At 39.2% G+C, this 115343-nt stretch carries 107 protein-coding genes and 1 other RNA gene (2 of these 108 running past the window's edge); 87 read left to right on the top strand and 21 right to left on the bottom strand.

What is annotated here, in order from left to right; translation table 11 throughout:
- Window positions 1-524, bottom strand: partial view of an AraC family transcriptional regulator gene (locus tag JJN12_RS07570; protein ID WP_208429106.1) — the 5' portion only. It extends 376 nt beyond the left edge of the window; the window shows 524 of its 900 coding nt (coding positions 1-524); the start codon lies at window positions 522-524; the stop codon falls past the left edge of the window.
- 108 nt (window positions 525-632) lie between these two features.
- Between JJN12_RS07570 and JJN12_RS07565 the strand changes: the two genes are divergently transcribed.
- The 10 genes from JJN12_RS07565 (at window position 633) to JJN12_RS14570 (ending at window position 15696) form a co-directional block, all read left to right on the top strand.
- Window positions 633-3134 carry a beta-mannosidase gene (locus JJN12_RS07565; RefSeq protein ID WP_208429105.1) on the top strand — a complete coding sequence of 834 codons (2502 nt, stop codon included), beginning with the start codon at window positions 633-635 and terminating at the stop codon, window positions 3132-3134.
- Between the two features lie 267 nt (window positions 3135-3401).
- Window positions 3402-5135, top strand: coding sequence for an ABC transporter ATP-binding protein (locus JJN12_RS07560; protein ID WP_208429104.1), 1734 nt, complete (start codon window positions 3402-3404; stop codon window positions 5133-5135).
- Between the two features lie 8 nt (window positions 5136-5143).
- Window positions 5144-6922: an ABC transporter ATP-binding protein gene (locus tag JJN12_RS07555; protein WP_208429103.1), complete on the top strand. Its 1779-nt coding sequence runs from the start codon at window positions 5144-5146 to the stop codon at window positions 6920-6922.
- Window positions 6923-7077: 155 nt separating this feature from the next.
- Window positions 7078-8247, top strand: a complete 1170-nt coding sequence (gene alr / locus JJN12_RS07550; protein ID WP_208429102.1) for an alanine racemase — start codon at window positions 7078-7080, stop codon at window positions 8245-8247.
- Window positions 8248-8452: 205 nt separating this feature from the next.
- Window positions 8453-9961, top strand: coding sequence for a sulfatase-like hydrolase/transferase (locus JJN12_RS07545; RefSeq protein WP_208429101.1), 1509 nt, complete (start codon window positions 8453-8455; stop codon window positions 9959-9961).
- 14 nt (window positions 9962-9975) lie between these two features.
- A complete protein-coding gene (locus tag JJN12_RS07540) occupies window positions 9976-11064 on the top strand; it encodes a LacI family DNA-binding transcriptional regulator (protein WP_208429100.1) in 1089 nt (362 codons plus the stop codon).
- Window positions 11065-11102: 38 nt separating this feature from the next.
- Window positions 11103-12437 (top strand): ABC transporter substrate-binding protein, encoded by a 1335-nt coding sequence (locus tag JJN12_RS07535; RefSeq protein WP_208429099.1) that lies wholly within the window; start codon window positions 11103-11105, stop codon window positions 12435-12437.
- 222 nt (window positions 12438-12659) lie between these two features.
- Window positions 12660-13589 (top strand): carbohydrate ABC transporter permease, encoded by a 930-nt coding sequence (locus JJN12_RS07530; RefSeq protein ID WP_328706795.1) that lies wholly within the window; start codon window positions 12660-12662, stop codon window positions 13587-13589.
- Window positions 13590-14429: a carbohydrate ABC transporter permease gene (locus tag JJN12_RS07525; protein WP_208429098.1), complete on the top strand. Its 840-nt coding sequence runs from the start codon at window positions 13590-13592 to the stop codon at window positions 14427-14429. It abuts the gene before it with no gap.
- Between the two features lie 340 nt (window positions 14430-14769).
- Complete coding sequence (locus JJN12_RS14570) at window positions 14770-15696, top strand: GNAT family N-acetyltransferase (RefSeq protein WP_208429097.1); 927 nt, start codon at window positions 14770-14772, stop codon at window positions 15694-15696.
- A gap of 141 nt (window positions 15697-15837) precedes the next feature.
- On the opposite strand, the gene JJN12_RS07515 is transcribed toward JJN12_RS14570, so the two are convergent.
- The 5 genes from JJN12_RS07515 to rpsT form a co-directional block, all read right to left on the bottom strand.
- Complete coding sequence (locus tag JJN12_RS07515) at window positions 15838-16224, bottom strand: desulfoferrodoxin family protein (RefSeq protein ID WP_208429096.1); 387 nt, start codon at window positions 16222-16224, stop codon at window positions 15838-15840.
- A gap of 163 nt (window positions 16225-16387) precedes the next feature.
- Window positions 16388-17566, bottom strand: a complete 1179-nt coding sequence (locus JJN12_RS07510) for an adenylosuccinate synthetase (protein WP_208429095.1) — start codon at window positions 17564-17566, stop codon at window positions 16388-16390.
- Window positions 17563-18441 carry a hypothetical protein gene (locus JJN12_RS07505; RefSeq protein WP_208429094.1) on the bottom strand — a complete coding sequence of 293 codons (879 nt, stop codon included), beginning with the start codon at window positions 18439-18441 and terminating at the stop codon, window positions 17563-17565. The genes JJN12_RS07510 and JJN12_RS07505 overlap by 4 nt, the downstream gene beginning before the upstream one ends.
- A gap of 15 nt (window positions 18442-18456) precedes the next feature.
- Window positions 18457-19323 (bottom strand): hypothetical protein, encoded by an 867-nt coding sequence (locus JJN12_RS07500; RefSeq protein WP_208429093.1) that lies wholly within the window; start codon window positions 19321-19323, stop codon window positions 18457-18459.
- Between the two features lie 133 nt (window positions 19324-19456).
- Complete coding sequence (gene rpsT, locus JJN12_RS07495; protein ID WP_208429092.1) at window positions 19457-19720, bottom strand: 30S ribosomal protein S20; 264 nt, start codon at window positions 19718-19720, stop codon at window positions 19457-19459.
- A 197-nt stretch (window positions 19721-19917) separates the two neighbouring features.
- Between rpsT and lepA the strand changes: the two genes are divergently transcribed.
- Window positions 19918-21735 carry a translation elongation factor 4 gene (lepA, locus tag JJN12_RS07490; RefSeq protein WP_208429091.1) on the top strand — a complete coding sequence of 606 codons (1818 nt, stop codon included), beginning with the start codon at window positions 19918-19920 and terminating at the stop codon, window positions 21733-21735.
- Here lepA and JJN12_RS07485 read toward each other — a convergent pair.
- The gene (locus tag JJN12_RS07485; protein WP_208429090.1) at window positions 21713-22204 is read right to left on the bottom strand and encodes a DNA-deoxyinosine glycosylase; all 492 of its coding nucleotides are present in this window, start codon (window positions 22202-22204) and stop codon (window positions 21713-21715) included. The genes lepA and JJN12_RS07485 overlap by 23 nt on opposite strands.
- 48 nt (window positions 22205-22252) lie before the next feature.
- On the opposite strand from JJN12_RS07485, the gene JJN12_RS07480 reads away from it, so the two are divergent.
- The 3 genes from JJN12_RS07480 (at window position 22253) to JJN12_RS07470 (ending at window position 25211) form a co-directional block, all read left to right on the top strand.
- The gene (locus JJN12_RS07480) at window positions 22253-22444 is read left to right on the top strand and encodes a hypothetical protein (RefSeq protein ID WP_208429089.1); all 192 of its coding nucleotides are present in this window, start codon (window positions 22253-22255) and stop codon (window positions 22442-22444) included.
- Window positions 22445-22679: 235 nt separating this feature from the next.
- A complete protein-coding gene (locus JJN12_RS07475) occupies window positions 22680-23945 on the top strand; it encodes an ATP-binding protein (protein ID WP_208429088.1) in 1266 nt (421 codons plus the stop codon).
- Between the two features lie 63 nt (window positions 23946-24008).
- Window positions 24009-25211: a cation diffusion facilitator family transporter gene (locus JJN12_RS07470; protein WP_208429087.1), complete on the top strand. Its 1203-nt coding sequence runs from the start codon at window positions 24009-24011 to the stop codon at window positions 25209-25211.
- Between the two features lie 62 nt (window positions 25212-25273).
- On the opposite strand, the gene hcp is transcribed toward JJN12_RS07470, so the two are convergent.
- On the bottom strand, window positions 25274-27121 hold the full coding sequence (gene hcp / locus JJN12_RS07465; protein WP_208429086.1) for a hydroxylamine reductase: 1848 nt from the start codon (window positions 27119-27121) through the stop codon (window positions 25274-25276).
- Between the two features lie 237 nt (window positions 27122-27358).
- Here hcp and JJN12_RS07460 point away from each other — a divergent pair, with 237 nt between their 5' ends.
- Complete coding sequence (locus JJN12_RS07460) at window positions 27359-28297, top strand: GTP-binding protein (protein WP_208429085.1); 939 nt, start codon at window positions 27359-27361, stop codon at window positions 28295-28297.
- A gap of 96 nt (window positions 28298-28393) precedes the next feature.
- Here the strand turns inward: JJN12_RS07460 and JJN12_RS07455 are convergent, their stop codons facing one another.
- From JJN12_RS07455 to JJN12_RS07445, 3 genes are all read right to left on the bottom strand, one after another.
- Entirely contained in the window at window positions 28394-29809 is a 1416-nt protein-coding gene (locus JJN12_RS07455) for an amidophosphoribosyltransferase (RefSeq protein ID WP_208429084.1), read from the bottom strand.
- 123 nt (window positions 29810-29932) lie between these two features.
- Window positions 29933-31747, bottom strand: coding sequence for an EAL domain-containing protein (locus JJN12_RS07450; protein WP_208429083.1), 1815 nt, complete (start codon window positions 31745-31747; stop codon window positions 29933-29935).
- A gap of 104 nt (window positions 31748-31851) precedes the next feature.
- Window positions 31852-33807, bottom strand: a complete 1956-nt coding sequence (locus tag JJN12_RS07445; protein WP_208429082.1) for an EAL domain-containing protein — start codon at window positions 33805-33807, stop codon at window positions 31852-31854.
- Window positions 33808-34005: 198 nt separating this feature from the next.
- Here JJN12_RS07445 and JJN12_RS07440 point away from each other — a divergent pair, with 198 nt between their 5' ends.
- Genes JJN12_RS07440 through JJN12_RS07420 form a run of 5 tightly spaced genes read left to right on the top strand, consistent with a single transcriptional unit; the run spans window position 34006 to window position 40367 of the window.
- A complete protein-coding gene (locus tag JJN12_RS07440) occupies window positions 34006-35028 on the top strand; it encodes a deoxyguanosinetriphosphate triphosphohydrolase (protein WP_208429081.1) in 1023 nt (340 codons plus the stop codon).
- A gap of 8 nt (window positions 35029-35036) precedes the next feature.
- Complete coding sequence (dnaG, locus tag JJN12_RS07435; protein WP_208429080.1) at window positions 35037-36806, top strand: DNA primase; 1770 nt, start codon at window positions 35037-35039, stop codon at window positions 36804-36806.
- 45 nt (window positions 36807-36851) lie between these two features.
- The gene (gene rpoD / locus JJN12_RS07430) at window positions 36852-37970 is read left to right on the top strand and encodes an RNA polymerase sigma factor RpoD (protein WP_208429079.1); all 1119 of its coding nucleotides are present in this window, start codon (window positions 36852-36854) and stop codon (window positions 37968-37970) included.
- Window positions 37970-38725, top strand: coding sequence for a tRNA (adenine(22)-N(1))-methyltransferase (locus tag JJN12_RS07425; protein ID WP_236013730.1), 756 nt, complete (start codon window positions 37970-37972; stop codon window positions 38723-38725). Before rpoD ends, JJN12_RS07425 begins: the two co-directional genes overlap by 1 nt.
- Window positions 38715-40367 (top strand): nucleoside kinase, encoded by a 1653-nt coding sequence (locus JJN12_RS07420; RefSeq protein WP_236013728.1) that lies wholly within the window; start codon window positions 38715-38717, stop codon window positions 40365-40367. Before JJN12_RS07425 ends, JJN12_RS07420 begins: the two co-directional genes overlap by 11 nt.
- 116 nt (window positions 40368-40483) lie before the next feature.
- On the opposite strand, the gene rnpB is transcribed toward JJN12_RS07420, so the two are convergent.
- Window positions 40484-40825, bottom strand: an RNA gene (gene rnpB / locus JJN12_RS07415) — RNase P RNA component class A.
- A gap of 154 nt (window positions 40826-40979) precedes the next feature.
- Between rnpB and tgt the strand changes: the two genes are divergently transcribed.
- Together tgt and yajC are read left to right on the top strand one after the other, a co-directional pair.
- Window positions 40980-42113 carry a tRNA guanosine(34) transglycosylase Tgt gene (gene tgt, locus JJN12_RS07410; RefSeq protein ID WP_208429078.1) on the top strand — a complete coding sequence of 378 codons (1134 nt, stop codon included), beginning with the start codon at window positions 40980-40982 and terminating at the stop codon, window positions 42111-42113.
- A 141-nt stretch (window positions 42114-42254) separates the two neighbouring features.
- On the top strand, window positions 42255-42542 hold the full coding sequence (yajC, locus tag JJN12_RS07405) for a preprotein translocase subunit YajC (protein WP_236013879.1): 288 nt from the start codon (window positions 42255-42257) through the stop codon (window positions 42540-42542).
- A gap of 84 nt (window positions 42543-42626) precedes the next feature.
- Here the strand turns inward: yajC and JJN12_RS07400 are convergent, their stop codons facing one another.
- Window positions 42627-43220 (bottom strand): ECF transporter S component, encoded by a 594-nt coding sequence (locus JJN12_RS07400; protein ID WP_208429076.1) that lies wholly within the window; start codon window positions 43218-43220, stop codon window positions 42627-42629.
- Between the two features lie 267 nt (window positions 43221-43487).
- Between JJN12_RS07400 and JJN12_RS07395 the strand changes: the two genes are divergently transcribed.
- The 4 genes from JJN12_RS07395 to JJN12_RS07380 all read left to right on the top strand — a co-directional run bounded on the left by JJN12_RS07395 (window position 43488) and on the right by JJN12_RS07380 (window position 48624).
- Window positions 43488-44828, top strand: a complete 1341-nt coding sequence (locus tag JJN12_RS07395) for a 5-bromo-4-chloroindolyl phosphate hydrolysis family protein (RefSeq protein ID WP_208429075.1) — start codon at window positions 43488-43490, stop codon at window positions 44826-44828.
- 63 nt (window positions 44829-44891) lie between these two features.
- Complete coding sequence (locus JJN12_RS07390; RefSeq protein WP_208429074.1) at window positions 44892-46094, top strand: toxic anion resistance protein; 1203 nt, start codon at window positions 44892-44894, stop codon at window positions 46092-46094.
- A gap of 151 nt (window positions 46095-46245) precedes the next feature.
- The gene (gene guaB / locus JJN12_RS07385; RefSeq protein ID WP_208429073.1) at window positions 46246-47700 is read left to right on the top strand and encodes an IMP dehydrogenase; all 1455 of its coding nucleotides are present in this window, start codon (window positions 46246-46248) and stop codon (window positions 47698-47700) included.
- A gap of 69 nt (window positions 47701-47769) precedes the next feature.
- On the top strand, window positions 47770-48624 hold the full coding sequence (locus tag JJN12_RS07380; protein ID WP_208429072.1) for a bifunctional 5,10-methylenetetrahydrofolate dehydrogenase/5,10-methenyltetrahydrofolate cyclohydrolase: 855 nt from the start codon (window positions 47770-47772) through the stop codon (window positions 48622-48624).
- A 225-nt stretch (window positions 48625-48849) separates the two neighbouring features.
- Here the strand turns inward: JJN12_RS07380 and JJN12_RS07375 are convergent, their stop codons facing one another.
- A complete protein-coding gene (locus JJN12_RS07375) occupies window positions 48850-49734 on the bottom strand; it encodes a PHP domain-containing protein (protein ID WP_208429071.1) in 885 nt (294 codons plus the stop codon).
- Window positions 49735-49900: 166 nt separating this feature from the next.
- Between JJN12_RS07375 and JJN12_RS07370 the strand changes: the two genes are divergently transcribed.
- From JJN12_RS07370 to JJN12_RS07305, 14 genes are all read left to right on the top strand, one after another.
- Window positions 49901-50242 (top strand): arsenate reductase family protein, encoded by a 342-nt coding sequence (locus tag JJN12_RS07370; protein ID WP_208429070.1) that lies wholly within the window; start codon window positions 49901-49903, stop codon window positions 50240-50242.
- Between the two features lie 78 nt (window positions 50243-50320).
- Window positions 50321-50506: a PspC domain-containing protein gene (locus JJN12_RS07365; RefSeq protein WP_236013727.1), complete on the top strand. Its 186-nt coding sequence runs from the start codon at window positions 50321-50323 to the stop codon at window positions 50504-50506.
- A gap of 24 nt (window positions 50507-50530) precedes the next feature.
- Window positions 50531-51628, top strand: coding sequence for a redox-regulated ATPase YchF (gene ychF, locus JJN12_RS07360; RefSeq protein WP_208429069.1), 1098 nt, complete (start codon window positions 50531-50533; stop codon window positions 51626-51628).
- An 11-nt stretch (window positions 51629-51639) separates the two neighbouring features.
- Window positions 51640-52506: a prolipoprotein diacylglyceryl transferase gene (gene lgt / locus JJN12_RS07355; RefSeq protein ID WP_208429068.1), complete on the top strand. Its 867-nt coding sequence runs from the start codon at window positions 51640-51642 to the stop codon at window positions 52504-52506.
- A 204-nt stretch (window positions 52507-52710) separates the two neighbouring features.
- Complete coding sequence (mraZ, locus tag JJN12_RS07350; protein WP_208429067.1) at window positions 52711-53145, top strand: division/cell wall cluster transcriptional repressor MraZ; 435 nt, start codon at window positions 52711-52713, stop codon at window positions 53143-53145.
- Window positions 53146-53286: 141 nt separating this feature from the next.
- Window positions 53287-54249: a 16S rRNA (cytosine(1402)-N(4))-methyltransferase RsmH gene (rsmH, locus tag JJN12_RS07345; protein WP_208429066.1), complete on the top strand. Its 963-nt coding sequence runs from the start codon at window positions 53287-53289 to the stop codon at window positions 54247-54249.
- On the top strand, window positions 54242-54784 hold the full coding sequence (locus JJN12_RS07340) for a hypothetical protein (protein WP_208429065.1): 543 nt from the start codon (window positions 54242-54244) through the stop codon (window positions 54782-54784). Before rsmH ends, JJN12_RS07340 begins: the two co-directional genes overlap by 8 nt.
- Window positions 54785-54792: 8 nt before the next feature.
- Window positions 54793-56688 carry a peptidoglycan D,D-transpeptidase FtsI family protein gene (locus JJN12_RS07335; protein WP_208429064.1) on the top strand — a complete coding sequence of 632 codons (1896 nt, stop codon included), beginning with the start codon at window positions 54793-54795 and terminating at the stop codon, window positions 56686-56688.
- Window positions 56689-56693: 5 nt separating this feature from the next.
- A complete protein-coding gene (gene mraY, locus JJN12_RS07330) occupies window positions 56694-57656 on the top strand; it encodes a phospho-N-acetylmuramoyl-pentapeptide-transferase (RefSeq protein WP_208429063.1) in 963 nt (320 codons plus the stop codon).
- Window positions 57657-57683: 27 nt separating this feature from the next.
- Window positions 57684-58976 carry an FtsW/RodA/SpoVE family cell cycle protein gene (locus tag JJN12_RS07325; protein WP_208429062.1) on the top strand — a complete coding sequence of 431 codons (1293 nt, stop codon included), beginning with the start codon at window positions 57684-57686 and terminating at the stop codon, window positions 58974-58976.
- 17 nt (window positions 58977-58993) lie between these two features.
- Window positions 58994-59704 carry a cell division protein FtsQ/DivIB gene (locus tag JJN12_RS07320; RefSeq protein ID WP_208429061.1) on the top strand — a complete coding sequence of 237 codons (711 nt, stop codon included), beginning with the start codon at window positions 58994-58996 and terminating at the stop codon, window positions 59702-59704.
- A gap of 143 nt (window positions 59705-59847) precedes the next feature.
- Complete coding sequence (ftsZ, locus tag JJN12_RS07315; protein WP_208429060.1) at window positions 59848-61005, top strand: cell division protein FtsZ; 1158 nt, start codon at window positions 59848-59850, stop codon at window positions 61003-61005.
- 26 nt (window positions 61006-61031) lie between these two features.
- The gene (gene nrdR, locus JJN12_RS07310; protein WP_208429059.1) at window positions 61032-61478 is read left to right on the top strand and encodes a transcriptional regulator NrdR; all 447 of its coding nucleotides are present in this window, start codon (window positions 61032-61034) and stop codon (window positions 61476-61478) included.
- A gap of 21 nt (window positions 61479-61499) precedes the next feature.
- A complete protein-coding gene (locus tag JJN12_RS07305) occupies window positions 61500-62093 on the top strand; it encodes a putative ABC transporter permease (protein ID WP_208429058.1) in 594 nt (197 codons plus the stop codon).
- A 63-nt stretch (window positions 62094-62156) separates the two neighbouring features.
- On the opposite strand, the gene JJN12_RS07300 is transcribed toward JJN12_RS07305, so the two are convergent.
- Window positions 62157-63182 (bottom strand): LacI family DNA-binding transcriptional regulator, encoded by a 1026-nt coding sequence (locus JJN12_RS07300; protein ID WP_208429057.1) that lies wholly within the window; start codon window positions 63180-63182, stop codon window positions 62157-62159.
- Between the two features lie 284 nt (window positions 63183-63466).
- Between JJN12_RS07300 and JJN12_RS07295 the strand changes: the two genes are divergently transcribed.
- The 8 genes from JJN12_RS07295 (at window position 63467) to JJN12_RS07260 (ending at window position 76888) form a co-directional block, all read left to right on the top strand.
- Window positions 63467-65374, top strand: a complete 1908-nt coding sequence (locus JJN12_RS07295; protein ID WP_208429056.1) for a beta-N-acetylhexosaminidase — start codon at window positions 63467-63469, stop codon at window positions 65372-65374.
- 203 nt (window positions 65375-65577) lie between these two features.
- Window positions 65578-66540, top strand: a complete 963-nt coding sequence (locus JJN12_RS07290) for an ABC transporter permease (RefSeq protein ID WP_208429055.1) — start codon at window positions 65578-65580, stop codon at window positions 66538-66540.
- Between the two features lie 15 nt (window positions 66541-66555).
- Window positions 66556-67476 carry a carbohydrate ABC transporter permease gene (locus tag JJN12_RS07285; RefSeq protein WP_328706794.1) on the top strand — a complete coding sequence of 307 codons (921 nt, stop codon included), beginning with the start codon at window positions 66556-66558 and terminating at the stop codon, window positions 67474-67476.
- Between the two features lie 58 nt (window positions 67477-67534).
- Window positions 67535-69046 carry an ABC transporter substrate-binding protein gene (locus tag JJN12_RS14465; protein WP_208429054.1) on the top strand — a complete coding sequence of 504 codons (1512 nt, stop codon included), beginning with the start codon at window positions 67535-67537 and terminating at the stop codon, window positions 69044-69046.
- A 135-nt stretch (window positions 69047-69181) separates the two neighbouring features.
- Entirely contained in the window at window positions 69182-70165 is a 984-nt protein-coding gene (locus JJN12_RS07275) for a glycoside hydrolase family 130 protein (RefSeq protein ID WP_236013726.1), read from the top strand.
- A gap of 22 nt (window positions 70166-70187) precedes the next feature.
- Complete coding sequence (locus tag JJN12_RS07270; protein ID WP_208429052.1) at window positions 70188-73304, top strand: alpha-mannosidase; 3117 nt, start codon at window positions 70188-70190, stop codon at window positions 73302-73304.
- A 138-nt stretch (window positions 73305-73442) separates the two neighbouring features.
- On the top strand, window positions 73443-75086 hold the full coding sequence (locus JJN12_RS07265; protein WP_208429051.1) for a CAP domain-containing protein: 1644 nt from the start codon (window positions 73443-73445) through the stop codon (window positions 75084-75086).
- Window positions 75087-75262: 176 nt separating this feature from the next.
- Window positions 75263-76888: a CAP domain-containing protein gene (locus JJN12_RS07260; RefSeq protein ID WP_208429050.1), complete on the top strand. Its 1626-nt coding sequence runs from the start codon at window positions 75263-75265 to the stop codon at window positions 76886-76888.
- 54 nt (window positions 76889-76942) lie between these two features.
- Here JJN12_RS07260 and JJN12_RS07255 read toward each other — a convergent pair whose 3' ends face one another.
- The 4 genes from JJN12_RS07255 to pyrB all read right to left on the bottom strand — a co-directional run bounded on the left by JJN12_RS07255 (window position 76943) and on the right by pyrB (window position 78873).
- Complete coding sequence (locus JJN12_RS07255; RefSeq protein ID WP_208429049.1) at window positions 76943-77101, bottom strand: rubredoxin; 159 nt, start codon at window positions 77099-77101, stop codon at window positions 76943-76945.
- A 186-nt stretch (window positions 77102-77287) separates the two neighbouring features.
- A complete protein-coding gene (locus tag JJN12_RS07250; RefSeq protein WP_208429048.1) occupies window positions 77288-77506 on the bottom strand; it encodes a hypothetical protein in 219 nt (72 codons plus the stop codon).
- Between the two features lie 7 nt (window positions 77507-77513).
- The gene (locus JJN12_RS07245; protein WP_208429047.1) at window positions 77514-77948 is read right to left on the bottom strand and encodes an aspartate carbamoyltransferase regulatory subunit; all 435 of its coding nucleotides are present in this window, start codon (window positions 77946-77948) and stop codon (window positions 77514-77516) included.
- Between the two features lie 10 nt (window positions 77949-77958).
- Complete coding sequence (pyrB, locus tag JJN12_RS07240) at window positions 77959-78873, bottom strand: aspartate carbamoyltransferase (RefSeq protein WP_208429046.1); 915 nt, start codon at window positions 78871-78873, stop codon at window positions 77959-77961.
- Window positions 78874-79018: 145 nt separating this feature from the next.
- Between pyrB and JJN12_RS07235 the strand changes: the two genes are divergently transcribed.
- From JJN12_RS07235 to JJN12_RS07205, 7 genes are all read left to right on the top strand, one after another.
- A complete protein-coding gene (locus JJN12_RS07235) occupies window positions 79019-81298 on the top strand; it encodes a hydratase (protein WP_208429045.1) in 2280 nt (759 codons plus the stop codon).
- Between the two features lie 188 nt (window positions 81299-81486).
- Complete coding sequence (locus JJN12_RS07230) at window positions 81487-82080, top strand: type IV toxin-antitoxin system AbiEi family antitoxin domain-containing protein (protein ID WP_208429044.1); 594 nt, start codon at window positions 81487-81489, stop codon at window positions 82078-82080.
- A 284-nt stretch (window positions 82081-82364) separates the two neighbouring features.
- Window positions 82365-82781 carry a hypothetical protein gene (locus JJN12_RS07225; RefSeq protein WP_208429043.1) on the top strand — a complete coding sequence of 139 codons (417 nt, stop codon included), beginning with the start codon at window positions 82365-82367 and terminating at the stop codon, window positions 82779-82781.
- A gap of 125 nt (window positions 82782-82906) precedes the next feature.
- The gene (locus JJN12_RS07220; protein ID WP_208429042.1) at window positions 82907-83164 is read left to right on the top strand and encodes a type II toxin-antitoxin system RelB/DinJ family antitoxin; all 258 of its coding nucleotides are present in this window, start codon (window positions 82907-82909) and stop codon (window positions 83162-83164) included.
- Entirely contained in the window at window positions 83164-83427 is a 264-nt protein-coding gene (locus tag JJN12_RS07215) for a Txe/YoeB family addiction module toxin (RefSeq protein WP_208429041.1), read from the top strand. The genes JJN12_RS07220 and JJN12_RS07215 overlap by 1 nt, the downstream gene beginning before the upstream one ends.
- Before the next feature lie 198 nt (window positions 83428-83625).
- Window positions 83626-85917, top strand: a complete 2292-nt coding sequence (locus JJN12_RS07210; RefSeq protein WP_208429040.1) for a ribonucleoside-diphosphate reductase subunit alpha — start codon at window positions 83626-83628, stop codon at window positions 85915-85917.
- 62 nt (window positions 85918-85979) lie between these two features.
- Window positions 85980-87008, top strand: a complete 1029-nt coding sequence (locus tag JJN12_RS07205; RefSeq protein WP_208429039.1) for a ribonucleotide-diphosphate reductase subunit beta — start codon at window positions 85980-85982, stop codon at window positions 87006-87008.
- Between the two features lie 163 nt (window positions 87009-87171).
- On the opposite strand, the gene JJN12_RS07200 is transcribed toward JJN12_RS07205, so the two are convergent.
- Window positions 87172-87324: a hypothetical protein gene (locus JJN12_RS07200; RefSeq protein WP_208429038.1), complete on the bottom strand. Its 153-nt coding sequence runs from the start codon at window positions 87322-87324 to the stop codon at window positions 87172-87174.
- Window positions 87325-87626: 302 nt separating this feature from the next.
- On the opposite strand from JJN12_RS07200, the gene JJN12_RS07195 reads away from it, so the two are divergent.
- From JJN12_RS07195 to JJN12_RS07095, 21 genes are all read left to right on the top strand, one after another.
- Window positions 87627-88526, top strand: a complete 900-nt coding sequence (locus JJN12_RS07195; protein ID WP_208429037.1) for a hypothetical protein — start codon at window positions 87627-87629, stop codon at window positions 88524-88526.
- Between the two features lie 65 nt (window positions 88527-88591).
- The gene (locus tag JJN12_RS07190) at window positions 88592-88861 is read left to right on the top strand and encodes a nucleotidyltransferase family protein (RefSeq protein WP_208429036.1); all 270 of its coding nucleotides are present in this window, start codon (window positions 88592-88594) and stop codon (window positions 88859-88861) included.
- A complete protein-coding gene (locus JJN12_RS07185) occupies window positions 88845-89252 on the top strand; it encodes an HI0074 family nucleotidyltransferase substrate-binding subunit (RefSeq protein ID WP_208429035.1) in 408 nt (135 codons plus the stop codon). Before JJN12_RS07190 ends, JJN12_RS07185 begins: the two co-directional genes overlap by 17 nt.
- Before the next feature lie 24 nt (window positions 89253-89276).
- A complete protein-coding gene (locus JJN12_RS07180; protein ID WP_208429034.1) occupies window positions 89277-89783 on the top strand; it encodes a YfbM family protein in 507 nt (168 codons plus the stop codon).
- Window positions 89784-89818: 35 nt separating this feature from the next.
- The gene (locus JJN12_RS07175) at window positions 89819-90085 is read left to right on the top strand and encodes a hypothetical protein (protein ID WP_208429033.1); all 267 of its coding nucleotides are present in this window, start codon (window positions 89819-89821) and stop codon (window positions 90083-90085) included.
- Entirely contained in the window at window positions 90085-90537 is a 453-nt protein-coding gene (locus JJN12_RS07170; RefSeq protein ID WP_208429032.1) for a hypothetical protein, read from the top strand. Before JJN12_RS07175 ends, JJN12_RS07170 begins: the two co-directional genes overlap by 1 nt.
- A gap of 94 nt (window positions 90538-90631) precedes the next feature.
- Window positions 90632-91177, top strand: coding sequence for a hypothetical protein (locus JJN12_RS07165; RefSeq protein WP_208429031.1), 546 nt, complete (start codon window positions 90632-90634; stop codon window positions 91175-91177).
- 171 nt (window positions 91178-91348) lie between these two features.
- On the top strand, window positions 91349-91621 hold the full coding sequence (locus JJN12_RS07160; protein ID WP_208429030.1) for a type II toxin-antitoxin system RelB/DinJ family antitoxin: 273 nt from the start codon (window positions 91349-91351) through the stop codon (window positions 91619-91621).
- The gene (locus JJN12_RS07155; protein WP_208429029.1) at window positions 91618-91896 is read left to right on the top strand and encodes a type II toxin-antitoxin system YafQ family toxin; all 279 of its coding nucleotides are present in this window, start codon (window positions 91618-91620) and stop codon (window positions 91894-91896) included. The genes JJN12_RS07160 and JJN12_RS07155 overlap by 4 nt, the downstream gene beginning before the upstream one ends.
- A 269-nt stretch (window positions 91897-92165) precedes the next feature.
- The gene (gene acpP, locus JJN12_RS07150) at window positions 92166-92393 is read left to right on the top strand and encodes an acyl carrier protein (protein ID WP_208429028.1); all 228 of its coding nucleotides are present in this window, start codon (window positions 92166-92168) and stop codon (window positions 92391-92393) included.
- A 9-nt stretch (window positions 92394-92402) separates the two neighbouring features.
- Entirely contained in the window at window positions 92403-92861 is a 459-nt protein-coding gene (accB, locus tag JJN12_RS07145; protein ID WP_208429027.1) for an acetyl-CoA carboxylase biotin carboxyl carrier protein, read from the top strand.
- Window positions 92854-94182, top strand: a complete 1329-nt coding sequence (locus JJN12_RS07140) for an acetyl-CoA carboxylase biotin carboxylase subunit (RefSeq protein WP_208429026.1) — start codon at window positions 92854-92856, stop codon at window positions 94180-94182. The genes accB and JJN12_RS07140 overlap by 8 nt, the downstream gene beginning before the upstream one ends.
- Before the next feature lie 39 nt (window positions 94183-94221).
- Window positions 94222-95097: an acetyl-CoA carboxylase, carboxyltransferase subunit beta gene (gene accD / locus JJN12_RS07135; protein WP_208429025.1), complete on the top strand. Its 876-nt coding sequence runs from the start codon at window positions 94222-94224 to the stop codon at window positions 95095-95097.
- Between the two features lie 44 nt (window positions 95098-95141).
- Window positions 95142-95939, top strand: coding sequence for an acetyl-CoA carboxylase carboxyl transferase subunit alpha (gene accA / locus JJN12_RS07130; RefSeq protein ID WP_208429024.1), 798 nt, complete (start codon window positions 95142-95144; stop codon window positions 95937-95939).
- Window positions 95940-95951: 12 nt separating this feature from the next.
- Entirely contained in the window at window positions 95952-96908 is a 957-nt protein-coding gene (locus JJN12_RS07125; protein WP_208429023.1) for a beta-ketoacyl-ACP synthase III, read from the top strand.
- Between the two features lie 75 nt (window positions 96909-96983).
- A complete protein-coding gene (locus JJN12_RS07120) occupies window positions 96984-97913 on the top strand; it encodes a DUF561 domain-containing protein (protein WP_208429022.1) in 930 nt (309 codons plus the stop codon).
- Between the two features lie 171 nt (window positions 97914-98084).
- Window positions 98085-99026 carry an ACP S-malonyltransferase gene (gene fabD / locus JJN12_RS07115; RefSeq protein ID WP_208429021.1) on the top strand — a complete coding sequence of 314 codons (942 nt, stop codon included), beginning with the start codon at window positions 98085-98087 and terminating at the stop codon, window positions 99024-99026.
- A 155-nt stretch (window positions 99027-99181) separates the two neighbouring features.
- Window positions 99182-99916 carry a 3-oxoacyl-[acyl-carrier-protein] reductase gene (gene fabG / locus JJN12_RS07110; protein ID WP_208429020.1) on the top strand — a complete coding sequence of 245 codons (735 nt, stop codon included), beginning with the start codon at window positions 99182-99184 and terminating at the stop codon, window positions 99914-99916.
- On the top strand, window positions 99913-101154 hold the full coding sequence (fabF, locus tag JJN12_RS07105) for a beta-ketoacyl-ACP synthase II (protein ID WP_208429019.1): 1242 nt from the start codon (window positions 99913-99915) through the stop codon (window positions 101152-101154). The genes fabG and fabF overlap by 4 nt, the downstream gene beginning before the upstream one ends.
- Window positions 101155-101583, top strand: a complete 429-nt coding sequence (gene fabZ, locus JJN12_RS07100; protein WP_208429018.1) for a 3-hydroxyacyl-ACP dehydratase FabZ — start codon at window positions 101155-101157, stop codon at window positions 101581-101583.
- Between the two features lie 40 nt (window positions 101584-101623).
- The gene (locus JJN12_RS07095; protein ID WP_208429017.1) at window positions 101624-102049 is read left to right on the top strand and encodes a MarR family transcriptional regulator; all 426 of its coding nucleotides are present in this window, start codon (window positions 101624-101626) and stop codon (window positions 102047-102049) included.
- 22 nt (window positions 102050-102071) lie between these two features.
- Here the strand turns inward: JJN12_RS07095 and JJN12_RS07090 are convergent, their stop codons facing one another.
- Entirely contained in the window at window positions 102072-103043 is a 972-nt protein-coding gene (locus JJN12_RS07090) for an AraC family transcriptional regulator (protein WP_208429016.1), read from the bottom strand.
- Between the two features lie 286 nt (window positions 103044-103329).
- On the opposite strand from JJN12_RS07090, the gene rhaB reads away from it, so the two are divergent.
- From rhaB to JJN12_RS07040, 11 genes are all read left to right on the top strand, one after another.
- A complete protein-coding gene (gene rhaB / locus JJN12_RS07085) occupies window positions 103330-104730 on the top strand; it encodes a rhamnulokinase (RefSeq protein WP_208429015.1) in 1401 nt (466 codons plus the stop codon).
- A gap of 206 nt (window positions 104731-104936) precedes the next feature.
- Entirely contained in the window at window positions 104937-106253 is a 1317-nt protein-coding gene (locus JJN12_RS07080; protein WP_208429014.1) for an IS1380 family transposase, read from the top strand.
- 273 nt (window positions 106254-106526) lie between these two features.
- Window positions 106527-107948 (top strand): arabinose isomerase, encoded by a 1422-nt coding sequence (locus JJN12_RS07075; RefSeq protein WP_208429013.1) that lies wholly within the window; start codon window positions 106527-106529, stop codon window positions 107946-107948.
- 98 nt (window positions 107949-108046) lie between these two features.
- A complete protein-coding gene (gene rhaD, locus JJN12_RS07070; protein WP_208430351.1) occupies window positions 108047-108868 on the top strand; it encodes a rhamnulose-1-phosphate aldolase in 822 nt (273 codons plus the stop codon).
- A gap of 603 nt (window positions 108869-109471) precedes the next feature.
- Window positions 109472-109684: a hypothetical protein gene (locus tag JJN12_RS14160; protein WP_236013725.1), complete on the top strand. Its 213-nt coding sequence runs from the start codon at window positions 109472-109474 to the stop codon at window positions 109682-109684.
- Entirely contained in the window at window positions 109681-110124 is a 444-nt protein-coding gene (locus tag JJN12_RS14155) for an IS110 family transposase (RefSeq protein WP_328706815.1), read from the top strand. Before JJN12_RS14160 ends, JJN12_RS14155 begins: the two co-directional genes overlap by 4 nt.
- Before the next feature lie 110 nt (window positions 110125-110234).
- Window positions 110235-110468 carry a hypothetical protein gene (locus JJN12_RS07060; RefSeq protein WP_208429012.1) on the top strand — a complete coding sequence of 78 codons (234 nt, stop codon included), beginning with the start codon at window positions 110235-110237 and terminating at the stop codon, window positions 110466-110468.
- A gap of 53 nt (window positions 110469-110521) precedes the next feature.
- A complete protein-coding gene (locus tag JJN12_RS07055) occupies window positions 110522-111523 on the top strand; it encodes a CFI-box-CTERM domain-containing protein (protein WP_208429011.1) in 1002 nt (333 codons plus the stop codon).
- Window positions 111524-111875: 352 nt separating this feature from the next.
- Window positions 111876-112031: a hypothetical protein gene (locus tag JJN12_RS07050; RefSeq protein ID WP_208429010.1), complete on the top strand. Its 156-nt coding sequence runs from the start codon at window positions 111876-111878 to the stop codon at window positions 112029-112031.
- Window positions 112032-112240: 209 nt separating this feature from the next.
- Window positions 112241-114037: an arginine--tRNA ligase gene (gene argS, locus JJN12_RS07045; RefSeq protein ID WP_208429009.1), complete on the top strand. Its 1797-nt coding sequence runs from the start codon at window positions 112241-112243 to the stop codon at window positions 114035-114037.
- Window positions 114038-114127: 90 nt separating this feature from the next.
- Window positions 114128-115343 carry the 5' portion of an ATP-binding protein gene (locus JJN12_RS07040; protein ID WP_208429008.1) on the top strand. The gene runs 122 nt beyond the window's last position, so 1216 of the gene's 1338 nt are visible here — the first part of the coding sequence; the start codon lies at window positions 114128-114130; its stop codon lies beyond the right edge, outside the window.

Below are 115343 nucleotides of genomic sequence, written 5' to 3'. Positions count from 1 at the left end.
TTAAGGTTTATGTCCTTTTCCTCCCAAAACCGCAGTATTGTAACCAACAATGTAGCTATTTGGGAATTGATAAAGTCAAAATAAAATATATTTTTCTTCTTTGCTTCAGAAATAATATTATCAATTGTATTCTTCATAAAGAGTTGATTAATATCTGAAGCAGAAAGATATATCGGTAAAGAATCCATAGGGATAGCTCTACTAAATAAAGCATGTATCAATGTAGCAGCTTTGGTAGAAAATTTAACTTTAGTATGATTAAATTTGATAACACCATAGCGGATATGACCTGTAAATTTGGAATAGAAACTATGTATAACTCTTGGCATAATTACCAAAGAATCACCAGGGTTAAGTGAATAGGGAACGTTATCACATTCAACAGTTATGTGTCCTTCATAAATATACAAGAATTCCACATAATTGTGCCAATGTGCTCTGTAAGTGACGCTATCAATATTACTATCAAACATAAATATATCAAACGGTGTTTCAAGTATATCGGTATCTTCAAAAAATGCCAAATTTAAGACCTCCTTAACTAATGAATGCACATATTATATCATAAAAGGAGTTATTAGAAAAGAATATACAAATGACAATATATATGAAGAATACTTCAGGAGGAAAAAATGAACATACAATATTTGAATGAAAATTGGAAATTAAGAGAAAGAAACTCTGAAGATTACTTAGAAACGAAAGTTCCTGGTTCAGTGTATCAGACGTATTTGGAGCATGGATTGATGAAAGACCCTTACTATAGGGCACAGGAAAACGATGCTCTAAAAATGATGGAACAAGACTATGAGTTTAGTACTGTATTTTCGCCTGAAGAAGAACTGTTTAGATATCCTTACATATCGATTGTTTTTGAAGGGCTTGATACTTTGGCAGATATTTGGCTAAATGGCAAACATTTGGGATATGCGAATAATATGCACAGAAGCTGGGAATATGAGGTGAAGTCTGTATTAAAAAAAGAAAACAATGAGCTTAAAATACTATTTTATTCTCCCACAAAATACATAAAAGAAATGGATAGTAGAGATGGATTTTGGCCTATACCTACAGAGGCAATGAGGGGTACACCGCATATTCGCAAATCACAGTGTATGTTTGGCTGGGACTGGGGTCCAAGGTTACCTGATATAGGAATTTTTAGGGAAATTAAGCTTATTGGATGTGATACAGAGCGATTAGACAGTGTATATATAAGACAGAAACACCAACAAGGGGAGGTTAAACTTAGTATAGATATTCAAGTAAAATGTATGGATAGCAGATTTCCTTTATATTTTGGTAAAGACGAAGAGCAAATATGTACTAGACAAATAGTCGCTAAAATTAAGATAGTGGATCCTAGCGGTGCACTTATTAATGTCATAGAGGTTAAAGATGGTAATAAAGTACCTGAAATAGATATTAACCACCCAGAACTATGGTGGCCAAATGGATTAGGGGAGCAACTATTATATACTGTGATAGTCGAACTCTTAAAGAATGGAGTAGTAGTAGATACATTTAAGAAGAGGATTGGACTTCGTACGCTTACTGTACGTAGAGAGAAAGATAAGTATGGAGAAAGTTTTGCACAAGAGGTTAATGGAGTAAGATATTTTGCGATGGGAGCTGACTATATACCTGAAGATTGTATATTGAGCAGGATTAATAGAGAGCGAACTAGAGAACTGCTACAACACGCAGTAAGCGCTAATCATAATAGTATAAGAGTATGGGGTGGAGGATATTATCCTAATGATTTTTTCTGGGATATTTGCGATGAACTTGGGCTTGTAGTATGGATAGATTTTATGTTTGCCTGTGGAGTTTATAGATTATGTGATGATGAATTTGAGCAAAACCTGATAGAGGAATTTATTCAAAATATAAAAAGAATTCGCAATCACCCTTGTTTAGGACTTTGGTGCGGAAATAATGAAATGGAGAGTTTTTATTGTGCGAATATCTTGGGGTTTGATGAAGATAAGGAATTTGCAGCTGATTATATAAAGCTTCATGAATATATTATACCAAAGCTAGTAAAACAATATGATCCGGAAACTTTTTACTGGCCTTCAAGTCCTTCCTCGGGAGGAGGATTTAAGGATACTAATAGTCCGGATAGAGGAGATGTACATTACTGGGATGTATGGCACGGAAATAAGCCATTTACTGAATATAGAAAGTTTAAATTTCGTTACCTTTCGGAGTTTGGATTCCAGTCATTTCCGAGTTTTCGAACTATTGAGTCTTTTACAGAACCTGAGGATAGGAATGTATTCTCATTGGTTATGGAAAAACACCAGAGAAATGCAGCTGCAAATGGTAAGATAATGAACTATATGGAACAAACATACCTATATCCAACAAATTTTGAAATTCTTCTTTATGCCTCTCAACTTTTGCAGGCTGAAGCAATTAAATATGGAGTTGAACATTTTAGAAGAAACCGTGGTATATGTATGGGTACTATAATCTGGCAGCTGAATGACTGCTGGCCTGTTGCGTCATGGTCTTCTATTGATTATTATGGCAGATGGAAAGCACTTCACTATTATGAAAAGCGGTTTTTTGCCCCATTATTACTATCTTGTGAGGAAGAAGGTGCACTTTCTCAAGATCCGAATCCTAATGCAGAACCATATGCACTTAAGAAATCAATTAAACTATGCGTTACTAATGATACAATAAATAAAGAAAAAGTAACTGTGAAATGGGAATTAAGAGATAATACCTCTGGAATATTAAGGGAGGGTGAGAAAGAAGTTATAGTTGATGCAATGAGTTGTACATGGTTAGAACAGGAGAATTTTGATGATGTGGATGAGTATAATAGCTATATAAGCTATAGGCTTGTCAAAAATGGTGAGGAAGTAAGCGGTGGAAGTGTGATATTTACAGTACCGAAGTTCTTTAAGTTTTTAGATCCAAACCTACAAGTATTTGTTGAACAAGATGAAATAGTTGTTGTTGCAGAAAACTATGCAAAGTCTGTTGAAATACGTAATGAAGATGACAACCTAATTTTATCTGATAATTTCTTTGACATGAATGCAGGAGAAAAGCGTGTAAAAATACTAAGGGGCAAGCCGGATAAACTAAAGGTAAGAAGTGTTTTTGATATACGTTAGTCTAAAGACTTATATGAAGTCGTGGGGGAAGCCTCACGGCTTTGACGAGAACTGGAACACATAGTGATCTTTTTGGATAAGGGCACATATTTCCCATTGCAATTTCAATTAAGAAGTTGCAATGGGATTTTTTTATATTTATACTTGTGCTATACTATCTGAGGAGAATGATGCTATCGTATAAATTAAAGTAGCTTATCTTTATTTATGCATGAGAAATAGTGATTAAATTGATATTATAAAATCTGCAAAATTGGGAGAAAACCATTGAGAAAACTACTAATATACATCCGTGATTATAAACTCGAAAGCATACTAGGCCCTCTTTTTAAGCTCTTAGAGGCCTGCATGGATCTTATAGTGCCACTTGTAATGGCATATATCATAGATAAGGGAATAGGCGGAAATGATAAGGGGCTTATAGTGAGGCTCTGCCTTTTGCTTGTAGGTCTCGGCTTTGTGGGGCTTACCTTTTCAATAACTGCCCAGTTTTTTGCGGCAAAAGCAAGCGTGGGCTTTATCAAACAGGTAAAACACGCAGTATTTGCGCATATTCAAAGGCTTTCATTCTTAGACATAGATAGGGTTGGTTCCAATACACTTATAACAAGGCTTACAAGTGATATGAACCAGATTCAAACAGGTGTTAACCTTACACTGAGACTCTTTCTTCGCTCACCCTTTATCGTAGCCGGTGCAGTGGTTATGGCATTTACCATAGATGTAGAAATTGGTATTCTATTTGTAATCACCATAATTATACTGTCAGCTGTGATTTTTGGTGTAATGTACTGGTGTATTCCTAAGTACAGAGATGTGCAGAGTGCGCTTGACAAGGTGCTTGGCAAGACTAGAGAGAACCTTACCGGAGTGAGAGTTATAAGAGCATTTTGTAAGGAAGACGAGGAAATAAGAGATTTTGAGAAGTCAAATAAATTTTTGACTGATTTAAGTAAAAGGGTTGGAACAGTATCTTCTCTCATGAATCCTCTGACATATGTAATTGTCAATATAGGTATTGCAACTCTTATTTATAAGGGGGCTATAAGAGTCGAAGCAGGTGCTCTCACTCAGGGGCAGATTGTGGCTTTATATAACTATATGTCACAGATTCTTGTGGAGCTTGTAAAGTTTGCAACTATGTTCCTCAATATTACACGCTCAGTAGCCTGTGGCAATAGAGTTCAGAGCATACTAGACATAGAGCCTGGTATGAAAGAGGGAGATATAACTACCACAGACTCAGATAAAATGGACGGAAACATCGTCGAGTTTAGCAATGTAAGTCTTAATTACAATGGAAAGTTATCACCAGATAGTGAGGAAAATGCCTTAAATAATATCAATTTTACAGTTAAAAAAGGAGAAACCGTTGGTATAATCGGAGGTACCGGCTCTGGTAAGACTTCCCTCATCAGCCTTATACCAAGGTTCTATGATGTAAGCGAGGGTGAAGTAAGGGTAAAAGGAAGAAATGTAACAGCCTATAGTTTTAAGGAGCTAAGAAAAACCGTAGCTGTCGTCTTGCAGAAGGCGTCACTTTTTAAGGGCAGTATAAGAGACAATATCAAATGGGGCAATGAAAATGCTACAGATGAAGAGATTATGGAGGCTGTGCGCTTAGCTTGTGCTGAAGATGTGGTCAATTCTAAAGAAGGCAAGCTTGATTTTGTCATAGAACAGGAGGGCAGGAATCTCTCAGGAGGACAGAAACAGAGGCTCTCTATAGCAAGAGCCCTTGTAGGCAAGCCTGAAATCCTTATACTTGATGATAGCTCATCTGCTCTTGACTATGCCACAGACCTTGCGCTTAGGAAGGGTATAAATGCTCTGGAGTACAAGCCTACGGTATTTATTGTATCTCAGAGGACTTCTTCTATTATGCAGGCTGACAAGATTGTAGTCTTAGATGATGGAGTGCTTGTAGGGCTTGGAAAACACGAAAATCTGCTTAAATCTTGTGAGGTATACATAGAAATTTACAATTCACAGTACAAATAGGAGTGAATATGAAGAATAATAAAAAGATAATTGGGGCAGTTTTAGCCTACATAGGCAATTATAAGATATTGCTGTTTGCTTCTCTTGTAATGGCAATGGCTACAGTGGTTTTGACCCTTTATCTCCCTATATTATTTGGGGATGCTATCGACCTCATTGTGGGAGGTGGACTTACAAAGGTTGATAGGATATTTAGCATTATTGTAGAGGCAGGGATAGTAGCGGGCATAACCGCCTTACTTCAGTGGGTTATGACGACCATCAACTACAGAATAGCCTACAATGTAGTTAGGGATATCAGAAATGATGCTCTTAGGAGGATTGAGAGGCTTCCTCTAAGCTTTTTAGATGCACATCCTACAGGTGATATAGTAAGCAGAGTAATAGCAGATGCAGACCAGTTTTCTGACGGGCTTTTACTTGGATTTACACAGATTTTTACAGGGATTGCAACTATACTTGGTACTCTGGTATTTATGCTTAGGATAAATGTGTTTACAGCACTTATAGTTGTGGTGCTTACCCCTCTCTCATTACTTGTGGCGAGATTCATTTCAAAACATACTTACAATATGTTCAAGCTTCAGTCTGAAACCAGAGCGGAGCAAACCTCTCTAATCAATGAAATGATAGGTGGAATGGAAGTGGTAAAGGCCTACGGAAGAGAGGAAAAGGTGGTTGATGATTTTGATGAAATTAATGAAAGGATAGAAAAAGCATCACTAAAAGCCATATTTTTCTCGTCTATTACCAACCCTGCAACAAGATTTGTCAACAATATAGTCTATGCATTAGTTGGGCTTGTAGGAGCTTTTCAGGTAATAAATGCAGGCATAAGCGTAGGTGGCCTTACAGCATTTTTAGCTTATGCCAATCAGTATACCAAGCCTTTTAACGACATTTCAGGAATCATTACCGAGCTTCAAAATGCCATAGCCTGTGCAGGCAGGCTTCTTGAACTTATAAATGAGGAGGTTGAGGTAAAGGATGGTGAGATTGAACTAGGCGAATCAAAGCACATTGGGCAAAATAGCGCAGTAAAGGGCGAAATTGGTGATATAGAACTGGATAATGTTTCATTTTCTTATGTAAAGGATAGAAAACTCGTTGAGGGGCTTAACCTTAGTGTGAAAAAAGGCCAGAGAATAGCTATAGTGGGGCCTACGGGCTGTGGCAAGACAACTATTATCAACCTTCTTATGAGGTTCTATGATGTGGACAGTGGAAGCATCAGGGTAGAAAATGCTGATATAAGGGATATAAAAAGACATAGCTTAAGAAAATCATACGGAATGGTGCTTCAGGAGACTTGGCTTAGACAGGGCACTATAAGGGACAATATAGTGATGGGTAAGCCCGATGCAACTGATGAGGAAGTAATTGCTGCTGCAAAGGCTGCGCACTCACATAGCTTTATAAGCAAGCTAAAGGACGGCTACAATACTGTGATAGATGAAGAGGGAAGTGGTCTCTCAAAGGGACAGATGCAGCTTTTATGCATCACCAGGGTAATGCTCTTACTTCCTCCTATGCTGATTCTTGATGAGGCGACCTCCTCGATTGATACAAGAACCGAAATCAAGATTCAGAAGGCATTTAACCGCCTGATGGAGGGGAGAACCAGCTTCATAGTTGCTCACAGGCTATCAACCATTAAGGAGGCGGACATTATACTTGTAATGAAGGCAGGAACCATTATAGAGCAGGGTAATCACGAGGAACTTCTTGAAAAGAAGGGCTTTTACGCAGAGCTTTATAATAGCCAGTTTGTCGGAGTGGGAAGCTGATGTGATATACAGGATATCTGAAAATATAGCAATTGTGGCTTTGCTTTGATAATAGGATGTTTTCCAATAATTGTGATACATACTTGTATTTTTAGAGCTTTGGACTATAATTGTTGACGAACAGTTGGAAACAAGCTTTATGAAAAGAGGACTAAATGAAATCAACACTTAAAAGAACCTGGGCAGAAATAAACTTAGATGCCATAGAGTATAATTATAAGAAAATCAAAGAGCATATCGGAGAAAATGTCAAGTTTGCAGGTATTGTAAAGGCAGATGCCTACGGCCATGGCTCTGTAAAGGTGGGAGAAAAGTTACAGGAACTGGGTGCAGATTATCTTGCAGTCAGTAGCATTGATGAGGCTATGGAGCTTAGATTTAATGGAATTACCATGCCCATCCTAATCCTCGGACATACTCCCAGAGAACAGGTAGATAGGCTCATCTGTTTTAATATAACTCAGGCAGTAACCTGTGAAGCCAAGGCTCTGGAATACAGTGCAGAGGCAGTAAAATGCAAGGGAATTCTTAAGATTCATATAAAAGTGGATACAGGTATGTCAAGGCTGGGCTACCTCTGTGAGGGCGAACATTTTGAAACGGGAGTCCAGGGAATTGTCAATGTATGCAATCTTCCAAACCTCGATGCAGAGGGTATATTTACCCATTTTGCTGTATCTGATGAAGAGGGAGAAGAGTGCAGGGAGTATACAGAACACCAGTTAAAGCTTTTTAAGGATGTAATTGCAGAGGTGGAGAAAATCTCCGGGAAGAAGTTCCTGCTTCACCACTGTGCCAATACCGGTGCTACAGTAAATTACCCTGAAAGCTATATGGATATGGTGCGTCCGGGACTTTTGCTCTATGGATACGGCGAATATGCTAAAAAGCTTGGGCTAAAGCCTGTAATGTCAATGAAAACCGCTGTAAGTACAATCAAGGTATATCCAAAGGGTACCAAGATTAGCTATGGAGGAATATATACTACTACAGAGAAAACCCGCATGGGGGTTGTGCCTTATGGATATGCAGATGGATTTATGCGCTGCCTCTCTAACAAATATTCATTTATGACGGAAGCAGGACCTGTTAAGCAAAGAGGTAGAATCTGTATGGATATGTGTATGATTGACATAACAGACAAGTACAGCATAGATGTGGGCAGTGAGATAGAGATATTCGGGGAGAACAATCCAATAGAAACCATGGCGGAAATGGCAGGAACAATTCCTTACGAACTTGTATGTGCCGTAAGCAAGAGGGTACACAGGATATATATTGAACATGGTGAAGTAGTGGACAGGGAGCTTATGCTTAGGATGTAAAAATGATGAAATAAAAGAAGAGCACCTGTTAGATTGATATCAAAATATCAAATTTTATCATATATTTTAATTAAATATTGTATTATTTGACGAAACATGATAAACTGTTCTCATCAGCTGGGAGCAGTTTTTATTTTATAAAAAATATACACTCGTGTGTATATAGTGATTTTATGAATCAGAAATATGATATAAGGAGATAAAAATGGCTAAAAAACAATTCATTTTAATTATGACAGACAGCCAAAGACGTGATATGATAAGCCGCTGCAATGAAAGAGGCGAAAATATGCATACACCTTGCCTTGACCGCCTTTGTGACGAGGGACTTGCATTCAATTCTGCCTACACTACACAGCCCGTTTGCGGTCCTGCGAGGGCCGGGTTGTTTACAGGAACCTATCCTCATACCAATGGAATGTTGGGTAACTGTATGGCATTGTCACAGCAGAGTTTAACTATAGGACAGAGACTAAGCCGCGAAGGAATACATGCTGCCTATATAGGGAAATGGCATCTGGATGGTGGTGACTACTTTGGAGACGGCATCTGCCCGGACGGATGGGATGAAGAGTACTGGTATGACATGAGAAACTATCTGGATGAGCTTGAAAGTGATAAGGACCGGGAACGCTCCCGCAAGCTTGAAACTGCTCTAGAGGGAGATGGTATAGGGGAGGAGTTTACCTATGGATACCTCTGTACCAAGAGAGCGTTAGACTTTATGGAAAAGCACAAGGATGAGGACTATTTTTTAGTTGTATCCTATGATGAACCTCACCATCCTTTCTTAGCGCCAAAGTCATATTATGAGCCTTTTTATAAACCATATTTACAGAAGGCTAACCAGCATATGGATTTTTCAAAGCTGCCTGACCACATCAAGGTATGGCACGAAAAATATATGGAGATTCAAGGCGGTAACGGAGATGGATGTGCGGTAGGTCTGCTTGGTTCTAATTCATTCATTGATTCTCAGATTGGCCGTGTGCTTGAGGGAGCTGAGAAAAATGCTGAAGAAGCACTCGTACTTTACACCTCCGACCATGGAGATGCACAGGGTTCACACGGAATTCACGCTAAGGGACCTGCTATGTATGAGGAAATAACCAATATTCCATTTATTGTGCGCTGGAAAGATAAGATTGATAGGGGTATTTCCAGTGAAATGCCTGTTTCCCACATAGATGTTGTTCCAACTATACTCGACTTTTACGGACTTCCACAGCCTGAGAGCTTAGAAGGAGAGAGCCTGCTTGCGGACTTAACAGATAGAGATATCACGAAGAAGAAGGAAGGAAGACCTGTCTTTGTAGAATTTAACAGATATGAGGTAGACCACGATGGCTGGGGTGGCTTCCAGCCGGTACGCTGTATAGTAAAGGGAAAGTGGAAGCTTACCATTAACCTAATGACTCAGGATGAGCTATACAATCTTGAGGAAGATGCTGATGAGATGCACAACTTGATTGATGATCCGTCTTGCGAGGCAATTAGAAATGAAATGCATGATTTGCTCCTTAACTGGCAAAATGATACCAGAGATCCGCTAAGAGGCTATTATTGGGAGAAGCGTCCTTGGAGAAAGGATAGGCAGAAGGTATCCTGGGATTGTGGCGGATACTCCAGAAGCCGTCACAGAGAAGAAGGAGAAGTTATGGAATACGGCTATGGAACAGGACTTCCAATAAAGGAGTATAACCGTAAATATTAAGTGGAAGGTATGAAATGGAGCGTAAGTCTAAGATAGAAGATGCAAGGCCCGAAGAAGTAAAGCCTGATGAGACTAGAGAAAGTCATAGGGCGACACGAGCTGATGTTGCAAAACGCGCAGGTGTGAGTGAAACAATAGTTTCTTATGTGGTAAATGACAATAGGTACGTGGCAAAGGACAAGAGGGAAAGAGTTAAAAAGGCCATAGAAGAGCTAAATTATCATCCTAACGTGATTGCAAGGGCTTTGAAAAAGAAGACCAGTAAGCAGATTCTCTTGATTACTGATATAGTACTTGATGAATATTTTGGAGAAATCCTATATCAGTTAGATAAATATGCTTACGATAAAGGCTACCTGGTTTCGCTTTGTAAGTACCACAACGTGGATTCCTATATTGGAAGGGTTATGAATAGCCAATTCGATGGAATAATAATCAATTCTGCGGGATTTAAGACAGAATACATAAGGCAGATTGCGGGCGGCGGAATCCCTGTGGTGTTATTTCTAAGCAAAAAATATGGTGAAATACCTAAGGGAGTAGCTACTATTGACTCAGGACTATATGATGGAGTATTAAAGGGTCTTGACTTGCTTTGGGAAAAGGGAGCAAGGAATATAGTTTATCTGGCTCAAACATTAAAAAAGAGCGAACTAAATAAGGATATAAGGTATTTAGCCTTTGAAGAGGCTGGGAAGCGTCATGGTCTTAGCAGTAAGGAAACCCTCGAGCGGACTTTTGTAGGCTTTGATGAAGACCTATGGCAGGAGAGTTTTGCTAAGTTTTTATTAGATAATCCCGAAACAGATGCAATTTTTGCAAGAAATGACAGGCTGGCTGCAACAGCCTCTAAGATTGTCACGAATATTGGCAGGAGGATTCCTGAAGATATTATGATACTAGGAGTGGATAACTCGAGTATTTCACGCCTTATGACCCCAAGCATAACTACAATTGAACAGCAAAAGGAGGAGATGAGCAAAACTGCTATTGAACTAATCGAAAACATGAACCAAGGCACAAAAAATCTTGTACCGGAAGAGCTAAGTAAAGTATTTGAAACTAGAATGATTGAAAGAGAGAGTACGAAGCACAAGGGATAGAAGGCTTGTATAATCTCACACTTAAAAGGAGGAATGGGATGAAAAAAATACTTAGTATGTTGTTGGTGGCGGTATTATTGTTTGGTATGGTGGGATGTGGCGGTCAGACTTCTAAAGATGATACAAAACAGACGTCAGAAAAAAAGACTGAAAGTCAGTCTACATCAGCCAAGAGCACAACTGGCTCTACAGGAAAAATTACACTTAAAATAGCGAACTATGCAATTTTGGAAAAAGGTTACACAGAATTTTGGGAAAATGCTAAAACAAAGTTTGAAGAAAAGTATCCAAATGTCACAATTGAGTGGGTAACTGCTCCTTACGCTGAAATATTAAATACAGTCATTAACATGGCTGGTGGCGGAGATAAGGTTGACCTTATGTTTGGTGAAATGATATGGATGCCTGCTCTTATAGATGCAGGACTTGCAGCCCCCCTTGAAGAAGTAATAGATAAGGACTTTTTGGATGATTACTATCCTGAGATATTAGAGGCGTTTACTGTTGACGGACATTTGTATGGACTGCCTCTTTACTCTTCTCCATCAGTTTTATTCTATAACAAGAATATATTTGAAAAAGCCGGACTTGATTCTTCTAAGGCACCAACAACTTATCAGGAAATGCTTGAAATGGCAGAGAAGATTAGTAAGTTAAAAACTGATGATGGAAACAAGATTTATGCATTTGGACAGACAACTGCATCGGTACCGGTTTCAGGCATAAGTTTATTAGCTTATACCGCTAATTTTGGAGGAGAATATCTCGATAAGGATGGCAAGTTAAGCCTTGAAAATGCAGGGTTAAAAGAATCTTTAGCTATGTTAAAAGACTTAAATGACAAGGGATATAACCCGCAGAATGCAAAGGCTAAGGATTTAAGAAACCTCTTTGCATTAGGTCAGTTAGCGATGTATTATGACAATTCTTGGGGATTTAACGGTATCAAATCCATCAATCCGGATGCGGTTAATTTTACTGCTGTAGCTGTTCCTCTTAAAGGTGGAAACGGAAGTGGACAGTCTATCTTACAGGCACACACATTTTTTGCCTTTGACAATGGAACAGAGCGCTTAGAAGCTGCCAAGAATTTCATGCAGTTTATAATTTCACCTGAAATACTGAGTGACTATTTAAAAAATGTAACTCCTGCATTTGCAGTACGTAAGTCAATGGAAGCAGAGATTAATCCTTTGCTTGAGCAGGCTAAATCAGCTAATACAAATTTAGCTCCTTTACCAATGATAACAAACTTAAATGACTTTGCACTTGAAGTTAGTGGACTTGCACAGGCAATTACTGTTGGTGGGGAAGAAGTTGAAGCAGCACTAGAGAATTTTAAGAAATCTGCGGAGACAATATTAAATCAGTAGTATTGTTATATTATAGACGTTACAGATTTAAGACAGGCAATAATTGATTAGGACTAGTATAGCATAAGTGACATCATTTTGGGGTAAAATGGCGTAAAATCATTAAGCCGTACCTTTTGACGGCGGTCGTCTTACTTCCGCACTGAAAAGGGTACGGCTTTTATACGAAATGAATGCCATTATTAACTTGGTGAGAAGTTTTAGTGTCAGAGAGGAGAGAGTGTGGTAAAGGTAGAAAAAAGAAAAGGAATGGCCTTAAAAAGGGAAACCGGAGATAAATTATTTTCACTTGCATTGCTTATGCCTGCAGTGATTACTACGGTTTTATTCATTGTGATTCCAATTTTAGACTCTTTTTACAGAAGTTTATTGGATTTTAAAATCAAAAATATTATATCAGGTACAGCTGGGACTTGGAACTCATTTCAAAACTACATTAAGATTTTTCAAAGTGGAAAACTTCTTCAAGCTGTGTGGGTAAATCTTGTTTTTGTTACTGCTGTTGTAACATTACAGTTTGTAATTAGTATGACTTTGGCATTAATATTAAATCAAAAGATAAGGGGAAGCCGCTTTTTCCGCAGTGTAATGATGATTCCCTGGGTAGTACCTACAGTTATTTCAGGCCTTGTATGGATGTGGATATATCAACCGCAGTATGGTTTGTTAAAATATCTTGTAAGTCTGTTTTCCGGTGGAAGAATTACGGATTTTGCGATTCTTAATGATCAAAACACTGCACTAATTGGAGTTATAATTGCTGCTCTATGGAAACAGATACCTCTTGGGGCTTTACTTTTACTGGCAGGTCTTAGTAATGTGCCAAGTGATATGCAAGAGGCAGCATCAATAGATGGAGCAAATTACTGGCAGAAACTGACTAAAATCATTATTCCATCAATGATGTCAGTGATAAAAATTACATTAACAATGTCAATAATTGAGAATTTTAAGCAATTCCCTCTTGTATGGACAATGACAGGGGGAGGGCCAAATGGTTCAACAACTACTTTGGGAGTTTTAAGTTATCGTGAAGCATTCGTATCCAATAACTTAGGCTCAGGTGCGGCTGTTACTACCATGTGGATGGCTCTTATGATAATAGTTGTATTTCTGTTTAATAAAGCAGTGCGTACAGAAAGGCAGGTCTAGATGAAAGCAAAGAAGTACACTTGGCTGATTTTACGTATAATTGTTTTGATATTAATTCTAGGGTTTTTGCTTTTTCCAATATTATGGGTACTTATGACTTCATTTAAGAACAATATGGAGGCCTATCAGTTTCCGCCTTCATTTTGGCCTAAAGAATTTACTATCCAAAGCTATATAGACCTTTATAAAAAGAATAACGAATTTTTTATTTACTATCGAAACAATTTTATAGTGGCAGGAGCGACAGCGGCCTTATCCTGCGTGATTGCGATATTTGGAGGATATGCACTTTCCAGATTCCATTTTCGCTGGAACATGTTTATACTGGCTATTTTCACTTCTGCACAGATGTTTCCGGTTATAAGCCGTTTAATATCTCTTTATAAAATAATGAAGGATGTAAGTCTTCTTAATACGAGGACAGGGCTAATTTGGGCGTTAACGGCTTCTATCTTACCATTTTCAATTATGCTGATGTCAAGCTTTTTTGATGCTGTTCCTAAGGCTATTGAAGAATCTGCACAGATTGATGGAGCAGGTAGATTTGGAACCTTGTTCAAGGTTGTAATGCCTTTAGTTAAACCCGGAATTTTAGCTGTGGGAATTTATTCATTCCTAATAACTTGGGATGACTATCTTCACTCAACAACTTTGATTCAAACAGATGGGCTTAGAACCTTGTCAGCAGGTGTAGCACTCCGATACTTGGGTGAACTTTCTTATGACTGGTCACTCATTAATACGATATCTATTGTAGGAACCGTGCCAATGATTTTCTTGTTCTTCTTTTTCCAAAGATACATGATTAGTGGTTTAGTAGCAGGAGCTGTAAAAGGTTGATATTAAGGAGAATTCATCTTCCAGGTCATTAAAGCTCTGGAAGAGAAGAATGACGGGAAGTTTGACTACGATAGTTAAGAAAAAGATGCGAATAAAAAAATATTGACAAGCTGTATGAAATATTGCATACTTTATAAGATACAAGGACTACGAAAGATGAAACCTGAGTAATCCTGTATCAATAGTAGTAAAAACCTGACTTGGGATAAACTGCTGACATACCCGCAGATTTCGACTCAGGTAATAAAGAAGAATGAAAGGAGTGATTTTTATGAAAAAGATAAATCGTGTATGGAGGGTTCACGAAATTTAACCCTCCAATAAAAATCGGAGGATTAAAATGACCAGACTAGTTGAACTAAATGAGAAAAACTGGATAGATTTTGCAGAACTATCCGTAAAAGAAAGTCAAAAACATTTTTTGGCAGACAACATAGGAATAATTGCCAGAGGATATGTTTATCGTTCATCCGGAGCAAGAGTAATTGGAATAGCTGATGATGAATTGGCTGTGGGACTTGCTATGATAAGAGATATGGATGAAGAGCCTGCCTGCTATGAGCTTCAGCAATTTATGATTGACCGGAGGTATCAGAGAAAAGGCTACGGTACACAGGCATTAAAAATGATTCTGTCGGAGCTTGAAAAAGAGCGTAAATATGATTGTGTTGAAGTTTGCGTAAAAATGGATGATGTTGCTGCCCTGCATGTTTATAAAAAGCTGGGCTTTGAAGACACAGGGTATATTGATGAAGATGTTCCTGATAGCTTCAATCTTATGTATAATTTTAAGAAAAATGAAGATAAGGTTAGAATTTCAGAAGTAGAAGCTCCTGTGGAAAAGCAGAAGATTACGCGACTGATACTTGAGGCTCTACCAGAGTGGTTCGGGCTTCCCGATTCAAGGGAGGATTATATAACCGAAAGCTCAAAACGGCCTTTTTTTGCAGCATACTCTGAGGGTCAACCGATAGGTTTCGTTTATTTGGATGAAACCGGTAAGGATACGGTTGAACTTTATGTTATGGGAATACTTAAAGAATATCACAGACAAGGTATTGGCAGAAGGCTTGTGGAAAAGGCTAAAGAATTGGCAAAGCGGAAGGGATATTCCTTTATGCAGGTAAAAACAGTTCAGATGGGAAAATATAAAGAGTATGATAAAACTAACTGTTTTTATCTTTCTTTAGGGTTTAAAGAATTTGAGGTATTTCCTACGCTTTGGGATGAATGGAATCCTTGCCAGGTATATGTGATGGGACTTTAAGTAATGTAAATTTTAAAACACCAAAATGGTATATAAAATCAGTTTGGAAGTTTAATGAAAAGTTAAAAGCCTGTAATAAGCTACATATTGATATGATATCAATTAGTTTCTTATTACAGGCTTAATGTTACTAATATCTAATTACAACTCTTTAACCCAAAGTCCGTGAAGGTTGCAGTATGCATATACTCTAAGAGCCTTATCGTCAGCCACCTTAAATACAGCCTTAGGCTCATCAGTTACCTTAAAGTGCTTTAACTGTCCGCCCTTTTCGGTCTCAAGATATACCCACTCGATATGATGTTCCTCTGTCATTGGGTGAAGAACGCTGCCTACTGCTACATTGATGGTATCGCCATCTACTGTAACATCAGGTACGTGCTTCTCAAGAGCAGCTTCCTTTGAGTTTGGCTTTAAGTACTTAAGCTCCTCTGAGAAAAGCTTGTGCTCATGCTCGTGGTCACCCTTCTTAATTACCTGTACCTCAAAGTCGCAATCCTTACAGACATAAAATCCTAAATTCTCCATTTCATAACCCTCCTTGTATTTGTTTGATATGAGCAAAACTGTGCTCAATTTAATATTATACTTAAACCGTAAAAAGTCAACTGAATTATTAAAACTTCAGTTCACATTTTCGTTTGGTTTTGTAAAATTATATCACATACAATATAAATTGTCTAGATGTAAATTAAAAATATTTTTCAATCCCGCTACGACTTCTGGATATATATACATTTTGCAACTTATCACCATATATTTCCCTAAAGTTCTTGAGGTCAAGACTCTCATTTTCAAACAGTATTTTCCCATTCGTTTCATTCAAGTGAGTAATAGCTAGAGAAGGCTTGATGTTTATATCTTTAATATCGTTGGTAACAGGAAGAAGAAAGTCATAAGTGCTTCCATGACTTGCATACCTGATATCTCCCTGCCATTCATTAGGAAGATTTGTCATATCCATCTCCAAATCAGCCCAATCACTTGTATTAATTTCGTATGGAAGCGGTCCTGCACCGTGTTTTGTAACATAGGTTCTTGTAACATATATTGCTTCCTGTAAGCTAAGACTTCTCTTATTTAAGAATCTAAGGGGTTCGGTAATGCCGGTTTTAGAGGATGTGAGATGGGGTGCATTCGCAGTATAATCCTTATCTAGGAGCAAGCCCTGTCCCGATTCGAATATCAATCCATCATAACGCTTTAGCCAAGTACTATCCGCACTGACAAGCTCGATAAATCTACTGTTGTCTTTTATTTCTACAGCAAAGTTATCCACAATATTGTCATCAAAAATCATAGAATAATATGGGTTTTGTTCGGATATTTTCAATTCTTTTATTCTTTTTAGGGTATATTCTTTTCTTATATTTACAAGCAAATTGCGCAGCCCGTCATAGGATGAATCTGCTATCTGCTTAAGAGTTATCTTATATCCTGCTCTAATCCTCTCGCTGCATTCATTGATTCCCATACCACAGCTGCCATGTCTGTGCTTGCCCCTTTTAGTTTCAATAGCCATATTTATAAGGATATCGTCTATTGTCGTTATACAGCAACCTTCTTCGGCATAAATCCTTGGAACTACGCTGAATATGGATTTGAACTCCTCGATTTCCTTTCTTATCTGATACAAATCAGGATAATAAGTCTCAGCAAAGAGGGTATCAGCGCCGTATTCAGCACCAGCACCTATCTGATGATGGACAAAGCGTGTGCCTCTTCCCTCGTCCTCTACAGTATGTCCTGCCTGTGCACCACCGTTATGTTTTATAATTAACGGATTTTTAAACGAAGAACAAAGGCTTGCTGTGACAAGCCCTTTGCCTTCATCACCGTAATTCTTGCCTACTACAGCTATTGTTCTCATAGGGTAATCGACTGCCCACTGTCAGCTATACTCAACTGTTTGATTGCAGCACTTATCACAGGAACACTGAGAGGATCCCACTGCGCCAGTACGTCCTTTAACGACTTGCCTAGCTGTAGCTGAATAGCACTTATAATAATTTCAGGTATATTTTCAATCTCATTTACCGAGATTACCATCTTTTTACCAATCAATATATCCTTATTTCCATCGCCGCCTATCATAATGTGGAAAACATGAAATTTCTTCTGTACTTCCTCCAAAAGACTCTCACGGGTAGCCCCTGGAACATCATCACCTATTACCCTTTTGATGGTTTCTTCAATCTGATCTTTTCTGATATTTGCATTGTCACCTATAGTAAACAAAAATCCTTTTTTTGATCTCTTATTGATAGCATCTATGTTGGTATGTCTTGACAAAAATTCCCACAAACAGGTAGGTACAACCTCGCCACATCCGTGATTCTCAAAATAAAGCTCTAGCAGCTGTTCAGCTATTCTTATATCTGATTCAAACTGAGTTACCTGAAGAGGTGAAAAATCACCGAAATCACCATACGCAGCGCACATAAGTGCAGGATCCTCAACAGCAGCAGTAGAGTATAGCTTCATGATGAGCTGATTAAGTGCCTTTGTTGCGACCTCAACGGCAAGATAGCCCATAGAGGCGGTAACATCAAGACCTACAACAATAGGAGTAGTATTTGGATGGTCCTCAGAATCAAAACACTCCCTGGTTCCTATAAACTTTGGATCGAACTTAGGATTGCAGGCTCTCCTTTGAAATATTTCATTTACGCTTTGTGTATCTGAAAGATTTCTGCTTGATTTTAATCTGCTCCAATCTGAAGCTGAATAACTTCCATATCCCATATAGTGACTTCTCCTTTACATTTTTATGAATTTATGGCCGCCAAAGCCTTTTTCTATAACATCATCCCAAGCCTTAAAATCAGCATAAGCATCTTTTTCTGGCTTAGAATTAAGGAACTTATATAACTCGATAGGTTCTCTCGAATTTTTAACTATTTTTATAGCCGTCTTTCTGACATCTACAAGGTCTTTATTACCATCAATCGGTCTAACCTTTCTCCAATCGCCAAACAGCGCCCCTTCATGAGTGATGGGATTAATCCAGACTGCACTCTGAACTATGCAGCCGTATTCAATACCGGAATACTCTAGCTCACAGCAGATATTCTCCATTCTGGATATTACCCAAGCCAAATGCTTTGATTCAAACGGTGCAAAATACTCGACAGGGAAGAAGTTAGGACGTCTTAGGAATATCAAAGCCTCCCTGCCGTCTTTAAGGGAGATTTCCATCTTTAACTGCGGAAAGCAGCGGTGCAGCTTGCTGTCTGCCTCCGGAAACACAAGAGAATTGACTCCAAATAAAAATCTTTCTTTCTCACGCACATTATCTAAAACATATACCACATTTTCTTTTGAAAGGTAGCAAAGACAGGAGTCATAATCGTACTTAAACATATACTGTATGGTAAGCTCTTTGTCGTTTGCCATAACAAAAGAGTCTTCACTGGTTTGTTTCCATAAGGAATCGCCGGCATAGTCAAAATCTTTGTTACAAGCCTCTGCCTTTAAGTACTCGAGAAGCTTCTTTCTAAATTCTTCGTTGCCTCTAAAATCAGCATCGGACATAAATGATTTTGAACCGCAATAAGGACATTCAAACATCCCCGAGCCTTTCAGTTCAAGCTCTCCACCGCAGGAACTGCATTTTAGTCTTATCATAACTTTCTCCTTTAGTCTTTACTCTGCATATTAACAGAATATTACATACAAAGGTGCAAAGTCAATATTTAAAAGAAAAAAGCCACCATACTGATGACGATATGGCAGCTGTTTTTATATGCAATATAATTAATTACGCAAGCTTGTTTACAGACTTTGTAAGACGTGAAATCTTTCTAGAAGCTGTTTTTCTGTGATATACGCCTTTGTTTGCAGCCTTATCAATGGCAGCAACTGCAGGAGCGAGAGCAACCTTAGCAGCCTCGTTATCACTAACTGCAACAGCAGAAACGACTTTCTTAACAAGAGTCTTAACCCTAGAAGTAATCATTTTATTTCTGAGAGTCTTCTTTGCAGCAACCTTGATTCTTTTCTTCGCAGATTTAATATTAGCCAATTTAACACCTCCATTATCATTGTTTGATTAAAAGTGTTTCATTAATCCGGACACGGACGCTTAACGCAAACACACTAATTTACTTTAATACAAAATGGAAGGAATGTCAACAGATTTAAAGGAATTTTACTTGATAAATTTTAAAAAATACTGTAATCTGTATAAGTCAGAGTAAATATTAAAATACGGAGAGAAGAATGTCGGAGATAAATACTAAGAATATCAGAAATTTTTGCATTATTGCACATATTGATCATGGCAAGTCAACCCTTGCGGACAGGATAATAGAGGCAACAGGAACTCTTACCAAGAGAGAGATGCAGGATCAGATTCTTGACAATATGGAGCTTGAGAGAGAGCGTGGTATTACCATCCGTTCTCAGGCAGTAAGAGTAGTGTACAAGGCAAAAAATGGCGAGGAGTATATATTTAACCTCATTGATACTCCGGGGCATGTAGACTTTAACTACGAGGTATCAAGAAGCCTTGCTGCCTGTGAGGGTGCTATCCTTGTAGTAGATGCTTCTCAGGGAGTGGAGGCACAGACTCTTGCCAATGTATACCTTGCCTTAGAGCACGACCTTACCGTTGTGCCTGTAATCAATAAGATTGACCTTCCTAGTGCTGATCCAGACAGGGTGAAAGAGGAAATAGAGGATATTGTAGGTATTGAAGCCCACGATGCCCCACTTATTTCTGCCAAGAATGGTCTAAATATAGAGGATGTGCTTGAAGCCATAGTAGAGAAGATACCTGCTCCGTCAGGAAAGCCTGAGAATCCTTTAAAGGCACTTATTTTCAACTCGCTTTATGATGCCTATAAGGGAGTTATAGTATTTGCAAGGCTTATGGAAGGAACAGTAAAAAAGGGCACAAAGATTAAGATGTTCCAGTCTAGTGCAGTAGAAGAAGTTGTAGAAGTAGGTACCTTTGGAGCAGGACAATTTATTCCTTGTGAAGAGCTTACAGCTGGTATGGTTGGCTATATTACTGCAAGCATCAAAGACCTAAGGCTTACCAATGTGGGTGATACCATTACCGATAAGGACAATCCTTGCGATACGGCACTTCCAGGGTATAAAAAGGTTCTTCCTATGGTCTACTGTGGACTTTATCCTGCGGATGGAGCACATTACGCAGACCTTAGGGATGCACTTGAAAAGCTTCAGTTAAATGATGCCGCCCTCCAGTTCGAGCCTGAAACCTCTATTGCTCTTGGCTTTGGTTTCAGATGCGGTTTCCTTGGGTTATTACATCTCGATGTAGTTCAGGAGAGACTTGAGCGTGATTATGACATAGACCTGGTGGCTACTGCACCTAGCGTAGTGTACAAGATACATAAAACTGATGGAACTGTTATTGACATTACCAATCCGTCAAACCTTCCTGATCCTTCAGAGATAGACTATATGGAAGAGCCTATTGTTAAGGCTGAAATTATGGTTACAACTGAGTATTTAGGCTCCATTATGAAGCTTTGCCAGGAAAGGCGTGGTGTAAACAATGGAATGGACTATATTGAGGAGACTAGGGTAGTACTAAAGTATGACCTTCCATTAAATGAAATTATTTACGATTTCTTTGATGCTCTTAAGTCCCGTTCAAGGGGCTATGCGTCATTTGACTATGAATTTAAGGGCTATCAGAAGGCTGAGCTTGTAAAACTCGATATCCTTATTAATAAGGAGTCTGTAGATGCACTTTCCTTCATTATAGTTAAAGAAGGTGCTTACGAGAGAGCAAAGAAAATGTGCGAGAAGCTTAAAAATGAGATTCCACGCCAGCTCTTTGAAGTTCCTATTCAGGCAGCCATTGGAAGCAAGGTAATTGCGAGAGAAACAGTAAGGGCAATGCGCAAAGACGTGCTTGCAAAGTGCTATGGTGGCGATATCTCAAGAAAGAGAAAGCTTCTTGAAAAGCAGAAGGAAGGAAAGAAGAGAATGCGTGAGGTGGGTAACGTAGAGATACCACAGAAGGCATTTATGAGCGTGCTTAAGTTAGATTCTGGGGATTGATAGCTTCTTTCCAAAGATTAAGTTTTTCTTCAAAATTCAGTCTTGCATTTGCAGGGCTTGTAGAAGGCAGAGTGATGGTATTTATAGGTATTTGGCTGAAATATCTATTATACATCGCTTCTGCCTTTTTTCCGTTTAAAAGAATGGTTGATATGCCTTGATATTGATTTAACAGTCCCTCGATGTCATTTGGGATTTCATTCTTAATATCAGAATCAAGAGAGCCTTTGCGGTTACCGCTATGCACCATATCCCAAAGAGCTATATGATTTTTAAGGAGAAGTTCACATTTTGCAGAGTAGTCTTCGCTGTATACTTCATTGAAAACTATAAACATAATCTTCCAGAAAGCATTGCGGGGATGGGCATAATACTGAGCTTGCTTTAAGGATTCTTCGCCCGGAAGTGAGCCAAGGACGAGGATTTTTGAAGAGTAGTCTATAAGTGGTGGAAAACTGTATTTAGTCATAAATGCCTCCTTGGAATTGATAGTAATAATATAGCAGAGGTGGATGAGGTGTGCAAGAAAAACAAAAATCAGCAAGTGGTTGTAGCAAAGGCTGCAACAAAGTATAGTTTGAATGTGTCTAAAACTGAAATGTATGTTGGAAACAGCTTCAAACTTAAGCTTAAAGGTGTAAAAGGAAAAGTTAAATGGACTTCTGAGGATGATGGAATAGCTACAGTTTCGAAGTCGGGTAATATATAGATTATGAAAAAAATAATGAAGGTTGGTATTTCTATTATAAGAATGCTTCTGATGATGGAAAGGATAACAGAGGCGTGAAAATAGGTTCTACTAAAGAGGAATTTTTGTCAGCTTATATATAAGACAAAAATGACCAGATATCGTCTTGCATATAAGACAATAATTATATATAATTGTCTTATAGACAAGACAAATACAATTCAAAATTGTCTTATATACAAGACAGGAGGAATCTATGAACAGAGAAAACATGAAACAGATTCTAATTGACCAAAAAGAAATGTACCTAAATAATTCTGTTATTCATAGGAATTATGAGTTGGAAGATAATGTAAATTATTGTTTTGTGGGTATAAGACGTACTGGTAAGTCTTATATGCTGTATCAGCAGATAAAAAAGCTTATTGTTGACGGAGTTTCGTTAAATCAGATAGCTTATGTTAACTTTGAAGATGAGAGGCTTTTAGAAGTAACTGCTGATGATTTAAATATGATTTTAGAAGTTAGTATTGAATTATCAGGTACAAATAACAAACCGTACTTGTTTTTGGATGAAATTCAAAATGTAGACGGTTGGGAGAAGTTTGTACGCCGCCTTTCGGATATGAAGTATAGGGTAAATATTACCGGAAGTAACAGTAAGATGCTTAATAGTGAAATTGCATCAACTCTTGGGGGAAGATTTATGATAGTACAGATTTTCCCTTATTCATTTAAGGAATATTTGACTGCAAAAGAGAAGATAAAGGATTATTCGGGGATAATCAGTACAGCGGATAAAGCAGAAATAATCAGTTTGTATAATGATTATGTGAAATATGGTGCATTTCCTGAATTAGTAGAGATAAGGAACAAGAGAGAGTATTTAAGTAATATTTATCAGACTATATACCTTGGAGATATAATTAGAAGAAATAAAATCACAAATGACTTTGCAGTACGCTTGATATTAAAAAAAATAGCAGAATCTGTAATGCATCCTATATCATATAACAGGCTTACAAATATAATAAAAAGCACAGGTATAGCTATTGGCAAGCAGACAGTAATTAATTATATGGGATTTATGCTTGACTCATATCTTTTATTTAAAATACAGAATTATTCAGCAAAGTTAGTTGATAAAGAAACCCTGTCAAAATATTATTTTATGGATACAGGATTGCTTGGACTCTTGATTATGGATAGTAATACCGCAGCTCTTGAAAATCTTGTTGCAATTGAGCTGATTAGAAGATATAGTGTAGATAATGTATTTTATTTTGAGAATAATGCAGAAATTGATTTTTATGTTCCGAACAGTGGGCTGGCTATACAGGTAAGCTACAGTTTGCTTGACAATCCGGATACAAAGGCAAGGGAACTTGGAGCCTTTGTAAAGCTTAAAAACTTCATTCCTGATGCAAAATGTATCGTAATTACCAACAGCGAAGAGGCAGAGCTTGAATATGATGAGATAAAAGTTAAGGTAATACCTATGTGGAAGTGGATGCTGGAGTAAAATGATTCAATGTATAGTAAAAATCTGTAATAAAATTTGCGTTCAAATTGAATGGAGGAAAAGATGGAGGAAAATAGAGTTGGTGTTAATAACACAGATACTCTTAGTTTAAGTGATGTGAGAAGTAACTCTGAGTTCAGAGACAAGAAAATAATTCAGACAAGTATAATTGGAATCGTTGCAAATGTCCTACTTGCGGTATTTAAGGCGGTTATAGGGCTGATGACTAATTCCATAGCCATAGTACTTGACGCAGTTAACAATGCTTCTGATGTAGCAAGCTCAGTTGTTACAATAATTGGTGCAAAGCTGTCAAAGAAGGAGCCTGACAAGGCACATCCCTTTGGACATGGCAGGGTTGAGTATTTAAGCGCGATGGTAATTGCTGTCATTATCCTATATGCGGGTGTGACCTCTGCTGTCGAATCTATAAAGAAGATAATTAGTCCTGACGTTACTGAGTACTCTACAGTTTCGCTTATAATAGTCGCGGTGGCTGTTGTAGTGAAAATAATCTTAGGACGCTATGTTAAGACAGTTGGAGTTCTGGTTAAGTCAGAATCTCTTATCAATTCAGGTACTGATGCAAGTATGGATGCTGTTATTTCTGCGTCAACTCTTGTAGCAGCGGTTTTGTACTTAAATTTTAAGATTTCTGTAGAAGCTTATTTGGGCGTAATTATATCCGTTTTTATTATAAAAGCCGGTATCGATATGTTAAAAGAAACTCTTTCTCATATACTTGGAGAGGCACCTGACTCTGCACTTGCTTCGAAAATAACTGAAACAGTAATGGAATTTCCTGAGGTAACAGGTACCTATGATTTAGTTTTACACGACTATGGTCCTGACGTTTATCAGGGCTCACTTCATATAGAAATTCCGGATGTATTTACAGCGGATGAAATTGATAGACTGACGAGGAAGATTGCCCTTGAGGTATATGCCAGGCACAATGTAGTTCTAACAGCTATAGGCATATACTCATTGAATTCAAGTGATAAGTGTGCTATACACATTAAAGATACAATTGAAGAACTTGTTTCGATGAACCCTTATATTCTGCAAATGCATGGTTTTTATTTTAATAGGGAAGAAGCATCAGTTCGTTTTGATTTGGTGGTCAGCTTTGATGCAAAAGACAGAAAACAGGTGTTTGAAAATGTTGTAAATAAGATACAGAAGCACTATCCGGAATATAGGATAGAGGCAGTAATGGATACGGAATATAGTGATATAAGCACGCAAGCTTCAGATATGGACTAATATATTGTAATAAATAAAACAGGGAGGAAACTAATCTCCCTGTTTTTTTCTAAACTTTCGTATTATGCATTTGCAATTTCATTTAATTTCTCTAAGAGCACAGTAGCATCGAGACCGTGTACAAGGCAGGCATCTTCAAGAGATTCCATAAGAGAAGATGGGCAGCCTATGCAGTGCATACCGGCATCCATAAGGACCTCAGCAGCCTCAGGATAAGCCTGTAAGATATCTCCCATAAGCATATCAGCTGTTATCTTATCTCCGCCATTTGAAGACTTGCCAAAGAAAAGCTCAATGTCATCCTCTACGGTACCGATTCCTGCTATGCCAAAGTTCTCTACAAGAACCTTTGCCACATTAGGGCTAAGGAAGGCTGGGAGAGTAGGTCCTAAGTGGATATCCTTCACTCCAAGGTAGAGGAGGGCAAGAAGTACTATTACTGCCTTCTGCTCATACCAAGCGATATTGTATGTGATAGGAAGGTCATTGATGCTTTCTACTCCAAATACTTCCTTAAGCTTAAGTGCTATAACCGCAAGTGAATAAGAATCGTTACACTGTCCGGCATCAAGTACTCTTGGAATACCACCTATATCGCCAAGGTCTAACTTATTGTACTTATACTTAGCACAGCCTGCAGTAAGGATAACTGCACTCTTTGGAAGAGCCTTAGCAAAGTCAGTATAGTAGTTACGGCTCTTTGCCCTACCATCACAGCCTGCCATTACTACAAAACGTGTGATAGCACCGGACTTAACAGCTGAGATTACCTCGCCTGCAAGTGAGAATACCTGGCTGTGAGCAAATCCGCCTACAATCTCTCCAGTCTCAATCTCTGTTGGAGGAGGGCATTTCTTAGCCTGCTCTATGATTTCTGAGAAGTCCTTGGTTTCACCGTATGAACCAGGAATGTGCTTGCAGCCTGGGAATCCTGCTGCACCTGTGGTATAAAGTCTGTCTTTGTAGCTGTCCTTAGGAGGAACTATACAGTTAGTTGTCATAAGGATAGGTCCGTTAAATGACTCAAACTCCTCCTTCTGCTTCCACCAAGCATTACCATAGTTACCTACAAGGTTAGTATACTTTTTAAGCTTAGGATAGTAGTGGGCAGGTAACATTTCAGAGTGAGTATACACATCCACTCCTGTGCCCTGTGTCTGCTCAAGGAGCATTTCTATATCTCTAAGGTCGTGGCCTGATACAAGTATACCGGGATTCTTACCTACACCGATATTTACCTTCGTTATCTCAGGGTCACCATAAGCAGTAGTATTAGCAGTATCAAGAAGAGCCATACCGGACACACCGTACTTACCTGTCTCAAGAGTGAGGGCAACGAGGTCATCTACTGTAAGGCTGTCATCAAGTGTTGCAGCAAGTGCACGCTGTAAGAAAATATCTACCTCTTCGTCATCCTTAAGGAGGGCATTTGCGTGCTTAGAATAAGCAGAAAGTCCCTTAAGACCGTATACAATGAGCTCACGAAGAGAGCGAATGTCCTCATTCTCAGTAGAAAGTACACCTACAGTCTTAGCCTTTTCAGGGAAGGAAGCCTCATCACCGTTCCAGATAGCAGCAGGAGGAAGACAGACGGTATTCTTAACACTCTTTAAGAGTTCCTCTTTCACATTTAGAGTCTCGATAATCCTTGCTTCAATAGCATCCTTATCAAAGTTTGCATTTGTAATGGTAATGAAAAGGTTAAGTGTAATGAGGTGGTTCACCTCAGAGCTTACAGGTGTTCCCTCTTTTCTAAGTGCAGTAGTAACTGCTGACAATCCCTTAGTTACATAAACAAGAAGATCCTGAATGTTAGCTACTTCAGGAGTCTTGCCACAGACACCGCTTACTGAGCAGCCCTTACCGCCTGCGGTTTCCTGACACTGATAACAAAACATTTTATTCTCCATTTTTACCTCCAAATATTTTTTAGATTTATTATAGTTACATATCTCTCATATGATGGCTTAATTATAACGATGTTAATACAATAAATATGTTGTTATAACAACGTGAATTATATCTTGACAAATATTTTTTTAGTGATAGCTTATTAATGTAAGAAGATTTAGAAGACGGCAAAAGGTGGTGTTTACCGTCAAGTGGCATAATTGAACATAGGGTTAATAATACTTACGGAGGGATTTATGATTAAAATAGATTTGGTAACGGGGTTTTTAGGCTCGGGGAAGACAACATTTATAAAAAAATATGCAAAGTATTTCTTAGATAAAGGGCTTAGAATAGGAATCCTTGAAAATGACTATGGTGCGATAAACATAGACCTGATGCTGCTTGGAGACATCATGGGAGATAACTGTGAGCTGGAGATGATAATAGGAGGCGGAGACCTCGAGACACATAAGAGGAGATTTAGAACTAAGCTTATAGCTATGGCGATGAGCGGATATGACAGGATTATAGTAGAACCGTCCGGGATATTTGAGCCTGAAGAGTTCTTTGACCTCTTATATGAAGAGCCTCTTGATAAATGGTATGAGATAGGCAGCGTGATAACCATAGTAGATGTAAGCTTTGCGGCTGACATATCTGAGGCTTCCGAGTATCTGCTTGCCACTCAGCTTGCCTGCACCGGTGCAGTCATATTTAGCAAGCAGGAGAACTTTAAGTTTGGTGATAAAGAGGGCACGCTTTCTTATCTAAACAGCCTGCTTGAAAGGATAAAATGTGACAGAAGACTGGATGAGAAGGTTGTTATACCTTCAGAAGGAAAGTTTGACAACTGTGACTTTGAGCGGGTTTCCGGTTCGGGTTATGTTGTCTCTGATTATGAGAAGGAATTTTATGAAATGGAAGAGTTCAAATCGGTCTTTATTATGAACCGAAAGCTAAATAGGAAGGAGCTTGAAGAAAAAGCAGAGCATCTATTTAAAAATCCTGATAAATTCGGTGATATTATAAGAATAAAAGGCTTTATAGAAGAAAATGGCAAATATCTATTTATAAATATGACGAAGAATAACGTTGAAATAAGCGATATAGCTAAGGGACAGGACATATTCATTGTCATAGGCAGGAATCTTATTGAATCCGATATTAAAAAGGAATTTGGTGTAGAAGATTAAGCTTTGAGGTGCTTTGATTGTGGGCTTTAATGTATATCAAGATAAAAATGGGGCTGCCATATAAGATATATCCTATACAACTGCCCATATATTATATTATTCCTTACCGTCAAAACAGTAGGTACAGAGATTTTCCTTGCCTATGCCTATTGCTTCTACCATATCGTCAAGCCTGTTAAAGCTAAGGGTGGTAAAACCAAGCTGCTTACGGATTTCATCCACCATGCGTTTATACTTTTCAGAGTCAGGATTAGTATACTCTTCAAGTACCTCGCTGCTTACGTTTTCTCCCTCCTCACTTCTTATTACACGTCTTGTAATGAGGTCCATTTCTGAGGTGGAACGTGAAAAGTTGATGAATTTGCAGCCGTACATTATAGGAGGACAGGCAGGTCTTACGTGTACCTCCTTAGCACCGCTTTTATACAAGAATTCAGTGGTTTCTCTAAGCTGAGTACCTCTAACTATCGAATCATCTATGAGAAGAATCCTGTTGCCATCTATTAGTTCGTGCACCGGGATAAGCTTCATCTTGGCGATTAAGTCACGCTTTGATTGTATGGTAGGCATAAATGAACGCGGCCAGGTAGGAGTGTACTTTATAAAAGGTCTTGAGAAAGGTATGGCTGACTCGTTTGCATAGCCCACAGCATGAGCGGTTCCGGAGTCCGGAACACCCGCAACGATGTCTAGTTTATCCTTTGGGAAGTCATCTCTCTTAGCCATAAGGCTGCCGCACTTATTGCGCATGGCTTCTACAGAAACACCTTCATAACTGGAAGATGGGTAGCCAAAGTATACCCACAGGAATGAGCAGATTTTCTTTGTACTTTTTGGATCAACGAGAACTTTTACACCCTCAGGTGTGATTACATCTATTTCACCCGGACCAAGCTCTTTGTAGTGCTCATAGCCCAGATTAAGGTAGGCGAAGCTTTCAAATGAAGCACAAAATCCCTCGTCCTTTCTTCCTATTGCAACCGGAGTCCTTCCATATAAGTCTCTGGCACAGTATATACCAAGAGGAGTGAGGATGAGCATAGTCATGGAGCCCTTTATTTTCTCCCACACGTATTGAATACCTTTAATTAGATTGCCTTTTTGATTGATTAAGGAGGCTACAAGCTCGGTCTGATTTACTACACCACCGCTCATTTCGAGGAAGTGTATTCCTCCTTCTTTTATAATCTCGTCTACTAACTCATCGGTATTATTGATTTTACCCACTGTAACCAGTGAATAAGTGCCGTGATGAGACCTTACTATAAGAGGCTGAGGCTCATAGTCAGATATACAGCCTATGCCGTAATTTCCCTTCATTTCCTGTACATCACGGTCAAATTTACTTCTAAAAGGAGAATTCTCAATATTATGAATTGCTCTATCAAAGCCGTGTTCTCCAAGCACTGTCATTCCTGCTCTACGGGTACCTAAGTGTGAATGATAATCTGTTCCAAAAAACAAATCAAATACACAATCATTCTTAAGCGTTGCTGCAAAAAAACCACCCATCTATTTATCCTCCTTATAAATACTAGATAATGATAGTACAACTAATATTATTAGTCAACACTTCGAGCCATAAAAGAACTTTAAAATATATATAACCCCTGCTAATGACAGGGGCCATACTTATCATATTTCTGCCGGCTTATTGACCTTGATTGCTTCAACAAAGTCAGTTTTACTTAAAGGCTTAGAAAAGTAGAAGCCTTGGATATATGTACATCCAAGAGCAATCACATGCTTAGCCATTTCATTTGTTTCCACACCTTCTGCAACAATGTCAAAGCCTGCGGCAAAGGCTGTTTTTATAAAGTTATCAAGTAGAATCATAGATTTTTTATCACGGTTTATAAATGGCGCCTGTACGAGTGATTTATCTATCTTAATTAGTTTAAGCGGTAAAGACAGTATTCTTGAAAGAGAGGAGTATCCGGTACCAAAATCATCAAGTGAAAAGCTAATATTTTTACTTGACAATGTTTTAATATTGGTATCCACGATATCGGTAAATTCACTGGCAGAGGTTTCTGTTATTTCAAGGTTTATCTGGCTTGAAGCAATATTATACTTTTTAAGGACTGATAAAATATTGGAAGCCAGGTTACTTTGGAGGCATTCCACCATTGAGATATTTACCTCTACATATTCAAGGCCCAAAGCGCTAAGATGCTCTGTAGAGAGCAGTTTACATACTTCTTCTATCACAAAAGCTCCTATATCTATGATGACAGAGCTTTTTTCTGCTATAGGTATAAAAACCCCCGGAGATATGTTATTGCCCTCATCATCCTTCATTCTGATAAGTGCCTCAGCTGATGTATATTTTTTTTCTTTGACATTATAAATTGGCTGAAAATAAACTTCCAGTCTGTTTTCGTTCAAAGCATTTTTCACTAGTTTTTCAATGCGTTCAATCTCGGCATCACTTTTTAATTGTAATTCCTCAGGTTTAATGGCGAGGATATCATCCTTATTATCATAGAGCTTTAGTGCATCAAAAAGTGTATTCACCATCCTAAGGCTTGAAACATCTTTAGGTGAGCTAAATAAGCAACAGGTGGAGTAAATCGGAAAGCTAAAGAGTGTTGCGTTGGCAAACTTTTCCATTATATGGAGCGTTTCCTCATATATAAGTCTGGCTTTTGCTTCATTGCTCTCATCAAGCACAATTATGTATTGACCGTTTGCGAGCTTGAAAGTTAGCAGCTTCTTTGAAAATTGTTTTATATTCTTTAAGAATAGCCCTTCTGCATTAATTACTTTACTTATTTCTAAAGTACCGGTAATCAAATCTATATTGTGTATGTTTACAGCTATGCACAAAGTATTGGTTTCAGAAGTAAATCTGGAGCCGCACATTGTAATAAAAGCGTTTTTATTCATCATTTGGGAATCCTCATAATAATACTCATAAGGATTCTGCATACCGATAAATACCAAAGTAGTTAAGATGGTAAATGTAAACGGAATGAAAGAAACATAAGGGAAAAGGTAGTCAAGAACTGTACCTGTTAGCAGGATAACAATAACTGCAGGAATAATAATCTTATAGTTTTGCGATAGTGACTTTTTCCCTCGTAGTAAAAGATGAGTAGATATGGCAATATAGTAAGCATCAATGATGTATAGGAGGGGATATAATCTGCCATACTCAAATTTTCCATCTTCTGTAATATAAAAGATAAAACTGTAGCTGTAGTTAATAATTATCAAGAAGGCAACAACAGCAAGAGGTGTGATAAAAAGCTTAAATATGTTGTCTCCATGGATACGCTGATTAACTGCTATGGAAGTATATACCAGCAAAAAGCATAGGTAACCGTACAAAAACAGATACTTTAGAGAGTGAAGACAGTAAATGAGTAATGGTTCTGCCCTCCCATCCAGCAGTAATGCAAAGAAATCAATTGATACAAAGGATGTTATGAAAAATATAGTATACATTAACACATCATCCCGATAAATTGACAAGGAATTTTTAATTTTATATGATAAAAAAAGGAATAGTAATATTAGCATAGAGCAAACGTCCACCCAGATGTTAAACGTCATTCCTGCAATCCTCCTTTCCTTAAAAATTCAGTTAGTTCTGCTATTTTAAGCGGTTTCGAAAAATAATAACCCTGTAAGTAATCACAACCAAGCATTAGAGCATATTCCATGGAAGCCTTAGTCTCAATATGCTCAGCCTTAACCTGCAAGTCAAATTCTTTTAAGTAAGTTATTGTACAACTAAGAATCTTGTGAGCCAATTCTGAATTAATCGCTGTTCCTGTAAGGAATTTATCTATTGTCACAGCATAGATAGGCATATCTATCAAAGCAGAAGCATTGGTGTAACCATTGCCATAGTTTTCAAGTATGAACCTAAAGCCGGCGCTTGATATGGCCTTCATGTTTTCTACAATTACGCCATCAAACTTAAGCATAGAGTTTTTGGCAAGCTCAAAACATATAAGCTTAGGAGGAATATCGTATTGAGACGCGAGATTAACAAGCTTTACTGCCTTATTCTTCTTAAGCAGGAAGGAAACAGGCATGACAATTTCAACTGATTTTACCCCGTATGCCATCAGGTGATTATCCCTAATCATCTTAAATAGCGATTCCAAAATATAGTCATAGAATCCTATAATCAAACCGTATTTTTCTGCAACAGAAATAAGGCTGCGTGAATTGACGTAACCTATCTCGGGTATATACATTGTAAGCTCTGTCTTCACAGAGTCATATATTTCAAGTGAAGTATTAAATTCAGGCAAAAATGACAGATAAACAGTGCCATTTTCATAAAGACTCTGAATACTTGTGGCTATAAGCCTTTCCTTATCGTTTGTAGTGGTGTCAATATCTTCAATAGTCAGATAATCTTTGCCCTTAGGAAGAACTGCAGTTGCTTCGGACAGCATGGCTTTTTGCAGTAAGTTCGCATTGTCTATATCCTCAGGACAGTTATAAAGACATATCCTCTTAGCGGGAATAACCTTATTAGCTGCGGTTATATCAAAAGAAGATTCAAAACGCTCCAATATGCTATAAGCAAGTAATTCTGCCATTCGCATATTTGCCCAAAAATTCTCTGAAGAGATGTAAAGGGCAAATTTGCCACGTCCAAGAGAGTAGACGCTGACATTCTTAGACAGGTGTATAAGGTAGGATGAAAGCTCGAGTATAAGCAAGTTAGTATGCTCCGTACCAAATTCCTTATCCCAGGCATCAATTCTTTCTATAGCGATAGTAATGATTGAAATCGGCTTCTTCCTTGACATGGCCACACTGAAGTTCGTAAAAAGCGCATTTTGGTTCTGAAGCCCTGTCACATAGTCAATATAATCTGCAGGACTTTCAATTGTAATGTACATGACAAGTACTAATAATGCCATAAAGAAGTTTCCTACTCCGGAATACCTGTAAAAGTACTGAATAACAGTACCAAAAAACGGAATGAATGGCAGCAGGGTAAAGGCTATTCTTTTGTCACGTCTTATATTTTGACCATAAGCAATTATTATTACCAAGGTAAAAATGAGGTAGTAAAACGCAACTAAGTAGAGAAGAATAAGAAATGCTCTTCTCTGATAGCCTAAAACAGGATCAATATTAAATACAGTACTTAAAAAAGGATTAAGGCTTATGGTTACTATTGCTATTACCGAAGGTACATTTAGCAATAGCTTGATTATAGTCTCATTTACCTTAATGCTAAGTACTGAACATTCATAATATGCTGAAAAGGTGCAGCATAAAATATGGGTATAGAAAAATATCATCGATAAAACATTAAGGATTATTATATAATCCGCAATATTTTTACCGGAATAGTTGATGTAGTCTTCAAGTAAAGCCTGTATTAAGGCAGAAAGCGTAGTGATAAAACAGCAGGCATACAGCTTTCTGAATATACCGTTATATGGCAACGTTATTGTATGTCTAAACAATAGCATATAACCAATGGTAAGCTCCAAAATAAAGGCAGCTATTTCAAACCAATAATTATGTACCATTTTTTTCTCCCATGGGTTATCATATATATACTACTTAGTATATCGTAAGTTTGCATTAATATGTTAAGATATAAGAGGAATTTTTAAAACTAAAATTTGACACTTGTATCATGCATTGTTGAAATGAAAGGCTAAAAAAAGGAAATTTCATAGTTTATTTGAATAATAATAGTATGGGCTTTGCAACAGGAGGGGAATATGGAAGATAAAAAGTGTATTAGAGAACTCAGGGAAGAGCTTGAAAGAAAGATGCTATGTGAATATGCATCTTTTTCAGATTCATCACTTGGCAGAGATGTGGAGGAAGAGCCTGACGAGATAAGGACTATTTATCAGAGGGACAGAGACAGGATCCTGCACTGCAAGGCATTTAGAAGGCTGAAGCATAAGACTCAGGTCTTTCTTGATCCGGAAGGAGACCACTATAGGACAAGACTTACCCATACTTTGGAGGTTTCTCAGATTGCAAGAACCATAGCCAGAGCCCTTATGTTAAATGAAGACCTGACTGAAGCCATAGCGTTAGGGCATGACCTAGGCCATACTCCTTTTGGACACGCAGGAGAGAGAGCACTAAACAAGATTTCGCCTTATGGCTTCCATCATAATGAGCAGAGCGTGAGGGTGGTCGAACTGCTTGAGAAGCATGGACAGGGGCTTAACCTCACAAAAGAAGTAAGAGATGGAATCAAAAACCACAGAAGTGCCTGCAAGCCTTCAACCCTTGAAGGCAAGATTGTAAGGCTCTCTGACAAAATAGCCTATGTCAACCACGATATAGATGACGCCCTAAGAGGAGGCATACTGACTGAAAATGACCTCCCAAGCGAGTTTACTGCTGTGGTTGGGCATGATGTGGCAAAGAGAATAGACACCATGGTAAAGGATGTAATATTTACCAGTATGGGGAAAAATGAAGTAAAGATGTCTGAGACAGTTGAGGCAGCAATGAGAGGCCTTAGGTCTTTTCTTATGAAGGAAGTCTATTGTAATCCTGCGGCAAAGAGTGAGGAGGTTCAGGCGCAGAGGCTTGTTGAGTATTTATATAAGTATTATCTTGAAAACTATGAAATACTGCCTATAGAGTATAAAAGGCTGGTAGAGGAGAGGGGAGAACCGCTTGAAAAGGTGGTTTGCGACTACATAGCGGGGATGTCGGATGACTATGCCATAAAGACGATTAAAGAAATATTTGTTCCTGTCCGCTGGGGCAAATACTAAGGAGATACATGTTTTATTCAGAAGAGATTGTAGATGAGGTTAGAGAAAAAAATGATATAGTGGATGTCATTTCTCCCTATGTCAGACTTACAAGGAGAGGCTCCAACTATGTAGGCTTGTGTCCGTTTCACAATGAAAAGACGCCTTCTTTTTCGGTGAATACAGGAAGACAGACCTTTCACTGCTTTGGATGTGGTGTTGGAGGCAATGCATACAGCTTTGTAATGAAGTATGAGAATTTGACGTTTCCCGAGGCAATAAAGCATTTGGCTGACAGAGCAGGGATTAAACTGCCTGAAGAAGAGGATAATCCTGAAGCGAGGAAGAGGGCAGATCTAAGGACTAGATTGTTTGAGATATACAAGGAGGCAGCAAAGTTTTATTACTTCCAACTAAGGGGAGAATATGGAAGCCACCCTATGGAATACCTTAAAAACAGAGGGCTTACAGATAAGACTATCAATGACTTTGGCCTTGGCTACTCAGTAAAATCGCCAAATGCATTATATAACTATCTAAAGTCAAAGGGCTATAGTGACGAATTAATGATAAAGGCAGAACTTGTATCCTTTAAAGAGGGCAGGGGGATATTTGATATGTTCTGGAATAGGGTTATCTTCCCTATTATGGATCTAAACAATAAGGTTATTGCCTTCGGAGGAAGAGTGATGGGTGATGGAGAGCCCAAGTATCTTAACTCCAGAGAGACAGACATATTTAATAAGAGAAGGAATCTTTATGGCTTAAACTTTGCTAAGCATAGCAGAGAGGGATATATCTTACTCTGTGAGGGATATATGGATGTGATTGCACTCCACCAGGCGGGATTTTCCAATGCTGTTGCCTCTCTTGGCACTGCACTTACAGAGGAGCAGGCAAGGCTTATTGCGAGATATGTTAAGGATGTAATTATTACCTACGACAGCGATGGAGCAGGGGTGAAGGCTGCAATCAGGGCGATTCCTATCTTGAAATCCGCAGGAATAAGAACTAAAATACTAAAGCTGACTCCCTATAAGGATCCTGATGAGCTTATAAAGGCAGTGGGAAGAGGGGAGTACGAGGAGAGAATCAAAAATGCTGAAAACAGCTTTAATTTTGAGCTTTCAAACCTTGAGAAGTCCTATGACCTGACAGAGCCTGAAGGGAAGACGGAATTCTTAAACAAGGTTGCTGACAGACTTACCGGGTTTGAAGAAGAGCTTGAAAGAGAGAACTATATAGCAGCTGTTGCTGATAGATATTTTGTATCAAAGGATGCTCTTAAAAGCCTGGTCAATAAAATAGGTGGAGCAAAAGAGATACGGGAAATATATAAAGATGCAGGTGAGAGGATAAAGAAGGCAGACAGGGCTAAGACAGCGGATGAGGGCTTGTTAAAGACTAATAGACTCTTACTTAGCCTCATCTCTGACAAGCCTGAACTATATAGCCGTATTAAAAATATAATATCTGCCAGGGATTTCGCCACCCCTTTATATAAAGACCTGGCGGCGAGAATATTTTCTCAGATTGAAGAAGGCAAGAAGCCTAACGCAGCCGAGATAATAAGCAGGTATGAGTCAGGTGAAGATCAGTCTTTGGTCACAGCGGTATTTGAGGAGAACTTTGAGGCTGAGCCTGATGAAGCTGAGAGAGATAAGGCATTTAAGGAAATAGTGGTTAAGGTTAAAAGAGCCGGACTTGAAGAAGAACTTAAATCAATCGACAATAAAGACTTGAAGAGCTTTATGGAGATTACTAAGAAGCAAAGAGAGCTGGGGAAACTGGACTTTTAGATTAGGCATTTAATATCTTTTTTATGACCTCGGGAGGGTAAACTTATGGATGAAAAGGTGCTGAAAAGTAAGTTGAATGAGCTTGTAAAGGACGCTAAGAAAAAGAAGGGGATACTGGAAGAGGATGATGTAAAGCATTTTTTTGAAGGCTATGATATAAGTAGTGAAGAGCTTGACAAATGCTATAAATACCTTGAAAAACATGGTATTAATGTGCTTATTTTAGATGAACTAAGTGATGAAGAGGATGATCCTCTGTTGACTGACGAGAATAGTGACGATATAGATAGTGATGAAAAATCTGAGACTCTTGACCTTACTGTCCCCGATGGAATAAGCACTGAAGACCCTGTAAGGATGTATCTAAAGGAAATAGGCAAGGTTCCTCTTTTGTCAATGGAGGATGAGATAGAACTTGCCAAAAAAATGTCTGAGGGTGATGAAGAGGCAAGGCAGAAGTTAACTGAAGCCAACCTAAGGCTTGTAGTAAGCATAGCGAAGCGGTATCTCGGAAGAGGGATGCAGTTTCTTGACCTGATTCAGGAAGGAAATATGGGACTTATAAAGGCAGTTGAAAAGTTTGACTACACAAAGGGCTATAAGTTCAGCACCTATGCAACCTGGTGGATAAAACAGTCTATTACAAGGGCCATAGCAGACCAGGCAAGAACTATAAGAATACCGGTACATATGGTTGAAACTATCAATAAGCTGATAAGGACCCAGAGGCAGCTTACACAGACTTTGGGCAGGGAGCCTCAGCCGGAAGAAATAGCTAAAGAACTCGCTATGGAGCCTGAAAAGGTAAGGGACATCATGAAGATTGCCCAAGAGCCTGTATCCTTTGAGACACCTATAGGAGAAGAGGAGGACAGCCATATAGGTGACTTTATTCCTGATGACAGCAACATGGCACCGGTAGAAATGGCTACACATGCCATTCTTAAGGAACAGCTGGAAGAGGTACTGGGAAGCCTTACAGATAGAGAGGCAAGAGTCATAAAACTTAGGTTCGGGCTTGAGGACGGGCGTACCAGGACTCTTGAAGAGGTAGGCAAAGAATTTAATGTGACCAGGGAGAGAATAAGGCAGATAGAGTCAAAGGCACTAAGGAAGCTTAGACAGCCCAGCAGAAGCAGAAAATTAAAGGATTATTTGGAATAATGAAGAAAAGAAAAAGAATACCGAAAAGAATGCTTACTATAGCTAACTTAGTTGACAATTCAAAGGTACTTGCAGATGTGGGCTGTGACCATGCATATATTTCGATAAATCTTCTTGAAAATGGTAAAGCTGAAAGAATAATTGCCTCTGACCTTAGAGAAGGACCGCTTAATATAGCGAAAGACAACATTAAACTTGAAGGCTTTGAGGAAAGGATAGAGACTAGGCTTTGTGCGGGACTTTGCGGCTATGAGGCAGGAGAAGTTGATACCATTCTTATATCAGGCATGGGAGGCATGTTAGTTAAAGAGATACTTTCAGAGAGTATAGATGTCGTTAAAATGGCAGATACCCTTATACTGGAGCCACAGTCAGACCTAAGAGTAGTAAGGGCTTATCTTAAGGATATCGGTTTTGAAATAATTGATGAAGATATGCTAAGTGAAGGTGGAAAATATTATCAGATTATGAAGGCAGTAAAAAGTGAGAGAAAAATGAAAGTCTGTGATGACATAGGTGGTATGGCTGAGAACGAGTTTGGGCCTGTTCTTATAAAGAAAAAGCATCCAGTACTACTGGAATTTCTAAAAAAGAGGAAGAATCATTATGAGAGACTTCTGCAAAATAAGAGCTTTCTTACATCACAAAGTGCCACTAATAATGATAGAATAGCCATAATTGAAAATGAATTAAATATGGTTAAAGAGGCACTAATTAGGATTAATGCAAAAAAGGAGATAGAAAATGGTAATTAAAGTTGACGGAAAGTCATTAGAGTACGAAAATGCGGTTAAGCTTTCTGATATTGCAAAGGACGTATATGGAGATGATAATGGGAAATTACTTGCCAAGGTAAACGGTAAGCTAAAGGAACTGTGGAAAAAGGTGTCAGAAGATGCAGAGATTATCTTCTATAATATAAATTCAAGCGATGGTGCGAGAACCTATGAGAGGGGAATGCTATTCCTTTTCATAAAATCTGTTCATGACGTATATGATAAAAGTGAAGTTACAGGCGTGAACTGTGAGTATTCCCTAGGTAACGGTATATTTTGTGAGATAATAGGCAATGTAAAGGTAGATGATGAATTCGCCCTCAAAGTAAGGGAGAGGATGGATGAGCTTGTAAGTGAGGATATCATGTTTGAAAAGCGCACGGTATCTACAAGTGAGGCTATAGACAAGTTCCTTAACAACGATTTATCTGACAAAGAACATTTGTTTAGATACAGAAGAGGCTCAACCACCAATATATACAGACTTGGCAATTATCACGATTATTTTTATGGCTATATGCCGTCTGCTACAGGTGCTTTGAAGTCATTTGACTTAAAGACTTATGATGGTGGCATTGTCATCGCTCTTCCTAATGCAGGAGAAGGGCTTGAAGTAAAGCGCCCATCCTGGAAGCCTCGTGAACTGCTTTACAAGACTATGAAGGAGGCAAATTCCTGGGGTAAACGTCTTGGAATAGCTAATGTAGGCAATCTTAATGATACCATCTCTGAGGGACGGATAAATGATGTAATGCTTGTAAACGAGGCATTGCAGGAGGGCAAGATAGGTAAGATTGCTGAGAATATAGCAAAACAGCAGAAGAAGATTGTTATGATAGCAGGGCCTTCTTCATCAGGCAAAACTACATTTTCGCATAGATTGTCCATAGAGCTTATGGTTCAGGGGCTTAAGCCTCATCCTATCGCTGCGGATGATTACTTTAAGGACAGGGAGCATACTCCAAAGGATGAGAACGGAGAATACGACTTTGAATGCCTGGAGGCTATAGATGTAGAGCAGTTTAACAAGGATATGACAGACCTTCTTGCAGGAAAAGAAGTGAAGATGCCTTCCTTTAACTTTAAAACCGGTAAGAGGGAGTATAAGGGAAAGACTCTTAAGCTGGGAGATGAGGATATCCTTGTTATTGAGGGTATTCATGGCTTAAACGATAAGTTTTCCGCATCACTTCCAAAGGAAAGCAAGTTTAAGATATACATAAGTGCACTTACCCAGCTCAACATTGATGACCACAACAGAATCCATACTACTGATTTGAGACTGCTTAGAAGAATGGTAAGAGATGCAAGAACCAGAGGAAGCAGTGCAGAGGATACTCTTGCAAGATGGGCATCTGTGAGGAGGGGAGAGGAAAAGAACATCTTCCCATTCCAAGAGGGCGCAGATGAGATGTTTGATTCTTCACTTGTTTACGAGCTTGCTGTGTTAAAGCAGTATGCAGAACCTTTGCTTTTTGGCATACCTACAGACTCACCTTATTATTCTGAGGCTAACAGACTGCTTAAGTTTTTAGATTATTTCCTTACTATGCCATCAGACAATGTGCCAAAGAATTCGCTTGTTAAGGAATTCATAGGAGGAAACTGTTTCCCGGTTTAATACAGTCAAGAATTAAAATATACAAAAAAGAAGTACTATTTCCTGATGTGCTTAGTTTTCTTTGAAAAAACTAATGCGGTTGATTAGGAATCGTACTTCTTTTTTATTGTTTCTTAAAATAGAGAAACACTATAAGCCGGGTTATGTATCTGATGATCATCTATCTCGAATTGCCGTCACCGACAATCTCTATCGACCCACCTAAAAGCACGACGGGCAGCCGTATAGCTTTATATTTGGTCTTTCTTCGGATGGGGTTTACACGGCCTCCTTCGTTACCGAAAGAGCGGTGGTCTCTTACACACGCCTTTTCACCCTTATCTGACTAGGTCAGACGGTTATTTTCTGTTGCACTATCCTTGGAGTCACCTCCACCAGACGTTATCTGGCACCCTGCCCTGTGAAGCCCGGACTTTCCTCACCTGCCATAAGGCAGGCGCGACCATCTGTGTTTCTCAAGGGCTTAGTGTAGCATAAAAAATGCATATTGGCAAGGCACTCATTAGGAGTTGCCAATACCATCAAGATGTTATAATTTTCTATTGAAATAACTCTGTGGGCATATTATAATAAAGTCTGTATGTTTTAGAGAACAGTTTGAAAGGAAATATTATGTATCGTCTTTTATGTAAAGATGGTTCAGCCAAGAGGGGGGAGTTTACCACTGTACACGGAGTGATACAGACTCCTGTTTTTATGAATGTGGGCACTGCAGCGGCTATCAAAGGAGCGGTATCTACTGAGGACTTAGAGAACCTTAAAACTCAGGTTGAACTATCCAATACCTATCACCTGCATCTAAGACCCGGTGATGAGGTAATAAAGAAGCTTGGAGGCATCCATAAGTTTATGGTGTGGGATAAGCCTGTTGTAACTGATTCGGGTGGATTTCAGGTGTTTTCCCTGGCAAAACTGCGTAAGATAAAGGAAGAGGGAGTGAAGTTTAGCTCACATATAGATGGCAGAAAGATATTTATGGGACCTGAGGAAAGTATGCAGATTCAGTCCAATATTGCATCTACCATAGCAATGGCATTCGACGAATGTCCGGGACTTCCTTGTGAGAGAAAGTATATGTTAGAGTCAGTGGCTAGGACTGAGAGATGGCTCCTTAGATGTAAAAATGAGCTAAACAGACTTAATAGTCTGCCTGATACAATCAACAAGGAGCAATTGCTCTTTGGTATCAATCAGGGCGGTGTCTACAGTGACATAAGGATAGAAAATGCCAAGAGAATTACAGATATGGATTTGGCGGGCTATGCCATCGGCGGGCTTGCCGTAGGAGAGACTCACGAGGAGATGTATAAGACTCTTGAGACTGTAGTTCCTTATCTCCCTGAAAATAAGCCTACTTACCTTATGGGTGTTGGCACACCGGAGAACATCCTTGAGAGCGTTGAGCGCGGAGTGGATTTCTTTGATTGTGTATATCCATCAAGAAATGGCAGACATGGACATGCTTATACCAACCACGGCAAGATGAATCTAAACAATGCAAAGTATGAGCTTGACGAGAGGCCTCTTGACAGTACCTGTGACTGCCCGGTGTGTAGAAGATATACAAGAGCTTATATAAGGCATCTGCTTAAAGCGGGCGAAATGCTTGGAATGAGATTTTTGGTTATGCATAATCTTTACTTCTATAATAATATGATGGAAGAAATAAGGGCTGCGATAGAAAAAGGCGAATTTCAGGCATACAAAAAGGCCAAGCTTGAAGGGTTTAATGCCGGAGAGCAATAAGTCCTAGTGTTGATATTTTTTTGACACACACACTATAATGTAGTAAAATATTTAATAAAGTTTAGGAGGAAGAAAAAAATGATTGGAGTTTTATCAGCAGGAGCGGCAACAGGAGGAGAGTCACTTGCATCACTGCTTCCTATGATTGTTATCTGGGTAGTGGTAGTAGGTGGTATGATGTACTTTATGAGCATCAAGCCACAGAAGAAGGAAAGGCAGAGGATGCAGGAGCTTATGTCTAGTCTTGAGCTTGGAGATTCAGTGCTTACTACGGGCGGATTTTACGGTGTTATCATTGATATCATGGAGGAAATAGTTGTAGTAGAGTTTGGAAGCAACAAGAACTGCCGTATCCCTATGAAGAAGACAGCTATTGTTGAGGTAGAGAAACCAGGTCAGTCTAACACAGAAAGTGGCGAGAAAAAATAAAACTTGTGGTGTCCTGTAGGACATTTGTTAGTAGGCATAAAACAAAGGCTATTGCAGTTTACCTGATTGCAACAGCCTTATTTTTTATTTTCTAACTATCTTTATTATTCTAAGAAGTCCGGGTACCAGTATGGCAATAAATGCCAAATTAAAAATGAAGCCAACTCCTATAAATATAGTGAAGTAAAACAATATAACATTTTCAGCCCCTGCCGTACTTGCAGTCTGTGCAAGAAGAGGGTAAAACACGGTAAGCATTCCCACAGAGAATATACCTGTATTTACAACAGGTGCAGCCGCAGAGGCAGCTATCGTAGCAAATACGTTGTTTACACCCTTTAGCAGTTTGTATACAATTCCGGAAACATATCCTGCCAATAAGCCTTTGAATATGCAGATAACTACAGTAAAAGCCGGGTTGTACTGCAGCATAAGAGTACTGAAAGGCTCTGCACCGGAGATAACTGCAAATAATACTACAACTCCGAATACAATTCCAAGTATTGCCCCCGCTAGTTCACCAAAGAGCACCGCACCCATAATAATGGGGATTAGAGATAGTGGTGGTGAAAAGGTTCCAATTTTAAATCCGCTTGCAAAGGTTTGCAAAACTATAACGAGGGCAGTAAGTATGCCCATACCGACCAATTGTGCGGTTTTAGTGCTTAATCTATTCATTTTTCCTCCTGCTGATATTCCCTCTAATTTAGGCTTAGCCCATAGGGATACATCGCAATATGAAGAATAGCATAAAAAGCCCTTGAAGTAAAGGTAAAAAATATTTATAATGTTATGAGAGATTATTCATATACAAAATTCCAGATGAGAAGAGCATTTAGAATAATAATACGAATAACCCGGATTATTCATAATATATGACTCTTTTACAAGGTGTTTCACGGATAATTGAGGTAAGTTTGTAGATTACATTATTAGGAGAAGATTATGAGCAGCAATAAATGGGATGAATTTGGAGGTGGAATCAATGATGTTATTCAAAAAGCCATTGATTCAGGTAACTATAATTCACTCGGAAGAGATATTAACAATATTATAAGGGATGCTTCACATACATTTGAAGATGCCTTAAGCAGAGGACTAAGAGAAGCAAGGAATAAGACGGTAAAGGTAAACCTGGGTGGCAATACCGTTGAGGTGGACAAGAATTATCAGGACAGAATCAGCCGTCCTACCAATAAAAATGCTATAGTTCCTTCCAATACAAAGCTATACGTATCAGACAATCAGCTCTTTGGTAAAGGTATGGCAAACTCTATATTTGGAGGTATTGCAACCTTTGGAACAGCGATAGCAACCTTAGGAGCAGCATTTGAAGGCACACCTATGGGAACCGTGGTGTGTGGAGGCTTGCTGGCCCTGTCCTGGTTATGGCTTATGACGGGTGTAAATACCCTTAAAGACCGCCTGGTATTTAAGAATTATCAAAAGATACTTAATCTATCTGACAACAAATCCTATGCCAAGATAGAGGACCTTATGCAGGAAACGGGCGAATCAAAGGATAAGACATTGAAGCGCCTTAGGAAGATGATTAGAAACGGATGGTTTAAGGAAGGTCATATAGATAAGAGTGAAACTACCTTCATATCCACCAATGAAACCTATGCACTCTACCAGAAAACTCAGCTTGACTATGAAGAGAGACTTAAAATAGACAGGGAATTAAGTGCCAATAAGCCTGCAAATGAGCAAAATATCAGTGCAGAGGTAAAGGAAACTCTTGAACAGGGCAAGAAGTATCTCACTCAGATTAGCCACTTAAATGACAGAATCCCGGGAGTGGAAGTATCAAATAAGATATTCAAGATAGAGGATATTACAGGCAGGATACTAAGCAGGGTTGAGGAGCACCCAAGCAGTGTAGATGATATAAAACAGCTTATGAAGTATTATCTTCCTATGACAATAAAGCTGCTTACAGCCTATGCTGAAATGGACGAACAGCCTGTAAAGGTGGAAAATATCGATAAATCCAAAAAAGAGATTGAAAATGTGCTCGACAGCCTAAACGATGCATTCAGTAAGCTTCTTGATGACCTCTATAAGGATACTGCGTGGGATATATCAAGTGATGTGTCAGTGCTTAATGCCATGCTAAAGAGAGAAGGACTTAAGGGCAACGATTTTGCTAATGCAGCTAATATCACAGCTTCAGAGGGCTTTTCACAGACGAAGCCTGAGGCAGATGAGGTCAAGCTGGAAAGTCAGACGGTGCCTAAGGCTTACGAAAATGAGGCTGAAAAAGGAATAGAATTAAAGCTCTAGATTGAGTATAATTTGTAGTACCATAGTGAAATATAGATAATATTACATATTAAGGAGAAGATTATGAACGAAAATGAAAATGTAATGCCTGAGCTTGCTGCCGATGCTAAAAATGTGGCAGCACCGACACTTACACTGGAGCAGGAAACCGCTCCTGCACCAAGCCTTACTCTTGAACCTGCAAAGGCTGAGAACCAGTTAGTTGTAGACAATGCTAACGACCCAATAGGTGTAGATGAAAATATATTGTCAGATGCTGAGAAGAAGCAGGTTGAGGATTTTGCAAAGCAGATTAATATCAAGGACTCAAATGTGGTACTTCAATATGGTTCGGGTGCCCAGAAGAAGATGGCTGATTTTTCAGAAAAAGCTATTGGTAACGTTAAAACCAAGGATATGGGAGAGGTAGGAAAGCTTCTTTCGGATGTTGTTATTGAGCTTAAGAACTTTAATGAAGATGATGAAAAGGGAATATTCGGTTTCTTCAAGAAACAGACCAACAAGCTTCAGGTCTTAAAGACAAAGTATGACAAGGCAGAAGTAAATATTGGTAAGATTACCGATGCTCTTGAGAGCCATCAGGTTACTCTTATGAAGGATACTGCTATGCTTGACCAGATGTATGAGTTAAATCTCACACATTTTAAAGAGCTTACTATGTACATAATTGCAGGTAAGAAGAGACTTTATGAGGTTAGAAATACTGAGCTTAAAGAGCTGCAGGAAAAGGCTGCCGCAAGCGGTAAACCAGAGGATGCTCAGGCGGTTAGAGACCTTGACGCTCAGTGTACCAGATTTGAGAAAAAGCTCTATGACCTTGAACTTACAAGAACTGTAGCCATGCAGACGGCTCCACAGATAAGACTGGTTCAGGAAAATGACATAGTAATGAGTGAAAAGATACAGTCAACTCTTGTAAATACCATACCTCTATGGAAGACACAGATGGCGCTTGCACTTGGCATAGAGCATGCGGGACAGGCTGCAAAGGCTGAAAGGGAAGTAAATGATATGACCAATCAGCTCCTCACAAAGAATGCTGAGATGCTTCATCAGGCTTCTGTAGATGTTGCTAAGGAATCAGAGAGAGGAATTGTAGATATAGAAACGCTTACAAAGACCAATGAAACCCTTATCAATACCTTTGATGAAGTTATGCAGATTCAGAAGGAAGGCAGGGAAAAGAGGGCTGCGGCTGAGGTAGAGATGGCAAGAATAGAAGCAGAGCTTAAGAATAAGGTCTTATCATTAACCCAGAATAATTAATCACTTCAGTTTTTAAAAATAATTTTTATTCCTTCTTGACAGTATTTTTTTCTGATATTATACTGTGTGGAAATACTTTTTTTATAAGTATAAAAACGTATTAAAAGTTACTATTACAGCAGTCTAACTGATTAAAGAAAGTGAGGAAAAAATGGGACAGATAATTGGCGACGGAATTACTTTTGATGATGTGCTCTTAGTGCCTTCCTATTCAGAGGTTATACCTAATCAGGTTAACCTTGAAACCATGCTTACAAAGAGGATAAAACTCAAGATTCCTATGATGAGTGCAGGAATGGATACAGTTACCGAAAGCAGAATGGCTATAGCTATGGCAAGACAGGGAGGTATCGGAGTTATTCATAAGAATATGACCATAGAGCGTCAGGCAGAGGAAGTAGATAAGGTTAAGAGATCTGAGAATGGAGTCATAACGGATCCATTTTTTCTGTCACCGGAGCATACTTTGGCTGATGCCAATGAGGTTATGGCTAAATACAGAATTTCCGGAGTGCCAATTACTGAGGGAAGAAAGCTTGTTGGTATAATTACCAACAGAGATCTGAAGTTTGAGACAGATTTTTCTAAGAAAATAAAAGAATCAATGACAAGTGAAGGTCTTGTTACTGCAAGAGAGGGCATTACACTGGAAGAGGCAAAGAAGATTCTTGCGTCTGCAAGAAAAGAGAAGCTTCCTATAGTGGATGCTGAGGGCAATCTCACAGGACTTATTACAATTAAGGATATAGAAAAACAGATTAAGTATCCTGATTCTGCAAAGGACACAAAGGACAGACTTGTATGTGCTGCCGGAGTAGGTGTTACAGCTAATATCTTAGAGAGAGTTGAAGCCTTAGTTAATGCTAAGGTAGACGCCATAGTTATTGACTCAGCACACGGACATTCTGCCAATGTTATCAGATGCGTGAAGATGGTTAAGGATGCTTTTCCTGAGCTTGATATTATAGCAGGAAATATTGCTACAGGTGAAGCTGCCAGGGACTTAATTGAAGCAGGAGCAGATTCTCTAAAGGTTGGTATAGGACCTGGCTCAATATGTACAACAAGAGTGGTTGCAGGTATAGGCGTACCTCAGATTACCGCTATAATGAATGTATATGAAGTAGCCAAAAAGCATGGCATACCGGTAATAGCAGATGGTGGTATCCAGTACTCAGGAGACATGGTAAAGGCTCTTGCTGCAGGTGGTGATGTATGTATGATGGGCTCAATCTTTGCAGGCTGTGATGAGAGTCCTGGTGAGTTTGAGCTTTACCAGGGTAGAAAATACAAGGTATATCGTGGAATGGGTTCTATTGCGGCTATGGAAAACGGAAGCAAGGACAGATATTTCCAGACAGACGCAAAGAAGCTGGTACCTGAAGGTGTAGAAGGAAGAGTCGCATATAAGGGACTTGTAGAAGATACCATCTTCCAGCTTGTAGGTGGTATCCGTTCAGGTATGGGCTACTGTGGAGCAGACAATATTAAGAAGCTCCAGGATACAGGAAAGTTTGTGAAGATATCTGCTGCATCCCTTAAAGAAAGCCACCCACACGATATCCATATCACAAAGGAAGCACCTAATTATTCATCAGATTTTTAATTAACTATATTTGTCCCACAGTGAGATTTGTGGTTTCACTGTGGGACTTTTTAGAGAAAGGGAAATGACTTGAATATAATAAGCGGTAAGGAAGTTGCAGGACATATAAGCAAGAGAGTGAAGGATAGAGTAGATGAACTCATAAAACAGGGAAAGAGAGCGCCTAAGCTTGTTATTGTAAGAGTAGGCGATAGGCCTGATGACCTATCATACCAAAGAGGTGCTATAAAGCGGATGGATATGGTGGGTATAGCCCACGAAGAACTGTGGTTTGAAGAAAATGTTTCTATAGAAACCTTTTATAAGAAGTTTGATGAAATCAACAAAGATGATGGGGTAGATGGAATCCTGGTATTAAGGCCTCTTCCTAAGCATCTTGATGAGGACAGGCTTATCCGTACCATCAATCAGGCAAAGGATGTAGATGCAATTGGTCCTACCAGTCTTGGCAAGATAATGATAGGAGATAAGAACGGCTTTGCACCTTGTACAGCGGCAGGAGTCATTGAAATCCTTAAATATGCGGGGGTAGAGATAGGCGGCAAAAAGGTAACTATAGTAGGTAGAAGCAATGTGGTAGGAAGACCTCTTGTACTGCTTTTTATAGGACTTGATGCTACTGTAACCGTCTGCCACAGCCGCACAAAGGATGTAAAAGAAGCGTGTAAAAATGCTGAAATTCTTGTTGCTTCTTGTGGTAAGGCAAGATTAATTAATAAGGAATATGTAGCGAACGGTGCTGTAGTCATAGATGTAGGCATTAACCTTGATGAAGAGGGAAAACTCTGTGGAGATGTTGATACAGACAGCATAGAGGGTATAGCAGCTGCCTGCACTCCTGTACCGGGAGGTGTAGGAGCAGTTACGACATCTGTACTTGCAAGTCAGGTGCTTTGTGCCTATGAAAATGCGTTAAAGGTGTGAGCCGGGATTAAGATAGTAAATTGACGAATGTACACACAATAAAAGTGGCTGCCACATAGGGACAAAACCGCGTAGATTAGCCTGCTTAAATATGTAAACAGCTTGTTATACCGAATGTTCTTGTGTGGCAGCCACTTAAAGATTATTCAGGTGCTAAAAATAATAAATCCGTAAAAGTAAGCAACATTCTATCTGATGCATTTGTTTTCTTTGTCTGAATAAGTATTATCTTAGAACAGAAAGCTTCTTTTGTTCTTCTCTCAAATTCTCAAGTATCGAATAAGGGATTCTTAGGTTTCCCCTTCCAACGCCCATACTTATAGCAGGCTTTGGTTTCCCGTGAAAGTCAGAGCCCCCTGTGATTAAGAGACCTTTTCTTTTGGCAAGGCCCCTCACATAGTCCTCATCCTGCTTGCTGTGGCTTGAATATATAGTCTCAATTCCCCTTAGGCCATAGCCTTTAAGCGTATCTACAAGAGCCTCAAGCTCAGGGATAGGGAGCCTATAGATGATAGGGTGGGCAAGGACAGGCACACCACCCGCCTTTACTATGCCCTCTATAGCATCCTTTGGCGTGGTAAATTTCCTAGCCACATAGTAAGGCGTATCGTCCCCCAGGTATAGCTCAAAAGCTGATGGATAATCCTTTACTATTCCTTTTTCTACAAGATATTTTCCAAAATGAGCTCTGGTTATTATTGAATCAGGAGAGGCTGCAACTATCTCATCATAAGATATAGGCAGACCGGCATTTTTAAGGTTCTCAACCATTTTTATATTTCTGGCTATTCTCTCTTTTTCTGCTTCTTTAAGCAGTGCGTTAAACTCGTCATTGTCAGGCTCAACCAAAAGCCCTAAGATATGGATATCTCCATTCTTGTATGCCGCTGAGATTTCAACTCCGGGAAGTACTTCCAGCTGTTCATCCTTTGGGAGCCCTGCATTATACCTGCTTGCAGCCTCTGATAAGGACCGGTAGCCATCAGTTGTATCGTGGTCGGTAAGTGCAAAGGCGGCAAGGTTTGCCTTTATAGCCAGCTTTACTAGTTCCTCGGTGGTTTCTGAACCATCGGAATAATTAGAATGCACGTGTAAATCTATATTTCTCATATTTTCCTTTCCGCTGTTATGGACATGTTAATATAATTATAAGCGTTATTACCCATTAATACAAGATTTCAACAACTGTAGTATTTATAGAATATTTACATCTTAACTTGTAAATTTCCTCATACTTTGTTAGGATAAACTTAAAACCAAAATAAGGAGAAAGACTATGAATATACAGATTTTTGGAACTAAAAAATGTAATGACACCAAGAAAGCAGAGAGATACTTTAAGGAGAGAGGGATAAAATATCAGTTTGTGGATATGAAAGAAAAGGGGATGAGCAAAGGCGAATTCACCTCTGTAGCTGAGAAGAATGGTGGATTTGACTCTATGCTAAATCTTGCGGCAAAAGATAAGGATGCGCTTGCAAAGATAAAATATGCTACGGATGATGACAAGCTTCACATAATACTGGAAAACCAACAGGTAATAAAAACTCCTGTGGTAAGAAACGGAAAGCTCTCTACTCTTGGATACCAGCCTGATATATGGAAAGCTTGGGAATAATGGTGCTTTAGTAGTAATTGAAAAACTAAGCCTGTTATGTTACAATTGTAGTACTAATTTAGAAAAGAGGCGATATATATGAAGAGACTTACTAAAAGTAACAATAGGATGCTGCTTGGCGTATGTGCAGGAATTGCAGAGTATTTCGATATAGACCCAAACGTGGTTAGACTCCTTTGGGTGATGTTTTGTCTGCTTGGTGGCAGCGGTATCCTAGGCTATATCATTGCCGCTGTTATAATGCCTAGTGCATACGAAGAGTAAAGAATGTAAGGAGATACAACACATATGAAACTGGGAATTGTGGGACTTCCAAATGTAGGAAAGAGTACCTTATTTAACTCGTTAACCAAGGCAGGGGCTGAGTCAGCTAACTATCCTTTCTGTACTATAGATCCCAATGTTGGTGTGGTTGCCGTGCCTGATGAAAGACTTACTGTACTTGGCAAGATGCATAACTCAGGTAGGATTGTACCAGCCGCTATAGAGTTTGTAGACATAGCAGGACTTGTAAAAGGAGCATCAAAGGGTGAAGGACTTGGCAATCAGTTCCTTGCCAATATAAGAGAGGTAGATGCCATAGTTCACGTGGTTAGATGCTTTGAAGATGCCAATATTGTTCACGTAGAAGGCTCTATTTCGCCAACAAGAGACATAGAGACCATAAATCTTGAGCTTATATTTGCAGATATCGAAGTGCTTGAACGAAGGAAAAGCAGGGTAGCAAAGTCGGTTAGTGCCGATAAGATGTACAAAAAAGAGCTTGATATGATAGTAAGGCTTATGGCCTTCCTTGAAGCGGGCAACCTGGCAAAGGCCTTTGAAAGAGAAGATGATGATGAAGAGAAGTTCTTTGAGGAGTACAACCTTCTTACTGCTAAGCCTGTTATCTACGCTGCAAATGTAAAAGATGATGACCTTGCAGATGACGGAGCCAATAATAAGTACGTTAAAGAAGTAAGGGATATAGCAGAGAAGGAAGGCTCGGAAGTGTTCGTGGTATGTGCACAGATAGAGCAGGAAATCTCTGAACTGGATGATGATGACAAGAAAAGCTTCTTAGAGGACTTGGGACTCTCAGAATCGGGACTTGAGAAACTAATAAAAGCCAGCTACAAGCTCTTAGGACTTATAAGCTATATAACTGCCGGCGAGATGGAGACAAAGGCTTGGACTATAAAAGCAGGTACCAAGGCTCCGCAGGCAGCAGGCAAGATTCATACCGACTTTGAGAGAGGCTTTATCAGAGCCGAGGTAGTAAGCTACGACAATCTTATAGCCTGTGGAAGCATGGCCGCAGCCAAAGAAAAGGGACTTGTTAGAAGTGAAGGCAAGGAATATGTTATGAATGATGGTGACATAGTTCTTTTCCGCTTTAATGTATAAGGAGATTAACTATGTTTGCTTTAGATACAATTTCATTTCCAAATCTAGGTATAGTAATAGAGAATCTTCCCAAGAGCATATCCGTATTCGGAAGATTTGACATAGCTTTTTATGGAATAATAATCGGTCTTGGTATAGCCATGGGTTATATTGTGGCAAGTTTTCAGGCTGCAAGAACAGGACAGGACAAGGAAGTATATCTTGACTTTGCAATGTATGCTGTCGTAGTTTCCATAATAGGTGCAAGGATATACTATGTAGTATTTTCCTGGGACGATTATAAGGATGACTTCATACAGGTGTTTAACCTGAGAGCGGGCGGACTTGCCATCTATGGTGGTGTCATAGGAGGGATAATTACTGCCATAGTCTATACGAAGATAAAAAAGATGAAGTTTACCCTGCTTGCTGATACTGCCTGCGTGGGTCTGCTTACAGGTCAGATTATAGGGCGGTGGGGCAACTTCTTTAATAGGGAGGCCTTTGGAGACTATACGAACAACCTCTTTGCAATGAGGCTCTCGACTTATGATGTGAACCAGAATGCTATTACCAAAAAGATGTTAGAGATGGCAGAAGAAGGCAACTATGTTGGCTTCATTCAGGTTCATCCGACATTTTTATATGAGTCCGTATGGAATCTGCTTCTTCTTATATGTATACTGCTTTATACCAAGCATAAGAAGTTTGACGGTGAGCTTTTTCTTATGTATATGGGAGGATATGGCCTGGGCAGAGCCTTTATAGAAGGCCTAAGGACAGACCAGCTGACTCTTGGAGACACAGGTATAGCTGTATCTCAGGTACTTGCCTTTGCTTTGTTTGTTACAAGTTTGGGTTTAATTATCTATAAGAGAGTAACATTAAAGAAAAAATAAAAAAATTTTTAGAATGATTTTAAGGCATAAAGCCCTTCAAAATCCCATAAAACGGGGAGTTGAGGGCTTTTTTGTATTTTAAAAAAAGAATAACAGAACATGTGTATCGTTGCAAAAAAATAAAATTTATTATAAAATGTAACAAAAGTGGAGCAAAGTGGCGATAAATATCATGAAGTGGTGTGAAAGGGAGGAGGTGTTCTTATGTTTACGGGTTCGTACGAGCATACAGTAGATAATAAGGGCAGAATTATAGTTCCTTCCAAGTTCAGAGAAGAACTGGGCGAAAAATTCATCATCACTTTTGGTCTTGACGGATGCTTATATATGTATCCCATGAATAAATGGGAAAGCTTTGTTGAGCAGCTTGCAGCGCTTCCAGGGGGACATAAGAGCAGGGAATTGCAGAGGTACTTCCTCTCTGCGGCAGCTGAAAGTGAGATAGACAAACAGGGTAGGACTCTTTTACCGGCCAATCTTAGGGAGAGAACAGGCATCAGTAAAAATGTTATGATAGTCGGGATGATGGGTAAAATTGAATTATGGGATAAAGCACTTTGGGACAAGAACACTTCAGAACTGGGCGACATCAATGATATAGCTGAGCAGCTAGCAGAATTTAACCTAAACTTTATGTAGTGATACAAGTGCCAAAAGCGTAAAAACCAGTTGCAAGCGCCAAAAGCGCAGCTGTAGCAATCCTGTATCACAGGCTATGAAGTATTTTCCACAGCCACACCGTATAGCCTAGGCATAGAAATTAAAAGGAGGCATATGTTTATGGAAGATGAATTTGAATTTAAGCATATTCCTATAATGTTAGATGAGGTTATTCATGGCCTTGACATAAAGCCTAATGGTATATACGTGGATGGAACTCTTGGAGGAGGCGGTCATTCCTACGAGATAGCAAAGCGTCTGACAGCTGGTGGAAGGCTTATAGGCATAGACCAAGATGAAGCGGCCATAAAGGCAGCGGGAGAAAGGCTTGCAGAGTTTAAGGACAGGGTAACCATTGTAAGAAGCAATTATGCACAAATGATAAACATTCTGAATGGACTTGGGATAAGAGAGGTTGACGGTATTTTGCTTGACCTTGGAGTATCCTCATACCAGCTGGACAACGCGGAGAGAGGCTTTTCATATATGGAAGATGCTCCCCTTGATATGAGGATGGACAGGGGACAGGAAAAGACAGCCAGGGATATAGTAAACTACTATAGCAAGGAAGAACTTACCCGTATTATAAAAGAATATGGCGAAGACAAGTTTGCATCTAAGATAGCCTCTAAAATAGCAGCTTTTAGGGAAGGAAAACCGATAGAAACAACAGGAGAGCTGGCTGATATTATTAAATCAGCTATACCAATGAAATATAGGGCTACCGGAGGACATCCTGCAAAGCGAACTTTTCAGGCTATCAGAATAGAGCTAAACAGGGAGCTTGGAGTATTAGAAGATTCAATTGAAGGCATGATTGATATACTATCGGATAATGGAAGGATTGCTATAATTACCTTCCATTCACTTGAGGACAGAATAGTAAAATCAGCTTTTAAGAGGGCAGAATCACCTTGTACCTGCCCGCCTAATTTTCCGGTTTGCGTTTGTGGTAAAAAGTCAAAAGGATTTGTTGCTTCAAGAAAGCCGATAGTGCCTTCTGAAGAAGAGATGAAATGGAATTCAAGAGCGAAGAGTTCGAAGCTTAGAATCTTTGCTAGAAAGAGGGAGTCTAATGAGTGAAAAAAGAAAAGTAAGAAGAAACAGGAATCTAACAAGTGGCTCTATGGCATTAAATGTAAGGAGTAGTGCGCTTCCTAAAAGAAGATATCTGCCTAAGGAGCAGCCACAGGTAGAAAAACAGCCTAAACAAAAGCCACAAAGATATGCTAAAATGAAGTTTGCACCTTCCATAGATTTTTTAGGCTTTGCAGGCATGATGATAGTGGCTGCCTTGCTCGTTGTTGTCTGTGTAGGATACATTAGAGTTTATAATGATATAAAGCAGACTGAGCTCTCAACCAGAGCGATATCAAGAGAGGCAGACAGCTTAAAGATAGCCAACGACAATACCGAGAATACTCTCTACAGCAACATTGATTTGGAGAAGATAAGAAAGACTGCAATAGAGAAATATGGTATGGTATATCCTTATGAAAACCAGATTATTACATACAAGAGTGTAACTAACGGCTATGTAAGGCAGTATGGAGATTTGAAGGGCAATGAGGCGCTGAGCCTGATTGAGAGAATTTTAAGAGTAGTAAATGCCGGATAGGAGTTATAATGGCAACAAGAGTTAAAAATGGAAGAAGAAGAACTACAGGCAGAAAGAATGTCCGTAAAAAAAGCGGGATGACAGTTAAGGGTAAGATAGTGTTAACGTCCGCTTTTTTTGCGTTGGGACTAATAGGCGCTTCTCTTGCGGTTATTTATGTTGCCCAGGGAAAGGGAGAGGACTACAAGAAAAAATATCTGGCTCAGCAGACTTACAGCAGCAACCCGATTATAGCTAAAAGAGGAGATATATCAGATAGACGTGGAGTCGCCTTTGCCAAGTCTGTCTTGGTGTATAATTTTGTTTTAGAGCCTAAAATCATACTTTCAAAAGAAGATGACTACAGGGCGCCTACGATTAAGTTTGCAAGTGAATATTTCGGCATATCTCAGGATGAACTAAATAAGATAATTGATGATAATCCTGAGTCTATGTATCAGGTTATAAAAAAAGAAGTAAGCTATGATGAAAAGGAAAAATTTATAGCAGCGGTAAATGAGTATAACAAGAGAAATACAAAAAACGAAAAAGCGGATACGGCAAACGACATTGTTGTAGGCTACAACTTTGAGAGCTACTACAAAAGGACTTATCCTCTAAAGACGGTAGCCAGTGACGTGATAGGATTTACATATTCAGGAGATATGGCAGAATGGGGACTTGAGGGATATTATAATTCTAAGCTAAATGGCAAAAACGGTGTGAGATACGGTTACTTCAACTCTAATATGGAACTGGAAGAAACTGAAGTTGAAGCTAAGAATGGCTTAAATGTAGTCACTACGATAGACTCCGATGCCCAAAAGATGACCGAAGATATAATTGCTGATTATCAAAAGACTGAGGGAGCTGAAAACGTAGGTATAATCTTGATGAATCCAAATAACGGTGAAATCTACGTAATGGCATCCAATAAAGGCTATGACTTAAATAATCCCAGAGACCTTACAGGATATTTTAGTCAAAAAGAAATTGACTCTATGAGCGATGATAAAAAGCTTGAAGAGCTAAGCAATATATGGAAAAATTACTGTACCAGTGACATATATGAGCCGGGCTCTACATTTAAGCCCTTTACGGTGGCGGCCTGTCTTGAAGAAAATGTAGTAAAAAAGAAGCAGGAATTCTACTGTAAGGGATACGAGATAGTAATGGACAGAAAAATCCGCTGTGCAAAAAGAGACGGACATGGTATGATTAACTTATCGCAGAGTATTGAGCAGTCCTGCAATGTTACGATGATGCAGATAGTAAGGAAGCTTGGCAGGAAGGATTTTGCCAGGTATCAGGATATATTTGGTATAGGAAGCAGAACAGGTATAGATTTCCCGGGAGAGACCACGGGACTGGTATACAATGAAGCACAGCTTAATCCTGTAGAGCTTGCTACGAGCAGTTTCGGACAGAGTGTTTCTGTTACCATGATTCAGATGGCTGCAGGCTTCTCGTCACTTATAAATGGCGGGACTTATTACAAACCACATCTTGTTAAGGAACTGGTGGATGACAACGGAGTGGTGGTAGAGAAAAAAGAGCCTGTAGTTATGAAAAAGACTGTAACAAAGGATACATCAGAGTTCATACAGAAGGCACTTTATGAGACGGTAGAGCAGGGTTCAGGCTGGAGGGCAAAGTCTGAAGGATACAAGATGGCGGGTAAAACAGGTACTGCCCAAAAGCTTGACAATATCAATGGAAAGCTTGTAAGATCAGATACTAACTACGTGATTTCTTTTATTGGCTGTGCTCCTTATGATAATCCTCAGGTTGTGGTCTATGTCGTTGTAGACCAGCCTAAGGTTAAGGATCAGACTGCTAACGGTATTGCATCTGCACTTGCTAAGAAGGTTGCTGAAAATGTATTTAAGGTACTTGGAATATATCCTGAAAAAACTAAGGAGTAGACATTATGTTTTCAATTGAGATATTTTTACCTGCATTTATTTCATTTGCGCTTACGGTGCTTCTATGCCCTATATTCATCCCTATACTTCATAGGATGAAGTTTGGGCAGTTCATAAGGGAGGAAGGCCCCGAAAGCCATTTGAAGAAGGCAGGGACTCCTACAATGGGCGGAATAGTTATGCTGGCTGCATTTACAGTTTCATCGCTTGCATATATGTTAAACGAACCTCAGATTTTCCCTGTTATTTTACTTACAGTTGGATTTGGGTTTATAGGATTTTTGGATGACTTTATTAAGCTTGCTAAAAAACGCTCCTTAGGGCTTAGGGCTTGGCAAAAGCTTGGACTTCAGATAGTGCTCACAGGATATTTTGCCTATGTGATTATGAGTGATTATCCTGAGCTTACACAGATTATTATTCCTTTTACAGGAGGACAGGTGGCTTGGAACCTTGGGGTACTATTTGTTCCTTTTGTATTTGTCGCGGTACTTGGTACTGTAAACGGTGCCAACTTTACTGACGGACTGGATGGACTTGCAACCTCCGTTACTGTCGTTATAGCTATGTTTTTTGTGGTACTTTCATTAAAGATTGGATCGCCTGTGTACATTACAGCTATGATAATGGTTGGAACCCTGCTTGGTTTCTTAATCTTTAACACATATCCCGCTAAGGTATTTATGGGGGATACAGGTTCTTTGGCTCTTGGAGGTTTTGTGGCTGCAGAGGCATTTATGCTAAAAGCTCCTTTGTTCATTATAATAGTGGCCTTTATATATCTTGCTGAGATACTTTCAGTTATGCTTCAGGTTAGCTATTTTAAGATTACTCACGGTAAGAGAATATTTAAGATGTCACCTATACATCATCATTTTGAGCTTTCAGGCTTTGAAGAGACAAGGGTGGTTGCGATGTTTACCGTAGTAACTATACTCTGTTGTTTTATAGGTTTTATTGCATTATAGTAGATAATAGAAATGGTTGGTGATGCTATGGGAAAAGCGGCGAAAGGTAAGAAGACTGCGGCAGCAGATACTAAGAAAAAAAGAATTGGTATAAGATATTATGATTTTAACCTTACCTTCCTAATTCTTTTTGCCTGTTCTATAGGCCTTATTATCATCTATAGCGCAAGTGCATACATTGCCAAAAGCAAGAATCTTGAATCAACTTATTTCTTAAAAAGGCAGTTAATTACTATAGGAATTGGATTTTTTCTTATGCTCCTTTTCTCATTTGCTGACTATAGATGGCTCAAGTTTAGAGTAAGGCTTCCTATGCCAAGATTTTTAAGAGGACTGCTTGGGAGGAATTCCTTTGTTATCTCTCTTCCTTGGATAATGCTCTTTGCCATGACAGCACTACAGGGCTACACAAGCTTCTTTGCATCTATAAATAATGGCGCAAGGAGGTGGATAGATGTAGGCGGCTTATCCTTTCAGCCCTCGGAATTTGCAAAGTTTGTAGTCATTGTATTTGGAGCATATATCTGCCAGAGAAAGCCGGGAAAGATAAATACCCCGGGCGGATTTTTAGTTGCAATCCTCTATGTATCTCCTCTGTTGGGCTTTATTGCAAAAGAAAACCTCAGTGCTGCTATAATAGTTGCTGGTATATACGGCTGTATTATATTTGTAAATGCTAAAAAGACATTGCCTTATCTGGTGCTTGCAGGCATAATGGCGGCTTCTATAAAGGCTGTGGTAAAGCTCCTTGGAGGATATAGAAGTGCCCGTTTAGAAATACATGCCAATGTTGAGACAAGTGAAAAAGGACAGCAGATACTTCAGGGACTATATGCGATAGCCTCAGGAGGGCTTTTTGGCAAAGGGCTTGGCGGAAGTGAGCAGAAGTATGGCAGGGTTCCTGAAGCATATAATGATATGATATTTACCATAGTATGTGAGGAATTTGGCATATTTGGCGGGATAGCGGTAATAGTGCTGTTTGGGCTCATACTTTATAGGATGTTTATAGTTATTATGAATGCAAAAGACAGATTTGGTGCCTTAGTTGGAGCGGGGATAATGTCTCAAATTGCCATTCAGGTGGTACTTAATATATTGGTTGTAACCAATGTTATTCCTCCCACAGGTGTTATCCTGCCTTTTATCAGCTTTGGTGGAACAGCGGTTATCATTATGCTCTTTGAGATAGGAGTGTTCTTAAACATATCACTCCAGATAGAATATAAAAACAGCCTGCTTACCGGCAAGACTTCAACCTATAATAGCGTAAATAATGTGGGACAAAGGCAAAGAAGCATAAACCATGGAACAAGATAAAATCAGCAGGAGAAGATATGCGCAATAAGATAAAGGTGGCTCTTATCATCATTTTCTTTCTTATACTGGCGGCAGGCGGTCTTGTAATGGCTTCCGGACTTAAGGAAGTAAAGGTAAAAGGCAATATATACTATACAGATGACAAGCTTAAGGATGAATTAAAGAAATACTATGTAAAAGGAAACACCATACTCACGTACTTGAGGCTTAAATATGATAAAAGCATAACGATTCCATTTGTGGATGAGATTGATGTAGACCTTACGGGACTTCATAGCATAGTGATTGATACAACAGAAAAAGAGGTGGTAGGCTGTCTGCCTTTTATGGGAGAATTTATCTGCTTTGACAAGGATGGTATTATGGTAGGGAGCATTCCTAAAGAAAAGGACAATATACCGGTAGTTACAGGGATAATCTACGATACTGCCGTATTTAACAAGCCCATTGCAGCTAAAAATGCGGAAGTATTTGAATTGACATTGAATATCACGCAATTAATCAAGAAATACGGACTTGAGATAAATAGGATTGAGTTCGGAGACAATCTGTCAATAAAGTTATATGAAAAAGATGTGAAAATTTTGCTTGGCAGAAGAAAACATTTTGACGAACAGATATCAAATCTGGTTGAAATATTACCTAAAACTAAGGGAATGAAGGGAACTCTACACATGGAAGACTTCTCTGAGACCAATAAAAGGGTGATTTTTGAAGCAGATAAATAATAAAAATTGTAAAAAATAACTTGATTATTTTGAATATAATGTATATTATTAAGTGGGAAATTATATTTAATTTATTTCTCGAGTTATAGGTATAGGATATTGATTATTAGATAACTATGTAATAAGTGTAGGAGGAAGAGGCCTTGTTAGAGATAAAGGATGAGAGAGAATCAGGAGCTTGCAGGATAATTGTTGTTGGAGTTGGCGGTGCAGGAAATAACGCCGTTGACAGAATGATTAGTGAGGGAGTTGCGGGAGTTGAGTTTATCAGTGTTAATACTGATAAACAGCAGCTTATTTCCTGTACAGCACCTACCTGCATACAGATTGGTGAGAAGCTCACAAAAGGACTTGGAGCAGGAGCTAAGCCTGAGGTAGGCGAGAAGGCTGCTGAGGAGAGCAGGGAGGATCTTGCGGCTGCTCTTGAGGGAGCTGATATGGTATTTGTTACCTGCGGTATGGGTGGTGGTACCGGTACCGGAGCTGCACCTGTGGTTGCTGAGATTGCTAAGGATATGGGAATACTCACAGTCGGTGTAGTAACAAGGCCGTTTAGATTTGAAGGACCAAGAAGATCAAGAAATGCAGACAGCGGTATAGATAAGATGAGTGAAGTAGTAGATACTCTGATAGTGATTCAGAATGAGAAGCTTCTTGAAATCATGGATAGACGCACAACTCAGCCTGAGGCTTTTGCTAAGGCTGATGAGGTACTTAGACAGGGTGTGCAGGGCATCACAGACCTCATTGCTGAGGATGCAGACGTAAGTCTTGACTTTGCCGATGTAAGTACTGTCATGAAGGATAAGGGACTGGCACACATAGGAATAGGTGTTGGAACCGGAGAGAACAGATGCCTTGAAGCTGTCAAAATAGCTGCTGAGAGCCCTCTGCTTGATATCAGCATAGCCGGAGCTACCGACATGATAGTTAATTTCTATGGTGATATCATTATGCAGGAAATCGCTGATGCAGTTGATCATCTTCAGGAAATGATAGGTGATGAGAGCGATGTTAATATTATCTACGGCTCAAAATATGATGATACTAACAAAGATCAGGTTACGGTTACAGTTATTGCTACAGGCTTAAGTGACGAGAGAACAGGAGCTGTAGATGTGGCTAAGAGACCTCTGCAGTCAAGAGGGGTAGCCGGAAGAACCAGTATTCCTTCTTCAACCAGACAGAGTTCAAGACCACAGCCTGCAGCTGAGAAGATAACAGCAGCAGAAAAGGTGACTAATGATTCCGGCAATTCAGATATTAAGATACCTGAATTTCTTATCAAGGGAAGAAAATAAGACGCTGTTTGGCTCGGAGGTAAGTGATGAAGTGTCCATTTTGTGGTAATGAAGATACAAGGGTGATAGATTCAAGACCTTCAGATGATAATTCTACTATTAGAAGAAGAAGGCAGTGTGATAAGTGCAACAAGAGATTTACCACTTATGAAAAGGTGGAGACTATACCTCTTGTTGTAATAAAGAAGGATATGACAAGGGAGACCTATGACAGGTCAAAGATAGAGTCAGGAGTATTTAGATCCTGTCACAAGAGGCCTGTGCCTGTTGAAGATATTACTGCTTGCGTGGAAGATATAGAAAACGCCATCTTTAATAAAGGCGTTAAGGAGATTTCAAGTTCTGAAATAGGTGAAATAGTTATGGAGAGACTTAAAGCTCTTGATCAGGTTGCTTACGTGAGGTTCGCATCTGTATACAGAGAATTTAAGGATGTAAATACCTTTAAGGATGAGCTTGAAAAGTTATTATAACGAAAGGGTGAATGTTCGCAAATGTGGGAGAGAGAAATATTTGATACTGACCTTTACCATCTGGTTGGTGCATTTATTATCTACAGCATGTTAGGCTGGCTGGTTGAGTCAATATATATGTCTTTTTGTAATAGGAAGATAACCAATAGAGGCTTTGGAAGAGGTCCATTCTGCCCTATTTACGGGGTAGGAGCAATGGTAGGCTACATCATTTTAAGCCCTCTTAAGGGGAATTACCTCGGTATCTATATAGTAGGTGCTATCTCCGCTACTCTCTTTGAGTATATAGTCGGAGTGCTTATGATAAGATACCTTGGTGCACTTTGGTGGGATTATAATGATAAACCATTTAATTATAAAGGGATTATCTGCCTTGAAAGTACGATTGCCTGGGGATTTTACGCCCTTGGTATAGTGTATTTTTTACAAAGTGCAGTATATGGACTTGTTGACCGTGTTCACAGAGAGATGGGAGTTTTTATTATAGGAGCCATACTACTCATCATCTTTGTAGACTATGTGATGCAGTTTATGAAAGTATTCAACATAGACCTTGAAGAACAGAAAGAAAAGATAGAAGAGAGAGTAAAAGCTTTTGCATCCAGATGGAGTTAAATATAAGCTAACTAAAGGGCTATACAGTGGATATGCTGTATAGCCCTTTTCCAGATAGTTCATCTAATTAGGAAAAATAGAACTAAAGTAGGATATTTCAGGATGTATGTAAACTGTTTCATAAGGTGCGGCAGGATGCTCCATTCTGTAAAGTACCTGTAAAGCAAGCCTTCTGCCAAGTTGTCTCGTATTTACACTGGCTGTTGTAATCTTATCTGCAACATTGACATACTCCTTGCTTCCGTCAAAACCGGTAAGGAGTATAGGCTTATTAAAGCGCTTAGGGTGTTCTGAGATATACATGGCAACAAACTGTGCCACATAGTCACTCACACAGATAAAGGCATCCGGCATCTCCTTTATCGAATCCAAAAACTCAAATATTTTACTCTGGTAACTGGATATTCCTATCGAATCGGTATAACATGTGGTAGGGTCAAGAGGTATATTGTGCAGTGCAAGACCGTCCACAAAGCCTTGATAACGCTCCAGATTGGTTCTTGCATAATTTAAGTCTCCTATAAAGCCAAGCCTTGAACAGCCTTTCTTCACTATATCATCTATTATAGCACTGATAGCACTTCTTCCCTCTATTAACATAAGGTCACAGGCAAGCATCTTCTCGGTTATTGAAGGCACGGTATCAAGAAAAACCTTAGGGGTTGGAAGCTTTATTAACCTCTTGATAATATGTCTGTCATAAAGGTTCATAACTACAATTCCGCCTACATTGTCACCTGTAAGTATATCAGGTATCTGAAAATTGTTATCGTATGAACTTTGTATGTATGTGTACAGTAAGTTAACATTGTGCAGGGCAAGTTCCTTTGCCATACTGTGTATAATATCTATCCAAAAGACAGCAGAATCAGGCCTTGACACTACAAGCGACACATTCTTAAAGTTATTCATATCCTTGTTAGAGACAGTGATTGCAGAAAGGCTATTGTAGCCAAGCTTTGAAGCCATGTCCAATATGCTGTGTTTTAAAGTGCTTGAGACACCGGGCTGATCGTTAAACACCTTCCAAACGCTCACCCTTGATACTCCAAGTGCATCGGCAATATCCTGCATAGTAACTTTACTCATTTGTCAATCCGCCTCCCCCGCTGTATAGCTGTTTAGCTAAGTAATACAAAAATTAATTTGGATAGCAAAACATTTTAAAGTATACAACAATTATATATATACAATGTTAATTGCTTTGTTAACTTATGTTAAGTATAATAAAATTAAAGTACTCATGTCAATACAAAACTCAATTAATTTACAAAACATCTTGAAATATTTTTAAATACATATTACTATTCAATTAGTTGAAGTATGTTTAAATACTTTTAAAACAAAAATATATTTATTAAGGAGTATATATCATGCATTTTTTACCAAAACCAAAAAAACTTACAGAAACAAACGGTGAGTTCTTCGTAGAATCCGGGATAAGAATAGTTTCAGAGAGTGAAGGACTAAAGACAAGCACAGGCTGGGCACTGCCAAAGGTCTTAAGGGATGAGCTTCTTCGTTATGCCGGCATAGAAGCCACGCTAACTGCAGGAACAGCAGATAAGGGTGATATCAGTCTAAGACTTGTAGGTGCACTTCCTCCACAAAGCTATGTACTTTCAATAACAGAAGAACAGATTGAGATTCTAGGCAGGGACAGAGCAGGTGTTGGTTATGGCATCCAGACTCTCTGCCAGATTATAAGAAACAAGGGGGCCTTACTTCCTGCTCTTAGGATAGAGGATAAGCCTGATATACCTGCCAGAGGATTTTACATGGATCAGGCAAGAGGTAGAAGCTTTAAGTTAGACACTATCAAGAAGCAGATAGATTTACTTTCAAGGTATAAGTTAAATCAATATCAGCTCTACATAGAGCAGTCCTTTGCTTTTAGAGGATTTTCTGAGATGTGGAGGGAGGACAGTGTGCTTACTCCGGAAGAGATTATGGAGCTTGATAAGTACTGTAAAGACAGAGACATTGACTTCGTGCCATCTCTTGCAAGCTTTGGTCATCTTTATGAATTGCTTAGAACAAAGAGCTATGAGGATATCTGTGAACTTGAAGATGCAGCAGGTAAGCCTTTTTCGTTCTGGGAAAAGATGCAGCACCATACAGTAAATGTAGATGATGAGCGTTCTTTTGAAGTTGTTAAGAAAATGCTTGATGAGTATCTGCCGCTATTTAGCTCAAAGCTAGTTAATATATGTGCGGATGAGACGTTTGACCTCGGCAAGGGAAGGTCTAAGGCGCTGGCTGACAAGGTGGGAACCGACAGGATGTATATGGACTTCTTAAAGAAGCTCTGTGAATATGTAGTAAGCAAGGGAAAGATTCCTATGTTCTGGGGAGATATTATACGTAAATTTCCTGAGTTTATTAAGGAGCTTCCTACAGAGACCATATGCATGGCCTGGGGCTATATGGCTGAGCAAAAAGATGATATCTGCGAGCCTATCGCTAAGGCCGGGGCTAACCTTTACCTTTGTCCGGGTGCTTGCGGTTGGAATACTTTGATAAATAGAATTGACACCTCATACTCTAATGTTAAGATTATGAGCGGGTATGCAAGAAAATATGAGGCCATAGGACTATTAAATACTGAGTGGGGTGATTTTGGGCATTTAAACAATCCTTCATTTACGACACCGGGAATAGTATATGGTGGAGTATTTACCTGGAATCTGGATGCTTATTCAGGAGAAAAAGGAGTAGGAAAGGAAGAGCTAAATAAAGCCCTATCCTTCCTTGAGTATGATGACAAGTCAGAAACCTATATTGAGCTTCTGGAGAAGGCCGCTCTCAATCAGATATATGACTGGTGGAGTGCTGTGCTTTTATTTGAAGGCTTTGCAGATGCAGCAAACTTTGATGAGAAGACAAACCCTGCAGGCTTTAACAGCCACAAGGCCTTAACCGATAGACTTGAGAGGTTTAAGGCTGAAATAGCTGATGTAGACAGAGCGTCTAAAGAGTTGTTAGAAATCAGAAGGAAGCTTAGAAAAACAGTGCTTTCTATGGATAGTGCTAAAAGAAATGAGTTTAATAAGGCTGACAATGCGATTGCAGGTATTGATATCTGGAATAGAGTAGGAAGGGCGGTTGTAATGCCTGAAACTTCAGATGAGAAAGTGAAGTTCGAGCTTGCGGAAGAACTTGAAATATGGTATATGAAGTATAAGGAGATTTATAGAGCGGACTCAAAGGAGAGTATGCTTGGAAGGGTAACTAAGGTTGTGCTTTGGTATGCAGACAGATTAAGGGGAATAACTGAATAATTTTTACAGTTAAGTAACTCAATAATAGGATGCCTTGGTAAACATTTACATCATTTATTAATTGTATGTTAACAAAAATATTTATTTGCAACATTTTAGTAAATAAAATGTTGCAAAATGTTAATTGATATGATAAAATGTAACTTAGATTAGAAATGGAAGGGGCTTACTAATACTTCTTCAAAACAGCAGGAGGGAAAATAATGAGCAGTAAAAAAGAAGCTACTCTGCCTAAGAAAAAGAAAAAGTGGACAAGAGATGACACCGAATTGACCTTGCTCGGTATACCTACATTTATTTGGTACATCTGCTTTTGTTACCTGCCTATGTTTGGTATTGTAATTGCTTTTAAGGAATTTAGGTTAAGACCTAGGACAGGATTCCTGCAGAGCCTTTTTCAAAGTAAATCGGTTGGATTCAAGAACTTCAAGTACTTTATTAACTCAAATGACTTTATGCTTTTGCTTAGAAACACTATAGCATATAACATTGTATTTATTATTCTTGGAATTATCATTCCTGTTACTTTGGCCATAATGATAAGTCTCATTCACAGCAGGCTTAAGTCCAAAGTATATCAGACAATGATGTTCCTTCCTCACTTTATGTCCTGGGTAGTTGTAAGCTACTTTGTATATGCTTTCCTCAGCCAGGATAAGGGATTTATCAACAACATTTTATCCTCTTTTGGAATGGAAAAGATAAACTGGTATTCGGAGCCTAAGTACTGGCCTTTCATACTGATATTTATGCAGCAGTGGAAGAGTATCGGATACAGCATGGTAGTTTATCTTGCCTGCATCACAGGTATTGACTCAAGCCTTTATGAGGCTGCGGTTATTGACGGTGCAAACAAATGGCAGCAGACCAAGTACATTACACTGCCTAGCCTTAAGTCAGTAATTATAATGATGTTCATATTGAATGTGGGAAGAATTTTCTACTCAGATTTCGGTTTGTTCTATCAGGTAACACAGCAGATTCCTGCTTCCTTACATGATGTGGCATCCACATTTGATACCTATGTTTATAATGCATTGCAGTCAAATGTTCCTATCGGAAAGACTGCCGCAGCTTCTGTAGCTCAGTCTATAGCTTGCTGTATCACCATTCTTGCAGCAAACTTTGTGGTTAAGAAGATAAACAAAGAACAGGCAATCATTTAACTAAGGAGAATTAAAGTGGAAAATAAAAATGTAAAGAAGGGTAAAGGACTTAACCAGATTAAGTCCGGAACAAACATTGTTTTCAATATTATTTTTATAATTTTATCCTTAATGTGTATAGTGCCGGTAATTTTCGTGTTTATTATTTCGATTTCATCTGAGGCTTCTCTCGCTGAGTATGGCTACAGATTTGTACCGGCAGAGCTTTCAAGTGCAGCCTATCTGTATCTTTGGAAAGAAAGGATTATGATATTAAAGGCACTCTGGATATCGGTGATAGTAACAATGGGAGGTACAATCCTCGGACTCGGTCTTACTACCTCGATGGGGTATGTACTTTCAAGACAGAGCTATAAGCTACAGAACTTTTTTACCTGGGTTATATTCATACCGATGATATTCAACGGTGGTCTTGCTGCAAGCTACGTTGTAAACGACAAGCTCTTGAACCTTAGTGATACGCTTTTGGCACTCATACTTCCGCTTGCAGTTTCGTCTTTTAACATAATTATATGTAAGACATTCTTTAGAACCACAATACCTGACTCGGTTATTGAGTCGGCTAAGATAGACGGAGCTACTCAGCTTGGTATATTTAGCAAAATAGTGCTCCCTATATCAAAGCCGGTAATTGCTACAATCGGACTTTTCTTAAGCTTTGGTTACTGGAATGATTGGTTCTTATCATCTCTTTACATAAGAAATAAGGACCTCATATCACTTCAGGCTTTGCTTAACAGCATGGTCAAGAACATACAGTTCCTTGCAAGCAATCCGGATGGTGGTGTAAGTATTCAGCAATATCTGGCAACCATGCCAAGAGAATCAGTAAGAATGGCGATTGCCATAGTTATAGTAGTTCCTATAGCTTGTGCTTATCCATTCTTCCAGAGATATTTTGTTACCGGACTTACAATAGGTGCGGTTAAGGGTTAAATCTTAAGCTATTAAGCTTTTAGATAAAATGTGTAAAAAGTGAAAGGAGAACTTTAACATGAAAAAAAGATGGGGAAAACTGTTAGCTTTAGCTCTTGGAGCATCTATGGTTTTTAACCTTGCAGCTTGTGGAGCAAAGACTGAGGAAAAGACAAGCCAGTCTAAGACAAGCACAACCAGTCAGGCAGCTTCTGCCTCCAAGACTTCAAGCTCTGCATCTAAGACAAGTGATGCAAAGACAGGCGAGATAGTAAATCTCAAGTGGGTACAGGTAGGCAGCGGCCAGCCTGATAACTACAAGGCCTGGCAGGAAAATATCAACAAGTATTTAGCTGATAAAATCGGTGTAAATATCGACGTTGAAGTAGTAAGCTGGGGTGATTGGGACAGCAGAAGAAGTACACTTGTAAATACAGGTGGTGACTATGACATTATGTTTACCAATGCTAATACCTATGTACAGGATGTAAAGATGGGAGCATTCCTTGATATTACAGACCTTCTTAAGGATAACGCACCTAAGCTTCTTGCATCTATGCCAGAAGACTACTGGAATGCAACAAAGGTAAACGGACAGATTTATGCTGTACCTACATATAAGGACAGCTCAATGACATTTTACTTTATCTTTGTAAAGAAGTTACTTGAGAAGTACAATATTGATGTTGACAAGTTAAAGACTCTTGAGGACTTAACAGAGCCATTAACAAAGATTAAGAATGGCGAGAAGACAGCACCATTTATCCTTAATAAGGAAGGTGTATCTAACTCACTTGCAAAGAACTATGACAGCATGGGGCTTCCAGCACTTGGTGTAAAGTTCTCAGACAGCTCTAAGAAGCTTGTTCCTATCTTCGAGCAGGAAGATGTTATGAAAGAGCTTAAACTACTTCATAAGTGGTACAAGGACGGACTTATCAATGCTGACGCAGCTACACTTGCTGAGAAGCCAAAATACAGACCTTTCGGTATTGAGCAGGGCTGGAGCGGTGCCGCTAAGACAGTATGGGGTCCTAACATGGGTGAGGAAGTAGTAGCAGTGCCTTGGGGCGATACACTTATTTCAAACGTAACAGTTGGTGGTTCTCTTAACTGTATTTCAGCTAGCTGTGAGCATCCTGACAAGGCTCTTCAGTTCTTAGAGCTTGTAAACACAGATCCTTATGTAAGAGATTCATTCTTCTATGGTCTTGAAGGTGATGACTGGACATACACAGCTGACAAGAAGGTTCACAAGAACAACGACGAGTGGAAGATGGCTGGTTATACACAGGGTTCATTCTTCATCGTATCACAGAGAGATGATGTAGACTTCAATCAGTGGGATGAGGTTAAGGAGCTTAACGCTAAGGCTATCGCATCACCTGTACTTGGTATCAACTTGGATGTAACTGATTTTGAAGATGAAATGGTTAACTGCGTTGAGATATACAACAAGTATAAGAGTGAGCTTTTCACAGGTACATCTGATCCTGAGAAGGTAGTTCCACAGATGATGGAAGAGATGAGAAAAGCAGGCTTTGACGATATGCAGAAGAAGGCTCAGGAGCAGATTAACGCTGCAAAATAATTAAATTACAGATAAACATAAGACAAAATTAGACACTGTTTTATGAAAATAGAAGAGTTTTTTCCCGAATTTGTCCGTAATGTGACGATTGACGGAAAAAACTCTTTTCAAGATTAGAATATCAGGAGAATGAAGATGAATAGTGAGAATAAATTACCTCAGATACCTTGGGAGGAAGATAATACCGGAGGAAAAGAGCCGGTTTGGAGATATTCGGGCAATCCGATTATAGGAAGAGATGGAAACAAGATTTCAAACAGTGTGTTTAACAGTGCAGTGGTTAGATTTGAAGACGGCTTTGCAGGGGTATTTAGATGTGACAGCCGTTCCATAAGTATGGATATTTTTGTTGGTAAGAGTAAAGACGGAATTAATTGGGAGATAGAAGATGAGCCTATCAAGTTTGAAGGCGCAGATGAAGAGATACTTAAGAGAGAATATAGATATGATCCTAGAGTTTGTTTTATAGAGGACAGATACTATGTGACCTGGTGTAACGGTTATCACGGTCCTACAATAGGTGTTGCTTACACCTTTGATTTTAAGAAGTTTGTACAGCTTGAAAATGCCTTCCTTCCGTTTAACAGAAACGGAGTTTTATTCCCTAGAAAGATAAACGGTCTATATATGATGCTTAACAGACCAAGTGATAACGGTCATACACCTTTTGGTGATATATTTATAAGCCAGAGTAAGGATATGGAGTTCTGGGGCAGGCATAGACACGTAATGGGTACAATTAAAGATGACATTTCTGCCTGGCAGTCAACTAAGATAGGACCTGGTCCTATTCCTATCGAGACAGCTGAAGGCTGGCTTATGATTTACCATGGTGTAATTAACACCTGTAACGGCTTTGTATATCGTATGGGAGCGGCACTCCTTGACATGGATGAGCCTTGGAAGGTGATTGCCCGCAGCAAGAATTATATTATGGCTCCTTGGGAGCAGTATGAATGTATGGGAGATGTTCCAAACGTTGTATTCCCTTGTGCTGCCTTACATGATAAAGAAAGTGGAAAGATTGCTATATACTATGGCTGTGCAGATACAGTCACAGGGCTTGCATTTACAACTGTAGAGAGACTTCTTGACTACGTGAAAAAGAACGCACTATAAACCTAGGCTTAAGGAGGGATTTATGAGATATTTAGATAAGCGTGTCAAGGTTATATGTGACAATCTTGAAAAGCTTAAGGTGAAGCAAAAGCTTCAACTGGATAAATGGCAGTACAAAGAAGGACAGTTTTTTAGACCTGAGGAGGCAGAAAGTGCCGGGCCTGACTTTGCAGAGTTTGATTCCTTAAATATGCACTGGTATGGCAAGGACAAGCATTATTGGTTTAAGAAGAAATTCGTGGTTCCTGAGAGCATGGCAGGAAAGAGAATCTTCTTAAAGCTTGCTACACAGATTGATGAATGGGATGATGCTAAGAACCCACAGTTCCTTGTATTTATCAACAATAAAATAGTACAGGGAATGGACATGAACCACAGACTCCTTTTCCTTGGAGAGAACTTTAAGAGTGGGGATGAGATTAACTTTGATATACAGGCATATAGCGGAATTCTTCACGATGAGTTCCTCTTCATTGCATCCATCATCGAGATTGATGAGGAAGTGGAAGGTCTTTACTTTGACCTTTGGGTACCGCTTGCCGCCTTCCCTAGGATGGCTGAGGATGATAAGAACAGGCAGGATATTGAAGAAATTCTCAATACTGCGGTTAACTTCCTAGACCTTAGAACTCCTTATACAAAAGAGTTTTATGATGGAATTAAGGCTGCCCGCGAGTATCTTAAAAAAGCCTTATATGAGGAGAAGGCAGGCTATAGCGATGTAATAGCTACCTGTATAGGACATACTCATATAGATGTGGCTTGGTGGTGGACGGTTGCACAGACCAGAGAAAAGGTTGCAAGAAGCTTTGCTACAGTACTTAAGCTTATGGAGGAATATCCTGAGTATAAGTTTATGTCAAGTCAGCCACAGCTCTATGTATTCCTCAAAGAAAGATATCCTGAAGTCTATGAGAAGATAAAAGAAAAGGTTAAAGAGGGAGCGTGGGAGCCTGAGGGCGGTATGTGGCTTGAGGCAGACTGTAATCTCACTTCCGGTGAGTCACTTGTAAGGCAGTTCATGCATGGAAAGAAATTCTTTAAGGATGAATTTGGTGTAGACAACAAGGTACTTTGGCTTCCAGATGTATTTGGATATTCAGGTTCTCTTCCTCAGATAATGAAGAGAAGCGGAATCAAGTACTTTATGACAACCAAGCTTGCCTGGAACCAGTTTAACAAGATACCTAACGATACCTTTATATGGCGTGGTATAGATGGTTCAGAGATATTCACACATATGATAACCACACTTGGCATAGGGCAGCCTGTGGTGAATTTCTTTACAACCTACAACGGTGAGCTTCATCCTGACGCACTTATGGGAGGCTGGGAGCGTTATCAGAACAAGCGTATTAATAACGACATCCTTATCTCATACGGTTTTGGTGATGGTGGCGGCGGTCCTACCAGAGAAATGCTTGAAACCGCTAGAAGAATGGAAAAGGGAGTTAAGGGTATCCCTAAGGTAAGAAGAGAATTCGCAGGTAAATACTTTGAAGAGCTTGAGGCAAAGGTTAAGGACAACAAGAGGCTTGAGACCTGGGAAGGTGAGCTCTACTTTGAGTACCACAGAGGAACCTATACTTCTATGGCAAGGAATAAGCGAAGCAACAGAAAGTCAGAGCTTGGACTTATGGACCTTGAATTCTTCTCAGTTCTTGCAGATAAGAAGATTGCTTATCCTGTTAAAGAGCTTGATGACATGTGGAAGATTGTCCTTCTTAACCAGTTCCATGATATACTTCCGGGTTCTTCAATCAAAGAAGTATACGAGGTAACAAAGGAAGAGTATGCACGTATTGCAAAGGAACTTGAGAAGGAGACTTCAGCAAGACTTGAAACACTTGCTGAGGATAAAGAAGGTATAACTGTATGGAATACTACAGGACATAACCGTTCAGATATTGCCATACTTCCAGAAGGAAGTTATGAGGGACTTAAGTACGAGGATGGAAGTGCAGTAAAGGTCCAGGCAACAAAGGATGGAGCCATTGCCTTTGTAGAGAATATCCCTTCAAAGGGATATAGGACCCTGTATTTTGATAAGGCAGAAGCAAAGCCTGAAAGTCCTTTTACGCTTAATGGAGACAAGAGCCTTGAGACTCCATTTTATAAGATTGAACTTGATGAAAATGCTCTTTTTTCAAGTATTTTTGACAAGGAAAATGATAGAGAGGTACTTAAAGCAGGAGAAAAGGGCAATCTTCTTCGCATGTATGAGGATAAGCCTATTTACTATGATAACTGGGATATAGATATCTTCTATACTGAAAAGTACTGGGATGCTCTCTCTGTAGAAAAGTTAGAGTGGATTGAAATTGGTGAAGTAAGAGCTACCCTTCTTGTAGAGAGAAAGATAAGCAACTCCTTCATCAGACAGAAGATTCACTTCTATGCAGATAACAGGAGAATAGACTTCGAAACCTATGTAGACTGGAAGGATAATCAGCATCTCCTTAAGGTTCACTTCCCTGTAGATATTCACTCAGATGAGGCTACGTTTGAGATTCAGTTCGGTAATGCAGTAAGAAAGGTACATACCAACACAAGCTGGGATGAGGCGAGGTTTGAAAGCTGTGCTCAGAAGTGGATGGACTTCTCAGAGGGACACTATGGTGTAGCCCTCCTTAATGACTGCAAGTACGGGCACTCAATAAGAGACGGTGTACTTGGACTCACTCTTATTAAGTCCGGTATTGAGCCTAATCCTACTACTGACCAGGAAGAGCATTTCTTTACCTATGCCCTCTATCCTCACGCAGAGAGCTGGCGTTATAGCAATGTTTCTGATGAAGCGTACAATCTTAACCAGCCACTAAAGACAGTGAAGAAGGCTATGGCTGAGGATGTATATTCCTTCGCAAATGTGGATAAGAAGAATGTTGTAATAGAGACAATCAAGAAGGCTGAGGAAGGTGAAGGCACTGTAATCAGACTTTTTGAGAGAGATAATGCAAAGACTACAGTTAAGCTTTTGGTAGATACTGAGTTTAACAAGGCATTTACCTGTGACCTCCTTGAAAATGAAGAAGAGGAGCTTAAGGTAGAAGAGGCTGTCAATGCTTATGGAAAGAAAGTGAAGGCAGTTAGCCTGAAGCTTAGGCCTTTTGAAGTATATACAGTTAAGTTTAGATAAGTATAAGTAAACATAACCCAAATTACTGAGAGTATTTTATGATTGTGGATTAGGTAGTCAAATATTTTGACACCTGAATCAGAATAATGTAAAATACAAGTAGTTTGGGTTATTTTTTGTTTAAAATAGGAGGGAGATATGAGAAGAAGATGTAAGAGTAAGATAATAGCTGCATTATTAACAGGTGTGATAATTACGGGTTTTCCTTTTGTAAATACGGGGAATAATGCTTATCTTGCCAAGGCGGACGAATACTACGATAACAGTAATACCAATCTGTATACGGATGATGATTACAGCGATGACTCTGGTGTAAACACGCAAAATGTAGGTGTCAATGTAGACTATCATACAGAAGATGAAATCAGGGAGTTTGTAAAGGAGCATCCTGCTGATTTTACATCGCCTGTAGAATATGAGGAAGAGCCTCTTGGTAAGGCACCGTATTCGCTTGGAAGATTAAAGTATAAGACCTTGCAGTCTGCACTCAATACACTTAATCAGATTAGATATATAGCAGGACTTTCTTCTGATGTGGTATTAAATGATGAGTACGTAAAACAGGCTCAGGGGGCAAGCGTGGTAAATTCTGTAAATGACGTTCTTACACATAATCCTGAAAAGCCTGCTGGAATGTCAGATGAAGTATACAAAATAGGTGCAGAGGGTGCATCTCACAGCAATATAGCTATGGGCTATAACAATATAGACACCAGCTTAGTATATGGCTATATGGAGGATGGCGACTCTTCAAACATAGATAGGCTGGGACACAGACGCTGGCTGTTAAATCCTTCTATGAAGGCAACAGGCTTTGGCTATTACAACAATTATACCGCTGCCTATGTTTTAGATGACTCATCAGCCTATTCACCTGAATACGGCGTAATCTGGCCTGCACAGAATATGCCTACAGAGTATTTTAACAAGGATTTCCCATGGAGCATATCGATGGGCTATGCAGTAAGTGACAGCGTAGAGGTAGAACTTATTAGGCTTTCAGACAATAAGACCTGGAAGTTTAGCAAGTCTTCTGCGGATGGTTATTTTAATGTAGATAATGGCGGATATGGTAAGCAGGGATGTATCATTTTCAGGCCTGATGGAATCGAAAAATATGTGGCAGGGGAGAAATTCAGAGTTAATATCACAGGGCTTAGTGCACCGCTGTCGTATGAGGTATCTTTCTTTGACTTGGTGCCTATTACCGGACTTTCACTTGATAAAACGCCGAGTATTATCCGACTAGGTGAGAATTTAGACCTAGGTATCAAGTTTTTACCTGAAAGTGCTAAGAAAATAGTTAGAGTTACGGTAGATGGCAAGATTTTAAGCCTAGGTAAAGGTAAGAACAGCGGCATATATGATTATGATGCTGACAACGGGTTCGATATTAAAGCAGACAAATATGGCACGACAACCATAAGTGTATCTACTTATGATGGAAGAATAACGAAGTCAAAGAAGATAACTGTTATCCCTTCAGATGTATATATTTATTCTACAGAAAGCAGATATATATATGGTACAAAATATGGCAAGATTAGCTTGCAAGTAAGTAAGGACAAGACTGTGAGCGGCTATGAGGTCTTATACTCCACAAATAAGAACTTCAAATATGCTAAAAAGTTGATTTCAAATTCATATAAAAAGACAAAGTTTACAATAAATAATGCATTATCAAGACGTACTTATTATATCAAAGCTCGTGCCTTCGTAAAGGTTGGTGGTAAAAAGATATACGGAGCATATAGCAAGACAGATACATATAGGATATACTAATAATAAAATAACCAAAGGCTTACAGGAATTGATACGGTAAGCCTTTTTAGACCGATATAGTTAGTTTTAACTAAAATTTTATAAAAAAAAACCTAAATTTCTCATGACAATTTGTTGCTTTTAGTGTAAAATATTATTAGTTTGGGTAATTGTTTAAAAAATGGAGGAAGTAAGTCTTGATAAAAGGATTTAAGCATAGATTAACTGCCATCTTGGTATGCGGGATTATGATATCTGCGCTGCCTGTAACACATATAAATGATAATATATATACTGCTAAAGCAGAGGATAATGGCTCAAAGATAAAAAATGTAAGTATAGATGGTGTTTTAGCAGATAATAATAAAAGTAAGGGTATAAATGTAGCTTATAGAACAGTGGATGAGATAAGGAGATTTGTAAAAAAGCATCCGTCAGATTTTTATTCTATAGCAAAGCTTGAAGAAATGCCTATAGGAAGAGCACCTTATTCTCTGGGAAGATTAGATAAGAAGACTATGCAGTCTGCTCTGAATACCATCAATCAGATTAGATATATAGCGGGATTGTCTTCAAACGTGGTATTAAATGAGAATTACATAAAGCTTGCACAGGGGGCAAGTGTAGTCAGTGCTGTAAACGGTAAGCTCTCACATACTCCATCAAAGCCTTATGGTATGTCGGAGGTATTATACAGACTAGGTGCAGAGGGAGCAGCTCATAGCAATCTTGCAATGGGTTATACCAATATAGACTCAGGTATTGTGTTAGGATACATGAATGACGGCGACTCAACTAACATTGATAGGATTGGCCATAGACGCTGGATACTCAATCCTTCCATGAAGTCTATAGGATTTGGATTTTACAACAATTTTTCAGCGACCTATGCTCATGACGGTGCCTTTGGCAGCTCTCCCGAATACGGTGTGATATGGCCTGCTATGAATATGCCTACTGAGTATATTAATTCTGATTTTCCTTGGAGTATTTCACTTGGATATGAAGTTAACCCTTCTGATGTTAAGGTGGAGCTTACAAGGTATAGAGATAACAAAACCTGGCAATTTAGCAAAGCTTATTCTGACGGATATTTTAACGTAAATAATGTAAACTATGGTTTGAGCGGCTGTATTATATTCAGACCTGACGGAATAAAAAGGTATGCAAATGGAGAGAGGTTTGGCGTTAAGATTACGGGGCTAAGCGAGCCTATTTCCTATGAGGTTTCCTTCTTTGATTTGGAACCTGTGACTGGCATATCCTTATCTAGAGTTCCAAAAACCATCAAAATAGGAGAGCATGTAAGGCTTAATATAAGGACTCTCCCATCAAGTGCAAGTGATGTAGTAAAAATCAAGGTTGACAGCAATGTGTTAAGTCTTGGTAATGATAAGAACGGTGGAGTATTTGAGTACGATTATGAAAAGTACTGTAAAGCCAACAAGTACGGTACTGCGAAGATAACAGTTTCTACTCCGGATGGCAGGATAATAAAGTCAAAGAAGGTAACTGTTGTACCAAAGAATGTATACGTGTATGCTTCAAGCAGCTCTTACAACAAAGCTTCAAAGCGTGGCAAGCTAAAGCTTCAGGTAAGTAAGAATGATAGTGTGAGCGGATATGAAGTGGTATTTGCTAAAAATAAAAAATTCCGTCACGCAAAGAAAATGATTTCTAATTCTCCGAAAAAGACCAAGTTTATGATAAACAAGGCTCAGGCAGGAAAAACTTACTATGTGAAGGTCCGTGCCTTTGTAAAGGTTGGAGGAAAGAAGATATACGGTAATTACAGTAAACCTGGTAAATATAGAATTTATTAAACAATAAAAATGCTGTCACATTCGATTTGAAGGTGACAGCATTTTTTGTCTTAATTACTGCTCAGTAAACATATCCTTGCCTACTCCGCACTCAGGACATTCGAAGTCGTCCGGAAGATCCTCAAACTTTGTTCCAGGAGCTATTCCCATCTCTGGACATCCAGCCTCTTCATCATATTCCCATCCACATACGTCACATACATATTTTTTCATAATTTTTCTCCTTTATTAATATTGTTGTTTGATATGAGTGTCAAAAACATTTGACACTTAGATCATAGTTCTTAGAGTACTTTACTTCCTCCATGTAAATTAGATTATACACTATTTAATTGTGGAAAACAAGATTAAAATAAACTTTGTTAAAAGTGTATAGGATTTTAAACAATATACATACCTTTATCTAAACTTTAGCAACCAGATAAATATGTAAATGGCAACAGGTATGAAGCCGGTACATACAAGGCTCGCAATAAATAAGGCATTGGCTGCGGGACTTGCCATAAAGGAGGTAATAAGAGTGATTCCATACAGTCCTAGAAGTATGACAACTCCAATGAGGGCAAGTAACCGCTTTACTTTCTTGATTTTAGTTTCTTTTTCTTTGTTTTCTTCCATAATCCCCCTACTGTTTATTCATATTGTAAGCCTGTTCACAGTATACACAGCGGTAAGTGATGTGCTCCTTATCGGTAAGCTTGAATACATGCTTAAGTCCACGCTCCACAGAGGTTATACAACGTGGATTCTTGCAGGCAAATATATCGTTTACTGTTTCAGGAAGGCTAGGATGAATCTTATCCTTGATAACACCGTCCATTATGACATTTACTGTAATGCTGTCGCCAAAGATGGATAGTAGCTCAAGATTAAGCTCACCGGGTATACCCTCTATCTTAATTATATCCTTCTTTCCCATCTTGGAGCTCTTTGCATTTTTAATAATGGCTATCTGATTATCATATTTACCAAGATTCAGATATCTGTATATGGACATTGACAGTCCGGCAGGTATGTGGTCTATCACATAACCTGAATTAATACCGCTAATATTTAACATAAATTACCTCCTATGCCAATTCCAGTAAACGTAGTATCAAAGCCATTCTTACATAAACACCGTATTTTGCCTGCTTAAAATAAGTTGCCCTAGGATCATCGTCTATATCGGTAGATATCTCATTAACCCTTGGAAGAGGATGAAGTATCATAAGGTCAGACTTAGCACCTTTTAGTTTAGCCTTGTCTAAGATGTAGGTATCTTTAAGCCTTATATAGTCCTCCTCGTTGAAGAAACGTTCTCTCTGTACCCTGGTCATATATAGTACATCAAGCTCAGGCAGGGCTTTTTCAAGGGAGGCAGTCTCCACGTAAGGAGCATTATTTGCATCCAGTATCTCGGTCTTTACATACTCAGGAAGCTTTAATTCCTCAGGAGAAATAAGAACAAACTTAATATCAGGATATCTTACAAGCTCTTGAATAAGTGAATGCACCGTTCTTCCAAACTTAAGGTCGCCACAGAGTCCAACTGTCATATTGCCTATGTTCCCACGAAGCTCTTTGATGGTGAGAATATCGGTAAATGTCTGGGTAGGGTGGTTGTGTCCACCGTCACCTGCATTTATAACCGGGATAGAAGAATACATCGAAGCCACCTGAGGTGCTCCTTCCTTGGGATGGCGCATAGCGCAGATATCAGCGTAAGCGGAGATTACCCTAATGGTATCTGCTACAGTTTCTCCCTTGGCAGCTGAACTTGAGGAACTCTCAGAAAAACCGAGAACACTACCGCCCAGATTAAGCATTGCAGCTTCAAATGAAAGGCGGGTTCGTGTACTCGGCTCATAAAACAAAGTAGCTAATTTTTTACCATGACAGATATCCTTGTACTTTTCAGGGTTTCTGTATATGTCACCTGCAAGTGTCAAAATATAATTAGTCTCATCTACTGAAAAATCAAGTGGACTTATAAGATGCCTCATAGTTACCTCCTGGTTAGTATATTAGTATCATCTGCTTAATTCTATTACAGATTTACTATTATGACAAGAGGTATACTTGATAATTATTTTAAAATGCTTTATTATAGGAAAAATTGGTAAATTTAGCCGGCAGAATGGAGAATATATGATAAGATTAGCAGAAAATGGAGCATATATAGTAAATGGTAAAGTCCTTGAAGACGGAGCAGACATAGAAGAAAGACTTGGTAAGCTGGGAGTAAGCATAACTAAGGAAGAGGCGAAGAAAAATACTCTAGCCTATGGCATACTGCGTGCTCACAATAAATCAGAGGATATGGAGAATCTTAAGCTTAAGTTTGACTGCCTTGCCTCCCACGATATAACCTTTGTAGGCATAGTACAGACAGCTATAGCCTCAGGGATAAAGAAGTTTCCTGTGCCTTATGCCCTTACCAACTGTCACAACTCACTTTGTGCGGTAGGCGGTACCATAAATGAAGATGACCATTTATTCGGGCTTTCGTCAGCCAAGAAGTTTGGAGGTATGTATGTACCACCTAATCTTGCTGTCATTCATCAGTTTGCAAGGGAGGTGCTTGCTGGCGGTGGCAGGATGATACTTGGCTCAGACAGCCACACCAGATACGGTGCACTTGGAACCATGGCAATAGGAGAGGGAGGCCCTGAGCTTGTAAAACAGCTTTTAGGACAGACCTATGATGTAGCCTGTCCGGAGGTAGTAGCAGTAAGGCTTACAGGCGAGCCTGTAAAGGGTGTAGGACCTCAGGACATAGCCCTAGCCATCATTGGTGAAGTATTTGACAGGGGCTATGTAAATAATAAGATAATGGAATTCATAGGTGATGGTATAAAGAAGCTTAGCGTAGACTATAGAATAGGCATAGATGTTATGACAACCGAGACTACCTGCCTTTCATCAATCTGGGAAACAGATGAGAGGGTGAAGGAGTTTTATGAGATTCATAACCGCCCTAATGACTATAAGGAGCTTAGCCTTAGTGCACCTGCTTATTATGACGGACTGATTGAGGTTGACCTCAGTAAGATAAGGCCTATGATAGCCATGCCTTTCCATCCAAGCAATACCTACCTGGTAGACGAGGTAAACAAGAATCCTGAGGATATCTTGCACGAGGTTGAAGAAAAGGCGAAGGTAAGCTTTGGAAAAGATATCAACTTTAAGCTAACTGACAAGATTAAGAATGGCAGGATTCAGGTAGACCAGGGAATAATAGCAGGCTGTGCAGGCGGTGGCTTTGAGAACCTATGTGCGGCTGCGGACATCCTCAAGGGAAAATACATAGGAAATGATGAGTTCTCACTTAGTCTCTATCCTGCAAGCCAGCCTGTATATATAGAGCTTGTAAGAAACGGTACCGTAGCCACACTTATGGAAACAGGAGCCCTAGTTAAGTCTGCTTTTTGCGGACCTTGCTTTGGTGCGGGGGATGTGCCAGCTAACGGAGCATTTTCAATTAGACATTCTACAAGAAACTTCCCAAGCAGGGAGGGAAGCAAGCCTGGAAGCGGACAGATGGCCTCTGTTGCCCTTATGGATGCCAGAAGTATAGCTGCAACAGCGGCAAATAAGGGCAGGCTTACCTCTGCCTGTGAGATAGATGTGGAATACAGTCATCCAAAGTACTTTTTTGACAGTAAAATATATGATAACAGGGTATTTAACGGTGTAGGAAGGCCTGATTTTAATGCAGAGCTTAAATATGGACCTAATATAGTACCTTGGCCAAAGATGGAGAGGCTTGCGGATGATATCTTAATCAAGATAGTATCCGAAATCCACGATCCTGTTACTACTACTGATGAGCTAATTCCTTCGGGTGAAACCAGTTCTTACCGCTCAAACCCTCTGGGGCTTGCAGAGTTCACATTATCAAGGAAGGATCCTGACTATGTGGGCGAGGCAAAGAAGGTTAGGAGTATGGAGGAGGAAAGACTTGGTGGTAAGGCTTTTACCGATGATAAGCTAAATGAGGCAATTGCTATACTTCAGGCCTATGATGAGGGCTTTAAGGCAGAGCTAACAGAGATAGGAAGTGCCATCTATGCAGTAAAGCCTGGGGATGGTTCTGCAAGGGAGCAGGCTGCCAGCTGTCAGCGTGTACTGGGAGGTCTTGCCAATATTGCAAAAGCCTATGCCACCAAGCGTTACCGCTCAAATGTGATGAATTGGGGTATGATACCGTTTATTTATGAAGACGAAAATATTCCTTTCCATAAAGGAGACTTTATCTATATCAAGGGAATTAAGTCTGCTATAGAAAAGGGAGAAAGCAGTGTGAAGGCTGTGATAGTAAATGAAAACGGAACTAAGGAGATAGAGCTGTCTTTAGGTGCCATGACTGATGAAGAGAAGGAAATTATTGTGAGTGGCTGTTTGATTAATTATAATAATAGAGGGTAAAAGGGGATTATATCAGAACGATACTTAGAAATAGTATATGATAATATAAACAGTAAATCTGCAAATGGTTTACTGTTTATTTATACTATTGTTTTTCTTTTTCGCTACAAAATATTAAAATTATAGCGAAAAAAGAAATTGACTTTTTCGCTATAAAATATTAAAATTGTAGCGAAAGGAGTAAAATTATGAATTATAATAGTATTTTGTCTCAGATTGTTGAAGAGCAGAATGGCTATCTTCGGATTGTGGATGTTCAAAATAAAGATTTTTCCAAATACACTGTGATGGAGTATATTAAGAAAAATGAAATGGAAAAAGTGGCTTCAGGAGTATATCTTGCGCCTGATGCTTGGGAAGATAAATTATATTCTTTACAAATTAGAAATAGAAAAATTATTTTCTCAAATGAGACAGCATTGTATCTTCACAGCCTTACTGATAGAGAACCGTTTAATCCGGTGGTAAGTGTAGTAAGGGGATATAATAGTAGGCATCTAAAAGGTGTAGGAGTTATAGTTCATACTGTAAGGCCGGAGTGGATAGAACTTGGTTTAACAAATGCTAAAACTTTTGCGGGCAATACAGTTAGAATTTATGATAAAGAAAGATGCATTTGCGATATCATAAAGAGAAGAAAACAGATGGACATTCAGATTTTTCAATCTGCTATTACTACATATTTTTCTGATAAAAAGAAAGATATACATAAGCTTATGGAATATGCAAAAATAATGAAACTTGAAGAACGAGTGAGACAATATACGGAGGTGCTTTTGTGATAAAAACCGCGACTGCTGTTAAGGCAAGAATAAGAAACGCATGAAAATAATATTGACTTCAAAATGTTCAAAAGTGCATTTAAAGCAACTTGTAAATATCGTTGCTCTGAAGATAAAATACAGAATTTAAAGGAGATTATTGATACTGTATATGATTCTAAAACTATGAATACCTGGTGGGAGAATTACAGAAAAGAGAACAATTATGTGGGTGAATTGACGTGGCATAATGTTGTTGATAGTGTAAGTAGTCTAGTAGAAAAAATAGTGTAGAGGAGTTTAACATGGCATATACGCAGGATGATTTTGAGGATTGGATTATTCTAATTGACTTTAAGATGGATTATTTTACAGGGGAGTTTGCAAAAGAGCAGAACTTGAAGCTTGATTACAGTATTGAGTCGCTGGATGAACTTGAAGGCTGGATTTTAGCTAATTATAAGGAAGTTAATGACTTAATTGCTGATAGGAAAATGCTTGATTACCTTACCGTTTATGTTGGTGAGACGATTAGAAAAAATCTGGGTGGTAAGTGGGTTATTGACTTAGAAAACAAGGAAAATGTCTTTTATTCAATGCCGGTTGTGATTAATCCTGATAGGAAGAGGGCGATACATCTCTGCCCACTGACTTTATCAACAGCCAGTATTGACAGGCAAAAGGGGAAATTTATCAGTACTGTAGTGAAAAATCAATTTTAGACTGCATTGTAGTAGCACATGTATATTAAAATGCTTGCTAAAATTTCTTGAGTATTATATAATTATACTATGAAAGCCTGAAATTAAATGATTTAGGGCTTGACATTAAAGGAAGGAGTGGTTATATGACACAGATTAGTTTACGTGTAGATGAAGAAGTTAAGCGAAATGCAGAAAAAACATTCAATGATATAGGGCTTAGTATGTCAACTGCTATTAATATTTTTCTTAAAAAGGTAGCGAGAGAAAATCGTATTCCGTTTGAATTATCTGCGGATCCATTTTATAGCAGAGAAAATATGGCTGAGCTTGAGAGACGTATAAATTCTGTTCGTTCAGGTGAAAGTACCCTAAAAGAGCATGAATTGATAGAGGTAGATTGATGAAGAAACTGTGGCAGGATGAGGCTTGGGAAGACTATGTTTATTGGCAGACACAGGACAAGAAAACATTAAAGAGAATTAATAAGCTATTAAACGATATTGATAGAAATGGATATCAATGTATAGGAAAGCCTGAGCCACTTAGTGGAAATTTAGCAGGTTACTGGAGTGTGCGTATTGATGAAAAGAATAGAATTGTATTTCGTATAGACGGTACAAATTTGGAAATAATGCAATGTGGTACACATTATAGAAATAAATAAGAATCATTTAATCAATTTTTATAAATGAATGAAGTCTTTCCTCTGTCTTTATATGTAATATTGCTTACAATATAATTTTGTAAAATTATACATATAACAGGCAGAGGATTTTTTATTATTTAACAGGTTTACAAAACCATTTACATAGGCTATAATATCAAAATGTAGTACTAAAAAAGAAAAGGAAGCACAATATATATGGACATTTTGATAAAGAAGCGTAATGGTAAATATGAGAATCTTTGCGTTGAAAAGACAAAGAAGATGGTAGCCCTTGCCTGTGAAGGACTGGATGGCTGCGATCCTATGGAACTTGAAATGGACTCCAAGATTCAGTTTAAAAATGGAATGAGCACCAAAGAAATTCAGCAGGTGCTCATTCGTTCTGCTATCGAGAAAGTCATTGTTAATGACGAGAGTGAAAATGGTGGAGGTCTAAACAGGATGAACAGCAAGTGGCAGTATGTGGCAGCCAGGCTGTTTTTGTTTGACCTTTACAAAGAAGCTAAGATTAGCCGTAACTACAAGACCTTTGGCTATGGTGACTTTAACGAGCTTGTAGAAATGCTTGTTGAAAGAGGGATATATACTGAGGATTTTGTTTCTAAGTATAGTAAAGCACAAAGGAAAGAACTGGCTGACTACATAGATCCTGACAGAGACTTCCTTTTCAATTATGAGGGAGTGAAGCTCCTTGCAGACCGCTACCTGGTGCAGGGAATGGATGGAGAAGTTTTAGAGCTTCCTCAGGAGAGATTTATGGCTATTGCCATGCACCTTGCAAGTGTGGAAGAGGATAAGGTGCATTATGCCAAGGCTTTCTATGACTTACTTAGTAAGCTTAAGATGACTGTTGCCACACCTACTCTTGCCAATGCAGGTACAACATTTAACCAGCTTTCAAGCTGTTTTATAAGCACTGTTTCAGACAATCTTTGGTCAATTTACGATGTCAATTCAAAGTTTTCCAAAGTATCTAAACACGGAGGTGCTCTTGGCATTTACCTTGGCAAGGTCAGAAGCCTTGGAAGTGATATAAGAGGCTTTAGCAATGCTTCAGGAGGAGTCATTCCTTGGGTGAGGCTTTACAATGATACAGCAGTTGCAGTAGACCAGCTTGGAAGAAGAAAGGGCGGTGCTTCCATCACTCTTGACATCTGGCATAAGGACTTGTATGAATTCATTGACCTAAGAACCAATAACGGTGATGACAGAAGAAAGGCTCATGATATCTTTCCTGCCATAAGCATACCTGATATCTTTATGGAAAGACTGATAAACAGGCAGGATTTCAGCCTTTTTGATCCTCACGAAGTTGAAAAGCTGATGGGATTCTCGCTTGAGGACTATTACGATAAGGATGAGAAACACAAGGAATTCTCTGAGAGATATAAGCTTTGTGAAAATGATAGCAGGCTTGCAAAGATTACAGTTCCTGCTCTTGACATAATGAAGAAGATAATGAAGAGTGCAGTGGAAACCGGCACACCTTTCATCTTCTTTAGAGATACGGTGAATAGAGCCAATCCAAACAGTCACGCAGGTATGATATACGGCTCCAACCTCTGCCACGAGATAGCTCAGAATATGAGTGAAACCAAGTTTGTTTCGGAAGAAATCGTATCTGAAAATGGAAAGTCAAAGATAGTTACAACAGTGGAATCAGGAGATATGGTGACCTGTAACCTCAATTCAATCAACCTTGGCAATGTAGCTTTTGATGAACTTAAAGAAAATGTACCTCTTCAGATAAGAATGCTTGACAATGTAATTACCCTAAATATGTTCCCTGTGTCCGATGCTGAGGTTACCTCGCTTAAATACCGTGCTATAGGGCTTGGTGTGAGCGGATACCATCATTATCTGGCTAAAAATGCCATAGCTTGGGAAAATGAAAAGCACATAGAAGAAGCGGACAGGCTCTTTGAAGAAATAGCCTACAATGCGATAAAGGCGTCTATGGAGCTTGCGAGGGAGAAGGGAGCCTATGCAGAGTTTGAAGGCTCCAAATGGCAGACAGGAGAGTATTTTGACGAAAGAGGCTATGTAAGTGAGAGATGGCAGGAGTTAAAGAAGGATGTAATGAAATATGGACTTAGAAACGGCTATCTTATGGCAGTAGCCCCAACAGGAAGTACATCCAATATAGCGGGAACTACCGCAGGAATCGATCCTATATTTAAGAAGTTCTTTGTTGAAGAGAAGAAGGGAAGCTTCACACCTAAGACAGCACCTGAGCTAAATGATGAGACGTTCTGGTATTATAAAGAGGCACATTATATAAACCAATTATGGTCTATAAAAGCCTGTGCAGCCAGACAGAGGCATATTGATCAGGCTCAGTCCTTCAACCTCTACATCACGCCTGATGTTAAGGCAAAGGATATACTTGATTTGTATGTGGAATCTTTTAAGTCAGGCATCAAGACAATTTACTATGTAAGAAACAGGTCGCTTGAAATGGATGAGTGCACAAGCTGTTCAAGCTGATAGTGTGAAACTTATTCACCTGCAATATTGCCACTTGAAGGTGCCTGTGGAATGGAGACTATATGGAAAAGAAAAAGATATTTAATGAACTGGGTAAGCGAGGTACTGAGGGCATTCTAAATGGAAATACCACCAACCTCAGAGAGTGGAACCGTATAAAATATGACTGGGCAAATGTAATGTACCGTACCATGCTCAACAATTTCTGGATACCTGAGGAAATCTCGCTCGGTGAGGATGTTAAGCAGTTTTCTTATCTGACTGCGGGAGAGAGAAAGGCCTTTGACAAGATTATTTCTTTCCTTAATTTTCTTGATTCAATTCAGTGTGAGAACCTGCCTCACCTTGCAAGATATGTAACAGCTGCAGAGGTGTCCTCCTTGCTTAATATTCAGGCGTTTCAGGAGGAAATCCATGCTCAGAGTTATTCTTACATCCTTGATACTGTTACCAATCCTGTAACAAGGGATAAGATATATGATGAATGGCGTGAAGATCCGATTTTATTTAGCAGAAACAAATTCATTGCTGATATGTACCAGAGATTTTCAGATGATCCAAGTACAGAGAACTTTGTGCGTTCGGTGATGGCGAACTATATTCTTGAGGGTATTTATTTTTACAGTGGTTTCAGCTTTTTCTACACCCTTGCAAGACAGGGAAAGATGACGGCTACAAGTACCATTTTCAAGTATATAAACAGGGATGAGATTACTCACCTCGTACTCTTCCAGAATATAATAAGAGAGCTAATGAAGGAAAATCCTGAGATTTTCACTGATGAACTTAAGGAAGAGCTTAGGGAGATGGTGAAGGTAGGTACATTAAATGAGATAGAATGGGGACAGTATGTAACCAACAATGAGATTTTGGGTATAAATAATGAGCTGATAGAGAGATATATCAAGTACCTTTCTAACCTAAGACTAAAAGCAATTGGACTTCCTGTGTGGTTCCCTGAGATTGAGGAGAACCCAATGGGTTGGATAGAGAGCTTCTCTAACTTAAATGCCACAAAGACAGACTTCTTTGAGGCAAAGGTAACCAACTATACCAAGGCGGCAGCCTTTGACTTTGATTCGTTGGAATAGAACAAGCTAAAGGCAGTAAACCCGTAAAAAGGTTTACTGCCATTTTCACGAAATTAGCAAATGTTTTACGCAGGTTTTTCACGAAAATGAGAAATGTTTTGCGAGGGTTTTTCACGAAAATGAAAAATGTTTTGCACGAGTTCAAAATGTTGTTAATCAATAACTATTCAAAAGTTTTGCAATCAGGATCGTTTTCAATATCCTTCAACATTTGCAAATCCCATTCATCAGGTTCAACTTCCTCAATATCATCCCATGATGGAATGAATTGTGTAGATATAATATCCCAAAGCCTGTCAGCTTCACTGTTATCCATATATTCCCCTTTTTGATTTTAACTGTAATAACTGTCTTTTGTTATGATAATACCACTAATCAAACCAAAGTTCTATAGTAAAAACATAAAAATTAGAAAAGTAGAAAAGAACTATTAAAAAGAGACTTATAAGCTATATACTTAAGTGAACTTAAAATGTCAGCGACAAAGTAAATAAAAGGCTTACTGTTTTCTTTAAATATAATAATATATGTGATATAATGATTATTAGGGAGTTGACGACATATTAATTAGTGTATAAAATTATAAGTAGAACTTAACAAAGTTTTTGGGAGGGGACAATGGGAACTTGGAGTGCTGCCATATTTGGAAATGACACATCCTGTGATATTAAGGATGAGTTTTTTGAGCGTTTTAATGCCGGTGAGGAACCTGAAGATATAAAAAATGAATTGCTTCCTGCTGAGGAAGATGATGACAGATACGATGTCTTGTTTAGCCTTGCACATTGCCTCTGGGAGGTAGGCGAATTAAAGGAGGATTTGTTAAACGAAGTCAATGAAGCAATACAGAGCGGAAAAGACTTGGAAGTTGCAAGGGAATTGGGAGCTGATGATAAATTCCTAAAGAAAAGAAGTGACAATCTGAATAAGTTCTTAGATAAAATCAGCGTACCTAAGAAAAAACCTAAGAAAAGAGTGGCACCACCTGTTCCGGTTGAAAGTAAGTACAAAAACGGTGCAGTAATGGTGTTTAAGTATGAAGATGGTATGTGGGGGGCCCTGATTGCCATAAACGGACATTTTTTTGATAAAGAAACAATTTATAAATATATTCAAACTACAGTGAAAACTATGGAAAAGCCTACTATGGATGATGTGCGTAGGTCTTATATAATTGACGCAAATTTTCACAACAGGGAGAGAAATTCGTTTCCACTTCGTAATCCGATGTTCTATTATGCCTTTGACAACTGTATTGCACAGTATTTAACTACTAGAGAAACAAAAAAATTTGAAGCTTATAATGATTCATTTTTTGAAATAATAGGGTACCTCTCTGATTGGGGAGATTGCTCCGGAGGAACTCACAAAGCATTTGATTATAGCGTAAAAACTGCAGAAGAATTTAAGACGTATGCTGCCTGGATATTAACTAATGCATATAATAGGGATATACGAGCACATACGGATATGACTGTAGATGAAATTGACAAAGAATTTATCGAAAGATTAAGGTAGTGGATTTGTTGGCTTAGAATTATTTATCAGGGAAGGCTAGCATTATTTGGCAGAAAGGTGATAATTTGAAAGTAGAAGAAGTAATAGAAAAAACTGCAAAACTCTGTAGAGACTTCGGTGCAAAGAAAGTTCTTTTATTTGGCTCAAGGGCAAAGGGAATTGCACTTGAAAGAAGTGATATAGATATAGCAGTATCAGGGGTTAAAGAGGTTGATTTACTTATACAAAAGATAGAAGAATTACCTACACTTTATAGCGTGGATATAGTAAATATGGATAACTGTACAAACGAGCTTTTACTGGAGGATATAAGACAATATGGACGAGAAATTTAGTAGAAGGTATGAGTCTTTTTGCAATTCGCTAAAAGCCTTGGCTGAAGCGAGAGAAAGAGACTTTTCTGATTCTTTCGTAATGAGTGGAACCGGAGCAAAGTTTGCGATTACTTTTGATTTGGCTTGGAAAGTGATGAAAGATATCCTTATTCAGCACTATGCTATTATCGGATTTGTGACAGGCTCTCCGAAAGATGTGCTTAGAGAGGCATTTAAGGCAAATCTCATTGATGATGGTGACTGGATGGAAATGCTTAAAGTAAGGAATGAGCTTACTCACGACTATGATGGTGCAGTTGTAAAGGCGCATTGCGAGATGATTGTGGGAAAGTATATTGATTTGTTTTATGAGTTCGAGGATGTGGTTAAGGGGATTGTAAACAAGTACTAAACTTATATTAAGGAGGAAAAATAAATGGGATTAATAGCAAACTATCAGTATTTAAGCGATGAGAACTTAAAGGCAATGAAGAACTTTGATGGTGAAGAAGATGAGCTGCTTGAAGATGTTGAAGAGTGGAATGAAGAAGCAGAGATTTTGCTTGATATTGATAAAATGTGGGATATACTTCATTTCGTATTAACCGGTGTAAGCGGACAAGAGCCTATTTGGGATGATCCTTTAAGCGAGGCAGTTGTAGGTGTGGCTTCACTTGAAGAAATATCCGAATTTACCGCTTATACAGAAAAAGAAAGGGTGGAAGACATTCTTTCTGCCTTAGAGAGCTTTGATATAGTGGGAGCGCTACATAATCTCGATATGGAATCCTGTAAAAAGGCCGAGCTTTATCCTGATATCTGGGAGAAGGATCTTGATTTTGAAGGAATAAAGAAGGAAGTCCACAAATGTTTCGAGGATTTGATTGATTTTTACAAGCAGATTTTGGAAATAAATGGAAATGTTTTGGTTACAATATATTAGTTTATTTTAACTGAATACACCATTGGAGGCGTAAGATGTGCGAAATTTGTGAGAAGATAACTTTAGTTCCAAACTTTAAGTCTCCAAAGGACTATGAAAAAACTATGGCCTATATAGGTGAGTTAATCAAAAAATCCGGCTTTTTGCTTGTAGATGGCACCTGCCCCGTAGATGGCTATAAGCGGGGTGGGTACTGGGTGGATGACATTATCTACCATATCATTGAATGCCCCAAATGTGGGCAGAAATTTACCTGTGTTGTAAATACATATAGAGGTGGAGGTTCGTTTAAAAAGGGCTGATGGAGAATTTTGAGATATTTGAAGAGGCGGGTAAGTATATTTTAGCCAAAATGATTGAGTTTAAGGATGCACTGAGTACTAAAGTGAGTTCTTTAGAAGGTGCAGAATGGTCATTTGAAAAGGGAAGTGTAAAGACCTGTAAAGAGGATGAAACCGGAAGAAAACAAAGGTGCAAGGTGGGAGTGAAGTACCACTTAAAAGTTCAATTAACGGTGGAAGATGTTGAAGCTATATGGAATGAGTTCAATCTGGTTTTTAAGGAAAGCCATATATCTGACATAGAGAGAATAAGTGGGAATGAAGAACTGCTGAGGTATGAGTTCAAAGCGAAAAATCCTAAGGGAGATGAGGTCTCTTGCAGCATCTATCTGCCTAATGAATGGAACATACCTCAGATTGGCACACTGGGCTTTGTTTCACCAAAATATAAAAAGGCAGATTATGTTGAATAATCATAATCAAAGAAGGTTGTTAGGAATGTGTGGCAGCAATACTGTATAAAATGGTGTCTATGTTTTTGCTGTCTGATTATAAAAGGGGAAGAGAATGGCAAGATATGAAGTCGGTGCAATCTACAAAATAGACGGAAAAGATAGAACCTATTATGTAAGGCTGTTGACCGGTGATGTTTACGGAGTGTTTGAGCCTATTGACGGAGAGATATGTGAGGAAACCTTTGAGCATACAGGGTACAGGCTTTATATATCAACAGGTTCTTTTGCCATAAAGAGGGGCTTTTGGGAAAAAGTTATACCATCACCTGATAAGGAAGATACTAAGAGGTGGAGAAGACCGCCGCATTTAGTGGCATTTACGCCTTGGGATATTGAAGGGACACTTAATAGGTGTAATTCATTTGATGAAAATGGAAATACGGAAATCCTAAGCAAGGAAGAGTATATTGACTGCTTAAAGAAAGGTCTTATCTCAAACATCTTACCTATGTATGAAAATGTTCCGGGTTTCTTAGACAGATCTTATGATGATTGGCCACAAAGTGAAATCTATAGTTCGATTTTATACGGTAATCCTGAGCATAAAAGAAAACAGGCTGAGGCGCTAAAGGAGCTGGGGATTGGGGTTTACGAGTGAGCCAATCGACAAAGTAACAAGGCAACGATAGTAATTAAGGTTATATTCAGAAATGAAGAACTTATAGGAGATGGGGTTTGATGCTGAAGAGATAAAAAAGGACAATATAATGACAATGTATTGACAACAACCGAAACCATACTATAATATACATTAATGGAGGTGTTTAGTATGGCAACTACAAATTTGAATATCAGAACGGAAAAAGCAATCAAAGATCAGGCAGAAAGTATTTTTAATGAACTCGGGATAAACATGACTACTGCTGTCAATATGTTCTTAAGAACAGCTATTCGCGAGCATGGAATTCCTTTTGAACTTAAGCTGGATGTACCCAATGATTCTACAGCGGCTGCAATCGAAGAGGGAAGAAAACTTATGGCTGATCAGGCGGCACCTAGATATTCCAGCATGGAAGAACTTAAGGCGGCGCTTGAAGTATGAAATATGAGGTACAGTTTACCAACCAGTTTAAAAAAGATTTAAAACTTGCGAAAAAACAACATAAGAATCTAGATAAGCTGTTTGAGATAATTAACATTCTGGCGGACGGAGGTACGCTAGATATAAAATACAGAGATCATGCTTTGACAGGAAACTATAAAGGTGCTCGTGAATGTCATATTGAGCCGGATTGGTTGTTGGTTTATGAGATTTATGGAGATGTACTGGTCTTGATGATTTATAGGATTGGATCACACTCGGAATTGTTCCAATAATAGCACATAAAAATGCCCAGAGAAAACCTCTGGGTATTTTTATGTGCCATTTTCGTCATATTATACTTAATTTGTTATGATTCTCTTATTTTATTTGAATTTTATTCAAGTATCTAGTTAGAAAAGCAACAAGAAAAAATGATCCACTACTTTTTTTGTTCATATTCTGTTCAAAATTTTTTTCCTTGACATTCATTCCAAAGAATGTTATAAAAATATTCGATAAATTTATCTAAATAAATTTAACTAAATTAAGCGAGGTAAAGAAAATGAATTTTGAAAAAGTTAAAGAAGTAATTGTAAATGCTGTAAACATCGATGAAAACAAGATTAAATTAGATTCAAACCTTGAGAGCGATCTTGGACTTGACTCACTTGATGCAGTTGAGCTTGGGATGGCTCTTGAAGAGGAGTTTGGTTTGACAATTGATGAAGACAAGCTTGCTTCATTCAAGACTGTAGAGGATATAGTAAACTTTATTGACAATGCAAACTAAGGATGATTTATGGATATTAAAGATATTTATGAAGTATGGGACAGATTTGAAAAGTCATCTCTAAGTGAACTTAAGCTAAGCCTTGGTGGAGATAACCTTGAACTTAAGAAGGCCATAGAAGTTGAAGCTGTAATAGAGAGACCTTTAGTGAGGGAAGTATCAAGAACTGCAGAGCCTAACGGAGTAGGTGAAACTCTTAGAAGTGAAGACTCTAATCCTAACCATAAAGAGATTAAAGCTCCGTTCGTAGGTACATTTTACCGCTCTGCTTCCCCTGAGGCTAAGCCTTATGTGGCAGTTGGTGATGTGGTGAAAAAGGGCGACATACTAGGAATCATTGAAGCCATGAAGATAATGAATGAGCTTGCCTCACCATTTTCTGGTAAGATTGTAGAAATCAGGGCAGAAGACGGTAAAATGGCAGAATATAACCAGGTGCTGTTTGTGTTGGAGGAAACTGATGTTTAAAAGAGTGCTGATTGCCAATAGAGGCGAGATAGCAGTACGTATAATAAGATGCCTTAGAGAGCTAAACATTGAAAGTGTTGTGGTTTACTCTGAAGCAGATAAAGAGTCTTTGCCGGTCATGCTTGCCGGCAAGGCTGTATGTATCGGTCCTGCAAGTGCTAAGGAGAGCTACTTAAACGGAGACATCCTCATTGAGGTGGCATTAAAAACCGAATGTGATGCACTTCACCCGGGCTATGGCTTTCTTTCTGAGAATGCTGAATTTGCAAGGAAATGTGAGAATAACGGTATTACCTTCATAGGTCCTTCGGCAGAAATCATTGAGAAAATGGGAGACAAGCAGGCAGCAAGGAAGCTTATGATGGCTGAAAAAGTACCTGTAGTACCGGGCTCTAAGGAGCTTATCTACAGCGAAGAAGAGGCTGTAAGAATGGCAGAAGAAATAGGCTATCCTGTACTTATAAAGGCTAGCGCAGGTGGTGGCGGCAAAGGTATGAGAAGAGCCTACTCGAAAGAAGAGCTAATTAGTGCTTATTCTGCTGCCAAAGCGGAAGCCAAGGCTGCCTTTGGTAATGACAGCATTTATCTGGAAAAGCTGGTACTAAATCCTCACCATGTTGAGATTCAGATAATGGCAGATAAGAAGGGTAATGTTGTTCACCTGGGCGAAAGAGAATGTTCCATACAGAAAAATAACCAGAAGATGCTTGAAGAATCTCCTGCCTGGTGCTTAAACGATAAGCTTAGGCACAAGATGGGAGAGGTAGCAGTAAAGGCTGCCAAGGCGGCAGGTTACTACAGTGTGGGAACTGTTGAGTTCATTGTAGATGATAAGAAGAACTTTTACTTTATAGAAATGAATACCAGGGTACAGGTGGAACACCCTGTCACTGAGATGGTTACGGGCATTGATATCATCAAGGAGCAGATTAACATAGCTGCAGGAAAGAAGCTCTCTGTTAAGCAGTCTGAGATAAGCTTAAATGGCAGTGCAATAGAATGTAGAATAAATGCTCTGTCTACAGGAAAGATTACCTGTCTTCATTTTCCAGCGGGCTTCGGAGTAAGGGTTGAGAGCCACCTCTTTGAAGGCTACGAGGTAAGCCCTTATTATGACTCAATGCTTGCCAAAATCATTGTACATGGCAGCACAAGGCTAGAGGCTATAAGGAGGTTGAGGAGAGCCTTAGAGGAGCTAATTATTGATGGAGTGAAGACTAACAGCGAGCTTATGTATATGATAACCTATCAGCCTGATTTTATTACGGGACAGTATAACACGGGCTTTTACGAAAAGAATAAAGACATAATAGAAAAATAAAACAGCCTAATAAGGCTATGACAGGCAGGGAAAGCAGATATGAAAATAGCACAGATATTTTCTATTAAAAAAGATAATCTAAACGCCCTAAGTAAGGCAAGAAGAGAGAAAAATAGTACAGTTAAGAAGGAGGCAGTTACTTGCCCATCTTGTAAGGCAGAGGTACTAAAGGATATGCTTAAGGAGAGCCTTGGAGTTTGTCCTCATTGTGGTTATTATTTCCCACTTAGCCCTAAGCGGAGACTTGCTATGCTTTCAGATGAAAAGCAGGTAAAGAAGCATTTTCATCCACTTAAATCAGTAAACCCTATAGACTTTCCTGATTATGAGGAGAAGCTCCTTGAAAATAGGGAAAAGACGAAGTTAAGTGATGCCATTGTTACTGAGATTATTAAGATTGACGGTATGACTGCGGCTGTGGGTGTGCTGGATGGAAGATTTTTGCTTGGAAGTATGGGAACGGTGGTAGGAGAAGAGATTGCAAGGCTTGCGGAATATGCAGGAAAGAAGAAGCTTCCACTTATTATATTTAGTGCAAGTGGCGGTGCCAGGATGCAGGAGGGTATATTTTCACTTATGCAGATGGCTAAGACTGCAGTGGCTATCAATAAGTTTAAGGAAAAGGGAGGACTCTTCATCTCTGTACTTACCAATCCTACCACAGGAGGAGTGAGTGCGAGCTTTGCTTCACTTGGAGATATAACTATTGCAGAGCCTAAAGCACTTATCTGCTTTGCAGGTCCTAGAGTTATCGAGCAGACTATTGGAGAAAAGCTCCCTGAGGGCTTCCAAAGAGCAGAGTTCCTTCTGGAACATGGCAGGCTTGATGCGGTAGTTGAGAGAAAAGAAATGAAGAGCTGGCTTAGTAAAGTATTAAAACTACATAGTAAGAAGCAAAGAGCGGCTAAAGATTAATCCACTCTTTGATACAATCAGATTCTTACGGAGAGAATGTTGACATGGAAGATAAGATAAAAACTCCTTATGAAAAGGTTATGTTAGCCAGGGATAAGGACAGGCTCAAGATAACTGACTATATTGATGCTTTGTTTGATGACTTTGTAGAGCTTAAAGGAGATGGGATTACAGGTGAGGACAGTGCTATCCTTGGAGGCATAGCATTTTACCATGGCCTTCCTGTAACGGTTATAGGACATAAAAAAGGTAGTTCTACAGAAGAAAACATAGACTGCAACTTTGGTATGGCTTCCCCAGAGGGCTACAGAAAGGCTGCCAGGCTTATGAAACAGGCGGAGAAGTTTAATAGACCTGTAATTACCATAGTAGACACACCTGGAGCCTATCCGGGACTTATGGCTGAGGCAAACGGTCAGGCCAATGCAATAGCCGAAAATCTCGCCCTTATGAGCAGCCTTAAAGTTCCTATAATTGCCGTTATAACAGGAGAAGGCAGCAGTGGAGGAGCGCTTGGAATCGCTGTTGCAGACAGGGTATTTATGCTTGAAAATGCAGTCTATTCCATACTATCTCCTGAAGGCTTTGCCTCAATACTGTGGAAGGACAGCAAGAAGGCAGACGAAGCAGCCACACTTATGAAGCTTACAGCTACTGAGCTTCTTAACTATGGCATCATAGATGGCATTATTACAGAGGGTTCTAAACTCATTATAAATATGGATGAGATGATATCTAGGGAGCTTACCGAGCTTACTAAGCTAAAGGAAGAAACCCTCTTAAAGAACAGATATAAGAAGTTCAGGGAAATAGACAAGGAAAAGAGAGCCGTAAAGGCTTAACGGAGGTAAAACTTGGGAGTACTTACGTTTGTATCAACCGGCAAGGCTTTGCCTAAAAGAAAGGTTACAAATGAGGATATATCTAAGATAGTAGATACCTCTGATGAATGGATTAGAACAAGAACAGGAATTGAGAAGAGATATTATTGCGAGGAAGAGAGCTGTACTGACCTTGCTATAGAGGCTGCAAAGTTGGCAGTAGAAAGAGGACTTGAAAGGGATAGTGAGTTTAGCACAGACAAAATTGGGCTGATTATAGTGGCTACCACAAGTGCAGACTATGCATTTCCAAGCACTGCCTGTATGGTGGGAAAGGCTCTTAATCTAAAGGGAAATGTAATGGCCTATGATTTAAGTGCTGCCTGCAGTGGCTTTATCTACGGCTTGCAAAATGCCAAGGCATTGCTAAGTGAAATAGATAATAAATATGCCTTAGTCATAGGAAGTGAGAAGATGTCAAAGCTCCTTGACTTTACGGACAGAAGTACCTGCGTCCTCTTTGGTGATGGAGCGGCAGCTGCTCTCGTTAAGCTTGAAGATAGAGAAGGTATTAGCTATATCCGTTCCTATTCTGACGGAAATGACGAAGATTTAATCTGCGGTGGCATAGCTTCTAAGGACAGCTTCCTAAAGATGAAGGGGCAGTCTGTATTTAAGTTTGCAGTCAGAGCCATAAAGCAGAGTGTGGACGAGGTTTTAGATAGAGCAGGACTTGATATGGGCGACATAGACTATGTTATCTGTCATCAGGCTAATGCTAGAATAATTGATTTTGTAAAGAAGAATTACGAAGGACACGAAGATAAGTTTTATCAAAATGTAGCAGACTATGCCAATACCTCTGCGGCAAGTGTGGGACTTGCTCTCGATGACTTGATTGAAAGCGGAGAGATAAAGAGAGGTATGAAGATAGTGCTGGTGGGCTTTGGTGCAGGGCTTACCTGGAGTGCCGGAGTATTTGAAATATAGTCTTACTTAAGGTATGAACAATGCAAAACTATATATTAGAGTGGAATATAAATCAGAGCTTGGAAAGGAAGAGCTATGAAGAAGATAAATGAAATTTTAGGCATTAAATATCCTTTTATTCAGGGTGGTATGGCAAATGTCGCAACAGGAGAGTTTGCTGCGGCAGTATCCAATGCAGGAGGGCTTGGCCTCATAGGTTCAGGCGGTATGAACCCTTCTATGCTTCGTGAGAATATAAGAAGGTGTAAGGAGCTTACCAAAGAGAAATTCGGTGTAAATCTTATGCTTATGCACCCTCAGATAGACGAGCTTGCAGCTATAGTCCTTGAAGAAGATGTGAATATAGTAACTACTGGAGCGGGTATGCCTAAAAAATACATCAAGGACTGGAAGGCTAAGGGGATGTTTGTAATGCCTGTGGTAGCAAGTCCAATGCTCGCTAAAAGGCTTGAAGATATGGGGGCCGATGCCATAGTTGCAGAGGGAACTGAAAGCGGAGGCCATGTAGGAGAGATGACAACTATGGCTCTGGTGCCAAGAGTGGTGGATACAGTTAGCATACCTGTTATAGCAGCAGGTGGAATAGCGGGCGGACGACAGCTTGCGGCGGCTTATGCACTTGGAGCAAGTGGAGTACAGCTTGGAACCTGTCTCCTCGTATCTAAAGAGTGCCCAATTCATGAGAACTACAAGAATGCAATCATAAATGCCAGGGACAATGACAGTGTAGTTACAGGTAGGATAGCCGGCACACCTGTAAGAATCCTTAAAAATGAAATGTCAAAAGAGTATGTAAGGCTTGAGAAAGAGGGTAAGGATAAGATGGAGCTTGAGCATTTTACCCTCGGTGCTCTTAGAAAGGCCGTATTTGACGGAGATGTAAACAATGGCTCTCTTATGGCAGGACAGGTTGCAGGAGGACTTACGGAAATAAGAAGCATCAGCGATATATTTAAGTCAATGGATGAAGAATATAGGGAAGTAATTAAGAGTCTACAAGCGTAGAATGGTTATTGGTGTTAAATAATTATAACATAGGTAAACATTCAAAGCAGAGTTTGATATTAAAAAAACAGACTATGATATTAGAATTAGTTAAAATGTGAAACTTGCTAAGTTAATTTGGCTGGTGAGATGAGTAATAGTTTTTGGGAAGAAGTTTTGAAAGGATGAAATATGGGCAAGGTTTGTTTTTTATATGCGGGACAGGGAAGCCAAAAGGTAGGAATGGGAGCTGATATCTATGAAGCTTATCCTACATTTAAGAAGGTGATTGATGGTATAGAGCTTGATTTTGACCTAAAAGAGCTTATGTTTCACGGAGAAGAGAGCGAGCTTTCAAAAACAAGATATACACAGCCCGCTATGTCGGCCTTTGCAGCAGGGGTAACTGAGGTACTCAAGGAAAATGGTATAAGGCCTGAGGGAGCACTAGGTCTCAGCCTTGGAGAGTACGGTGCACTCTATGCGGCGGGAGTAATTGACCTTAACGAATACATCCCTCTTACAGCCTTTAGAGGAAAGGCTATGGAAGAGGCTGCAGAAGGTAAGAATACTGTTATGAGTGCTGTGCTGGGGTTAGACTCAGAAAAGATTGAAGAGATATGTAGGGCGGTAGACGGTTTTGTGGAGCTAACAAACTATAACTGTCCCGGACAGTATGTAATCTGTGGAGAGGAAGAGGCAGTGATTAGGGCTGAGGAAGGGCTTAAAGAGGCAGGAGCAAAGAGGTGTGTAAGGCTTAATGTAACAGCACCCTTTCATACAAAGCTTCTAAAAGAGGCAGGAGAGAAGCTTAGCGAGTATTTTGAAAAAATTATATTTAACGAGCCTAAGATTAGTTTGGCACTCAATCTCACAGGGAAACTCTATGTGAAGGGTGACAATCTTAAGGATATAATGGCAAAGCAGGCTCAGAGTGCTATACACTTTGAAGACTGTGCTAAGGCTATGTTAAATGAAGGCTTTGACAGGTTCATAGAAATAGGACCGGGCAATGTGCTTTCAGGCTTTGTAAAAAAGACAGCAGCTGCAATAGGGGCTAAGGCAGATATTATTACCATTCAGAATAAAGAAGATTTGGAAAAAATTATAGGTAACAGACTTGTTATCCAATAAAGTAGAAAGATGGGAAGAAGTTTAGATGAAACTTTTTAGATTAACAAATTTTTGCTTACTATCGTAATTGTGGGTCCTATTGCTTGATTATGATATTAAGAGGAAGTTTTGTGTATAATCCGGTTAAAATATTGCTAACAATTATAGGAGATTTTATGAATAAAACAGCGGTTATAACAGGAGGCAGTAAGGGCATAGGAAGAGCTATCTGCCTAAGGCTTGCAAAGGATGGATTTAACATAGCATTTAGCTATAACGGTCATCCTGAACTGGCAGAGGAAACTATGAAGCTCTGTGAAAGCGAAGGAGTGAAGGTTAAGTCCTACAAGGTGGATGTGGCGGACAGTACAGCCAGCAAAGAGTGGATGGAGGAAGTAAGCTCTGAGTTTGGAAGTGTGGATGTACTGGTAAACAATGCAGGAATAACCAAGGATGGTTTACTCATAAAGATGAAGGATGAAGACCTGGATACAGTTCTTGATGTAAACCTAAAGGGTAGCTTTTACATGATGCGTGAAGCGGCTAAAATTATGCTGAAGCAAAAGTCCGGTAAGATAGTAAACATAAGCAGCGTGGTTGGAGTTATAGGCAATGCAGGACAGGTCAATTACTCTGCTACAAAGGCAGGAGTTATCGGTATGACAAAGTCTCTTGCAAGGGAGCTTGCAGGAAGGAGAATAAATGTCAACGCAGTAGCGCCTGGAATGATAGAAACCGATATGACAAGAGCCATGACAGACAAGGCCAGGGAGGCAGTTATTGCTGGGATTCCTTTTAAGGAAATGGGCAAACCTGAAGAAATAGCTTCAGTTGTATCCTTTCTTGCGGGAGAGGACAGCGATTATATCACAGGTCAGGTAATCTGCGTGGATGGAGGTATGAGTATATGAGAAGGGTAGTAATTACAGGTCTTGGAGCCATTACTCCTATAGGCAATGACATAAACAGCCTGTGGGAGTCTGTAAAGGCTGGGAAATGCGGTATCGATAAGATTACGCACTATGATATAACAGATAAGAAGATAAGCCTTGCAGGAGAGGTAAAGGACTTTAACCCTGAGGACTTTATAGATAAAAAAGAAGCCAGAAGGATGGACAGGGTAACTCAGTTTGCCCTTGTAGCTGCAAAAGAAGCTATGGCTGACAGCGGTATCGACCTTAACAAGGTGGACAGGACTAGGTTTGGAGTAGTATTTTCAAGCGGTATCGGTGGAATAGACACTATAGAAAAAGAAACGGTGAAAGGGCATGAAAAGGGAAACTATGAAAAGATTTCTCCGTTTTTCATCCCTATGATAATAGCTAATATGTCGGCAGGGCAGATAGCTATAGCCTTTGGTCTTCACGGAATGTGTACCTCTCCTGTGACAGCTTGTGCAAGCTCAACCAATGCCATAGGAGATGCTTTCAGACAGATAAGGGACGGTTATGCTGAGTATATGCTTTGCGGAGGAAGTGAGGCTTCCATAACAGAGCTTGGTATAGGCGGCTTTGCCTCTATGAATGCCCTCAGCAAGTCTACTGAGAAGGAAAGGGCGTCTATTCCTTTTGACAAAGAAAGAAACGGCTTTGTTATGGGAGAAGGCGGCGGAGTGATTATCTTAGAGGAACTTTCGCACGCACTAGACAGAGGTGCTAAGATATACGCTGAGGTAGTAGGCTATGGCTCAACCTGTGATGCCAGCCATATTACAGCTCCTATAGAGGATGGAAGCGTGGCTGCAGCCTGCTTTAAGGCAGCCCTTGATGATGCAGGTCTTAAAACTTCTGATGTAGACTATATAAATGCACATGGAACCTCAACTCCATTAAATGATAAATGTGAAACCAAGGCTATAAGACTTGCCTTTGGCAGCGATGCAAATAAGCTGATGGTAAGCTCAACCAAGGCTATGACAGGACATATGCTTGGAGCTGCGGGGGCAGTTGAGGGCATAATCACAGTACTGGGACTTAAGGAGGGCTTTGTTCCTGCAACCATAAACTACAGGGAAAAGGACGAGGAATGTGACCTTGACATAGTACCAAATGAAGGTAGAAACCAGAATATAAAGGTAGCACTTTCAAACTCTCTTGGCTTTGGAGGTCACAATGCGGCAGTTGTATTTAAGAAATATGAGGAGGCTTAAATGGAGCTTAATTCACGCGAAATAATGGAAATACTTCCACATAGATACCCATTTTTACTGGTAGATAAAATAACAGAGCTTGAAGCTGGAGTGAAGGCAGTTGGAATTAAAAATGTCACATCCAATGAAATGCACTTTCTAGGTCATTTCCCGGGCAATCCTATAATGCCTGGCGTACTTATACTTGAGGCTCTTGCCCAAACAGGGGCTGTAGCCCTGCTTTCTGAAGAAGAAAACAAGGGTAAGCTTGTGTTTTTCGGTGGTGTAAAGTCTGCAAGATTTAGAAAACAGGTGGTTCCCGGAGATGTGCTAGAGCTTCACTGTGAGATAATAAAAAGAAGAGGAAGTGTAGGTATCGGTTCAGCTAAGGCCCTTGTAGATGGAGTGGTTGCAGCTGAGGCAGAACTTACATTTGCAATAGAGAGATAGAGTTGATATACTGATTATTAAAGCTTGGAGGTGGCTATTTATGTTATATGACTCCTTTAATAAGGTATATACAAAGTTTAAACTGCATTTTTATAAAGAAGTGTTTAAGAAATGGAGAGACAGGGAAGTGTCTTTAACCACAGTAGAAACATTTTGCATGGAAATAATCCATGCTTTAGGAAAGCCTACAGTTAGCGAATTTGCCAGCTTTACCAGCCTTTCTTCCGCCAATGCTGCGGATAAGATAAATAATCTTGTAAAAAAAGGTTATCTTAACAAGGTACAATCCGATGAGGATAAGAGGATTTATTACCTTGAAGTAACCAAAAAATACATTGATTATTACAACATTAGCTACCAGTACCTTAAAGAGGTTATGTCAAAGCTAGAAGACCGCTTTACAACAGAAGAGAATAAGGTACTGGAGAAGATGCTTAGGGTAATGTCAGAGGAGATAATGGAGTAGGAAGGCTGGCAGAGTGTCCCACTTAGACCATAGTCCTCCTATACTCACCTGGTGACATCCCGTATTTTTCACGGAATTTTCTATGGAAATAGCTGCTGTTATCATAGCCCACGGCAGCCATTATCTTTTCGACGGTAAGCGTACTTTGCTTCAGCAGGAAGACAGCCTGCTGGAGCTTTCTTTCTTGAAGGAGTTCTTTAAAATTCTTATTTAGATGTTTCTTTAATAAACGGCTTACAAAGTATGCCGGCTCGTTTATCTCGGCTGAAATCTCAGCAAGAGTTCCGTATTTATACCCTGTTTCTATGTATTTTAATACCTTGAATATCATATTTTCATCATATCTTTCAGGAAGCCCCTTATTTATGTTTTCTGCAAATGCAGACAGGTTCATAAGCAAAAGCCCCATTGTAGTTTGAACTATAGTATTTGTAGCAGGGTGCTTGTCATATATCGTCCATATCATATTTTCAAGAAGATTTTGCACTGGCAGGATGTCCTTTGCAGAAAAGTGAAGGAAGCTAAGGAGGGAATCCCCTCCGGAAAGGGTAGAAAGGAGGAAGTCACGAAGCACATTTTCTTCCTGCATCATTGAAAATGAGACATTGAAAAACTCCGGCAAGATAACAAAGTTTACTGCAATATCTTCTTCTCCCGCTGGAAGGATTTCCTGAGTGGCATTTTGATTAAGAAACAAAAGGTCGCCTTCATTTAGTACAAGGGTTTCATTTCCATTTAAGATATGAGTTGTCATTCCACTGCACATGTAGACCAGTTCTACATAGTTATGACTATGCTTTGGGAAGTGTACAAAGCGGGTATGAGGGCGCAGCTCTATAAGCCTCCCCTTATCTAGAAGCTTACTGCTGTCAACTATGAACTGTCCGCCCATAGCCTCTGTATAAAACTCTGTGCGGACTTGGTCTCTTCCGCCTAAGTACTGTTCCTCTTCCGGAGTAATTTTTTTCAATCTATCTAGAAGTTCTTTTCTCATATTACCCACCTTTTATCTGCAAATAAGGTCCCTATTGTTTGCATAAAATGACCTAAAAATATTGATAAGAATATTATAAGATAAATATATAAATATACAAGTGGAAACCATAAAAATTCAAATAGTGTACTCACACAAGCTAATTTTATATCATTAAACTTGTTGAAAATACAATAAGTAAGTATTTTTGAAAAATAGAATGAGTACAAAGTACTGTTGCAAGCTTGGTTTATTACAGCGATTAAATAAATGAGGTTTGCTTTAATCAAAGAAAGGATGGCTACAAATGAAGTATTGGGTTGCTATAGACATTGGGGCGTCTGGCGGAAGGCATATATTAGGCTATCTAAAAGATGGGAAAATAATCACTGAAGAGGTGTATCGCTTTCCCAATAGCCTTATAGAAAAAGATGGTAGGCTGTGTTGGGATGTGGATGAGATTTTTAGCCACATCTTAAGAGGGCTTGCAAGGTGTAAAGAAATCGGCAAAATTCCAACCTCTATTGGCATAGATACCTGGGGAGTGGACTTCATTCTACTTGATAAAGAAAGAAAGAGAATAGGAGACGTGGTAGGCTACAGAGACAGCCGTACAAAGGGAATGGATGAAGAGGTATATAGCATTATTCCCGAGAATGAGCTATACAAGAGGACAGGTATACAAAAGCAGATATTTAATACCATTTACCAGCTTATGGCGGTAAAGAAAACTTCTCTGAAGTCTCTTGAGAATGCGGAGAGGCTTCTCATGATACCGGAGTATTTTAACTATATGCTTACAGGGAAATATCTTTCAGAATACACCAATGCCACAACTACACAGCTTATTAACTGTGAAACAGGAGATTGGGATGAAGAGATAATAGATAAGCTTGGGCTTCCAAAGAAGATATTTGGGAGACTTCATATGCCTGGTACTCTGGTGGGTGAGCTTACTAAGGAAGTGCAGGAAAGGGTAGGCTTTAATGCTAAGGTAGTTTTGGTAGGTTCTCACGATACTGCTTCCGCGGTTATGGCTGTTCCTACTAAGAAAGAAGGGGCAGTTTATATAAGCTCAGGGACTTGGTCTTTGATGGGGACGGAGATAACAAAGGCTGATAATTCCGATGAGAGCAGGCTGATGAATTTTACCAACGAAGGCGGCTATGACAGAAGATTTAGATATCTGAAAAACATAATGGGACTATGGATGATACAAAGTGTGAGAAAAGAAATAGCCTCCGATATGGATTTTGGAGAAATTTGTGAAAAAGCTTCAAAGGCTGAGATTTCCTCGTTAGTTGACTGCAATGATATCAGGTTCCTAGCTCCAAAGAGCATGACAGAGGAAATAAAAAAGAGCTGCTTAGAAAGCGGACAGAAGGTACCAGAGGGCATAGCAGAGACCGCAAGTGTGATATATAACAGCCTTGCAGAGTGCTATATCAGGGCCTTAAGGGAAATAGAGGAAAGAAGGGGAGAAGAATATAAAGGAGAGATATATGTAGTAGGAGGCGGCTCTAAGGCAGAGTATCTAAATGAGCTTTTAGCAAAGAAGTCAGGCCATATAGTAAAAGCAGGTCCTACTGAGGCTACTGCTATAGGCAATCTGTTAGCCCTAATGATAGCAGACGGAGCTGTAGCTGGCTTGTTTGAAGCCAGAAAAATGATAAAGAATTCATTTGAAATAAATACATATTTACCGTAGAAATGTATGAATTTGCTTATTTTTAGGAAATGAATACTTGCCCTGAATTATTCACAGCAGTGCCGTGAAAGTGGCTGAAAGCCACATAGTTACTGTATTTAAGCCGCTTATTGCATTTCATCTAATAAGTGAATAGAAAAAGAGACCCAATATGTGGTAAAATTTAGGTGCCGAATCCAAATAAATACCACAGAAAGGGTCTCTCTATGGATATTTTAAACACCATCACACTGAAAAGCAATAGACAGATTAAAATAAATTTTAACGGAGGCGATTTATCCTCCGATGCAGGACTTCTCCTGATAAAAGAATTCGTTGCCAAGATTGGCTTCACCAAGCTGATCAAAAAGAAATTTAAAACCAATGATACATCAGTCCGTTTCCACAAAGACGATGAAAACCTGATGCAGATGATTTATCAGATCATCTCTGCATATTTCGAAGATGACTGTGCGGATGAATTGACCATCGATCCTGTTTTCAATGCCATTCTTGAAAAGAACAGTCTGGCTTCACAGCCAACACTATCAAGATTTTTTAACCGTATGGATGAAGATACACTCCTGCAGTTTGATGACATTGATAAAAGCTTTAGGGATATCATCTATTCCATAAAGTGTCCGGAGCATATGCTTCTGGATCTGGACAGTACTTTATTTGGCACCTACGGCAATCAGGAAGGGGAAGGCTTCAACTTCCATTATCAGGCACACGGATACCATCCTTTGCTCTGCTATGATGGTCTGACCGGGGATCTGCTGAAGGCTGAACTCCGTGATGGAACACTCCACTGCAGCAATGATGCAGATAAATTTATGGAACCCCTTTTTCAGGAATATCTGGAAAGAGGCATCAAAACATACCTTCGTGGTGACAGTGGATTCTCATCTCCCAAACTTTATAAAACCTGTGAGATGAATGGCTGTTCCTATGCCATCCGCTTAAAACAGAATTCTTCACTCATGGCTCTTGCTTCGAATAAAGATGAAGATTTATACAAAGCAACCAAAGAGGACCAGATTAGCTATGCTGTAACTTATGGTGAATTTATGTATCAGGCCGGCTCCTGGGATTATCCAAGGCGCGTGGTTTTCAAGATTGAAAAACCATACGGTCAGCTGACGCATATGTACACCTTTATTGTTACAAACATGGATATGGAACCTTATCAGGTCATCCAGTTTTACTGTGGGCGTGGCAAGATGGAGAATTTCATAAAAGAGGGCAAAGGTGGATTTGACTTTGCTGCTGTCAGCAGTCATTCCAAAGTAGTAAATGCCAACCGCATGAGACTTCATATGCTTGCCTACAACTTATTCAATTGGTTTAGGCGACTGGTACTCCCTGCAAATATGCGAAAACAACAGGTGGATACCATTCGTTTAAAGCTGATAAAGATTGCTGCAAGAGCAGTCCGTTCAGCAAGATATATAACATTCAAACTATGCAGTAGCTGTCCTTATAAAGAGGAGTTCTACAGGACGCTGAAGAATATCCGGCAGCTGACTGTACAGTTGGAATAGCAACTATTAACGTACCTTGACAGTTCAAAATGACTCAATCGGATTTCAAGGGGATAGTCTACCCATTTTTGTGGATAAATCGATTGATTTCAAGGGAACTGGTTCAAGGATTTGTAATATCGAGCAATTTTATATGCTCATGAATAATTCAGGCTTGCTTATATTTTTTTAGAGTTAAAAGACAATAAATTCTCTTACAGGAATGTTTGTATAGAAATTTATACTTTCTACACTGATATAAAATATTATGAATAATAGAAAAGGAGATAAACTATGTTAGTAGAGACAAAGGCAAAGGCAGGGGTTTTTTCCATAGCACTTGGAGCTTATATGGAGCAGTTTAAGGAGTTAAGAGCTGAATTTGAATCACAGTATGAGGACTTCAAGGAGAGCCTGCCTGATACTGTTGAAGTTGTTGATGGTGGACTTATAACCACAAAGGAAGAGGCTATGGTGGCAGGAGATAAGTTTAGGACGGCTGATGTAGACATTGTATTCTTACAGATGCTTACTTATGCCACCTCTTACAACGTGCTTCCTGTGGTTAGAGACCTGAATGTACCTGTGGTGGTTGTCAATATCCAGAAGATGAAGGCACCTGACTACAAAAAGACTGATATTCCTACCTGGCTTGGAACCCTCTATGCCTGTGGCGCAGTGGGTGAAGCAGCTGCAGATCTTGAAAGAGCAGGGAAGAGATACGCAGTGGTGACAGGAGTGGCTGAAGGTGGAGACGCGGAGGTAGCAAAGGAAATCAGCCAGTGGTGCAAGGCTGCTCAGGTTAGAAGGAGATTTAGACAGACCAACATAGCACAGATAGGACGTCCATATCCTGGTATGATGGATTTGTACATAGATGAAACCAACCTCTACAACAGAATGGGACTTTACACAAAACAGTTTGACTGGGAAGAGATGTGGTGTATGGCTGACGATATCACAGACAAGGAAGAAATAGAGAATAAAGCAAAGGAAATCCTCGATACCTTCGAGATAGAAGGTGGAGGAAGTGTAGAAAAAGTCTGGGAAATGGCTAGATATGTGGTTGCCTTTGAAAGATGGGCAAAGGATGAAAGCTTAGCCCTCGTAGCCTCACATTATGCAGGTAAGGCTACAGGACAGGCAGGCATACTTGATTCTATGCTCATTCCTGCATTCTCTATGCTTATCAAGCAGGGAACTGCCTGCGCAGTAGAGGGTGATATCAAGGTAGCTATGGCTATGAGCATACTTAAGACGATAGCAGGTACAGGGCAGCTCTCAGAAATGTACTCGATAGATTTTAACAAGGATATATGTATAATAGGGCATTCAGGCTCGGGAGATGCTGATATATCTAAGGCTCATAAGCCTACTATGAAGATTGTTGAAGTCTTTCATGGTAAGGTGGGCGGCGGTTATCTTACCCAGTTCTATCCTCCGGCAGGAGATGTAACCTACCTTGCCATCACTCAGGACAAGGATGGTAAGTTCAAGTTTGTAGTAGCAGAGGGAGTGAATGAAGAGGGAGACATCTTTACCTTTGGAGATACCAACATGAGAACCAGGTTTAGCTGTGGTGCAAGAGAGTTTGTAAATCGTTGGAGTGAGGCGGGTCCTACCCATCATATGGCAGCAGCCATAGGAAGGCATACAGATGTCATTCTTAAGGTGGCAAAGATATTAGATATACCGGTAGAAGTGGTAACCAGATAAAATGATAAGCAAAAAGTATGAGTAAGTATCTATAATTATAAAAGATGGGCGAAATATAAAAATTAAATTAAATATTGGTGAATGGAAAGAGGAAAATGATGAGATTTTTAGATGCAGAATTTGTAAAAGGCTTTATGAGAATGGCAACTGACGGCTGGAATATGGGCTGGCATGAAAGAAACGGAGGCAACCTCTCTTACAGGGTTAAACCTATTGAAGTAGAGGAAGTAAAGGAAGAGCTTAGTCCTAGAGAGTGGAGGGAGATAGGAACTGAGGTACCTCATCTTGCAGGAGAGTATTTTCTTGTGACAGGCTCAGGAAAGTTCTTTAGAAATGTAGCAGATAGACCCGAAGACTCTATCTGCCTTATAGAGCTTGATGAAAAGGGTGAGAAGTACCGCATCCTATGGGGACTTGTAAATGGTGGAAGGCCTACATCTGAGCTTCCAAGCCATCTTATGAGCCACGAGGTAAAGTTCCTTAAGAATCCTGATTACAGGGTAATATATCACACGCATACTACCAACATCATTGCCCTTACCTTTGTGCTTCCTCTGGATGAGAAGGTGTTTACAAGAGAACTATGGGAAATGGCTACAGAGTGCCCTGTGGTATTTCCTGACGGAGTAGGGGTGGTGCCTTGGATGGTTCCCGGCGGACGTGAGATAGGAGTAGAGACTTCTGAGCTGATGAAGAGCTACGATATAGTCATCTGGGCTCATCATGGCATATTTGTAGCAGGTACCGACTTTGATATTACCTTCGGTCTTGCACACACTGCTGAAAAATCAGCTGAGATTCTTGTAAAAACTCTGTCAATGAGTCCAAATAAGCTTCAGACCATAACTCCACAGAATTTCAGAGATTTGGCAGTTGACTTTAAGGTAACACTGCCTGAGAAGTTTCTTTATGAGAAGTAATTGCTAGATTTCCAAGGCAAGTGCAACACTTTATAAAAATAGAAAAAGCAACAATATTTTCCAATGTAAATGCAACAGGGGTATCCGTCAAAGTAGGTACAACACCATGTTGCATTTAAGTTGAAAAACTACATGAGGAGAAATAGCCTCACAAAAGTTGATAAAATAATTGACTAAACCTTGATTATGTTGTATACTAAGCCAATGGGAGAGATTCCATTTTATCAGTAGTTTTGGTATTACTTTACTAAAATTATGTAAAATAATTTTAACTTAGGGGGTTGACAAAGAATATGGAAAATAGGACAATTCCAAGCAAGCAAGCAAGCAAGCAAGCAAGCAAGCAAGCAAGCAAGCAAGCAAGCAAGCAAGGGGCTATTGCGTGAATTTATAAACGCTGTTAAAATTGAATATAATACATTTAAGCATCTGTCTGAGGAAGTATCAGGCCGGTGCTTTTGTTGTTTAAAATTAACACTATAAGAAAGCTTCCTGTATACTTTAAATAGGTCAAGAGATTGACATAAAATAATACCTCAAGTAAATCTAGATTATTACTGACCTGCCAGTTGGTAAAATCTAAAAATACAAGAGGTATCTAAAATGAATATTAAAGGTACAAAGAAGAAAAATCAAGTAGTAACAGCAAATATTTTTGAACAGCAGGAGCTTTTGAAAAAAGCGGAGGTGATTAGGGAAAATCTCACAGCTTCAACCTGGCGTGAGTTGGAAACCAATGGTAAGTTTGATAAAAATGAAAAACTCTCATTTATCAGCGATGACATGCTTATCTTGGGATGTGACGTAGGCAGATAAAGGAGGTTGAAGATAACAGCCAGCTGAAGGATGACAGGAAGGATCCAAAACTGATAGCAAATCTTGTCAAGGATGGCAACTTTGGTATGCCATATCTTCCAGAAAAAATCTATGCGGAACTTCGTAGGTTATCCATGTTCAGAGACCAACTGAATGAAGACAGAATACGAACAATCAACCGGATGCACAGAGAGATGAAGATATATTTTCCGGAGTATAAGGATGCGTTGGGCAAAGTTGATGGTGCATTTAGCCTTGAACTGCTGAAAGAGGCACCATTTCCGGATGAACTGATCGCACTTGGAGAAGAAGGGATAAGACAGATTTGGCATGCTGCTAAACTTAGAGGACGCGGGTATAGCAGAGCCGGAGAAATCTTACAGTACGCAAAAGCAAGTGTTGGGATTAAGGATGGATCTATCGCAAGCAAGGAGCTGTAAAGTGGTTCGTGCAGAAAATCATGGAACTACAGATATATAAGGAGATATCGTGGAGTATTAATAAGTTAGTAATATTCAATGAAAAATAAGTGATATGGAGGATAAGGAAGATGGTTGTAGAAGCAAAATTTAATTCAGATCAGGGATTGGAAGGAATTGTGAGAATTGCAGAAATTGATATTGAAAATGAAGATGGTACAAAAGAGTATGCTCTTGAAAAAGAAGTTTGGAATAAACTTTCGGATAAGGAATATAATACAAATATCGATGAGTGGGAAAAAGAATGTAAGTTAGATATTTTAAGAATAGTTGGTTGTAATATTGAAGATATTACAGTTTATTGAAAGTTTTTAAATTAGAAAAATAGAAAATTACTTAATATTGGGAGGGAAATAAAATGACTTTAGAAGAGAATATAAAATTTTATAATAATGTGTATAACAAGTATCCTGAAGAATTTTCGAGAATAAAAAATGAAATTAGTAGTGAAATAAGTTATAAATTTATCGACAAGAATTTGCTAAAGAGAGCAGAAACGCTTCAACCTGGTAAGTGTGTTGATTATTCCAAAATCATTTATAATGTTAAATATCCAGGTCAATACTTGAAAGAAGAGATAAATAGAGCGAAATATAATGAAACTGATAATCCATTGGCATTTTTGATAGCAGGTACAGTTATTCAAATGGATAAAGACGATGATGGGCGTTATATGATGTTGTTGTCTGAGAGTGAAACCCTATGGCACAATTCAAAGGATTACAATGAAATTACGCACCTGAAGAATACTAAAAGTGTTCAAAATTGTATTTTAGTAACTGAATTTTTTGAAGGAAGAAATGGACACTATTCAGTAGGAAGCATAGAAGATGTTATACCTGGATCAAGGGTTATGCTAACAGTATTCTATTTGAGACCTACATCAAATGAGAGGTGGTTAATGGCTTCTTTTACTGATATTAAATATTGCAATATTAATCTTTCTTATTTGTTAGAGTATTTGGATGTACTATTAGATGAAAATTATATTATGACTACACGAAATGAGTTTTATAGCAGGTTTATTGAATTAGTTGGACAAAGTGATAAGATAAGTGATTCAGATAAAAAGACTGGTAACAACGGTGATGGTGGTTGTTACATTGCAACCTGTGTTTATGGTTCTTATGATTGCCCACAGGTGTGGACGTTAAGGAGATATAGGGATTACATACTATCAAAAAGTTGGTATGGTTATATTTTTATACGTATGTATTATGCTATAAGTCCTATTCTAGTCAAAGTGCTAGGGCATACGAAATGGTTTAAAAAAATTTGGAAAAAAAGATTAGATAATTTAGTTAACAATTTGCAAAAGAAGGGAATTAAAAATACTCCATATAAAGATAAAAGTATTTAGTAAAGGAATAAGAAATTAGGTGAATTGAAAAAGTAAGTTCCTCATATCGGCTTCAATATTTATATTCGTGTTGAGAGTGAAACTTACTTTTTCTAAATGTTTGCCTAGAGAATCACGTTTCTCACGGGTACAGTCCCGAAACCGCCTGGTAGTGGGAAGGATGCGCCGAAAGCAAGGGTGTCGAGGGCGACCTCGAATCTGAAGGAAGCTGGATATGAGGAAGATACTAACTCATGGGCAAATCTCTGGTATGACGAACAGAAATCTTAAACGAGGTTATGCAAGAGGATAAGACTGCTACACAAGCCAAAGTCCAATAACTGCACGCTATCTAACAAGATAAATGAGGCCGATGGATGAAGAGGAAGAAATGTGTGAGAACTGTGCTTACAGTGCTGTGAGAGGACGGCGGACAGTCAAAGCCTACTACTCGATTACAGTGGTATTTGAGAGGCTGTTTTGTAATAGTGAGATTTCTAAGGTTGACGCAACACTATGTTGCATTTAAGCCACAAAACTACAATTAGAAGTAATCAGCAAATAGAAAGACAGTGACAGTTGTCTTTTTTCTATAAAAATGCTAAAATGAAATAATGGTTAATATGTAAATCACTTGATTTTACTGTTAAAAAAGCCATCTTGCAGATACCCCGTCCTTTTATAGAGGATGGGGATTTGCAAGATGTTTTAATTAAATAAAGTATGAGGAGAGTTGTAATGAAGAAGATATCTGTTGTGATAAAAGAAGCAGTAGAAGATGCTTTTGTTAGCCTAGGCTACGATAAAAAATACGGAATGGTTAGTATATCTAACAGGCCTGACCTCTGCCAGTACCAGTGTAACGGAGCTATGGCAGCAGTTAAGGAATATAAGAAAGCACCCCTTGTTATAGCAGAAGAGGTGGCAGATAAACTGAAGCTCTCTGAAGAAGGAAAGATATTTGAGAAGATAGAGGCTGTTAAGCCTGGCTTCATCAATCTTACCCTCAAGGATGAATTCTTGGCAGACTATGTAAATGAAATGGGAGGTAATGACAACTTTGGCTATGAGACAGAGGGGAAACCAAAGAAGATAGTGATAGACTATGGCGGTCCTAATGTGGCTAAGCCTTTACACATAGGACATCTCCGTTCTGCAATTATCGGAGAGAGTATAAAGCGAACTGAGAGATTTGCAGGAAACGAGGTTATAGGTGACGTACACCTTGGTGACTGGGGACTTCAGATGGGACTCATTATAACAGAGTTAAAGCATAGAAAACCTGAGCTTGTTTACTTTGATGAGAGCTATACAGGAGAATATCCTAGTAAGGCACCATTTACCATGGGTGAACTTGAGGAAATCTATCCTGCAGCAAGTGCAAGGTCAAAGGAGAATGAAGAGTACAAAAACGAGGCTTTACAGGCAACGGCTCTCTTACAGAGTGGAAATAGAGGATATCTGGCGCTTTGGAACCATATTTTGTCTGTGTCTGTGGCAGACCTTAAGAAGAATTATGAAAATCTTAATGTAAGCTTCGACCTTTGGAAAAAAGAAAGTGATGCACAACCCTACATACCTGATATGGTAGAGAAGATGAAGGCTGATGGCTTTGCACATACCAGTGAGGGCGCTTTGGTAGTAGATGTGGCTAGGGAGGATGATAAGAAGGAAGTGCCTCCTTGCATCATACTTAAGTCAGACGGTGCTTCTCTTTATAGCACTACAGACCTTGCTACAATTGTAGAAAGAGCTAAGCTTTTTAACCCTACTGACATCCTCTATGTGGTAGATAAAAGGCAGGAAATGCACTTCGAACAGGTATTTAGAGCAGCTAAGAAGACAGGAATTGCACCTTCTGAGCTTAATCTTACCTTTTTAGGCTTTGGTACAATGAATGGCAAGGACGGAAAGCCTTTTAAAACCAGAGAGGGCGGTGTAATGAGGCTTGAGAGACTCATTGCAGAGATTACAGAAGAAGTTGAAGCTAAGATGGCTGACAGGGAAATGGATGAAGAGACCAAGCATACTGTGGCAAGACAGGTAGGACTTGCGGCGCTTAAGTATGGTGATTTATCCAATCAGGCGAGCAAGGACTATATTTTTGACCTTGACAGGTTTGCTTCATTTGAGGGAAATACAGGACCATACATCCAGTATACAGTAGTTAGAATCCGCTCCATTCTTGATAAATTTTTAGCTGAAAAAGGCATAACAAAGGCAGAGCTTGACAGTTTCTTTGCAGATAAGAAGTTGGTTAAGGCAACTACAGTATCAGAAAGAGAGCTGGAGCTTGTTATAGCAAAGTTTTCAGATATGATAAGCCTGGCTGCGGCTGAGTATGCACCTCATAAAATCTGTGCCTACATCTATGAAGCCGCTAACTGCTTCAGTGCATTTTACCATGAGAACCACATACTTACTGAGCAGGATGAAGCAAGAAAATATTCACTCTTAAAGCTGTCATACATTACTGAAAAAATCATCGTAAAATGCCTTGACTTGCTTGGTATAGATGCCCCAGAGCGTATGTAGATAGTGCAGAATTAAGGAGAAATCAATGTTGTTTGGTATAGGCACCACTGAGCTAATGTAGGTAATACAGATTAGATAAAGGAGAAATCAATGTCATTTGGTATAGAGAAGCTGATAGTCTATAGAAACCTCGCTAATGATGAGATCCTTAAGGAAGTGGCGGATATCATCAGGGAATTTGAAGCTGATGCCACGGACAGGGATGAACTTATAAGCCGTATTTATAACTGTATCAACAAACTCCTTGCGGTAAGTACTGAGAATGGCTTTGATAATAATCTATGGCAGAACTACCTTACCTACCTCCTTGTTATGGATGAAAATCCATTTGCACTTTCCTGTGAGAAAGAAGGAGACAGGGGAGGAAGCGTTGTAAGCTTTGTGCTTGGCGACTTTGCCATTATAAAAGGGCTTTTTCACTATGACTTTGCGAAGGTTGAAGAGGAGCTTGGAATTAGCTGCTTTAGCGTGATTACTAACTATAAGGCTATCAAAAAGGCAGACACAAGGATAAATAAAAATGTATCAGACAAGGTAAAGGATTTGTCCCGTCTGTTAAATGCAGCAAAAGATGAAAATGAATTCTACGAGAGAGTTACTGAGTTTTATAAGACATTTGGGGTAGGAAAGTTTGGTCTTAACAAGTCATTTAGGATATCTGAAAAGGATGGCAGCATTATTCCTATTACCAATACTGTGGAAATAAGGCTTCACGAGCTGGTCGGATATGAAATACAAAAAGAGAAGCTGATAGCCAATACCAAAGCCTTTGTGGATGGAAAGAGAGCCAATAACTGTCTACTATATGGAGACGCAGGTACAGGCAAGTCTTCAAGTGTAAAGGCTGTGCTTAACAGGTTCTACCCTGATGGACTTAGGATGATAGAGATATATAAGCATCAGTTTGTCTATCTTTCAGAAATTCTGTCTCAGATAAAGAACAGGAATTATAGATTCATCATCTATATGGATGACCTTTCTTTTGAAGAGTTTGAGACTGAATACAAGTACCTAAAGGCTGTGATTGAGGGCGGACTTGAGGTAAGGCCAGAGAATGTACTCATATATGCCACTTCAAACAGAAGACATCTGATAAGAGAGCTTTGGAGTGACAGGACGGATATGGAGCATAACCAGGACGTACATCACTCTGATACGATGCAGGAGAAGCTCTCCCTTGCTGACAGATTTGGTATAACCATAGGTTATTTTGCGCCAAATCAGAATGAATATTTTGATATAGTTTCAGGGATAGCGGGCGAGTATCCAGAGCTTAAACTAGATGAGAAAGAGCTTCATAACGAGG

Origin of the sequence: Catonella massiliensis (genome assembly GCF_016651435.1) — a bacterium.
Lineage (GTDB): Bacteria > Bacillota > Clostridia > Lachnospirales > Lachnospiraceae > Catonella > Catonella massiliensis.
Note: the sequence above shows the minus strand (reverse complement) of the source record. Positions and strands in the feature narration are given on the sequence as shown.

Coding starts and splice junctions, on each gene's coding strand:
- JJN12_RS07565 (WP_208429105.1), top strand. CDS start 633: ATGAACATACAATATTTGAATGAAAATTGGAAATTAAGAGAAAGAAAC.
- JJN12_RS07555 (WP_208429103.1), top strand. CDS start 5,144: ATGAAGAATAATAAAAAGATAATTGGGGCAGTTTTAGCCTACATAGGC.
- alr (WP_208429102.1), top strand. CDS start 7,078: ATGAAATCAACACTTAAAAGAACCTGGGCAGAAATAAACTTAGATGCC.
- JJN12_RS07545 (WP_208429101.1), top strand. CDS start 8,453: ATGGCTAAAAAACAATTCATTTTAATTATGACAGACAGCCAAAGACGT.
- JJN12_RS07540 (WP_208429100.1), top strand. CDS start 9,976: ATGGAGCGTAAGTCTAAGATAGAAGATGCAAGGCCCGAAGAAGTAAAG.
- JJN12_RS07535 (WP_208429099.1), top strand. CDS start 11,103: ATGAAAAAAATACTTAGTATGTTGTTGGTGGCGGTATTATTGTTTGGT.
- JJN12_RS07525 (WP_208429098.1), top strand. CDS start 13,590: ATGAAAGCAAAGAAGTACACTTGGCTGATTTTACGTATAATTGTTTTG.
- JJN12_RS14570 (WP_208429097.1), top strand. CDS start 14,770: ATGACCAGACTAGTTGAACTAAATGAGAAAAACTGGATAGATTTTGCA.
- JJN12_RS07515 (WP_208429096.1), bottom strand. CDS start 16,224: ATGGAGAATTTAGGATTTTATGTCTGTAAGGATTGCGACTTTGAGGTA.
- JJN12_RS07510 (WP_208429095.1), bottom strand. CDS start 17,566: ATGAGAACAATAGCTGTAGTAGGCAAGAATTACGGTGATGAAGGCAAA.
- JJN12_RS07505 (WP_208429094.1), bottom strand. CDS start 18,441: ATGGGATATGGAAGTTATTCAGCTTCAGATTGGAGCAGATTAAAATCA.
- JJN12_RS07500 (WP_208429093.1), bottom strand. CDS start 19,323: ATGATAAGACTAAAATGCAGTTCCTGCGGTGGAGAGCTTGAACTGAAA.
- lepA (WP_208429091.1), top strand. CDS start 19,918: ATGTCGGAGATAAATACTAAGAATATCAGAAATTTTTGCATTATTGCA.
- JJN12_RS07485 (WP_208429090.1), bottom strand. CDS start 22,204: ATGACTAAATACAGTTTTCCACCACTTATAGACTACTCTTCAAAAATC.
- JJN12_RS07475 (WP_208429088.1), top strand. CDS start 22,680: ATGAACAGAGAAAACATGAAACAGATTCTAATTGACCAAAAAGAAATG.
- JJN12_RS07470 (WP_208429087.1), top strand. CDS start 24,009: ATGGAGGAAAATAGAGTTGGTGTTAATAACACAGATACTCTTAGTTTA.
- hcp (WP_208429086.1), bottom strand. CDS start 27,121: ATGGAGAATAAAATGTTTTGTTATCAGTGTCAGGAAACCGCAGGCGGT.
- JJN12_RS07460 (WP_208429085.1), top strand. CDS start 27,359: ATGATTAAAATAGATTTGGTAACGGGGTTTTTAGGCTCGGGGAAGACA.
- JJN12_RS07455 (WP_208429084.1), bottom strand. CDS start 29,809: ATGGGTGGTTTTTTTGCAGCAACGCTTAAGAATGATTGTGTATTTGAT.
- JJN12_RS07450 (WP_208429083.1), bottom strand. CDS start 31,747: ATGTATACTATATTTTTCATAACATCCTTTGTATCAATTGATTTCTTT.
- JJN12_RS07445 (WP_208429082.1), bottom strand. CDS start 33,807: ATGGTACATAATTATTGGTTTGAAATAGCTGCCTTTATTTTGGAGCTT.
- JJN12_RS07440 (WP_208429081.1), top strand. CDS start 34,006: ATGGAAGATAAAAAGTGTATTAGAGAACTCAGGGAAGAGCTTGAAAGA.
- dnaG (WP_208429080.1), top strand. CDS start 35,037: ATGTTTTATTCAGAAGAGATTGTAGATGAGGTTAGAGAAAAAAATGAT.
- rpoD (WP_208429079.1), top strand. CDS start 36,852: ATGGATGAAAAGGTGCTGAAAAGTAAGTTGAATGAGCTTGTAAAGGAC.
- JJN12_RS07425 (WP_236013730.1), top strand. CDS start 37,970: ATGAAGAAAAGAAAAAGAATACCGAAAAGAATGCTTACTATAGCTAAC.
- JJN12_RS07420 (WP_236013728.1), top strand. CDS start 38,715: ATGGTAATTAAAGTTGACGGAAAGTCATTAGAGTACGAAAATGCGGTT.
- tgt (WP_208429078.1), top strand. CDS start 40,980: ATGTATCGTCTTTTATGTAAAGATGGTTCAGCCAAGAGGGGGGAGTTT.
- yajC (WP_236013879.1), top strand. CDS start 42,255: ATGATTGTTATCTGGGTAGTGGTAGTAGGTGGTATGATGTACTTTATG.
- JJN12_RS07400 (WP_208429076.1), bottom strand. CDS start 43,220: ATGAATAGATTAAGCACTAAAACCGCACAATTGGTCGGTATGGGCATA.
- JJN12_RS07395 (WP_208429075.1), top strand. CDS start 43,488: ATGAGCAGCAATAAATGGGATGAATTTGGAGGTGGAATCAATGATGTT.
- JJN12_RS07390 (WP_208429074.1), top strand. CDS start 44,892: ATGAACGAAAATGAAAATGTAATGCCTGAGCTTGCTGCCGATGCTAAA.
- guaB (WP_208429073.1), top strand. CDS start 46,246: ATGGGACAGATAATTGGCGACGGAATTACTTTTGATGATGTGCTCTTA.
- JJN12_RS07375 (WP_208429071.1), bottom strand. CDS start 49,734: ATGAGAAATATAGATTTACACGTGCATTCTAATTATTCCGATGGTTCA.
- JJN12_RS07370 (WP_208429070.1), top strand. CDS start 49,901: ATGAATATACAGATTTTTGGAACTAAAAAATGTAATGACACCAAGAAA.
- JJN12_RS07365 (WP_236013727.1), top strand. CDS start 50,321: ATGAAGAGACTTACTAAAAGTAACAATAGGATGCTGCTTGGCGTATGT.
- ychF (WP_208429069.1), top strand. CDS start 50,531: ATGAAACTGGGAATTGTGGGACTTCCAAATGTAGGAAAGAGTACCTTA.
- lgt (WP_208429068.1), top strand. CDS start 51,640: ATGTTTGCTTTAGATACAATTTCATTTCCAAATCTAGGTATAGTAATA.
- mraZ (WP_208429067.1), top strand. CDS start 52,711: ATGTTTACGGGTTCGTACGAGCATACAGTAGATAATAAGGGCAGAATT.
- rsmH (WP_208429066.1), top strand. CDS start 53,287: ATGGAAGATGAATTTGAATTTAAGCATATTCCTATAATGTTAGATGAG.
- JJN12_RS07340 (WP_208429065.1), top strand. CDS start 54,242: ATGAGTGAAAAAAGAAAAGTAAGAAGAAACAGGAATCTAACAAGTGGC.
- JJN12_RS07335 (WP_208429064.1), top strand. CDS start 54,793: ATGGCAACAAGAGTTAAAAATGGAAGAAGAAGAACTACAGGCAGAAAG.
- mraY (WP_208429063.1), top strand. CDS start 56,694: ATGTTTTCAATTGAGATATTTTTACCTGCATTTATTTCATTTGCGCTT.
- JJN12_RS07325 (WP_208429062.1), top strand. CDS start 57,684: ATGGGAAAAGCGGCGAAAGGTAAGAAGACTGCGGCAGCAGATACTAAG.
- JJN12_RS07320 (WP_208429061.1), top strand. CDS start 58,994: ATGCGCAATAAGATAAAGGTGGCTCTTATCATCATTTTCTTTCTTATA.
- nrdR (WP_208429059.1), top strand. CDS start 61,032: ATGAAGTGTCCATTTTGTGGTAATGAAGATACAAGGGTGATAGATTCA.
- JJN12_RS07305 (WP_208429058.1), top strand. CDS start 61,500: ATGTGGGAGAGAGAAATATTTGATACTGACCTTTACCATCTGGTTGGT.
- JJN12_RS07300 (WP_208429057.1), bottom strand. CDS start 63,182: ATGAGTAAAGTTACTATGCAGGATATTGCCGATGCACTTGGAGTATCA.
- JJN12_RS07295 (WP_208429056.1), top strand. CDS start 63,467: ATGCATTTTTTACCAAAACCAAAAAAACTTACAGAAACAAACGGTGAG.
- JJN12_RS07290 (WP_208429055.1), top strand. CDS start 65,578: ATGAGCAGTAAAAAAGAAGCTACTCTGCCTAAGAAAAAGAAAAAGTGG.
- JJN12_RS14465 (WP_208429054.1), top strand. CDS start 67,535: ATGAAAAAAAGATGGGGAAAACTGTTAGCTTTAGCTCTTGGAGCATCT.
- JJN12_RS07275 (WP_236013726.1), top strand. CDS start 69,182: ATGAATAGTGAGAATAAATTACCTCAGATACCTTGGGAGGAAGATAAT.
- JJN12_RS07270 (WP_208429052.1), top strand. CDS start 70,188: ATGAGATATTTAGATAAGCGTGTCAAGGTTATATGTGACAATCTTGAA.
- JJN12_RS07265 (WP_208429051.1), top strand. CDS start 73,443: ATGAGAAGAAGATGTAAGAGTAAGATAATAGCTGCATTATTAACAGGT.
- JJN12_RS07255 (WP_208429049.1), bottom strand. CDS start 77,101: ATGAAAAAATATGTATGTGACGTATGTGGATGGGAATATGATGAAGAG.
- JJN12_RS07250 (WP_208429048.1), bottom strand. CDS start 77,506: ATGGAAGAAAACAAAGAAAAAGAAACTAAAATCAAGAAAGTAAAGCGG.
- JJN12_RS07245 (WP_208429047.1), bottom strand. CDS start 77,948: ATGTTAAATATTAGCGGTATTAATTCAGGTTATGTGATAGACCACATA.
- pyrB (WP_208429046.1), bottom strand. CDS start 78,873: ATGAGGCATCTTATAAGTCCACTTGATTTTTCAGTAGATGAGACTAAT.
- JJN12_RS07235 (WP_208429045.1), top strand. CDS start 79,019: ATGATAAGATTAGCAGAAAATGGAGCATATATAGTAAATGGTAAAGTC.
- JJN12_RS07230 (WP_208429044.1), top strand. CDS start 81,487: ATGAATTATAATAGTATTTTGTCTCAGATTGTTGAAGAGCAGAATGGC.
- JJN12_RS07225 (WP_208429043.1), top strand. CDS start 82,365: ATGGCATATACGCAGGATGATTTTGAGGATTGGATTATTCTAATTGAC.
- JJN12_RS07220 (WP_208429042.1), top strand. CDS start 82,907: ATGACACAGATTAGTTTACGTGTAGATGAAGAAGTTAAGCGAAATGCA.
- JJN12_RS07215 (WP_208429041.1), top strand. CDS start 83,164: ATGAAGAAACTGTGGCAGGATGAGGCTTGGGAAGACTATGTTTATTGG.
- JJN12_RS07210 (WP_208429040.1), top strand. CDS start 83,626: ATGGACATTTTGATAAAGAAGCGTAATGGTAAATATGAGAATCTTTGC.
- JJN12_RS07205 (WP_208429039.1), top strand. CDS start 85,980: ATGGAAAAGAAAAAGATATTTAATGAACTGGGTAAGCGAGGTACTGAG.
- JJN12_RS07200 (WP_208429038.1), bottom strand. CDS start 87,324: ATGGATAACAGTGAAGCTGACAGGCTTTGGGATATTATATCTACACAA.
- JJN12_RS07195 (WP_208429037.1), top strand. CDS start 87,627: ATGGGAACTTGGAGTGCTGCCATATTTGGAAATGACACATCCTGTGAT.
- JJN12_RS07185 (WP_208429035.1), top strand. CDS start 88,845: ATGGACGAGAAATTTAGTAGAAGGTATGAGTCTTTTTGCAATTCGCTA.
- JJN12_RS07180 (WP_208429034.1), top strand. CDS start 89,277: ATGGGATTAATAGCAAACTATCAGTATTTAAGCGATGAGAACTTAAAG.
- JJN12_RS07175 (WP_208429033.1), top strand. CDS start 89,819: ATGTGCGAAATTTGTGAGAAGATAACTTTAGTTCCAAACTTTAAGTCT.
- JJN12_RS07170 (WP_208429032.1), top strand. CDS start 90,085: ATGGAGAATTTTGAGATATTTGAAGAGGCGGGTAAGTATATTTTAGCC.
- JJN12_RS07165 (WP_208429031.1), top strand. CDS start 90,632: ATGGCAAGATATGAAGTCGGTGCAATCTACAAAATAGACGGAAAAGAT.
- JJN12_RS07160 (WP_208429030.1), top strand. CDS start 91,349: ATGGCAACTACAAATTTGAATATCAGAACGGAAAAAGCAATCAAAGAT.
- JJN12_RS07155 (WP_208429029.1), top strand. CDS start 91,618: ATGAAATATGAGGTACAGTTTACCAACCAGTTTAAAAAAGATTTAAAA.
- acpP (WP_208429028.1), top strand. CDS start 92,166: ATGAATTTTGAAAAAGTTAAAGAAGTAATTGTAAATGCTGTAAACATC.
- accB (WP_208429027.1), top strand. CDS start 92,403: ATGGATATTAAAGATATTTATGAAGTATGGGACAGATTTGAAAAGTCA.
- JJN12_RS07140 (WP_208429026.1), top strand. CDS start 92,854: ATGTTTAAAAGAGTGCTGATTGCCAATAGAGGCGAGATAGCAGTACGT.
- accD (WP_208429025.1), top strand. CDS start 94,222: ATGAAAATAGCACAGATATTTTCTATTAAAAAAGATAATCTAAACGCC.
- accA (WP_208429024.1), top strand. CDS start 95,142: ATGGAAGATAAGATAAAAACTCCTTATGAAAAGGTTATGTTAGCCAGG.
- JJN12_RS07120 (WP_208429022.1), top strand. CDS start 96,984: ATGAAGAAGATAAATGAAATTTTAGGCATTAAATATCCTTTTATTCAG.
- fabD (WP_208429021.1), top strand. CDS start 98,085: ATGGGCAAGGTTTGTTTTTTATATGCGGGACAGGGAAGCCAAAAGGTA.
- fabG (WP_208429020.1), top strand. CDS start 99,182: ATGAATAAAACAGCGGTTATAACAGGAGGCAGTAAGGGCATAGGAAGA.
- fabF (WP_208429019.1), top strand. CDS start 99,913: ATGAGAAGGGTAGTAATTACAGGTCTTGGAGCCATTACTCCTATAGGC.
- fabZ (WP_208429018.1), top strand. CDS start 101,155: ATGGAGCTTAATTCACGCGAAATAATGGAAATACTTCCACATAGATAC.
- JJN12_RS07095 (WP_208429017.1), top strand. CDS start 101,624: ATGTTATATGACTCCTTTAATAAGGTATATACAAAGTTTAAACTGCAT.
- JJN12_RS07090 (WP_208429016.1), bottom strand. CDS start 103,043: ATGAGAAAAGAACTTCTAGATAGATTGAAAAAAATTACTCCGGAAGAG.
- rhaB (WP_208429015.1), top strand. CDS start 103,330: ATGAAGTATTGGGTTGCTATAGACATTGGGGCGTCTGGCGGAAGGCAT.
- JJN12_RS07080 (WP_208429014.1), top strand. CDS start 104,937: ATGGATATTTTAAACACCATCACACTGAAAAGCAATAGACAGATTAAA.
- JJN12_RS07075 (WP_208429013.1), top strand. CDS start 106,527: ATGTTAGTAGAGACAAAGGCAAAGGCAGGGGTTTTTTCCATAGCACTT.
- rhaD (WP_208430351.1), top strand. CDS start 108,047: ATGAGATTTTTAGATGCAGAATTTGTAAAAGGCTTTATGAGAATGGCA.
- JJN12_RS14160 (WP_236013725.1), top strand. CDS start 109,472: ATGAATATTAAAGGTACAAAGAAGAAAAATCAAGTAGTAACAGCAAAT.
- JJN12_RS07060 (WP_208429012.1), top strand. CDS start 110,235: ATGGTTGTAGAAGCAAAATTTAATTCAGATCAGGGATTGGAAGGAATT.
- JJN12_RS07055 (WP_208429011.1), top strand. CDS start 110,522: ATGACTTTAGAAGAGAATATAAAATTTTATAATAATGTGTATAACAAG.
- JJN12_RS07050 (WP_208429010.1), top strand. CDS start 111,876: ATGGATGAAGAGGAAGAAATGTGTGAGAACTGTGCTTACAGTGCTGTG.
- argS (WP_208429009.1), top strand. CDS start 112,241: ATGAAGAAGATATCTGTTGTGATAAAAGAAGCAGTAGAAGATGCTTTT.